83 protein-coding genes and 3 pseudogenes (2 of these 86 cut by a window edge) are annotated in these 115343 nt (G+C 69.3%); 50 read left to right on the forward strand and 36 right to left on the reverse strand.

All coding sequences use genetic code 11. The features are described 5' to 3' along the window. The 7 genes from WMF45_RS46215 to WMF45_RS46245 all read right to left on the reverse strand — a co-directional run. Positions 1-523, reverse strand: partial view of a hypothetical protein gene (locus WMF45_RS46215; RefSeq protein WP_437713189.1) — the 5' portion only. Its footprint begins 65 nt before the window's first position; only the first 523 of its 588 coding nucleotides appear in the window; its start codon is at positions 521-523; its stop codon lies beyond the left edge, outside the window. A gap of 248 nt (positions 524-771) precedes the next feature. Continuing rightward, positions 772-1422, reverse strand: a complete 651-nt coding sequence (locus WMF45_RS46220; RefSeq protein ID WP_437713190.1) for an NAD-dependent epimerase/dehydratase family protein — start codon at positions 1420-1422, stop codon at positions 772-774. A gap of 66 nt (positions 1423-1488) precedes the next feature. Continuing rightward, positions 1489-2571: a hypothetical protein gene (locus WMF45_RS46225; protein ID WP_437713191.1), complete on the reverse strand. Its 1083-nt coding sequence runs from the start codon at positions 2569-2571 to the stop codon at positions 1489-1491. Between the two features lie 289 nt (positions 2572-2860). After that, a complete protein-coding gene (locus WMF45_RS46230; protein ID WP_437713192.1) occupies positions 2861-4387 on the reverse strand; it encodes a hypothetical protein in 1527 nt (508 codons plus the stop codon). Between the two features lie 57 nt (positions 4388-4444). Beyond that, positions 4445-4972, reverse strand: a complete 528-nt coding sequence (locus WMF45_RS46235; RefSeq protein WP_437713193.1) for a hypothetical protein — start codon at positions 4970-4972, stop codon at positions 4445-4447. A gap of 128 nt (positions 4973-5100) precedes the next feature. Then, on the reverse strand, positions 5101-5532 hold the full coding sequence (locus tag WMF45_RS46240) for a helix-turn-helix domain-containing protein (protein WP_437713194.1): 432 nt from the start codon (positions 5530-5532) through the stop codon (positions 5101-5103). A 204-nt stretch (positions 5533-5736) separates the two neighbouring features. Then, entirely contained in the window at positions 5737-6693 is a 957-nt protein-coding gene (locus WMF45_RS46245) for a hypothetical protein (protein ID WP_437713195.1), read from the reverse strand. Positions 6694-6749: 56 nt separating this feature from the next. Between WMF45_RS46245 and WMF45_RS46250 the strand changes: the two genes are divergently transcribed. Further along, positions 6750-8360, forward strand: coding sequence for a vWA domain-containing protein (locus tag WMF45_RS46250; RefSeq protein ID WP_437713196.1), 1611 nt, complete (start codon positions 6750-6752; stop codon positions 8358-8360). Here WMF45_RS46250 and WMF45_RS46255 read toward each other — a convergent pair. Beyond that, entirely contained in the window at positions 8354-8815 is a 462-nt protein-coding gene (locus tag WMF45_RS46255; protein WP_437719653.1) for a VOC family protein, read from the reverse strand. The two genes, WMF45_RS46250 and WMF45_RS46255, sit on opposite strands and share 7 nt — an antisense overlap. Positions 8816-9609: 794 nt before the next feature. On the opposite strand from WMF45_RS46255, the gene WMF45_RS46260 reads away from it, so the two are divergent. Then, on the forward strand, positions 9610-10686 hold the full coding sequence (locus WMF45_RS46260; RefSeq protein ID WP_437713197.1) for a hypothetical protein: 1077 nt from the start codon (positions 9610-9612) through the stop codon (positions 10684-10686). Between the two features lie 155 nt (positions 10687-10841). On the opposite strand, the gene WMF45_RS46265 is transcribed toward WMF45_RS46260, so the two are convergent. Next, a complete protein-coding gene (locus WMF45_RS46265; protein ID WP_437713198.1) occupies positions 10842-12047 on the reverse strand; it encodes a hypothetical protein in 1206 nt (401 codons plus the stop codon). A 2412-nt stretch (positions 12048-14459) separates the two neighbouring features. Between WMF45_RS46265 and WMF45_RS46270 the strand changes: the two genes are divergently transcribed. The 3 genes from WMF45_RS46270 (at position 14460) to WMF45_RS46280 (ending at position 18809) form a co-directional block, all read left to right on the forward strand. After that, complete coding sequence (locus WMF45_RS46270) at positions 14460-15032, forward strand: transposase (protein WP_437713199.1); 573 nt, start codon at positions 14460-14462, stop codon at positions 15030-15032. Further along, positions 14990-18160 (forward strand): hypothetical protein, encoded by a 3171-nt coding sequence (locus WMF45_RS46275; protein WP_437713200.1) that lies wholly within the window; start codon positions 14990-14992, stop codon positions 18158-18160. Before WMF45_RS46270 ends, WMF45_RS46275 begins: the two co-directional genes overlap by 43 nt. 121 nt (positions 18161-18281) lie before the next feature. Next, positions 18282-18809: an RDD family protein gene (locus WMF45_RS46280; RefSeq protein WP_437713201.1), complete on the forward strand. Its 528-nt coding sequence runs from the start codon at positions 18282-18284 to the stop codon at positions 18807-18809. A 71-nt stretch (positions 18810-18880) separates the two neighbouring features. Here WMF45_RS46280 and WMF45_RS46285 read toward each other — a convergent pair whose 3' ends face one another. The 3 genes from WMF45_RS46285 to WMF45_RS46295 form a co-directional block, all read right to left on the reverse strand. Further along, positions 18881-19714 (reverse strand): phosphodiester glycosidase family protein, encoded by an 834-nt coding sequence (locus tag WMF45_RS46285; protein ID WP_437713202.1) that lies wholly within the window; start codon positions 19712-19714, stop codon positions 18881-18883. Between the two features lie 67 nt (positions 19715-19781). Continuing rightward, positions 19782-20345, reverse strand: coding sequence for a deaminase (locus tag WMF45_RS46290; protein ID WP_437713203.1), 564 nt, complete (start codon positions 20343-20345; stop codon positions 19782-19784). Between the two features lie 95 nt (positions 20346-20440). Further along, a complete protein-coding gene (locus WMF45_RS46295) occupies positions 20441-22186 on the reverse strand; it encodes a CotH kinase family protein (RefSeq protein WP_437713204.1) in 1746 nt (581 codons plus the stop codon). Between the two features lie 403 nt (positions 22187-22589). Between WMF45_RS46295 and WMF45_RS46300 the strand changes: the two genes are divergently transcribed. Next, a complete protein-coding gene (locus WMF45_RS46300) occupies positions 22590-23426 on the forward strand; it encodes a dienelactone hydrolase family protein (protein WP_437713205.1) in 837 nt (278 codons plus the stop codon). Between the two features lie 197 nt (positions 23427-23623). On the opposite strand, the gene WMF45_RS46305 is transcribed toward WMF45_RS46300, so the two are convergent. Both WMF45_RS46305 and WMF45_RS46310 read right to left on the reverse strand, forming a co-directional pair. After that, the gene (locus WMF45_RS46305) at positions 23624-24253 is read right to left on the reverse strand and encodes a hypothetical protein (protein WP_437713206.1); all 630 of its coding nucleotides are present in this window, start codon (positions 24251-24253) and stop codon (positions 23624-23626) included. 168 nt (positions 24254-24421) lie between these two features. Further along, complete coding sequence (locus tag WMF45_RS46310; protein WP_437713207.1) at positions 24422-24553, reverse strand: hypothetical protein; 132 nt, start codon at positions 24551-24553, stop codon at positions 24422-24424. A 2-nt stretch (positions 24554-24555) separates the two neighbouring features. Here WMF45_RS46310 and WMF45_RS46315 point away from each other — a divergent pair, with 2 nt between their 5' ends. After that, entirely contained in the window at positions 24556-25122 is a 567-nt protein-coding gene (locus tag WMF45_RS46315; RefSeq protein ID WP_437713208.1) for a YaeQ family protein, read from the forward strand. 387 nt (positions 25123-25509) lie between these two features. Next, positions 25510-29289: an FG-GAP-like repeat-containing protein gene (locus WMF45_RS46320; protein WP_437713209.1), complete on the forward strand. Its 3780-nt coding sequence runs from the start codon at positions 25510-25512 to the stop codon at positions 29287-29289. 27 nt (positions 29290-29316) lie between these two features. Here WMF45_RS46320 and WMF45_RS46325 read toward each other — a convergent pair. Beyond that, a pseudogene (locus WMF45_RS46325) lies at positions 29317-30082 on the reverse strand (enolase C-terminal domain-like protein). Between the two features lie 515 nt (positions 30083-30597). Here WMF45_RS46325 and WMF45_RS46330 point away from each other — a divergent pair. The 12 genes from WMF45_RS46330 to WMF45_RS46385 all read left to right on the forward strand — a co-directional run bounded on the left by WMF45_RS46330 (position 30598) and on the right by WMF45_RS46385 (position 48140). Further along, positions 30598-30810: a MerR family DNA-binding transcriptional regulator gene (locus WMF45_RS46330; protein ID WP_437713210.1), complete on the forward strand. Its 213-nt coding sequence runs from the start codon at positions 30598-30600 to the stop codon at positions 30808-30810. Continuing rightward, positions 30807-31790, forward strand: coding sequence for an AAA family ATPase (locus WMF45_RS46335; protein WP_437713211.1), 984 nt, complete (start codon positions 30807-30809; stop codon positions 31788-31790). Before WMF45_RS46330 ends, WMF45_RS46335 begins: the two co-directional genes overlap by 4 nt. 3 nt (positions 31791-31793) lie before the next feature. Further along, positions 31794-34313 carry a S8 family peptidase gene (locus tag WMF45_RS46340; protein ID WP_437713212.1) on the forward strand — a complete coding sequence of 840 codons (2520 nt, stop codon included), beginning with the start codon at positions 31794-31796 and terminating at the stop codon, positions 34311-34313. A gap of 443 nt (positions 34314-34756) precedes the next feature. Continuing rightward, the gene (locus WMF45_RS46345) at positions 34757-35779 is read left to right on the forward strand and encodes an NAD(P)H-dependent oxidoreductase (protein ID WP_437713213.1); all 1023 of its coding nucleotides are present in this window, start codon (positions 34757-34759) and stop codon (positions 35777-35779) included. Between the two features lie 5 nt (positions 35780-35784). Then, the gene (gene sigJ, locus WMF45_RS46350) at positions 35785-36666 is read left to right on the forward strand and encodes an RNA polymerase sigma factor SigJ (protein ID WP_437713214.1); all 882 of its coding nucleotides are present in this window, start codon (positions 35785-35787) and stop codon (positions 36664-36666) included. Between the two features lie 87 nt (positions 36667-36753). Beyond that, positions 36754-37338 (forward strand): TetR/AcrR family transcriptional regulator, encoded by a 585-nt coding sequence (locus tag WMF45_RS46355; RefSeq protein ID WP_437713215.1) that lies wholly within the window; start codon positions 36754-36756, stop codon positions 37336-37338. A gap of 103 nt (positions 37339-37441) precedes the next feature. Further along, positions 37442-38194, forward strand: a complete 753-nt coding sequence (locus tag WMF45_RS46360) for an SDR family oxidoreductase (protein ID WP_437713216.1) — start codon at positions 37442-37444, stop codon at positions 38192-38194. A gap of 112 nt (positions 38195-38306) precedes the next feature. Further along, the gene (locus WMF45_RS46365) at positions 38307-39596 is read left to right on the forward strand and encodes an outer membrane protein assembly factor BamB family protein (RefSeq protein WP_437713217.1); all 1290 of its coding nucleotides are present in this window, start codon (positions 38307-38309) and stop codon (positions 39594-39596) included. A 381-nt stretch (positions 39597-39977) separates the two neighbouring features. After that, positions 39978-41213, forward strand: a complete 1236-nt coding sequence (locus WMF45_RS46370) for a toll/interleukin-1 receptor domain-containing protein (RefSeq protein ID WP_437713218.1) — start codon at positions 39978-39980, stop codon at positions 41211-41213. A gap of 214 nt (positions 41214-41427) precedes the next feature. Continuing rightward, entirely contained in the window at positions 41428-42009 is a 582-nt protein-coding gene (locus tag WMF45_RS46375; protein ID WP_437713219.1) for a hypothetical protein, read from the forward strand. Between the two features lie 226 nt (positions 42010-42235). Continuing rightward, the gene (locus tag WMF45_RS46380) at positions 42236-42721 is read left to right on the forward strand and encodes an SLATT domain-containing protein (RefSeq protein WP_437713220.1); all 486 of its coding nucleotides are present in this window, start codon (positions 42236-42238) and stop codon (positions 42719-42721) included. Between the two features lie 142 nt (positions 42722-42863). Next, positions 42864-48140, forward strand: a complete 5277-nt coding sequence (locus WMF45_RS46385) for a pentapeptide repeat-containing protein (RefSeq protein WP_437713221.1) — start codon at positions 42864-42866, stop codon at positions 48138-48140. 97 nt (positions 48141-48237) lie between these two features. On the opposite strand, the gene WMF45_RS46390 is transcribed toward WMF45_RS46385, so the two are convergent. Further along, the gene (locus tag WMF45_RS46390; protein WP_437713222.1) at positions 48238-49764 is read right to left on the reverse strand and encodes an L-fucose/L-arabinose isomerase family protein; all 1527 of its coding nucleotides are present in this window, start codon (positions 49762-49764) and stop codon (positions 48238-48240) included. A gap of 233 nt (positions 49765-49997) precedes the next feature. Here WMF45_RS46390 and WMF45_RS46395 point away from each other — a divergent pair, with 233 nt between their 5' ends. The 3 genes and pseudogenes from WMF45_RS46395 to WMF45_RS46405 form a co-directional block, all read left to right on the forward strand. After that, positions 49998-51086: a LacI family DNA-binding transcriptional regulator gene (locus WMF45_RS46395; protein WP_437713223.1), complete on the forward strand. Its 1089-nt coding sequence runs from the start codon at positions 49998-50000 to the stop codon at positions 51084-51086. A gap of 316 nt (positions 51087-51402) precedes the next feature. Next, a complete protein-coding gene (locus tag WMF45_RS46400) occupies positions 51403-52569 on the forward strand; it encodes a protein-glutamine glutaminase family protein (RefSeq protein WP_437713224.1) in 1167 nt (388 codons plus the stop codon). Between the two features lie 34 nt (positions 52570-52603). Continuing rightward, positions 52604-52759 (forward strand): annotated as a pseudogene (locus WMF45_RS46405) (helix-turn-helix domain-containing protein); the annotation flags it as partial. 29 nt (positions 52760-52788) lie between these two features. On the opposite strand, the gene WMF45_RS46410 reads toward WMF45_RS46405, so the two are convergent. From WMF45_RS46410 to WMF45_RS46420, 3 genes and pseudogenes are all read right to left on the reverse strand, one after another. Then, on the reverse strand, positions 52789-53742 hold the full coding sequence (locus WMF45_RS46410) for a hypothetical protein (protein WP_437713225.1): 954 nt from the start codon (positions 53740-53742) through the stop codon (positions 52789-52791). Positions 53743-54197: 455 nt separating this feature from the next. After that, positions 54198-54398, reverse strand: coding sequence for a hypothetical protein (locus WMF45_RS46415; protein WP_437713226.1), 201 nt, complete (start codon positions 54396-54398; stop codon positions 54198-54200). Beyond that, a pseudogene (locus tag WMF45_RS46420) lies at positions 54395-54613 on the reverse strand (VF530 family DNA-binding protein); the annotation flags it as partial. The gene WMF45_RS46415 and the pseudogene WMF45_RS46420, both read right to left, overlap by 4 nt. A 242-nt stretch (positions 54614-54855) precedes the next feature. Between WMF45_RS46420 and WMF45_RS46425 the strand changes: the two are divergent. The 3 genes from WMF45_RS46425 (at position 54856) to WMF45_RS46435 (ending at position 57528) form a co-directional block, all read left to right on the forward strand. Then, positions 54856-56133: an RCC1 domain-containing protein gene (locus WMF45_RS46425; protein WP_437713227.1), complete on the forward strand. Its 1278-nt coding sequence runs from the start codon at positions 54856-54858 to the stop codon at positions 56131-56133. 35 nt (positions 56134-56168) lie between these two features. Further along, positions 56169-56303, forward strand: a complete 135-nt coding sequence (locus WMF45_RS46430; RefSeq protein WP_437713228.1) for a hypothetical protein — start codon at positions 56169-56171, stop codon at positions 56301-56303. 688 nt (positions 56304-56991) lie between these two features. Continuing rightward, complete coding sequence (locus WMF45_RS46435) at positions 56992-57528, forward strand: hypothetical protein (protein WP_437713229.1); 537 nt, start codon at positions 56992-56994, stop codon at positions 57526-57528. Between the two features lie 392 nt (positions 57529-57920). On the opposite strand, the gene WMF45_RS46440 is transcribed toward WMF45_RS46435, so the two are convergent. Continuing rightward, positions 57921-58232, reverse strand: a complete 312-nt coding sequence (locus tag WMF45_RS46440; RefSeq protein ID WP_437713230.1) for a hypothetical protein — start codon at positions 58230-58232, stop codon at positions 57921-57923. A gap of 95 nt (positions 58233-58327) precedes the next feature. On the opposite strand from WMF45_RS46440, the gene WMF45_RS46445 reads away from it, so the two are divergent. The 4 genes from WMF45_RS46445 (at position 58328) to WMF45_RS46460 (ending at position 66398) form a co-directional block, all read left to right on the forward strand. Beyond that, on the forward strand, positions 58328-62119 hold the full coding sequence (locus WMF45_RS46445) for a M36 family metallopeptidase (RefSeq protein WP_437713231.1): 3792 nt from the start codon (positions 58328-58330) through the stop codon (positions 62117-62119). 699 nt (positions 62120-62818) lie between these two features. Then, entirely contained in the window at positions 62819-63289 is a 471-nt protein-coding gene (locus WMF45_RS46450; protein WP_437713232.1) for a hypothetical protein, read from the forward strand. 129 nt (positions 63290-63418) lie between these two features. Further along, positions 63419-63649 carry a hypothetical protein gene (locus WMF45_RS46455; protein ID WP_437713233.1) on the forward strand — a complete coding sequence of 77 codons (231 nt, stop codon included), beginning with the start codon at positions 63419-63421 and terminating at the stop codon, positions 63647-63649. A 202-nt stretch (positions 63650-63851) separates the two neighbouring features. Further along, the gene (locus tag WMF45_RS46460; protein WP_437713234.1) at positions 63852-66398 is read left to right on the forward strand and encodes a protein kinase domain-containing protein; all 2547 of its coding nucleotides are present in this window, start codon (positions 63852-63854) and stop codon (positions 66396-66398) included. 738 nt (positions 66399-67136) lie between these two features. Here WMF45_RS46460 and WMF45_RS46465 read toward each other — a convergent pair. The 8 genes from WMF45_RS46465 to WMF45_RS46500 all read right to left on the reverse strand — a co-directional run bounded on the left by WMF45_RS46465 (position 67137) and on the right by WMF45_RS46500 (position 79021). Next, positions 67137-70433 carry a zinc-ribbon domain-containing protein gene (locus tag WMF45_RS46465; RefSeq protein ID WP_437713235.1) on the reverse strand — a complete coding sequence of 1099 codons (3297 nt, stop codon included), beginning with the start codon at positions 70431-70433 and terminating at the stop codon, positions 67137-67139. A gap of 5 nt (positions 70434-70438) precedes the next feature. After that, the gene (locus WMF45_RS46470; protein ID WP_437713236.1) at positions 70439-73204 is read right to left on the reverse strand and encodes a DNA methyltransferase; all 2766 of its coding nucleotides are present in this window, start codon (positions 73202-73204) and stop codon (positions 70439-70441) included. Between the two features lie 141 nt (positions 73205-73345). Then, positions 73346-74734 carry an IS1380 family transposase gene (locus WMF45_RS46475; RefSeq protein ID WP_437711387.1) on the reverse strand — a complete coding sequence of 463 codons (1389 nt, stop codon included), beginning with the start codon at positions 74732-74734 and terminating at the stop codon, positions 73346-73348. A gap of 50 nt (positions 74735-74784) precedes the next feature. Next, positions 74785-75216, reverse strand: a complete 432-nt coding sequence (locus tag WMF45_RS46480) for an SAP domain-containing protein (protein WP_437713238.1) — start codon at positions 75214-75216, stop codon at positions 74785-74787. A 746-nt stretch (positions 75217-75962) separates the two neighbouring features. After that, the gene (locus WMF45_RS46485) at positions 75963-76121 is read right to left on the reverse strand and encodes a hypothetical protein (RefSeq protein WP_437713240.1); all 159 of its coding nucleotides are present in this window, start codon (positions 76119-76121) and stop codon (positions 75963-75965) included. Then, positions 76118-76681 carry a sigma-70 family RNA polymerase sigma factor gene (locus WMF45_RS46490; protein WP_437713242.1) on the reverse strand — a complete coding sequence of 188 codons (564 nt, stop codon included), beginning with the start codon at positions 76679-76681 and terminating at the stop codon, positions 76118-76120. The genes WMF45_RS46485 and WMF45_RS46490 overlap by 4 nt, the downstream gene beginning before the upstream one ends. 192 nt (positions 76682-76873) lie before the next feature. Further along, the gene (locus WMF45_RS46495) at positions 76874-77770 is read right to left on the reverse strand and encodes a helix-turn-helix transcriptional regulator (RefSeq protein WP_437713243.1); all 897 of its coding nucleotides are present in this window, start codon (positions 77768-77770) and stop codon (positions 76874-76876) included. Positions 77771-77890: 120 nt separating this feature from the next. Next, entirely contained in the window at positions 77891-79021 is a 1131-nt protein-coding gene (locus WMF45_RS46500; RefSeq protein WP_437713245.1) for an RNA polymerase sigma factor, read from the reverse strand. 117 nt (positions 79022-79138) lie between these two features. On the opposite strand from WMF45_RS46500, the gene WMF45_RS46505 reads away from it, so the two are divergent. The 10 genes from WMF45_RS46505 to WMF45_RS46550 all read left to right on the forward strand — a co-directional run bounded on the left by WMF45_RS46505 (position 79139) and on the right by WMF45_RS46550 (position 93148). Then, positions 79139-80368 (forward strand): hypothetical protein, encoded by a 1230-nt coding sequence (locus WMF45_RS46505; RefSeq protein ID WP_437713246.1) that lies wholly within the window; start codon positions 79139-79141, stop codon positions 80366-80368. Positions 80369-80388: 20 nt separating this feature from the next. Further along, the gene (locus WMF45_RS46510) at positions 80389-82017 is read left to right on the forward strand and encodes a hypothetical protein (RefSeq protein WP_437719654.1); all 1629 of its coding nucleotides are present in this window, start codon (positions 80389-80391) and stop codon (positions 82015-82017) included. A gap of 38 nt (positions 82018-82055) precedes the next feature. After that, a complete protein-coding gene (locus tag WMF45_RS46515; protein ID WP_437713248.1) occupies positions 82056-83600 on the forward strand; it encodes a hypothetical protein in 1545 nt (514 codons plus the stop codon). Between the two features lie 406 nt (positions 83601-84006). Continuing rightward, positions 84007-85467, forward strand: a complete 1461-nt coding sequence (locus WMF45_RS46520; RefSeq protein WP_437713250.1) for a hypothetical protein — start codon at positions 84007-84009, stop codon at positions 85465-85467. Next, positions 85464-87671 (forward strand): hypothetical protein, encoded by a 2208-nt coding sequence (locus WMF45_RS46525; RefSeq protein ID WP_437713252.1) that lies wholly within the window; start codon positions 85464-85466, stop codon positions 87669-87671. Before WMF45_RS46520 ends, WMF45_RS46525 begins: the two co-directional genes overlap by 4 nt. Continuing rightward, the gene (locus tag WMF45_RS46530) at positions 87668-88729 is read left to right on the forward strand and encodes a hypothetical protein (protein WP_437713253.1); all 1062 of its coding nucleotides are present in this window, start codon (positions 87668-87670) and stop codon (positions 88727-88729) included. The genes WMF45_RS46525 and WMF45_RS46530 overlap by 4 nt, the downstream gene beginning before the upstream one ends. Before the next feature lie 8 nt (positions 88730-88737). Beyond that, positions 88738-89301 (forward strand): hypothetical protein, encoded by a 564-nt coding sequence (locus WMF45_RS46535; RefSeq protein WP_437713255.1) that lies wholly within the window; start codon positions 88738-88740, stop codon positions 89299-89301. Positions 89302-89613: 312 nt separating this feature from the next. Further along, a complete protein-coding gene (locus WMF45_RS46540) occupies positions 89614-89952 on the forward strand; it encodes a hypothetical protein (RefSeq protein WP_437713257.1) in 339 nt (112 codons plus the stop codon). An 845-nt stretch (positions 89953-90797) separates the two neighbouring features. Continuing rightward, on the forward strand, positions 90798-91325 hold the full coding sequence (locus WMF45_RS46545; protein WP_437713259.1) for a hypothetical protein: 528 nt from the start codon (positions 90798-90800) through the stop codon (positions 91323-91325). Positions 91326-91396: 71 nt separating this feature from the next. After that, the gene (locus WMF45_RS46550; RefSeq protein WP_437713261.1) at positions 91397-93148 is read left to right on the forward strand and encodes a tyrosine-type recombinase/integrase; all 1752 of its coding nucleotides are present in this window, start codon (positions 91397-91399) and stop codon (positions 93146-93148) included. A gap of 9 nt (positions 93149-93157) precedes the next feature. Here the strand turns inward: WMF45_RS46550 and WMF45_RS46555 are convergent, their stop codons facing one another. Together WMF45_RS46555 and WMF45_RS46560 are read right to left on the reverse strand one after the other, a co-directional pair. Then, the gene (locus tag WMF45_RS46555) at positions 93158-93514 is read right to left on the reverse strand and encodes a hypothetical protein (protein WP_437713262.1); all 357 of its coding nucleotides are present in this window, start codon (positions 93512-93514) and stop codon (positions 93158-93160) included. 76 nt (positions 93515-93590) lie between these two features. Next, positions 93591-96161 carry a diguanylate cyclase gene (locus WMF45_RS46560; RefSeq protein WP_437713264.1) on the reverse strand — a complete coding sequence of 857 codons (2571 nt, stop codon included), beginning with the start codon at positions 96159-96161 and terminating at the stop codon, positions 93591-93593. A gap of 810 nt (positions 96162-96971) precedes the next feature. Here WMF45_RS46560 and WMF45_RS46565 point away from each other — a divergent pair. The 9 genes from WMF45_RS46565 (at position 96972) to WMF45_RS46605 (ending at position 106587) form a co-directional block, all read left to right on the forward strand. Next, positions 96972-98336, forward strand: coding sequence for a sigma 54-interacting transcriptional regulator (locus tag WMF45_RS46565; RefSeq protein WP_437713266.1), 1365 nt, complete (start codon positions 96972-96974; stop codon positions 98334-98336). Positions 98337-98998: 662 nt separating this feature from the next. Then, complete coding sequence (locus WMF45_RS46570) at positions 98999-100222, forward strand: argininosuccinate synthase-related protein (protein WP_437719655.1); 1224 nt, start codon at positions 98999-99001, stop codon at positions 100220-100222. 34 nt (positions 100223-100256) lie between these two features. Next, positions 100257-100994 (forward strand): 2OG-Fe dioxygenase family protein, encoded by a 738-nt coding sequence (locus WMF45_RS46575; protein WP_437713268.1) that lies wholly within the window; start codon positions 100257-100259, stop codon positions 100992-100994. Positions 100995-101092: 98 nt separating this feature from the next. Next, positions 101093-101968 (forward strand): DMT family transporter, encoded by an 876-nt coding sequence (locus tag WMF45_RS46580; protein WP_437713270.1) that lies wholly within the window; start codon positions 101093-101095, stop codon positions 101966-101968. 287 nt (positions 101969-102255) lie between these two features. Beyond that, positions 102256-102609 (forward strand): hypothetical protein, encoded by a 354-nt coding sequence (locus tag WMF45_RS46585; protein ID WP_437713272.1) that lies wholly within the window; start codon positions 102256-102258, stop codon positions 102607-102609. Between the two features lie 9 nt (positions 102610-102618). Beyond that, entirely contained in the window at positions 102619-102969 is a 351-nt protein-coding gene (locus WMF45_RS46590; RefSeq protein WP_437713274.1) for a hypothetical protein, read from the forward strand. A 262-nt stretch (positions 102970-103231) separates the two neighbouring features. After that, positions 103232-103585, forward strand: coding sequence for a hypothetical protein (locus WMF45_RS46595; protein WP_437713276.1), 354 nt, complete (start codon positions 103232-103234; stop codon positions 103583-103585). Positions 103586-104117: 532 nt separating this feature from the next. Continuing rightward, on the forward strand, positions 104118-105119 hold the full coding sequence (locus WMF45_RS46600; RefSeq protein ID WP_437713277.1) for a hypothetical protein: 1002 nt from the start codon (positions 104118-104120) through the stop codon (positions 105117-105119). Next, on the forward strand, positions 105106-106587 hold the full coding sequence (locus WMF45_RS46605) for a hypothetical protein (protein WP_437713279.1): 1482 nt from the start codon (positions 105106-105108) through the stop codon (positions 106585-106587). Before WMF45_RS46600 ends, WMF45_RS46605 begins: the two co-directional genes overlap by 14 nt. Before the next feature lie 11 nt (positions 106588-106598). Here the strand turns inward: WMF45_RS46605 and WMF45_RS46610 are convergent, their stop codons facing one another. From WMF45_RS46610 to WMF45_RS46635, 6 genes are all read right to left on the reverse strand, one after another. Continuing rightward, positions 106599-108122, reverse strand: a complete 1524-nt coding sequence (locus WMF45_RS46610) for a hypothetical protein (protein WP_437713281.1) — start codon at positions 108120-108122, stop codon at positions 106599-106601. A gap of 30 nt (positions 108123-108152) precedes the next feature. After that, entirely contained in the window at positions 108153-109238 is a 1086-nt protein-coding gene (locus tag WMF45_RS46615) for a hypothetical protein (protein WP_437713283.1), read from the reverse strand. 165 nt (positions 109239-109403) lie between these two features. Further along, positions 109404-111047, reverse strand: a complete 1644-nt coding sequence (locus WMF45_RS46620; protein ID WP_437713284.1) for a protein kinase domain-containing protein — start codon at positions 111045-111047, stop codon at positions 109404-109406. Positions 111048-111313: 266 nt separating this feature from the next. Beyond that, the gene (locus WMF45_RS46625; RefSeq protein ID WP_437713286.1) at positions 111314-111772 is read right to left on the reverse strand and encodes a hypothetical protein; all 459 of its coding nucleotides are present in this window, start codon (positions 111770-111772) and stop codon (positions 111314-111316) included. Positions 111773-112170: 398 nt separating this feature from the next. Beyond that, complete coding sequence (locus WMF45_RS46630; RefSeq protein WP_437713288.1) at positions 112171-112512, reverse strand: FG-GAP repeat domain-containing protein; 342 nt, start codon at positions 112510-112512, stop codon at positions 112171-112173. A 207-nt stretch (positions 112513-112719) separates the two neighbouring features. After that, on the reverse strand, positions 112720-113577 hold the full coding sequence (locus WMF45_RS46635; RefSeq protein ID WP_437713292.1) for a CPBP family intramembrane glutamic endopeptidase: 858 nt from the start codon (positions 113575-113577) through the stop codon (positions 112720-112722). 125 nt (positions 113578-113702) lie between these two features. Here WMF45_RS46635 and WMF45_RS46640 point away from each other — a divergent pair, with 125 nt between their 5' ends. Further along, on the forward strand, positions 113703-115343 hold the 5' portion of the coding sequence (locus tag WMF45_RS46640) for an ATP-binding protein (protein ID WP_437713294.1). Its footprint extends 9 nt past the window's final position; the window shows 1641 of its 1650 coding nt (coding positions 1-1641); it begins with the start codon at positions 113703-113705; its stop codon lies off the right edge, out of view.

Here is a 115343-nt window from a genome sequence, read left to right on the forward strand (position 1 = left end):
TTTCGAGCACGTCGTGCCGCTGGCTCAGCTGATGACCTGGCTGGCAGCAGGCGAGCGTGTACGCGACGTTCCAGCGCAGCCGGGCGAGGACATCGTCGATGGGGACGTGGGCGTGCACGAACGTGACGAGCACGGGCATGTCGGGCAACGCGTTGAGTCGTTCGATGGCTGCGAAGACGTCCGCGCGTTGCCAGGCGAAGCGGCGGATGCCGAACCGGGCGCGCCAGGCCTCGACCAGCGGCTCGTTGAGCACCGGATCGACGCTGACGTTCTCGGCCTCCGTCTTCAGCGCGAACAACGCCCCGGTGCGGGCGTGGGCGCCGTCGCCGACGTGGATGACCCGGCACGGCGCGCCGGACATGAAGGGCCGCAGGTGCTCGAGCGCCGAATAGCTCTCGGTCATTTCCTTGGCGGGGCGCGTGGCTTTGGCGAAGAGCGGCCACAGGGCTTCGAACGACCCTCGACGCATCAGGCGATCGAGGTAGTCGCTGCTCGCTGGGCCAGCGTCCGTGTGCGGATTCACGGCGGTCGTTCTATCACCGGCCGCCGGCGCGCGTGACCCAAAGCGCCAGCTCGACCGCTCGCTCGATCCTTTGCCTGCCTTTTGGCTTTCGGAGGTTCCATGTCCTCTCGTTCCCGCCCGCTCCCGCCCGCGCTCGCCGCCCTCTCAGCTCCCGCGCGCCGAAAGCGACGCCGCGTGGGACGAGACGTGGGCGGCGGCGCGGCGCGACGGGGAACGGATGCTCGTCGCCGCGTGAGCGAGCGGCCTCGTTACGCCGAAGCGAGCGCCTTGATGTCGGCGACCTCGAGCACCTGCTTCGGTGCCCCGCTCGTCACGGAACGCATCATCGCGCGCTCCACTTCTTCGAGCTTCAGGGCCGGGAGCACGAGCTTCATGAGCGGGACGAGCGGAAGCAGGAAGCGGTAGACTCGCTTCAGGTTCTTCTGTCCCGGCACCGGCGTCATCAAGCCCGGCCGGAAGTTGTAGACGCCGCGAAAGGGCAGGCGCATCAGCGCGTTCTCGGCCTTGCCCTTCACGCGTGCCCACATCACCCGGCCCTGCTCGCTCGAGTCGGTGTGCGCGCCCGAGACGTGCGTGAGCACCATGCCCGGATTGAGGCGCGCGAGCGCCGTCGCGAAGGCGAGCACCGTGTCGTACGTGATCGCCGTGTACTCCGCCTCGCTCATGCCAACCGAGCTCACGCCGGCGCAGTAGAAGCACGCGTCGTAGCCCGAGAGCCGCGCTTCGAAGGCGCCGAGCTCGCGAAAGTCCGGGATCAAGCACTCCTCGAGCTTCGGGTGCGCGTGCCCCGACGGCCGGCGCGCCACCGACAGGACCCGCTCGACCGCGGGATCCTCGAGACAGGCGAGCATCACGCCTTCGCCGACCATGCCGGTCGTTCCGGTAACGATGACCTTCATGGCCGCCATGTTCGACCCGAAGCGCCGACAGCGCAAACCCTGGAGCGAGCGAGCGTCCCCTTTCTTTCACCTGGCTGGCGGCAGCCGGATCTCGATCCGATTCGTGTAGCTGCCGGCGGCGTGACCCACGCTGTCCCAGCCGCGCCCCACGCTCGTCCCGGCCAGCGTGAGCGTGAGGTAGGCCGCGGACGAAGGCGCGTTCGAGGCGAGCCCGAACTCGAACGCATTCTGCGGCAGGCCCCAGCCGGCGGTGGGCGAGAGCTCCGTCGAGAGCTGCCGTGACCAGTCGGCGAAGACGATCGTCGCGAGCTCGCGGGGTGGCGACTCTCCTTTCTCGACGAGCACGACACTCAGGGGTTCGCCGCGGGCGAGCCGGCCTTCTCCGAGCGTCGTGAACGGCCCCTTCTCGGCATCGCTCGCCTGAACGACGAGGAACGTGCCGCCGGCGTCGAGGTACGCGAAGCGCGCGGGCGCGCCGAACGGATAGTCGAAGTGGATCACCTCGACAACGACCTCGGGGCAAGGCGAGAACCGCAAGCCGAGCCGGCGATGGCCGGTGATCGAGACGCGCGTGAAGGAGTTCAGGTGCGAGAACACGGGCGTCTGAAGGGCGGTTCGTGCGTCGATGGCGGCAGATTGATCCGGCGTGGCCCTCACGCGCAGGCTCCCCTCGTCCGCGTAGTCCACCGCGAGCTCGCGATCGGCGCGCTCGAGACCACGAACGGGCGAGTCGCCGCGCCATTGCAGGGGCGCGAACACCGTCCAGAAGCGATCCGGCGAGCGCGAAATGAACTCGAGCCGCGGCTCGACGACGATGCCCACCGCACCCGCCTGCACCGAAACCTCACCCGAGTCCGGTACCACGCGAACCCACGGGGCCACGTCGAACGAAGCGGGCCCACCGAGTGATCGCGTCCAGCGATCGCCGCCGAGCTCGACTTCGGGCGCAGCAAACGTAGCTGTCGAAGGCGCCGGCGCCCGCTGCGCGGCCACGAACCCCGCACCGAAAACGACACCGGGCAGCGCAGCGAGCCAGGTCAGCCGCGGCGGGACACCGAACCGCCACCACGCCATCGCGAGGCCCAGCGACAGGACCACCGCCAGACAACCCGCACCGAACGCGACCGCCCCGCCGCTCTCCGGGAACATGGTCCCCGCAGCGAGAGCCACCCCGAGCCACGCCGCCGGAAAGAGCAACAGCGATACACGCGCACCCGTCGACCGTCGCGCGGCCAGGACACCGACGGCGATCACGGTCCCGACCGCGACCGCCGGCAGGACGCGGTTCGCGAAGAAACGCGCGTGAAGGAGGGGAAAACCGCCGGGAAGCAGCACCCAAGTCGCAATCGCGGCGGCAGCATGCGCGAGCAGCGCCAGCGACCAGAACACCCCGACGAGCGCCGCCGAGGTCGCTCTGGAGCGGCCAGCTGCTCCGCGATCAGGAGAACGTCGTTCTTTCAGAAGCCAGCTGCTCCTTCGTCACGAGCCGCGCCGCGGGATGAATCCGAGCGAGGGCATGCTCGAAAGCAGCTTGCTCGTCTGCGCTCATGAGCGCTCCTTGTCCGAGGTCGAGCTCGACCTGCTCGAGTGAAGGCAGTCGCGAAAGCCGCTCGATCAGACCGTCGAGATCGCGCATTCTGGCCCGGAAGCGTGCGTTTGCGAACTTCCCGCCCTCGCTGGCCTCGAGCTCGAGCCAGCCAGCGGAGTCGCTGTGGATGAGTCTCACGCCCGGGCGAGCTGGCGCCGAGCTCCACAGCTCGAGATGCGCCACGACCCGCACCGTCAGGTCGGTCAGCGTTCGGCCCCACGGAGCGAGGTCCCACAGCTGCTTCCACACCGTGCTCTCGGGCACCATCGAAAACTCGATCTCGAGGTCCAGGGACGTGAGCTCGGGAAGGCACTGCACGCGAAGCAAGCGCTCCAGATCATCCGTCGACGCCAGCTTGGCGCCGAGCCGCCACAGCGGCAGCTCGGTACCGAGCGCCTCGAGACTGCGCAACCCCGAAGAGCGCACGCCGTCCAGCACCTGCAGCGACTTCATCGCGCGCGTGATCGGCTGGATGTCGTCGATGAAAACCCCCTCCCGCAGCGGAAAATCTCGCGGGTCGAGCAGCTCGAGCTGCTCCACCGTGCTCCAGGCCGGATCCTCCGCGCACGCCGCCACAGCGGCATCGCTCGCAAAACACGCGGAAACGACCTCTGGAAAGCCCTCGCTGAAAGCCATCCCGGACGGGCCTACCACGACGCGCAGCGGACCAAGCCACTCCGCCCAATGCGCACCGAGCGCCGACGTTTTTCCCCGATCCAGTCCACCGGTACCCAACTGTTCCACGATGTACGCGCCGCGCGGATCGCCCGCGGCGACGAGCCTTTCGGCCAGCGCACGCTTGGGAGCTCGCTCGGCGGGGGTAGCATAGACGGCATCGAGCCACGGACGAAGCTCCGCGGAAGATCGTACGATCTGGTCGATCGCGCCGTCGGGCTCGAACCACGGCTGGAGCAGCGGCGCGACGATCTCGACGGATACCGGGTCGGTGAGCTTGAGACACCTCGACAGGAAATTGCCGCGCGCACGCCGGACCAGGGCGTAGGTCGTGAAAGTGACGTCGTCTTTGCAGTAGGCGAGAAAGGCTTCGGCGTTGCCGGGCCGCTCATCCCAGCCCTTGAGCCATGATGTCCACGGGAGGTAGTCATCCCAGACCTCGCAGAAGTTGCACCAGCTCGAGGCGTCGCCGCAGCGATGCTCGGCCGGAGGCGTCGCGTCACACGCATAGCGCAGCCCATGCTGGATCCCGCGGAAACCGCGCCTGACCTGGAAAGCGATCGAGCGCAGTCGCGGCCGCAAGCGGAGCACCGTCTCGGCAAAGCGCCGAAACGAAGCGAGGGTCTCGGCACGGATCGCCCGTCTCTGTTCGACGGGAAGCAGCGCAACACCCGCGCTCATCGTCCTCGACTCACCGTCCATGGTGAGCGCTCCTGCGGCGCTGACCTTCGTCGTGCGTGGGCCCGGTGTGGACGCGCCTCAACGCGACGACCCCAGCCACAGCATCAGCGCCAGGATCACCCAGAACAGACCGATCCACTTCCAGCCGTGCTGCTCGAACCAGGCTCGGAGCCCCGCTGCGCGCGAGCTCGAGGGCGCCGTCGATCGCGCGGCGGGCTCCTCGCCCGCAGCCGGCGTCGCCGGGAACAGCCCCGGGCTCCCATCGCGCAAGATGCCGCGCGCGAAGCTGGCGAGGGTGGTCCCGAAGATGGAGCAGCCGCCAGGCGCATAGGAGACGGGTTCGTCCTGTCGCGCGAGGCGCTCCCAGGTCTCGCGCGCGTGGACCGACTGCATGCGCTGAAGAAGCAGCGCCGCGTACAGGCGACCCGCAGGGGTCGCGTGTTGCACCATGTCCAGGAGGAGCGCTTCGTGTTGCGCCGCGATCGGAACCGCCGCCTCGTACGCCTCGAACGCGGGCGAGCGGTAGGCCGCCACGCCGGTCGGGCCGAGCGCCACGCTGTCCGCGCTGGCCAGCGCTGCAAACGGCTCTGGATAGGGCGGCGGCACGGCATCAAGGTTACCACGGCTGCGCGCACGCGCGCACGCCGCTGGATCACCGCCTCGTCGGGACGCCTGCAAGCGCGCATGCGTCGCTGTCGTCACAACGCGCAGTCGAGTCAGATGGAAGCCGCCGTTCACGCGGCGCGCTTCGCGCCTTTGCCATGGGTGCTCCGTCCCGATGTTCGCCGCGGCGGCGGCTTCCCACGCGAATGAGGCGGATGGGCGATCAGCACTTCGGCCGGGATCTGCATCGATGCGTGGAGCTTTCGGATCATCGGGAGCGTGAGCGCCCGTTTGCGGCCCAAGACCTCCGAGACGCGTGCCCTGGAACCGATCAGCGGCTCAAGCTTCTTGCGAGTCCACCCGAGTTGCTCGCAGCGCGCCTCGATCGCCGCGATCGGGTCTGGCGGCGCAATAGGGAACTGCTTGCGCTCGTACGCGTCGACTAGCGTCGCGAGCGCATCGAGTTCTTGCGCCTCGGGCGAACCTGGCTCGGCGTCCCAGAGCTCTTCGATTCTGCGAAGCGCCCGACCGTGACTCTCCTTGTCCACAACAGGCTCGATCATCGCGGTGCCCTCATACGCTCGTCGCGTCAATCTTGTCGTACTCGGCATGGGTGTCGATGAATCGGATATACTCACCTTCCGGCGCGTACCCCACCTTTTTGTGCGTTCTTGCCACCCGACGAGCATAGCCCAACTTTGCGCGCGAGGGGCCCACGTGCTGGGCCTCGGGTCAGATAGCATGGGTAGCAGGCATTATCCGACGCGCTAGCGCGCCCCACGCGCGGCACCCACGCGCGCAATCGTGCCCATCCACCCGATCACCGAAAGCGCCGCGAGCTTCTGAAGCGCTGGCAAAAGGACGTGGCAGCCCGGCACCGCAATCGCATAGGCGTAGTACGCGGCGTCCGCGCTGCCGAGCGCGAGCGAGAACGCACCGAGCCACGCCGAGAAGCGCAACGTTGACGACCGGCTCTCGCCCGCATTGCCCCGCGCAAACGCGCCGGTCACGCCCAGGAGCGTCGCCAGCAGCCCGGGGATCGTCGCGACGAACACCGACACTGCGTGGAGCCGCGGCGAGACCACGGACGGCAGCCACGCGATCAGGTTCGTGCCGGCGGCGGAGAGCAGTCCGAGCACCCGAACCGTGCCGCCGAGCCGGCCGCCGAGCAGGGCGCCGTGAACCCACCAGAACGGGACGAGCGCGAGGGAAAAGCAGACGAACGAGGCCTGCGCGAGCCAGCGAGCGCGCGTGTTGTCCACCCCGCGCTGGGTCACGGGCTGCGTGAGGTCGCAGAAGAAGTTGCCCCAGAAATCGTAGCCGGGCGCGTTCGCGTCGCAGAAGGTGCCGCCCGGATACGCGGCCGCGGCGAGCGCGGTGAGGACGAGAAAGGCGGAGACCCCGACCAGGATCAGAGCGGGTGCGACGCGGGTAGGCTGCCCCACGCGCGCGAGAATACCACGAGGGCCAAGGTGTGCCGGGTCATGCTCGAAGCTCGTGCGCGGGCGGCCTCCGGGCGGCGCATGTGTCGCGTCCGTGTGGGTCGAGCAAGGCCAGGGTGCGCCAACCTGAGACGCGAGCCTGACAGCGCTGTCATGGTATTTGCCGCCGGAGCGCAGATGGTCGCGGTTTGAGCTGCGTGGCCCGCGCGATCCGGCGCGATCGGACCAGCGGCGCTCGGGTGCGGCGCGGCGTCCGGATGGCATTGCGCGCGCGGCACCCATGTTGCTCGGCGGGCCGTCCCGAGCGCGGTGCGGTCGCATCGCGGAGGAGGGTGCCAGTGCGAACCGTTCCCGCGTCCCTATCTCTCTGTCTTTACGCTGTATCGGCGGGCCTCCTTGGCGGCGCCGGGCTCGTCGCCTGCAGCCAGGGTTCCTCCCCGGAGCCGCCCTTCGTGCCCTTCGACAACGGCGCCGGTAGCAGCACCGGCAGCACCGGCACCGGCAGCACCGGCGCCGGCAGCGGCAGCGCCAGCAATGGCACCGGCAGCACCGGCGTCGGCAGCGGCGCCGGCGGCGGTGCGGGTGTCGGCGATGGAGCCCAGCCCGAGCCGCCCCCGGCGCCGTCGTACGAGGACGCCGGCGCCGCCCCGGTGTTCACCTGCGAGGGGCTCGACTCGAGCCAGCCCGTGGTTCTGTACCTGTCGGCCGACGACTCCAATTCGATGAGCTCGCCGGTGCACGTGCGCGAGCTGCTCCGCTCGGGCAGCGCGCCGGAGCCGTGGCAGGTGCGCACGTACGAGTTCCTCAATTACTACCGCATCGACTACGCGCCGCCGGACGAGGGCGAGCTCCGCGTCGAGCCCCAGATCGAGCCCGGTGAGGAGGCGGGGACCTACGCCCTTCAGATCGGCGTTCGCTCCTACGATCCGCCGAGCCCGCGCCGCCCCATTGCGGTCACGTTCGTCCTCGACACCTCCGGATCGATGGACGGTGAGCCGATGGCGCGCGAGAAGGCCACGGTGCGCGCCGTCGCCGCGAGCCTCTCCGAGGGCGACGTTGTCAACATGGTCACCTGGAACACCCAGAATTCTGTGATCTTGAGCGGCCACGTGGTGGACGGTCCGGACGACCCGGCGCTGCTCGCGGCGGTCCACGAGCTCTCCGCCAGCGGCGGCACCGATCTCGAGAGCGGCCTCCGGGTCGGGTATCGGCTCGCCCAGGAGCACTTCGAGGAAGGCAGGATCAACCGGGTGATCCTCGTCAGCGACGGCGGCGCCAACGTGGGAGTCACGTCCGAGGAGCTCATCGCGCTGCACGCCGAGGACGCCGACCAGGAGGCGATCTACCTTGTGGGCGTCGGGACGGGCCCGGCGCTCGGCTACAACGATGTGCTCATGGACGTCGTGACCGACAAGGGGCGCGGCGCCTATGTCTATCTCGATGACGTGGACGAGGCGTTCCACATGTTCCGGGATCGCTTCGCGGAGGTGATGGAGGTGGCCGCCCGCGGCGTCCAGGTGGAGCTCACCATGCCGTGGTACTTCAAGATGGAGAAGTTCTACGGCGAGGAGTACTCGACGAACCCCGAGGAGGTCGAGCCGCAGCACCTCGCGCCGGGCGACGCGATGATCTTCAGCCAGCTCGTGCGCGGGTGCGATCCGGGCGTGATCAACGACGAGGATACCCTCACCGTGCGCGCGCGCTGGCAGACGCCGCTCACCCATGAGGCGAAAGAGGCGAGCCGCGAGGCGACCCTCGCGGAGCTCGCCGCCGGGAGCAAGGAGCAGCTCGTCAAGGGCAAGGCCATCGTGGCCTACGCCGAGGCGCTCAAGGAGGGCACGAGCGAGGCGCTGCACGCCGCGCGCGAGCAGGTGATCGCGGCGAACCCGGGCGGCGATCCGGAGCTCGACGAGATCGCGGAGCTGATCCCGCTCCACCCGCGCTACTGAGAGATCTGCGCGGGCTCCGAAGAGACAGAGGGCTCCAGCAACGCCGCGTCGTGCGCCTCGGCGCCGGGCCCGAGCGGCTGGCCGTAGGAGAACTCGATGTAGTTGCCGTCCGGGTCCTTGAGCGCGCAGAAATAAGCCACCGGATAGGGCAGCTCCTTGGGCGGCCAGACGAGGTGCGCTCCGCCGCGGCGCGCGATCTCGTCGACCGCGGCGCGGCTCTCGAGCGCAAACCCGAAATGACTCATGTCCTCCGGCGCCTGCGGCGCGCGCTGGCCGCCCTCGATCATCACCAGGACGAACGTCCGCTCCTTCCCCTCCTCGGCGAGCCAGGCGACCCGCGTGCCGGCGTCGCTGCGCTCGTGAACCACCTTGAGCCCGCAGAACTCGCGATAAAAGGCGATCGTCGCGTCGAGGTTGCCTACGTGGAGCGCGACGTGGGTCATCATCGGTTTCATCATGAACTCCCCTTCTTTTCGCCCCGGCAGCGTAGCAGAGGAACAGGCGCGGGAGCAGCGGGGCGGCGCCCCGGCGCGCTCGAGCGGAGGTCGCGTTTCAGGCGGGCTCGAACGCCTTGCTCGACGCGTACCCGCGCGCGGCGGACCGGATCTTCGCGATCTGCGCCGAAGGCGACGGGCGCTCCGGTGCGCGCGTAGCTCATCACCTGTCGTCGACGCCGTTGTGCCCGAGGCCGAAGAAGTGCCCGAGCTCGTGCGCGAGCACGGTGGGCCGCGCGTTCGCCGCGAGGATGACGAAGCGCCGCTCCGGCGTCGATCTGAGCGGCCTTCTCCACCTGACATCAGGCCACCTATGCGATCCGGCCCCCTGAGAAAGCGACGCTAGCTCAACAGCGTACCCCCGTGCGCCGGCCGGACGCCCGCCGGCGTGCGGCGAGGCGTGGGGGGACGCCCGCCGGCGTGCGGCGGGGCGTGGGGGGACGCCCGCCGGCGTGCGGCGGGGCGTGGGGGGACGCCCGCCGGCGTGCGGCGGGGCGTGGGGGACGCCCGCCGGCGTGCCCGCTGGCAGGCGGCGGGCCATCCCAGCCATCGCGCGACGACGCCGTTCGCCGGTCACCTCGCAACTTCGCTCCAGCCCCGATCCCAGGTGACATCTGTCTCAGGTTGGGGGGAGATGTCGCCGGTACACCTCGCGCACCCTTTTTCGGCTCCGAAGCACGATTTCGCAACAACCTGGGGGACCTTCCCGGAAACAGTAGGGATGACGACGGCTGACAGATGACCGCGCTCCGTTCATGCCCGGCCCGCTCCTCGCCCACAGCCGGATCCGGAGGATGAACCGCGCCGCGCTGCCGCTCGCTGCATCGCTCTTCCTGACGGCGCCCGTGGCGCTCGCGCAGGTCGCGCCGCACGGCGCGCGCCTGTCCTACACGCGGGGCCCTGGCACGGGGGGGTGCCCCGAGGAGCCGAGCCTCCGGCAGATCGTCGCGAGCCAGCTCGGCGGGGTCGACCCGTTCGTGAGCGACGGCGCGTGGCACATCGAAGTGGTCATCCGGCGCAAGGGGACGGCGTTCCAGGGAGAGATCGCGCTTCATGACCGCGATGGCCGGGTGCTCGGGCGCCAGGAGCACTCGAGCGCGATCTGTGGCGTGCTCGTGGAGGACATCGGCCTCTCTCTCAGCGCCTTCATGCGCCCGTTTCTGCCACCAGGGCTTGCACCGGGGAGCGCTCCCAACTTGCCGCCGCCAGGGCCGCCGCCCCCGTCGGCGCCGGGGGGCGCCGCTTCACCCGTCCCGCCGGGCGCGCCGCCGGAGGCGCCGGCCTCGAAGCCGCCCAACCCGGTCGCGGTGCTAGCGCGACCCGTCCCGCGTCCGAGGCCGCCGCCGGATCACCCGCGCCTCCAGCTGGGCGCCGGGGTGCTGCTCGGCGCCGGCGTGGCGCCCTCCGTGGCGGTCGGGTTCTCGGGGCTCGCCGGCGCCCGCTGGGAGAGGTTCTCGCTCTCGCTGGAGGCTCGCGGGGATCTTCCGATCGACGCCGAGCCCTACCGCGGCTGGACCATCGGCGTGTCGGGGCTGAGCGGCTCAGTGGTTCCCTGCGGTCACGCGGACTGGTTCTTCGGCTGCGCCCTCGCCACGGCAGGCGGGGTGTGGCACGTCAGGGACAGCACCGGCATTGAGGACGCGCTGCCCTACGCAGCGCTCGGGCTTCGTGCGGGGCTGGAGGTGCCGCTCTCGGCCCGCCTCGCCGGGCAGCTCACCGGCGAGCTCTCGCTCAACACACTTCGGCCGCACGTTCGACCGCTCTATGGAAAAGGGTGGTCCGCGGCGCCCGTCTCGGAGGCGGTGGCTCTCCGCCTCGTCGCTTTCTTCTGACCATCCGTGCAGTTTCGCGAAGCACCGGACGCGCCCGCGGGAGCGATTCCCATGAGGCGGCCGCGAGCGCGCGGCGTGCGGGGGTCGCGGGCGCGCCCCTCGCCGCCTGCTACTCCCTGGCGAGACCGCTGTCGCGCTTGGAACGAGCCGCCGACTCAGGCCGGTACAGCGCTGGCGCGGTAACAGCAGAACGTCGCCGCCGCGGTCGGCGCGATGCTGCCCACCGGCACGCCGCCGAATGCTTCGCACTGTCCGGGATCGAGGCTGACGACGCTCACCGACTTGCTTCCGAGCGCCGTGCCGGTCGCGACCGTCCCGCAGTCGGGGGCGTCGGCCGTGATCACCTGGGCCGCAACGAGCTGCGAGCACCCTTCGTCGCTGAACGCGGAGGCCAGGACGCTGCACGTCGCTCCGGTGGGCTCGGTGCAGCCGCAAGGCGCGCAGCCGCGTGTGTCCTCGGCGCCGGCGTAGAAGACGTGCCGGTCCGGGTACGTGGCGGGGCAGTCCTGCTCTCCCTCGTGGTGGATGCACGTGAGAAACCCCTCCGGCGGTGCTGCGTCGCCGATCGGCGGTGCCGGCGTGCAGGTCATGCCCGGATCCGCGCACGGAGGCGACGCGTTTCCGGTACACGCCCGGGCGACGATCGCGAAGCTCCCCGCCGTCGCGGGCTCGTCGGGGCTCTCCGGCGCCTCCGCGACCCTCGGAGCGCAACCTGCGGAGGCGACGCGAGGCGCCTGGATCGCGAGCGACTGCACGCACGGGGCGCCATTGCAGGTCCGTCCGGCCTCGACGGCGTCTGCCGAGGTGCAGGTCCCGTCCCACCCATCAGGGGCAGCGAACGAGGTCGCGGGAGCCTCGGGGCCGCCACACGGGAAGCTGGCGTAGGCCCTCCATTCCGTAGGCACCTCGCACGTCGCCTCTGGCAGATCGCACACGCAGGCGGGGCACTGGTGTGGGGCCGGCGCCGCGAAATCCGCGTAGCCCTCGTAGCCGACGATCGGCGCGGTCGCAGGGCAGCTCGGCACGGCGTCGGGGGAGCCGATCCAGAGCAGCGCCGGCTCGGACCATCCGAGCGGCTCCTTCGGTACGCACTGCCCTGCGCAGACCTCTGCTGGCGGGATCAGGTCGCCGAAATCGGACGCGATGGCGACGTCCGTGTCGTCCTCGGCCGCGCAGTCATCGCCGCCATCGCCGCCACCGCCGCACCCGCCAGCTCCGCCGGCGTCGGGGGGCTCGAGCACCTCACAGGGCGTTCCCTTGGGTCCCTGGTTCTCATCCCACGGGCACAGGTACGTGGTCGGGTTCCCGCACCCGCCGGACGCGAACCCGAGCCCGAGCGTGCTCGCACAGCAAACCGCCACGATCTCACGCTGCCAACGTCGCGCCCGCGCCGCCATCGCCGCTCCATGATCTGCGGCGCCGTTGACGGCGCGCCGCACGTAAGTGCGGCCACGTTACCAGGGGACCCCAGGACGCCGCCAGACCAAACCCGGAATAGACCACCTTCGGTTCGATCGCATTACGAAGAGCGAGGCACTCTTCTCATCTTTCGCCAGGTGATGGGTCGCGTCGCCCTTCATGAGGGCTCGAGCTGTCCCCGTCGTACGCCCATGTCCCGCCTGATAACCCGATGTATCGGAACCCCGGACGCGACGCCGTGCACGCGGCATGTCGCCTCCGGCGGAGCGCACCTGCAGGCGGGGCACTGGTGCGGGGCTGGAGCCGCGAAATCCGCGTAGCCCTCGTAGCCGACGATCGGCGCGGTCGCAGGGCAGCTCGGCACGCGGTCGGGGGAGCCGATCCAGAGCAGTGCCGGCTCGGACCACCCGAGCGGCTCCTTCGGTACGCACTGCCCTGCGCAGAGCTCTGCCGACGGGATCAGGCCGCCGAAATCGGGCGCGATGGCGCCGCCAGACCAACCCCGGGGTAGACTGACAATTCCAGCACTCTCGCCGTCGTGCTGGGGACTTCAACGCCCGCCTCCGCGCTCCGTCGCTTCGCCATCGAAGGCGACTCTATGCACTCGGCTGTCCTCGACAAGGACGCTTCGGAACGCGCTCCGCGGGCCGGCTACGTTGAGAGATCGTCGACGGAACCGCCTGCGATGGCGAGCCGAGTCACATAGGGCGTACCCCGAACATCAAAGCGACATACCCAGGCGTGGTCTGGGTCGTATGCGACGGCACCTCCGATGGAAATCGGCGGTGCGCCTTGCAAGCTCGGCAGTGCATCAAGTATAGCCTCTCCTCCCGCACACCACCGGAAAGACCATCTGCTCAATTCAGACGATTTTTCCGGATGCTCCTGGCACTCGATGATGCGTCCGCGACCATGGCGCGACCAGGCCAACAGTCGCTCGGACACGTAGAGATCCCCGACGTGTGAGAGCCAAGCGTGTAGACCGGACTGCGCCCTCATTCCGCCAGAGAACACCTTGACCGGCTTGATCCAATCGCCGGAGAGTTGACGCAAGAGAAGCTCGTCAAAGCGCGACAGCAAGAGGCCGCGGCCAGTCTGTCGCGGGAAGTGTCCTGCATGATAGCGGCCAAGATTTGCCAGTAGTGGATGGAGTGCGCCACCAGTCGCAAGAAATCGCGATATCGCAACAGGAGAACGGCGGCACCATAGCTTCCACAGTGCGGCGACGAGAGCAATCTCCAGCTCTGAGCTCCGAGTCATGAGCGGCCGTCGCTGCAGCGCGTCCGCTACATCGATATACATTACTTGCGATGGATCGAGCCCCTGTGGCATTGCAACGATCGCGTCGTGCTGAAGGGCCATCGTGTACACTTGTCGTTGTCGCTCGGCCGCGGACGCGCAGATCCTGGAGAAGCTCAGCAGGCCGTGGATCGTGGGTGGCAGTGCTACGCAAATCGGTCTGCCATCGGCATGGGCGATGCATTTGTTTAGCTTTGCAGATGGCTGAACTCCCCAATATCGAGTCCGCATGACGCGATGACGCTTCAGATCTGCGCTCGACGGACCAAGAAGGAGACAATCGTCCTCGACCACTACCGGAGACGCAATCTTTTCTAGCTCTGACTGGGCGATTCTGCCGATTGCGACATAAATCGCGCCCCCAAGCGAGCTACTCATCAGCGGAACCCGCATTGTCTACAGTTGCACTGCGGTGGGTAGGGTCTGTCCTCGAGGCAGGCAGCAAAGCAAGACTTGCACGGGCTGCTGCCGTGGACATCGCACCCAGGAAATCCAACAATGCACCTCCCGCCGATGTCTTCGCAGTCTTCGAACATGTCATAACAGTCCTTCGACGTGCATCCTGCCATCAGCGCTTCCGACGCGGTGTTGACGTCTTCCTCTCCGTTGTTTTTCCCTTCCGTGAGAAAGTCCCCTGCCCCGACTGAGCCTGCCGTTCTTCCGGTAGGAGCGTCGCGTCAAGACGAGAAACCCCTCAGCGGCGCGGCGTCACCGATCAGCGGTTCCGGCATGCAGGTCATGCCCGGATCCGCGCACGGAGGGAACGCGTTGCCGGTACACGCCCGGGCGCCGATCGCGAAGCTCCCCGCCGTCGCGGGCTCGTCGGGGCTCTCCGGCGCCTCCGCGCCCCTCGGCGCGCAACCTGCGGCGAAATACGCGTAGCCCTCGTAGCCGACGATCGGCGCGGTGGCAGGGCAGGGGCATATGTATCCGGTCGACGATCCGCATCCGCCGGACGCGACACCGAGCGTGCTCGCACACCAAACAGCCACGATTTCACGCTGCCAACGTCGCGCCCGCGCCGCCATCGCCTCTCCTCATGCGCTGCGGCGCTGTTGACGTCACGCCGCCGCAATTGCGGTCACGTTACCAGGGGACCCCAGGGCGCCGCCAGACAAACCCGGGGGCAGACCACCCCCGTTCGATCGCATTACGAAGAGCGCATCGCAGCGGATGACGATCAGGGGCGCGAGAGGCTCGTGCGGCACTGCACCCGCCCGGCCTTCGCTCGAATCGAGCTCCTGCCCGATGGACGCATCGTGTACTTGCTGAAGACACCTCGGCGGGGACGCACTCACCGCGTCACGTGTGCAATGGAGTTCATGGCCCGGCACGCGGCTTGTATTCCTCCGCCGGAGATCCCGCTTGTCAGGGACCATGGCGTGTTCGCGCCTCGCTCGTCGTTGCGCTCTCTTGTGACGCCCAAACCGCTGGCTCGCGCCGCGGAGCCTGAACCGTGCCCGGGCCACGTGCCTCGGCCCGCTGCACCCGCGCCCACGTCGCCCGCGCCTGCGTCGCCTGCACGAGCATCAGCGGGAGCCGCGACGCCCCACACGTGGTCGTCGCGTTCGTCTAGACTCGGCGCATGGTGGAACCGCTCTCGGAGGTCCGTCGGCTCGGAAGCCTGAGCTTCGCGAAGCGGGGGCGGGCGCTTGCCCTGCTCGCCCGCGGCTGGGATCAGGCCACGGCCGATCGGGTCATGGCTGCGCTGGATGGGGGCGATGGCGACGAGCGGCGGCTGGCGCTGGACCTGGCGACCTATCGCCGGGACGTGGCGCGCATCGAGGAGGCGCTGCGCGACCCCACGATGCGTCGGGCCGCGCTCTCCTCGGCGCGCCGGGTGCCGGTGTCGGACGAAGCGTTGCTCCAGGTGCTGCGCGAGGGGAATCGCCGCGAGGCCCGCGGGGTGGTCATGATCATGCAAAGGCACCGTCTCGTCGCCCAGGCGACGGCGGTCATTCCCCTGGTCATCGCCAGGCATGGTGCGGGGCTCGCGACACGCCTCTTCGCGACATGCGATCTCGACACGCTGGAACGTCACGCCGCCGAGCACGAGGCCGCGTGGCGCGAGCTCTTGGCGCGCGCGCCGGAGCGGGCCCTTCGGGTGGCGCTGGCGACGAGGCGCAAGATCACGGCGGACGAGGGCACGCTGTTCTGCTCCCGATATCCCAGGGAGGCCCTGGCGCTGCTCGTGCGGCGGGATGCCTTGCATGCGAGCGCGATCCACGCCCTGGTGATGGCTTGCCCGGCCGAGCTGCTCGATGTCTTGCGCCGGAACGACTGGACTGTCTTTCTCTCGAGCGGTCCGCCTCCCTCCGGATCGCCGCCGATCTCGACGCTGCCGGCCGAGGATGTGCTGGAGCTCCGGAACCGGTGCAAGCCCCTCGACGCCTCGGCCGATCCGCTCTTCCGCTTCCTGCCCCTGACCGAGCGCGAACGTCTCCTTGGCGCCGAGCTGGAACAGGCCGCGAAGGCGGCATGGTCGCCCCGTCGTGGCATGGATACGCGGCTGGCCACGATGCCACCGGCGAGCGTCACGCGGCTCACGGCGGCGGCCCTGAGCCCTCCCGTCGATCCGGACACGCGGCGCAAGCGGCTCCAGGCCCTCGAGAAGCACCTCGACCTTGCCCAGCTTCGATCCGAGCACGCGGCGCTGGGCGTGGCCACGGACCGGGGCGAGCGCGCGGCGCGGATGGTTGCGCTGGTGCGTTCGCTCCGCCGCGGCGCCGACCCGGCGACCTGCGCGTCCGTCCTCGCCGAGGTGGAGCCGGCATGGCACGGCTCCAGCCGCCATCTGGTCATGGCGGAGCTGGCCCTGCTGTCCGATCGTCAGGTCTCGGAGATCCCCGTGCAGACCTACAGGGACGCTCTGCTCACCACCGTGCAGTCGCGCGATTCGAACACAACCACGTTGGCCCAGGCCGAGCGGGCCGTGCACAAGGCCATCGGCGAAGCGATCCTCCGGGACAGCATCCCGCGCGCGGCGCAGCTGCTCGGGCTCCTGGTTCAAATTCGCCTGGATCCCCGGGTGCGCTGGCGGGCCGACAAGGCGCCGGCGCCTGGACACAAGCCGCCGTCCATGGAGTACCTGCCGAGCCCGCTGCGCATCGCCGAAGGTCTCGCCGCCCAGCTCCATGCGGCCTACGAGGGCGTGCGCCTCGACGGCACCACACCCATGCTGGGACCGGTGGCGGTCGGTCGCTACGAGCCCGAGGCGGAGCGGCTCATCGTGGACCTGCTCCTCGGGAGAACACCGAAGACGCCGCGGCCTCCGCGCAAGCCCGTCACATGCAACGGGCCGCTGGACGAGGTGATGGGGCACGTCCCGGAGATCAGCTTGAAGGAGACTGCCCTGGTCGACGCGCTGCTCGATCGGGACGACACCACCGATCCCCACAAGACCGATCTGGTGGCGGCGATCTCACGAACGGCCCCCGGGCGGTGGACGCCCTCCCAGCGCAGGCGCTTCACGCAGCATCTCCTGCGCGTGGCGCGGGACGCCGGCCTCGATCTCTCGAGGCGCGTCAAGGCCATCGGCCGCGTCGAGGACGCGCCGCTGCTGCTCGAGCTGCTGCCGGGAGCGGCCGGGCCGGTCGCCGCCGCGATCCTGGCGCGGTGCGCCCGGATCGCTCCGCCGACCGCCGAGCTCCGACGGCTGTTCCTGGAGCGCGCGCGAAGATCCGGCGTTGTGGGTCGCGCGGCGATGAGCGCCCTCAACGTGCTGTCCGAGCGCATGCCCGGTCCGTTCGATCTGGCGCCGTACCGTGAGCTGCTGCTGTCGAAGGACTGCGCGGTGGTCAACCGCAAGAACGCCGCCGGCAGGGTCTCGGCCGCCGCGACCGTGGAGGCTCGTGACCTCCTGATGGAGGCGTGGCGGTCCGAGGACCTGCACCCCAGCATCCGGCCGGACATCCTCGCGGGGTTGCTGCGCTTCGTCGATCAGGCCGACGTCCGACAGGTGCTGATCCACGGCATCACGACGGTGCCGGATACGTGGTCGCTGCTCAACCCCGGGTCGAGGCTCCTGTTCCCGAACGAGTCGCAGGCGCGACCCGCGGTGGCTCGCGGCTTCGTGGCCCTGGCCGAGGCGCTGGTCGAATGCGGCGACGAGCGCATCGCTTCCACGGCAGCGGGCGTCTGCATTGCCCAGCATGACCTGTGCTCCGAGGGGCTCGGTCTGGCGGCCAGGCTCCTCGCCGAGGCGCGCACCTCCGGCCGCGTCCTGGTCCAGGCTGTCGAGTCCTTGAGCCGCCTTCCCGACGACGCCGGATTACCCCACTGGCAGGCGGCGCTGGCCCGGCTCGTCGCAGCGGCGAGCGGCGGTCGGACCTGGGCCGCGGCCCGGCTGGCGCGGCTCGCGCCCAGGCCACGGGCGTTCCGGATCGCGCTCGGCCTGGCTCAGAAGGCTGCAGGCCTGCGCCTCATCGCCGCCGCCTCGCTGAAGGAGATCCTCGACGTCGATCTCGTCGAGGTCAGGTTCGACAAGGAGCTATGGTCGGAGTATCTGGCCCTTGTAGACGAACAGCCCGCGCGCCGGAGCCCCTCCACCGGCAAGCTGAAGGACCCCGGGCTCGCCGCCTCCCTGATCGATTGGCTCATCCAGCATGGCGGCCTGGCGGCCGCGCTGTCGGCCGCCGAGTTCTCGCTGCAGGTCGAGAAGCAGCTCCGCGACAGCCCCGCATGGCGCGCTCGGCTCGACGCCGTCCGCGCGATGCACGCTGACGCCGCCGAGCGCTTGCTGCTGGCGGACACCTAGCTTCGATTCGCGCGGCCGGCGTCGGCGTGGTCTGCGGGACGGGGGTTGCGTTTCGTTGCCAGTGACGGACGCAACCCCGGTTGCCAATTGACGCGCGGCGGCGATCGGCGTTGCATGAGCCATGGCCCAATCCGCTCCCAACCCCTATCAACCGCCGACCGCGCTCGAGCCGACGACTGACTCGGAGCGGGCCGACGATGGCAGCGCGTCGCGCATGTCGCGCTTCTGGGCGGCGATGATCGACGCGGTTCTGGCCCTCATCATCTTCGTCCCGCTGCAGTATTTGGGCGGTGTCTATCGCGACTTTCCGAAGATCTCCGCGCCGCCGTTTCCGCAGTCGTTGTTGTGGGCGCTGGGGGGGTTCGCGATCACCCTGGTAGTGCACGGCACGTTCCTCGCCCGCAGCGCGCAGACCATCGGCAAGAAGGCGATGAACATACAGATCGTCAACGCCAGCGACGGCAAGCCCGCGGCCTTCGGCACGATCGTCTTGCGACGGCTCCTGCCGGCGTCGGTAGTGGCTCAGATACCGTACGTGGGCGGCGTCCTCGGCCTCGTCAACGTGCTGTTCATCTTTCGCAAGGATCGGCGCTGCGTGCATGATCACATCGCGGGCACCCGCGTCGTGAAGCTGGACCAAAGCAAGTAGGCCCGAGCGGCATACGCGCGAGCGGCGGGCGCGCAGCCGCTGCGAGCCGCGCTCCTCCTGCGATTCCCCTGTCAGGGATCCAGCCGCACCGCGATCGCGTGCCGGATCGGCCCCCGCGGCGCCATCTCGCGCGCGCCGCCGCCCTCGCGCCACGCCACGCCGGTCGAGGGGCCGCCGTCCAGGTTGAGGGCCTGCTCGCAGCCGCGCGCCACCAGCATGTCGGCGAGCAGCCCCAGCGTGGGCCCGCTCTGCGCACGGTCCCCGCGCGCGACGATGGCCTCCATGCGCCGCCCCCTGTCGAGCACGCACAGCGCCGTGCGCTCCGCCCGCGGGCCGCCGTCGCTGCGCACGTTCCGGCTGCCGGAGAGCACCAGCCGCGGCAGCCCCTGCACCGCGAGGTGAGCGCCGGGCGAAAGGACGAACCCGGCGGCGTCGTGCAGGGCGGCGCGGCCGCCGGAGACCACCAGCACGCCGCCCCCGAGCGAGGGCGCGAGCGGCGCGAGCTCCCGGCCATCGACAACGACGAGCCCCTCGGGTCTCCTCTGTCGATCGAAGAAGCCACCGTTGATGACGAACGACGCGCGGGTGCGTTCGAGCACCCCCGCGACGTCGCGCGACATCGCGACGTCGACGACCTCGAAATGGGCGTTCGCGAGGCGGAACGCGAAGACATGGACGCGGTAGTCCTCTCCCTCGACGGTCATCACCTCGGGCTGGACGGGGGCGCCGGCCGCCGGGCCCTCCGCGGGGGGAAGCGTCGCGGGAGCGGGCGGCGGGGGCTCCGGAGGAGCGGGCGCGCTTGGCGCAGCTGGAGCGAGCACGCTCGCCCCCGGGAGAGCGGGCGCGCTCGGCGCGGGGCGCCGCGACGCGAGCGCAGCGGCGCCGAGGAGCGCGAGCCCCGCCATCGACAGAAGCGCCTTTGAGGAAGCGCGGAGCGTCACGACCCTGCTCTGCTCGATCTCTGTGCGATCCCTAAGGCTTCGCGAGCAGCTCCTCGATTCGCGACGGATCGACGCCGTAGATCTCCGCGAGCCGCGGGACGCGATCGGATGCCGGCAAGGTCAGCGCGCGCCGCAGCGGCTCGTGAGGATGGTGATCGAGCACCCAGCCCCCGAGCTGCCGGCGGACCTCCGCTTCGCATACGCCCTCCACGACCTCGACGCCCCCTTCGCGCAGGATGCGAACGCCTTCACCGTCGACGCGCGGGTTCGGGTCGTTCATCCCGATCACGACGCGGGCCACGCCGCGCTCGACGATCGAGCGCGAGCACGCCGGCGTGCGGCCGTGGAACGAGCAGGGCTCGAGGGTCGAATAGAGCGTCGCTCCGACAACGCTGAGCCCGCGCGCGTGCGCCGCGCGCGCCGCGGCGATCTCCGCGTGATCTTCACCCGGCCCCAGGGTATGCCCGCTGCCGAGGAGCTCCCCGGCGGCGCTCACGATCGCGCAGCCGACCCAGGGGTTGTCGCCCGTTCCTCCGCGCGCCCGTTCGGCCTCCTCGATCGCCAGGCGCATCCATTTCTCAAAATCGTTGCTCATCCTGATCTCAATCTTGCACACCGGGCGGCTGCTCGACGGAGCGTTGTTCGCAGCGTCGCGCTACGTCGCCTGGGCCGCGCTCATGAGACGCACGTTCACCACGTCATGAGCTCGTCGTGGATCCAGCTGGCCCGCCTGCGGAGAAAGTCCTTGAGCAGGCTGATCTCTTCGTCGTGCGACCCATTGAGAGGCGGGGAATCCTGCCAGCGCGCGAAGTTCCTCTCCACGGCCGGAGCTCCCACCTTGCGCACCAGGCCGTCCACCATGGCGTCGAGCTCGTCGGGCGCGAGCTCGCCCTGGAGCAGCGCCAAAAAACGTGCCTTGTACCGCGCCTGGAACGCCGGATCGCGGAACAGCGACCCCCACCAGCCCTCCGTGAAGTAGTCGGTCCCGTCGGAGCCCTCGAGCTTCCACTCCTCCGGCTCGAACGCGCGTTCATCGTAGGGCGTCCCGAGGCTCCGGTCGAAGTCCCACACGGGACCGGCCGAGAGGAGGCCCTGTCGATCCTTGAAGAAGTACGTGCTGATCCGCAGCGCATCGACGTTCTTCGTCAGGGCGCTGATGATGTTGTGGTCGATGAAGGCGTCTTGATCGATGAAGCTCGAATAGTGCTTGCCGCTGCCGGGCTGCTTGAAGTCATCCGCGTCGACGGCCTGGCCGAAGTCGTCGATGTAACCGCGAATGAAGTCGAACTGCGGCTCTCGCGCGGGCTTCAGCATGTCCTCCGGATCGGGGTACACGAACTGGAGCTCCTCGCCGGCGGCCTTGAAGTCATTGTCGCCCTTGTCGATGCGCAGGAGGAAGCCGCCGGTCACGTCCGGCTCCGTGAGATCGTCGGCCGAGAGCTTGGCCACCGGGACACGATCCTGACCGCGCTTGATCTTCTCGATCGCCGTGTAGAACCCGAGGAAGCTCTTCTCGGCCACGTCGGCCCCCGAGTCGACGAGGAACACCTCGACGAAGCGCGTGCGCGGCGCGTACCGGCCGATGCGGTTGCTCATCTCGAAGGCGAGCGCGTTGCGGATGAGCGTGCGATCGAAGCTCACCGGATCGCTGAGCACCCAGTCGGAGTCCGCCGGCATCCCCAGGAACTCCCGGTCGAGATCCGTGTCCAGAGCGTCGTCACGAAATTCGACGGCGTATTGCTTCTTCGGAAAATCGCGGGACGTCGCGCCGCGCACGTGGATGCCGATACGGCCATCGAAGCTCGCGCGGCCCAGGAGCTTGGTTTGCCCATCTCTGGGCTCGAGCAGCATGAACGTGGCCGGGACGAACTCGGTTTCGAGCGGGTCGAGCCGCCTCGACTCGAAGGTGTGGATCACGACGATCGGCAGCTCCGAGATGAACTCCGCGGTATCGGCGGCGACCTTGAAATACGCCTCGCTCGCGATCGGCCCGAGGAGGTCGGCCCCGTCGCTGCCCGCCCCCCCGCTGCCTCCCGCCCCGGAAGGCGCGGCGTGAGGGACGACGGCGAGGGCGCGCACCCGCGTGGAGGTGGTGAGCACGAGCGGCTCGACATAGACCGGCGAGCTCGCGGTGGGCAGCGAGCCATCGGTCGTGAAGTGCACCGCGGCGCGCTCGTCCTCGACCGTGAGCTCCACGGGCTCGGAGGCCTGGAAGGTGCCTCCCTTCGGCGTGAACACGACGGCCAACGACTTCGGGCCAGGTGGTTGCGCGCCACCGCTCGCTCCGCTCGCCCCGCTCCCCTCGCTCGCTCCGCTTGCCCCGCTCCCCTCGCTCGCCCCGCTCGCCTTGCTTGCCTCGCTCGAGCAGCCCCCGAGCGAGGCCAGCACGAACACCCCCGCGATCCGCAGCGCTGCGAGCTTCGATACGTAGAACATTCCCGCACAGCTTACTCGGGTCGCTCGTGAATTCGAACGAGCGCGTGATGAATCTCGCATCCTCTTCGAATCGAGCCGAAATCCAGGCCTTCCTGTATGTGTCGGATGGTTCGCGATGAGTAGGTATGTTTGCAACATCGGCGCCAACCGACGCCCGACCCCGCGCCACGCCTCGGCCTCCCGCGTCCCGACACGAAACGTTCGACGACGCCGCCGCCGCCGCCGCCGCGATCGACGCGCTCGACGAGGTGCGCGCCTCGTCGCCCCGAGCCGCCTGCACCACCTCTTCCGTATCGCGACGTCGTATCCATGGCTCCTTCATGCGCGTTCGGACGCGGACGGACCTGAGCGCGGCTGGAGAGGGGCTTTACCGCGCGCACGTGGTGTGATGCAGTTCGCCGTGATGGCACCGAGCAAACCCAGGGCGCCGGAGGGCGATCTCGCCACCTTCCAGCGCGAGCGCTTCGCGCACGACGGCGTCGCGCACGACGTGGTTCGGAAAGGGAAGGGCCCCGCCGTCCTCGTGTTGACCGAGATGCCCGGGATCTCTCCCCATGTGCTCGGGTTCGCCGACCGGGTCGTGGCGCTTGGCTGCACGGCCGTGCTGCCCAGCCTCTTCGGCACCGCTGGACGCGACCCGCTGAGACCGGCCGTCACGGGCGCGCTTTACGCCCTCTCGTCGATGGCCAGGGCCTGTATCAGCAGGGAGTTCACCGTGTTCGCGACGGGGCGTTCGTCGCCGGTCGTCGACTGGCTCCGGGCCCTCGCCGAGGTGGAGCACCGGCGCTGCGGCGGGCCGGGCGTGGGCGTCGTGGGGATGTGCTTCACCGGCGGATTCGCGCTCGCGATGGCGGCGGACGCCCGGGTGCTGGCGCCGGTGATGTCGCAGCCGTCGCTCCCGTTCGCGCTCACGAGGGACCGGCGGCGGACCATCGACTGTGACGACGCGACCCTCGACGCGGTGGCGCAGCGCTGCGACCGGGAGGGCCTCCGGGTGATCGGGCTGCGCTTCAAGGGCGATCCCCTGGTGCCGGCGGAGCGGTTTCAGCTCCTCCGCGAGCGCCTCGGGGAAGGGTTCGTCGCCGTGGAGCTGGAGCAAGCCGACGGGCATCCCGAGGGGCCCCTCAAGAAGCATCATTCGGTGCTGACCGGCGCGCTCATCGACGCTCCTGGCGAGCCGACGCGCGCCGCGCTCGACCGGGTCCTTCAGCTCTTTCGCGACAAGCTGCTGGCCGGGTAGCGCGTCGTCCGGCGCGTCCGCTCCTAGCACTACTGCGGGAAGTCGGGCTGGGGAACGAACCGCCAAGACGCCAAGGACGCCAAGAAACCGGTGAAATAGGAGGGAAAGATGTCGCGGCGGACGTTGCCCTCTCCTCTTGGCGGCCTCCGCGTCTTGGCGGTTTTTCTGCCGATCCGGGGCAACCTCCCGCAGTAGTGCTAGGCGGGCTCGAACGCCTTGCTCGACGCGTACCCGCGCGCGGCGGACCGGATCTTCGCGATCTGCGCCGCGTCGAAGGAGACGGGCGCTCCGGTGCGCGCGTAGCTCATCACGTTGTCGTCGACGCCGCTGTGCCCGAGCCCGAAGAAGTGCCCGAGCTCGTGTGCGAGCACGGTGGGCCGCGCGTTCGCCGCGAGGAGGACGAAGCGCCGCTCCGGCGTCGCCCGGCGCCGCCAGTGCACGCCCATCCGGAAGCGCCGGGGATCGTCGATGTCCCGCAGCGACGCGACCACCATCACGTTGATCCGGCGCGCCTCGATCGCCGAGGCGAGGGCGTCCCGGTCCTCACGCGTCTCGATCCGCGAAAACCGCGGGGCGAGCGCGCGCGAGCAGACCTTGCGCAGGGCCACACCGGCGGGCTCGAACAGCCGGACCGCCTCGGCGATCTGCGCGTCGATCCAGGCGTCGTCGCGCACCGGCTTCCCCGCCTCCTCCTCGGTCACCGCGATCGAGAGGGGAAACGCCGGGAGGGGCGCGGGCACGCGCCCCGCCGCGCGGGCCAGGCCCGGGGCGAGCGCGCCGGCGGAAAACAGCCCGGCTGCGGCGATCACGGCGCGGCGGGAGATCATGGACAAGGCCCTATACCATCGCCGGCCGACGATCGCGAAGCCGTGCGAGGGAGACCCACGCGAAGCACGTGACCGTGAGGCACGTTCCAGATAGGCTCTCCCTCGTTCGCGTGGTACCCGGCCTGGAGCACGGTCCTGCGCGATGTGAACAGCGGCGCGCTCCGGAGGTCATCGATGTTGAATACAGGGGTTGTCGTGCTCGATGCGCGCCTGCGGCGAGAGCAACACGAAGAGGCAGCGGCGCTGCCCGAAGCCGCGTTCGGCGACGACGGCGCGGCGCATCGAGGCTAGCGGGAGCATCGATGGCACTCCCCTCGACGAGAATGGACTTCCGCATCGACCTCTCGCACGTCGATCGCGGCCGTGAGGCGAGCGAGCGGGTGATCGTCGCCCGCCACCCCTCGGAGAGCGCCGAGCACGTCATGCTGCGGGTGCTCGCGTATTGCCTCTTTCACGAGGAGGGCCTCGCCTTCGGCCCAGGGCTCGCCGACGCCGAGGGGGCGGACCTCTGGACGCGCGATCCCACGGGCCGCCTCCTCACCTGGATCGAGTGCGGCGCGGCGCCGTTCGAGAAGCTCAAGAGAGTCGTGCAGCACAACCCGGGCGTGGCCGTCCACGCGCTCTTTTCGGACGTGCGCCGGCGCGACGAGCTCGTGTCCGGCGCGCGCGAGGCCGCCTCGCGCGCGAGCAAGGTCACCGGCGCGATCTCGCTCTCCACCGTCGACCACCGCCTCGTCGCCGCGCTCGCGGAGAACACGGGTTTGCGGCGCCAATGGGCGGTCACGATCGTGGGCGATCACCTCTATATCGAGGCCGACGGCAGCACGCTCGACGGCGAGGTCGTCCGCTCGCGGCTCGAAGAGCCGTGATCGCGTCGAGACGAGAGGCCAGGCTCTGACCTCCGGAGCGCTCGGCTCGTCGAGGCCAGCCGGGGGCGGAGAGCGGCGGGCCGGCTCGTGTCCCGTGACTGTCATGTGACACTGTCCCGTGACATCGGGCCGTCGCACCGTGACATCGCGCCACCTCACGCCCGCCCTCGCGAGAGAAGCCGGCCGAAAGACATGGCCGCGCGTGCAGGACCGGCGGGCACGAGCATTGCCATGCCTTCCTGGCGCCCGGTGCACGCCCGACACGCGGGCCGGCGTCCAACAGGACGGCGACAGGCATTTCATGCAGCACGCCCCCTGAATGCCCTCCATCGTGGACCTGCCGACGTCCATCCTGGCTCAATCTTCGGGCATCAGCGAGAGAATGATATGAAACGTGGACGATGGGTCGTCGCCGCAGCATTGATATGCAGCTGCGATGGCACGAGCGTCGCTCCTGGCGGCGCCGCGAGCGACGGCGCGGTGCGACCGTCGAACGAGAGCATCCTCGGGTTCGAGGACGCGGGCGCGTGGACGCTCGATGGCGGCGCCGCGCAGGCGAGCGACCAGCGCGCGCACGGCGAGAAGAGCCTCGAGGTGCCCGGCGGCGGGTACCACGAGCTGGTGAGCGCGCCGCTCAGCACCCTCGCGGCGGTCCACTCCACCCTCTCCATGAGCCTGTCGCTCCCGGAGGCGCCGCCCGGCGCGGAGCCGCTGGGGCACGTCCACCTGTTCGTGGAGCTGCCCTCCCGGGGGATCGAGCGCCGGTTCATCCAGGAGGTCGCGCTCCCCCGGGGAGCGGCAGGTCAGTTCACACGCGTCGATTTCGAGCTGCCTGCCGAGCTGGTGGCGGCGCTCAAGACAGAGTACGACGACCTGCGGCTCAAGATCGCGCTGGATCTGCCGCGGGGCGCCACGGGCCCTTGCCGGCTCGACGCCATCCGCCTCGGCGCGACGGACGAGGCCCCGAGGCTCCGCGTCGCCGAGGACTACGCGAGGTCCTCGGCGAAGGGGGACATCGTGGCTCAGGGGACATTCACCCTGCGAGGCCGCGTCGAGGACAACACGCTGGCGCGATCGGTCAGCGTCAGCATCGGCGATGCGCCGGCGCAGGCGTCGGCGCTCACGCCGGCAGGAGAGTTCTCCATCGACCTGCCGCTCCGGAACGACCCGGGTGAGTTCCTGACGCCCAACCGGGTCCACGTCGTCGCGACCGACATCGACGGCAACGAGAGCGCTTCTGACATCGTGGTCGTGTCCCTCGCGTCCATGGTGCCGGGCGAGCTCATCGTGAAGTTCAGCTCCGGCACGTCGGCGGAGGAGCGCGGGAGGGTCCTCTCCGGCGTACGGGGCGCGCTCGCGCGGCAGATCACTCCGGACATGGGCGTTGTCACCGTGCCGAAGGGGACGGAGAGGGAGGCGCTCTCGGCGCTCCTCGCGGGCGGCGAGCCGGTGCGGCTCGCCCTGCCCAACCTGATCGCCGTGCCGACCTACGCGCCGAACGATACATACTATCACACGCAGAACTGGTACATCGAGGCGATGAACGTGGACGCCGCCTGGGATATCCAGCGCGGATCCCACGATGTCGTCGTCGCGGTGGTCGACAGCGGCGTGATTTACTATCAGGGCGCGTACCACGACACGGACAATTGTGGCGGCCCGGGCCCTCATCCGCTGGTCGACAACATCTACCTCAACGCGGACGAGTGCTGCGCCGCGCCCCCGTGCAGCAGCGACTGCATGCCGCTCACGACGGGCGGGACCTGCCCGCGGTCGGACCTGAACAGCGACGGCTGCCCCGGCGGCTGCGGGGTGGACGATGACGGCGACGGCGCGACGGATCTGCTCGATCCCGACGTCGCGCGCATCTACACGAACCACCTGGACGACGACGGCGACGGCTCGATTGCCGACGAGATCGGCCCCGGCGGCGTCGCCTGCAACGCCCTGCCCCCGGGCGCGCTGCTGGGCGCGCCCGAAGGACAGGACTGCGACGGGGCCGCGCGAGACGATGACGAGAACGGCTATCCGGACGACTGCCGCGGCTTCCAGTTCGCGCGCCCGGGACAAGACCTCGGCGGCAGCCCGCTCAGGCCGAACGACCCGTCGCCCGTGGACACCGGAAACACGCACGGAGACATCGTGGCGGGGGCTCTCGGCGAGATCGGAGACGACTGCGCCGGTTACACCGGCGTGATGCACCGGGTCAAGATCATGCCCCTGGGCAACGGGCGCCTGGAGACGCGCATCGTGAACGGCACACCAACGACCGTCGCCGCCCCGACGTACGATGCCATCCTCGAGGCGTACCAGTACGCCGCGCGCAACGGCGCACACATCGTCAACAGCTCGTTCGGCGGCAGCTTCAACAGCTGGACGGGCATCTCGTACACTCCCGAGGACGCCCTTCGTGACATGACGGAGGCCGTCTGGGACCTCGGCGTCTCCCACCTCCTGTTCGTGACCGGCGCGGGCAACTGGGGGACCAACCTCGACACGGTCGATTCGTTTGGGAATCCGCTCCTCGCCGACTTCCCCGCTCATCTCGGGCTGCCCAACAAGATCGTGGTCGCGGCGAGCGACCAGTCCGGCAACCGCTCCGTCTGGTCGGGCGGCCAATCGTCCGCCTATGGCGCGAAGACGGTCTCGATCGCGGCGCCTGGCACGAACACCTTCCTCGGCGCCGACGGCACGTCCCTCGCCGCCCCGATGGTCAGCGGCGTTGCCGGGCTGCTCCTGTCCCAGCACAGCGAGCTGCGTTTCGACCCCGTGCGCGTGGTGAAGATGATCGAGCAGACCGCCGCGCCGCTGCCCGCGTTCGCCGGCCTCACCCGCACCGGCGGCATCGTCGACGCGCACGCCGCGCTCACCGCGCCGCTGCCTCCGCAGCCGCTGTTCACCGACGGCACGGTGGGGCGCGTCCCGCTCGGCACGACGACCGCGACCAGCGACATCGACCTGATCGACATGGACAACGACGGTGATCTCGACGTGTTCATCGCGCCCTACTCGACCGCTCTCATGCAGCCTCGCCTGCTCAGGAACGACGGCGGCCACCTCGTGGACGTCACGGCGCTGCAATTTCCCAGCCTGCTGGTCAAGCACACCGATGTGGACTCCGGCGATGTGGACGGTGACGGCGACATGGACATCATCGCGGCAGCTCACTCCGCCACGGGCACGATAGCGATGAAGCGGGCCGCCCTGTACCTCAACTCCGGCGGCACCTTCACGGTGGCCACGTCCGGGCGCCTGCCATCGACCACGATGTCGGATCGCGCGGTCGAGCTCTGCGACGTGGACGCCGACGGTGATCTCGACGCGTTCTTCGGGAACATCGCGCCGGGCAACTCGACGCTGCTCATCAACGGGGGCAACGGCGTGTTCACCGACCAGAGCAGCCTCTGGCTCGGCACCACGACGCAGGACATCACGGTGGAGAAGGCGCTGTGCGTGGAGATCGCGGACGTCAACGCTTCCGCGTGCGCGGGCCGCCCTGCTGCCCTGTGTGGGATCTGCTCCGATCCCAAGCGATCGGTCGCCGGGCTCGTGGCGAGCGGCGCGGTGACGCCGGCCCAGCAGGCGGATTGCCTCGCGATCCGTCATGCCATCTACCCCGAGCTCATCCTGGCCGGCACCACGACCCTGTTCTTGCGCAACACCCAGGGAGGCCCGTTCGTCAACGCCAGCGGTCGTCTGGGCGCCAGTTTGCCGCTGACGACCTTCGGGTCGGTCGACGTCGAGGCTGGGGACCTCGACAACGATGGGGACCTGGATCTGGTGTTCGCCCCCGCAGGCGGAAGTCAGATTGTCCTGCTCTCGAACAACGGGACCGGGTACTTCGCCAACGTGACGGCGAGCCGGATCAGCGCGCACGCCTACGACGCCCACGCTCGCGAGGTCGAGCTCGGCGACTTCGACATGGACGGCGACGTGGACATCGTCATGCTGCGGGGCGACATCCCCACGATGGTATCGCGCAAGCACTCGCTGTACAGGAACGCTGGCGGCTACTTCGACCAGATCGACGCCCCCTGGCTCACCCAGACCGTCCTCTTGACGGCCGACGGGGACGTCGGCGACATGGATGGCGACGGGGACCTGGATCTCATGCTGGGGAATTACAGCCAGGCGAATCAGCTCCTGCTCAACACGACGGTGCCCTGAGCGAGAGGCTGTCAGGGATCTGCACGCTCACCTCGCCCACGCCGCGCCGGCCGGAAACTCGAACTGATCGAGCGACTCGGGCCGCAGGGTGGTGCTGTACCCCGGCGCGGTGGGCGGCATGTAACGGCCAGCCTGGACGACGACCGGATCGACGAAGTGCTCGTGGAGGTGATCCACGTGCTCCAGGATGCGGTCCTCGAGCGACGCGCTCACGGAGATGTAGTCGAAGAGCGAGATGTGCTGCATGATCTCCGAGAGGCCGACCCCGCCGGTGTGAGGGCAGACCGGGACGCCGAACTTGGCCGCCATGAGCAGCACGGCGAGCACCTCGTTGACGCCGCCCAGCCGGGCGCCGTCCGCCTGGCAGAACTGGATCGCGCCCGCCTGGAACATCTGCTTGAACATGACGCGATTGTGGGTGTGCTCCCCCGTCGCCACGCCGATCGGCGCGATCGCCCTGGCGATCGCGGCGTGGCCGAGGATGTCGTCGGGGCTCGTGGGCTCCTCGATCCACCAGGGATCGAACAGCGCCCATGTCGGCCGTCATGGCGTCCACGCGCCTGCCCACGAGCAGGGGGCGGAGCGCGTCGATCGCCGCCACGCAGAGCTCGTTTCCACGGCCAATCGTGAAGGTCAGGCCATGCCCCTCGATCCGCTCCGGGCCATCGGTCTCGAGCACGACGTAGGCCGCCGAGTAGTCCGGCCTCGGGTTCATGGCGTCCGAGCCGGCGAGAGAGCGCGAGGTCGGAAAGCGGATGTCGCGGGCGATGACATCGGTGATGCACACGGACATGGGGTCCCCCTTCGTACGGACTACGCCGGACAGCGCGCATAGCCTCGTGCGTCAGATGCCGGCGGAGCCCGGCCGAGCATGACCGCACGCGCCTGAACGACCGGCTCGTGCGGCAGGGGCACGCGCGGCGCAAGGCGGATCCGGGCGATCGTCGGAGGCTTCCTATCCGCTCGCGCGGAGGTAGCTCATCCAGCGAGCACGTTCCGTTCGCTTCGCCATCCCGCACCTCCTTCCCGGCGGTCCTGGACGGCTTCGGCGCGTCGAGGAGGCGACCGAGCACGGGCTCGATGAAGCACGCTCCGCCTCTGCGAGCGTGGGCGGAAGTGGCGGGAGGCCAACGGCGTCGAGCCGGCTCGGGGGTTTCTTGCTGCGGGGCTTGGGCGTGACGGTGTCCTTTCGGGGGGGAAATGCGGTGTTCTCCGCCGAAACGGGACACGAGATCGACCGTGACGAACCAAACGAGACAGGCAGCCTGGTGCTTGTCCCCGCGATCAAGGTTGTATAAGCTTCGCGCCATGGGGAGACCCGAAAACCACGAGGACGAGGTGCTGACGATCAAGGCCGCCGCCGAGGTGCTCGACGTGAGCGAGCAGACCCTTCGGCGCTGGGACAAAGCGGGGAAACTGCGGGCGAAACGTCACCCGATGAACGGCTACCGGCTGTACCTTCGCCGCCAAATTGTGGAGCTACGGAGGCAGATCCTCTCGGGATCCGAGGAAGCGTCGTGAAGGCCGACATCCTCAAGCTGCTGCTACAGTCCCACGCGGACGGCGACGAGTCGTCATTCCGCAAGGCGGCGCTGCAGCTTGCTGCGGCCGAGAGCACCGCGGGCCACGTGCGCGTCGCGGAGGAGATCCGGTCGATCATCGCCAAGATGCCCGCGACAAGCACCCGCAAGCACGGGCCCGTCGTGGACATCGCCGCACCACGTGGCGAGCTCGCGGACATCCTCGAGGGCGGCCACCGTGAGGAGCGCCTCCGTGACATCGTGTTGCGTCCAGAGGCCGAAGAGACGCTCAAGCGGGTCATCTCCGAGAACCGGTCACGCGCGCGGCTCGAGCGGTTCGGCGTGTCGCCGCGTCGCCGCCTGCTGTTCCACGGCGCGCCCGGCTGCGGAAAGACCCTCGCCGCCGCCGTGCTCGCTGGCGAGATGGGGCTGCCGCTGATGACCGTGCGCTTCGATGCGCTGTTCTCGCGCTTCCTCGGAGCCACGGCCGTGCAGCTCCGCGCGATCTTCGCGGAAATGCCGCACCGCCCGGGCGTGTACCTCTTCGACGAGTTCGACTCTGTCGCGAAGGCGCGTGGTGACTCCCAGGACGTCGGCGAGATGAACCGCGTCGTCACCGCATTCCTGCAGCTCGTTGACGCCGACATGAGCGGAAGCATCCTCGTCGCCGCGACGAACCACGTCGAGCTCCTGGACCGTGCCGTGTTTAGGCGCTTCGACGTGATCGTCCCCTTCGACAAGCCGCCGCGCGAGCAGATCGCCGAGCTGATGAAGCTGCGGCTCTCGACGGTGGGCCTCTCCGACGAAGCCGTCAACCGCCTCGCGGCCAACGCAGAGGGATGGAGCTTTGCGGACGTTGCACGCGCCTGTGATGATGCGGTCCGCACGATGGCCCTCGATGATCGTGAAGAGATCTCCGAGCGTGATGTTGTCCTGGCGCTGGAGGAGCTGAAGAGACGCGACGTACCGGTCAGGAGATAACCAATGGCCGACACTCGGCTCCCTCTCCTCCGAGGGCGAATCACCTCGGTGGACACCTACGAAGCGCCGCAGGGCGGCGGCGGCGTGCGGCCCGCGATGCCGTCGCTCGACCCGAAGGCGCACCGGACGACGCTGCTGCAGCAGCTCGACGCCATCACACAGCAGGTGAAGGCGCGCGCCGAGATAGCGCGCGACGAGCTGGCGAAGCGCGAGATCGTCGCCGTGCGGCCAGCACCCAACGCGCAGCTCGCACCAGACCAGCTTGATGACTCCCGCGCCGACGCCCGGCTCGTGGGTGCCATGCCGGACTCCGGCACCGTCCTTCTCGACGTCGCCAACGCGGACCTTGAGTACCTGCGGAAGAAGCTCGATGCGTTCGCTGACGACGCGAAGGTGAAGACCAAGACCGCGAAGGACGGCACGGTCACCACCCAGCGTTGCAACGAGCGAGCGATCGCGCCCGTGGGAAGCATCGGGCTCGCGGAGCTCGAGGACCTCAGCGGCGCGCGGCTCTGGGCTGAAGCGCCGCCCGCCGATCGCCCGTGCTGGTTTGAGATCGGCTGTCGTGGCGGGTACCGGAATCGCGCCGAGGACACCAACAACAGCCGCGCGCAGATCGCTCGGCAGCTCTATCGGCTTGGTGCGTCCCAGAAGCTCGACGAATTCCTCGGCCCCGAGCAGCTCTACTTCTTCGTTCGGCTGACGCGCGCGCAGCTCGATGAACTGCGCAAGGCGACCGACTGCATCTACGAAGTCGAGCTCGCCCCGCAGCCCCTCCGCGATCTGAAGCTGCTTGACGACCTCTCCACCAAGGACGTCGCTGACTTCGCGCTCGGGCAGCCTCATGAAAACGCGCCGTCCGTCGTCGTCCTCGACACGGGCATCGCCACGGGGCACCCACTCCTGAAGTCGGCGATCCTGACAGCGACGACGGCCGGTCCCGAGATCCCGTCGCCCGAGGACACCTACGGGCACGGAACGAAGATGGCGGGGCTGGCGCTGTACCGAGACATCGGCGCGGCCCTCGAGCGCGGAAGCGCTGACGCCACGCACTGGCTGCAGAGCAGCCGGCTCTTGATCGCGCCGAGATACGGTACGGCCGCCGACGAGAACTACGAAAAGTGGCCCGTCCTGACGGAGCGCGCGGTGCGATCTGCGGAGGACGCCGACCCTCGTCCTCGTAACCGTGCTTTCGTGCTCGCCGTGACGCGGTCAATGCAGGATCCCCCGCTCGATGGAATCGCGCCAACGCTGTGGAGCCAGGCGGTGGACCAGCTCGCGTTCCGCGGGGGATACGGACGATTGATGATCGTGTCGGCGGGCAACGCGCGCGACGCGCAGTGGCTCGCGCTCGCCGAGCAGCACCCGCAGCTCCAGCTCTCGGAGAAGATTCACCAGCCCGCGCAGGCATCCAACGCGCTGACGGTAGGTGCGTTCACGGCGCGTGTCGAGCTGCCGAACGACAACGATTACGCCGAGGCTCGCGTCGTTGCGACGAAGCCGGGCGGCATCTCGCCGTACACGAGCACGGGGCTCGTCGGCAACGAGTGGCCCATCAAACCAGACGTCGTGATCGAGGGCGGCAACCTGGCGATCTCCGGGACGCTCGCCGACTCGACCGTGCCCACCCTCTCGGCGCTCACCACCAGCCATCGGCACACGCATGGCAGCCCGATAGGATTGATCTCGATGACCAGCGAGGCGAGCGCGCGTGCGGCACACCTCGCCGCGCACATCTGGTCACTCGATCCGAAGCTTCGTCCCGAGACGGTGCGTGGGCTCATCGTTCACTCCGCGAGCTGGACGAAGGCGATGGTCGGGGACTTCCCCGGCCTGAACGATCGGCTCCAAGCGTGCGGCTACGGTGTGCCGAGCGAGCGGCTTGCCTCGGAGTGCGCCCAGGGTGTGGCGACGATCGTGGTCGAAGACTCGATGCCGAATGCCGTCATCGAGGAAGAGCCGAAGAAGACGCCGCCGAAGCGGGCCACGACGAAGACGACGGAGCGGAAGGTTCGCCGGAAGGTGAAGCTGTATCGATTGCCGCTCCCCGAAAGCCTGCTCAGCGATGCAGACCCCGACGTCGAGCTGCGCGTCACTCTCTCGTACTTCACCGAGCCCAACAAGTTCGGACGGCGCACGTACAACGGACTCGATCTGAAGTGGGACATGCAGGGCCCGCAAGAGAGCGCCGACGCGTTCATTCAGCGGATCAATGCGCTGAAGCGTCCGACGGGTGCAGACGGCAAGCGACTCAAGATCGAGAAGACCAAGTCGTTCGACTGGGACGTGGGCATCGAGCGTCGTAGCCGCGGAACCGTGCAGAGCGATCGGTGGCGTGGGAAGATGTCGGCGCTGGTTGGCGACAAGCTGATCGCGATCGTGCCGGTGCTCGGCTGGTGGGACCAGCGCAAGGCGCTAAAGTGGCAGGACATCAAGTTTTCACTCGTCGTGTCCGTATTCGGCCCTGGCGTCTACGCGGCCATCAAATCGATGGTCGAGGGAACGATCGCCGTCGAAGTGTGATGTGGAGATTCATGCGCCGGTAGCCAACACCATCAGTTCCATAAACTGGCATGACGTTGTGTCGGCCAAGACGAACCACCCATCGCCGAAGCAGAGATCCGCCGCATGGCCCGGAGCGCGGAACTCCTCATCGAGGAAGACGGGCGGCTGTTTCCACCTGTTGAACGCTACGGCGCCTGGTCGCTCGCTCTCATCCCCCCGGGCGCTTCCTGCCGTCGCCTGTGCGCCGCGCGCTGTCGGCCGGCCGCCCGCCTCGCCCAGCCCCCAAGCGCCCCCGACGAGCCATCCGCGCCGCCGGCGCGCGGCCTCGCCGTCGCGATCGGACGGCCGGATTGGGCATCCACCCGGCTCCCCGGCCGCGCCAGACTCAGGCCCGTGCTGCGCCGGCGGTCACATTCCGGGGGGCTGTCTTGTCCTGGGAGCGGACCCCACCCGGAGAGGACATGAAGAGACTGCTCAGAATCGATGCAAGCGCCCGTACGCAAGGGTCGAGCTCGCGGAGCGTGGCGGACTATTTCCAGGTACGCTGGACAGAATCGAATCCGGGAGGCCGCGTCATCGTTCGCGACCTCGCCCGGTATCCGGTGCCGCACCTCGACGCCGTGACCATCGCTGCGTTTCTCGCGCCCCCGCCGCCTTCCGCAGGGCCGCCGCCCGAGGGCCTCGTGCTGTCCGACGCCTTGATCGAGGAGCTGAGCTCGGCCGATCACCTGCTGATCAGCAGCCCGCTGTACAACCTCACGCTGCCATCGACCCTCAAGGCCTACTTCGATCACGTCATCCGCAATGACCGTACGTTCGCACAGGCAGAAGGGCGCTATGTAGGCCTCCTCACCAGCAAGTCGGCGTCCGTCGTGACGGCGCGCGGCGGGGTCGCCTCGCCCGCCGCCGAGGACGAGCTTCAGACGCGCACGCTGCGGGCGATACTGGCCTTCATCGGCGTCACGAAGGTCGACGTGATCTCGCTGGAGGGGATGAGCGGAGACGAGGCCTCTCGGTCGCGTCGCGTCGCGCGCGCGCGGGCCGAGATCGACCATCTCTTCGCCTCTCCTGGAGAGCCGGTGTGCCTCGGGCCGTTCACCGAGGAAGATCGCCGGGAGATCGGCGGGCTGCGGGCCGCGCAGGCCGCTGCCATCCAGCGGGGGGACGCGGAGGCCTACGCGGCGCTTTGCACCGACGACATCCAGCTCCTGATCCCGGGGCACGAGGTCGTCTCCGGCCGCGAGCGGTTCCTCGCGTGCGAGGCGGAGCTCTTCCGGAGCGCGAGCTTCGCGTCGTTCAGGAAGACGCCGGAGCGGATCGAGCGGAGCGGCGACCTGGCCGTCGAGGTGGGCCGGCAAGAGGTGGCCATGCGGCGCGGCGGGGCCGCGGGCGTCTTCGCCGCGCGGCAGAAGTACACGCATGTTTTCCGGCGGACGGCTCAGGGCTGGCGCTTCGCCGTGCTGATGTCCAACGCCATCGAGTAACCGTCATGGATCACCGAACGCGTCTTTTCGAGAGCCATCGCCCCCTCCTCGAGGGGCTCGCTTACCGGATGCTCGGCACGCGCGCCGACGCCCTCGACATCGTGCAGGAGACGTTCTTGAAGTGGAGCCAGACAGACATCGACCCGATCCGCGACCCGCGCGCGTGGCTCGTCACGGTGTGCAGCCGCATCGCGCTGAACACGCTGCAATCGGCGCGTTCCCGGAGAGAGACGTACGTGGGCACATGGCTGCCGGAGCCGTTGATGGAGGGGTCGCGGAGCCCCGACGAGGAGCCGCAGATCGACGAGACCGTCTCGGTGGCGTTGATGCACGCCCTCGAGCGGCTGACGCCGAAGGAGCGCGCCGCGTTCCTGCTGCACGACGTGTTCGGCTACAGCTTCGATGAGATCTCCACCCTGCTCGGCAAAGAGAGCGCGGCGTGCCGGAAGCTCGCCTCCCGTGCCCGCGCGCGGGTCCGCGACGCGCGGCCGAAGTTCGCGGCGTCGTCCACCGAGCACCAGCGCCTCCTGACCGCGTTCCTGGACGCCGCCCGCGCCGGCCGGACCGACGAGCTCCGCAGCCTGCTCGCGGAGGGCGTGGAGCTCCACTCGGACGGGGGCGGCAAGGCCGAGACGGTGACCCACGTGCTCCGCGGCGCGGACGCGGTGAGCACCTTCTTCGCCCGCGTCTGGAGCGCCGCGGCGCACCCCGATGGCCGCTACCGCTTCGTTGTGCGGTGGTTCAACGGTTCGCCGGGGCTCCTGGTCCACGACGAAGATCGGCTGATCGCCGCCGTGAGCGTGAGCGTCGACGAGGGCGTGATTCGAGCGGTGTATGCCCACCGCAACCCGGAGAAGCTCGCAGCCTTCCTCGCGGAGGCTGGCTGAGCGGCGCGGGCCCGGCGAGGGAAAGCAGGCGCGGCGCCCTGCTCTTTTTTTCTGGACCTGGCAGTCCAGAACGGTCATGCTCTCTCCGTGGCCCGGCCCAAGGAGTTCGATCGCGACGAGGTGCTCCGGCGCGCCATCCCGGTCTTCTGGGAGAAGGGCTTCGCGGGCACCTCGACCGAGGATCTCGTCCGTGCCATGGGGATCGGCCGACAGAGCCTCTACGACACGTTCGGCGACAAGCGACGGCTGTTTCTCGAGGCGCTCCGCGCCTACAACGCCGACAGCATCGCCTCGGTGATCAAGGAGCTCCGGGCCGGACCGAGCGCGCTCGCGGCGCTCGAGCGTGTCCTCGTCGACCTCGCCGAGGAGCACGGCGCGGCGCGCTCCCTCGGCTGCATGGGCGTGAACGCCGTCTGCGAGCTCGCCCGCGAGGACGACGAGGTGCGCGCGCTCACCGCGACCAGCGCCGCGCTGCTCGAGACCGTGCTCAAGGACGTCATCGACGACGGCAAGGCGAAGGGGGACATCGGCCGCGCGGTCGACAGCCGCGCGGCCGCTCGCTTCCTCGCGACCACGCTCAGCGGGATGAAGGTGCAGGCCAAGGCCGGCGCATCGACCGACGCCCTCCGCGACGTCGCGGCCTTCGCGGTCCAGAGCCTGCGCCCGCGCTGATCGCGCGGCGGCCGCTCCGGGCTTTGCCCTCGCCGCGCGCTATTTTTGACTGATCGTTCAAGTAAACCGAAGCACAACAGCCAACGACGCAAAGGAGATCGACATGAACAACGACATCAAGCCGCTCGCAGGGAAGAAGGCGATCGTCATCGGCGGATCGCGCGGCATCGGCGCGGCCATCGTGAAGCGCCTCGCGCGGGAGGGCGCGGCGGTCGCCTTCACCTACGTGAGCCGGCCGGACCGGGCGCGGGAGCTCGTCGCGGCCGTCGAATCCGGGGGAGGGCGCGCCATCGCCCTCCAGGCCGACAGCGCCGACGCGAGCGCGCTCGAGCGCGCGATCGCCGAGGGCGCCAGGGCGCTCGGCGGGCTCGACGTCCTCGTGAACAACGCCGGCATCCTGATCTTCGGCAATGTGGAGGAATACAGCCTCGAGGACTTCGACAGGATGATGGCCGTCAACGTGCGCGGCGTGTTCGTCGCCGCCAAGGCCGCGGCGAACCACCTCTCGCGCGGCGGGAAGATCGTCGTCATCGGCAGCAACATCGCCGAGCGCGCGATGCTCGCTGGCTCGGCCGTCTACGGGATGACGAAGGCCGCTGTCGCCCGGCTGGTGCGCGGGCTGGCGCTGGATCTGGCCCCGCGCGGCATCTCGGTCATCAACGTCCAGCCTGGCCCGACGACGACCGACATGATGCCGGCCGACGGCCCGCACGTCGACTGGGTGCGCAACCTGAGCCCCGAGAAGCGCATCGCCGACCCCGACGAGATCGCGCGGTTCGTCACGTACCTGGCCCGGCCCGAGTCGACCTACATCAACGGCGTGAGCCTGACGATCGACGGCGCCTTCTCGGCGTGAGCTGCCAGCGCTGCTCGCGGGAGCCCGCCTCGCTTGCTCGGTGAGCCGAAGCCACGCTACGACCGGCGCAGGAACACACCGCATGCGGGGGGTCGCCGGAACGTGGACGCAGGTGCCTGAGATCATCGATTCGAACAGGGCTGTTCCCGCCACGGCCCGCGGGCGAGCCCCGCGCGCGCGCTGCGCCGCCGCCCGCGCCCGCGCGCTGCTCGTCGCTGCGTGCGCTGCGCTCGCGGCCCTGTCCGTGGCCTGCGGCGGCGGCCAGACCCAGGGTGAGGCGTTCGATCCGCGCTGGAAGGACGACGGCGGCGCGGGCATCGCGGCCTTCCAGCAGCGGTTCGCGGGCAGGCGCATCCCCCTCGGCGCCGACGTGGCGGTCGGCGTCGTCGCCGGGGCGGGGGCGTCCGAGCTCGTCGGGGTGCCGCTCGACGGCGGCCCGGCGTGGACCTTCGCGCACCCGCTCGACGCGCGCCCGGCCGTCGCGGGGAGCGTCGTCGTCGGGCTCGGCCAGGGCGAGCTGTTCGCCCTCGACGCGCGCACCGGGGAGCTGCTCTGGACACGCCGCGCCGGCGGCAGGCTCCGCGGCGCCGGCGACGACGGCGAGACCACCGTGGTCTCGCTCGTGTCGACCACCGGCACCACGAGCGTCGTGCTCGCGGTGAGCCGCGAGGGCCTCGTGCTGCGCCAGATAGAGGACTCGGCCTCCATCGGCGTGCCCGCGGTCGTGGGGCGCTACGCGTTCCTGCCCTGGCAGGGGCGCTACGTCACGGTGTTCGACCTGCAGACCGGCGGCGAGGTGGCGCGGGCGCTGCTCCGCACCGAGGTGAGCCGCGCCTTCCTGCTCGGCGGGGCGGTCTTCTTCGGCGGCGAGGCGGCGACGCGGTTCGACGCCTCGATCGGGCTCGGCGCGGCCGGGCGGGCGTCGATCGCGCGGCTGCCGGCGCGCGATCTGCCCGGGGCGCCGGTCTGGATGACCGCCGGGACCGAGGTGCTCGCGCCGGCCGCCTCGGCCGAGGACAGGGCGCGGCTCTACGCCCGCCCCAGGCCGGCCGGCCCGCCGGGCATCGAGGCGGAGCGCTACGTGGCGACGTACTACCGGGCCGCGGTCGGCCTCGACGCGCGCTCCGGCGCGCTCGCCTGGGCCCACGCCGGCGAGGCCGACTTCCTCGGCGGCGCCGCCTACGCGGGCGGCTTCGCGCTGTGCGACGCGCGCGGCGGGATCACGTTCCTCGAAGCGCAGCGCGGGGCCGTGGCGGGGCGCGCGTCGCTCGGCCGGCCGATCCAGGCGTGTGTGGTGCAGGCCGACGGGCTCACCGCCGCGCCGATCGGCGCGAAGCCAGCGGAGGCCGCAGCGGCCGGCACGAGGCCGGTGGACGCCGCGATGACCGGCGCGAGGCAGTGAAGGTTGTGCCGGCCGTCGCCGCGCGCCGCACCGCCGCGACCGACGCTCCGTGAAGCCGTTGTCGGGGATGAGGCGGCGGCCCGGGTCGATCACGAGGCGAAAGGGAGGCTGTTCGGGCTGCCGGTGGCACCGGGGGTGAGCAACCTTGGACCGAACGTCGAGCCCGCCGCTCGCGTCGACTCGCTGCTGGAGCCTTGCCGCTCGCCAGCGCCGCGGGCTCTCCTGAGATCCCCCGCGCGCAGTCATTGCGTGCTGAAGCGCCCCGGATGTCTCCGGAGCGCGGAGGGCGTCCCTCTCCGCGCGATGGGCTCGGTCGCGACCTTCAAGGCTTCCTCTCGCCGAGGTTGACGCCCAACCCACATCAAACGACACTTTGCGCGCATGCTCGCTCCCAAGGACCGTCCCCTCAGGCTACTGATCAGTTGCAGCCCTGAGGACCGCGAGTTGAAGGAGCAGCTCGTCCGTCATCTGCAGGTCCTCGTACGCTTTGCTGGGATCGAACTCTGGACAGCCGATCGAGTGCAGGCCGGCGACAACTGGCGAGAGGACGTCGATGCCGCTCTCGATCGAGCGGACATCGCGCTCTTGCTGATAAGCGCTGACTTCTTGGCGTCTGACTTCCTCCAGGATGTCGAGCTGCCGAAGGTGTTCCAGAGGCGCGAACAGGGCGGACTTAAGGTCATTCCCGTGCTGCTGCGGAGTTGCTTCTGGGGTGCGCATCCGTGGCTCGGTGCCCTCAAGCCCCTACCCGCGAGCGGGAGAGCCATTGCGTCTTTCCAAAGAGACGGTCGCGATCGGGCGCTCGCCGAGATCGTGGCAGAGATCGCGCAACGGGCAGGAATTCTGCCGTTCCGCAGTATGGCCGAGCGTTCTCCTGAGCGTGTGCCGATCCAAGACTTCGAGCGGTTCACTAAAACGGACCAAGAGATCGACCCGAATCGGAGAATCCTGTTCAGAAATTGGAGCCGTGTGGTCGCAAGTGACTGCGTGGTTGAGTTGCTACGCAAATTCGGAGGGCCTTGCGAATACGGGCTCGGAGGTCCGTCGCCAGATGTCGCCGATGTCTCGCATGAGGTGGTTGAATTCTTCTACGTGAAGTACATCGACTGCGCAGCGTATATCGCCGTGGCCGTCACGCATCCCGTCCCTCGCGACGTTTGCCACGCGGCCGCGCCGAGCTTGAGTTTCGTAGAGCTTCTAGAGACGTCACATGGCTGGACTCTGGGGGCAGTTCACGTAAACGCACTGCATGCTGGCGCGTGGGGCGAACCTCCTTCGAGTATTTATGTGATGAACATTGGATACAATATTTCTGCAATTGTGATCGATGGGGGTTTTACCAATCAAGGTTTTACGGCTGGCTATACCGTCATGTATACAGCTGTCGCCGGCGAGTTTAAGGCGGTCTTTCAGTCCGACACGTGCGGCCACGACTCGGGAACTGGGCGTCGCCGCATGGATGACTGGAGCGCCGACATTCAGGTCGTGCGGGAAGGGACCAGCTTCTACGATCTCGTGGTTCATCGAGGCGGGTTGCGGGACGGAAAGGCTATCAACGAAAGGCAGGTCTACAGGTTTGACGGCCGCGCATATGCGCCTGCTGGTTTGTATCGATGAGCGAAGTGTATACCTGAATGCGGCAAACGCGGCGGAGGGGCCCCGCTTTTCCCACGTGAACGGACGAACGTGTCCTAGAGGAGCTCGGGGATGATCTGGCCCATGTCGCGGTCCGGACCGGCCTACGCCGGGTGCCAGCGCGTCGGGCGGACACACGCCGTGGTCGCCGGGCGTGACGAGCGCAGCTACGGGCACCGAGGCGCCGCCGCGCGGCGTGCGCGAGCGCAGTCTTTTCACCGGTCACGCGGCGGTGTACTATTGGCTGAACGAGGTGGACATGGGCTTCTGGGACTCTGTGCGAACGACGGTGGATCGGGTGACCGGCTCGGCAGCGAACGTCTCGTTGGGGATGGAGCCGCAGTTCGTCGTCCCCGGTCAAACTATCTCGGTCCACATCACCCTCAAGAACGGCCTTGCGGCGCTCGACGTGCGTGCAGTGCTGCTCGAGGTCAAATCGGTCGAGGAGATCGAGCTGCCGCGAAACGCGAGCTGGGTCAACGTGCTCGCAGACGCCGCGGCGAAGTCCCGGCCCCAGCCGCGAGGTCAAGCGACCTCGGAGGTGGCTCGACATGGGGAGACGACCTTCGAAGCGAAGGTCACCGTGGCGCCAGGGATGATCTTGGCACCCGGGGAGGAGCGCAAGTTCAAGGGCACATTCAGACTGCCGCTCGGCGTTCAACCGAGTTACCAGGGTAAGTACGCGAAGCACGATTGGCGACTGCGCGCCCGCCTCGACGTGCTCGGCGTCGATCCGGGCACCGGGTGGCTCTCGTTTCGCGTCGGAGCGCCGAGCTGACGACTGGCCGAGCCAGGAACGACGGTCCGGCTACCCCGAGGCAGATCCCGCCGCGATCGGCCCCCACCGCGTGGGCACCACCCCTCGAGCTGCGTGGTCTTCGTGAGCGGCATGGACGGAGGATCGCCTGCGCGTGGCGTTCGCCTGTAACTGATGATGGACCGAGGGTGCGATACGCAGCGGCAGCTGGAAGCGCTCTCTACTGGACAGCAAAGTTCGAATCACCATGTCTGACGAGATTGACGCGGTACGCTATGCAGGGAAATGGCGTCTACACTTCGAAAGAAAGGCGAATCACAACAAGGCCGAGGCGTTGATCTGCTTCACCGCCGTCGTTGCATGCACGCTGGTGGCGCCGATCTTTGTCATGCTCGGCGAGGGGTTCTGGCTGAGCAAACTGACGCCGTCGCTGCTCTCGCTGCTGGCAGCAGGGATGACGACATGGCTCCAGCTGAGAAAGCCTCAGCAGCTCTGGGCGCTGTACCGCACGTGTCAGCGGCGTATCGAAGATCTGCAGGCGGCGCATTCGTTCGGATTCGCAGGCTTCGAAAGGGCGGCGGACCGCGATCGCCTGCTCGCCAAGCGGGTCGCCGAGATCGTGATGTTCTCCCATGAGCAATGGGTCCCCTTGGTGCCGAGCCCGGAGAACATCGGTGCGCTCACGGAGTCGAGGCTTCGAAGAGCTCCGAACTCAGACGATGGTAACGCGTAGATAGATCGTCGCGGTTGCGCGACCTCGTCGAGCCCGACGAGATCCGGCTTCGAGCCGAGCCGGGGCCTGCGCGGAGGAGCTCCTGCGCTGGTTCTCCTCCGCGCGCCGTGTCTATTGCGGTGCCTCTCGCTCCGGCTGCACCATGCCTTGCGTGGCGAAGGCGCAGCACGACACGGCGGAGGGGCGGGACGAGGGCCGGGGAGGCGCGGACGCAGGCGCGGAGGTCGACGTCGGGCCGATCGACGTGCTCGTGGTCGTGGCGCTCCAGGACGAGCTCGAGGGGGTGCTCGCGCAGGGCGACGGCGGCGCCGCGGGGTGGCGCGAGCTGCGCGACCTCGGCGGCTTCCGCTACTACCGGCGCGCCTTCCCGAGCGCCCACGGCGGGTCGCTCGCGGTGGCCGCGGCGTGGATCGGCGAGGCGGGCCAGCGCACGGCGGCGATCCGGGGGCAGCAGCTCGTCTCCGAGCTCGATCCTGCGTGCCTCGCGATGTGCGGCATCTGCGCGGGCGACCCCCGCAAGGTGGCGCTCGGCGACGTGATCGTGGCCGACCGGCTCTACAGCTTCGACGAGGGCAAACGCGTCGCGCCGCCGGGCAAGGAGGCGGAGCTCCTCCACGACCTGCGCACCTTCGATCTCGCGGCCACGTGGAAGATGGACGCGGCCTTCCTCGCGCGTGAGCTCGACCTCGCGGCGCTCTCCCGCGAGCGCCCGCCCTCACGGGAGGCCCAGCAGCGGTGGCTCCTCGACGCGCTCCACGCGCACGAGGCCGAGGGCGGGCCGCCGCCGGTCTCGCACCCCGACCGGAGGCGCGCCTGTCCGGGGTGGACGGCGCGGCTCAAGGAGGCCGTGAAGGACGGGCACGCCGCGACGAAGGGCGGCGCGCTGCGCCTCACCGAGGCAGGGCGGGAGAAGGCGCTGGAGGAGCGGTTGCTCCACCCGGACGGTCCGCCGGCCGATCCGCCGCTCTGCGTGCATGTCGGGGCCGTCGCCACGCTCACGGCGGTGGTGCAGGACCCGGGCGTCTGGGGCGACCTCCAGCGCGTGGTGCGGGGCACGCTGGGCCTGGAGATGGAGGGCGCGGCGATCGGCGACCTCGCGGGCCGCTGCCAGAAGCGGTCGATCTTCGTGAAGGCGGTGAGCGATCACGCCGACCTTGCCAAGGACGACAGCTTCCGCGCGTTCGCGTGCCGCGCCTCGGCGGCGGTGCTTGTTGCGTTCCTGCAGAAGCACCTCGAGCCGGCGCCGCGGCCGGAGCGCGAGCTGCCGGGGCGGCACGGGCCGGCTGGAGAGGTGGATTGCACCTCGGGGGACGGTGAGCGCGGCGAGGGCGCGTTCGAGGAGCGGCACGACGGCTTCCTTCAGCGGATCGAGCGCGTGGCGCTCCTGCGCGCGCCCGGCGCGACCGTCACGAGGCACCGGACGCCGCCGCCGTTCGCGGGCGTGCTCGAGGTGGCGGCGCGGGACGGAGCGCTCGTCGACCTGCGGGTGATCGGCGCGCTCGACCAGTCGATCACGGACGAGCTGGTCGCGCGCTACGTGACCGAGGTGGAGCGCCCGTTCCGGGAGCAGGATCCGCTGCTCAGATCGACGCTGATCCACACGGGCCCGCAGGCGCCGCCGGAGCTCGTCCAGCGCGCGTGGCGCCGCGGCGTCGTGCTGAAGAGCTTCTCCGAATACCAGGGGCTCATCGATTTCGGCCGGTACCTCGAACGACAGACGGACCGGCTCGAAGCGGACCCGATCTACCCGCCGTGGCTCTACGTGGAGCAGCCGGCGGTGGTGAGCCTCGGCGACCGCGAGAAGAGCGCCACAGAGAGTGCGCTTGCGTCGCTGTGGGAGCTGCTCGACGCGCCCCGTCGACGCTTCGTGCTTGTGCTAGGCGACTTCGGCGCGGGCAAGACGTTCCTCTTGCATGAGCTCGCGCGGCGGATGGCGAGAGAGAAGCACCCGCTCGTGCCGGTGCTCATCGAGATGAGCCAGCTCGAGAAGCAGCGCTCGCTGAGCGTGCTTGTGGCGCAGCACTTCGCGCTCGCGGACGAGCCGATCGACCCGCGCGCCTTCAGCTACATGCTGGCCGAGGGGCGGATCGCGCTGCTCTTTGACGGCTTCGACGAGCTCGCCCTGCGGCTGACATACGACCGGGTGCTCGAGCACTTCGAGACGGTGGTGCAGGCGGCCGAGGGGATCGCGAAGGTCGTGGTGACCAGCCGGACGCAGCACTTCGTCGACGACCGGCAGATCAAGCAGGAGCTCGCCCGGCGGGCGGAGCAGGTGCAGGGCTACCGGCTGGTGCAGCTCCAGGGGTTCGGGGAGAAGCAGATCCGGCGATTTCTGGGCAACATGATCCCCGAGCCCGCGGAGGCCGAGGCGCGCTACCGGCTGCTCCACGAGGTCAAGGACCTGCTCGGGCTCTCGGAGAACCCGCGGATGCTGGGGTTCATCGCGAGGATCGAGGAGAGAAAGCTGCTCGAGGCCAAGAAGGGGACCGGGGAGATCACCGCGGCGAGGCTGTACGAGGTGCTCGTGGACCAGTGGCTCGACCACGAGCACCGGCGCGCGAACCCGCGCGGAGCGCCGCGCGGGCTCTCGCGCGAGGCGCTCCGCGCGGCGATGACCGATCTCGCGCGGCTGCTCTGGGATCGGCGGGTGCGCGCGGTCATGATCGGCGCGCTGCCGGATACGCTCGTGAGGGGCGTGCAGCCGCTCACTGGGCCGCCGCTCGAACGGGCGATGATCGAGTTCTTGATTGGCTCGGGATCGCTGCTCGTGCGGGACGCGGAGGGGGCGTTCTCGTTCGTCCACTGGTCGGTGCTGGAGTGGCTCGTGGCCGAGGCGGCGGCGAGGGAGGTTGCGCGGACAGGCGACAGCGCGGCGCTCGCGGCCGACGAGATGAGCGAGCTCATGGTGGACTTCTTCGTGTCGCTCGTGGGGCGCAAGGAGGCGGCGGCGTGGGCAGCGCGGGTGCTGCACGGGGTGGCCGAAGGCCACGCAAAGGACAACGGGCTGCGGGTCGTGCGCTGGCTGGGGAGGCGCGAGGAGGAAGCGGGCCTCGGGGAGGAGAAGACCGAGCAGGTCGAGATCGACCTGACCGGGCAAGACCTGAGCGGGCAGAACCTCAACCACGCGGACCTTCGCACGGCCAACCTCACGAAGGCCAACCTCACGAATGCCATGCTGGTCGAGGCCAGGCTGGCCGGCGCCACGCTCGTCTCCGCGCGGCTCGTCCGCGCGGACCTGCGCGATGCCACGCTGATGGGCGCCGATCTGCGGGGCGCGGACCTGTCGTTCGCTCGCCTCGTGGGCGTGGATTTGACCGGCGCGGATCTCGAGGGCGCGGTGCTGCGCGGCGCCAAGCTGGTCGGCGCCCGAGGGGTGGACGTCGCCTCGCTCGCGGCGGAGGGAGCGGCGCCTCCCCAGCCTTCCGGCGCCAGCCTGATGTGGATGCCGGGTTCAGGGTGCAATGCTGTGGCCTGGAGTCCGTCGGGAGATCTCCTCGCCACCGGTCATGACGACGGCTCGGTCCGGCTCTGGGACGCGGTCTCGGGCCAGGCTATCCGAGAGATGGCCGGACACCTCGGCGCGGTGAACAGCGTGACTTTCAGCGCCGAGGGGCGAGCGCTGGCTTCGGGGTCGAACGACAGGACCGTGAGGGTGTGGGAGGTCGAGAGCGGCCGGACGATCCGCACCTTCGAGGAACATCGCAACTGGGTGATGAGCGTGGCCTTCAGCCCCGATGGTCGGATGCTGGCCTCCGGGTCGGATGACAAGATCGTGAGGGTGTGGGAGGTCGAGAGCGGCCGGACCATCCTCGCTTTCAAGGGCCATGACAACTGCGTGAGGAGCGTCGTGTTCAGCCCCGATGGCCGGATCCTCGCGTCCGGGTCGGACGACAGGACCGTGAAGCTATGGGAGGTCGAGAGCGGCCGAACGCTCGGCGCCTTCAAGGGGCATCGCAACTGGGTGATGAGCGTAGCGTTCAGCCCTGATGGCCGAACGCTGGCCTCCGGATCGGGCGACAAGACCGTGAGGCTGTGGGAGGTCGAGAGCGGCCGAGCCCTTCGCACCTTCGAGGGCCATGGCGGCCTGGTGATGAGCGTGGCGTTCAGCCCTGACGGCCGGACGCTGGCCTCCGGATCGGGCGACAAGGCCGTGCGGTTGTGGGAGGTCGAGAGCGGCCGAGCCCTCCGCGCCTGCGAGGGCCATGGTTACTGGGTGATGAGCGTGGCGTTCAGCCCTGACGGCCGGACGTTGGCCTCCGGATCGGGCGACAAGACCGCGCGGTTGTGGGAGGTCGAGAGCGGCCGAGCTCTCCGCGCCTGTGAGGGTCATGATGGCCGCGTGAAGAGCGTTGTTTTCAGCCCCAACGGTCGAACGTTGGCCTCGGGGTCGGATGACAAGGCCGTGAGGCTGTGGGACGTCGACAGTGGGCGAGCCCTCCGCACCTTCGAGGGCCACGGCGGCCTGGTGATGAGCGTGGCGTTCACCCCTGATGGCCGGACGCTGGCGTCGGGGTCGGATGACAAGGCCGTGAGGCTGTGGGACGTCGAGAGCGGGCGAGCTCTCCGCGTGGTCGACGGCCATGGAGCCAAGGTGCTGAGCGTTGCTTTCAGCCCTGATGGCCGGACGCTGGCGTCGGGGTCGGATGACAAGGTCGTGAGGTTGTGGGAGGTCGAGAGCGGGCGAGCTCTCCGCGTATTCGACGGCCATGGAGCCAAGGTGCTGAGCGTTGCTTTCAGCCCCGATGGCCGGACGCTGGCCTCCGGGGCGGGTGACAAGACGGTGAGGTTGTGGGAGGTCGAGAGCGGGCGAGCCGTCCGTGTCTCGGCGAGCCATGGCGCCAGGGTGATGAGCGTGGCGTTCAGCCCTGATGGCCGGATGCTGGCGTCGGGGTCGGATGACAAGACGGTGAGGTTGTGGGAGGTCGAGAGCGGGCGAGCCCTCCGCGCCTTCGTGGGCCATCGCGACCTGGTCTCGAGCGTGGCATTCAGCCCTGACGGTCAGACGTTGGCTTCGGGTTCGGGTGATGCGACTGTGAGGTTGTGGGCGGTCGGAAGCGAGCGAGTCCTCCGCGCTCTTCACGGCCACAAGGCCGCTGTGCAGAGCGTCGGCTTCAGCCCAGACGGCGCGCTCCTCGCTTCTGCCTCCACCGACGGTACGATCCGTCTGTGGAAGGTGGCGACCGGCCGTTGTCTCGCTCTTCTCCTGCCCTGTCCCGAGGGGTGGGTCGCCTTCACGCCCGACGGCCGGTACAGGTTCGGCGGTGACATCGCCGGATCTCTGTGGCACGTGATCGGCCTCTGCCGCTTCGAGCTCGGCGAGGTCGATCCCTACCTGCCGAACCCCCTGCGCCTCCCCGACGACGAGCCCCTCATCGCGCTCCGGCCCGCCGGAACGCCGCCCGGGAACGGCACGGTATAGGCTGACCGCGCCCGAGCCCACGTCAAGCCTTCGTGTAGCGAGCCGGCCTGCGCCTCGGAGCACGCGGCAGCTGTCGTGCGGATGCTCGCAGTGTGCCTCAGAGCTCGCCCACCTGGCTGTGCTCGTAGAAATCGACCAGCGCTTGTCCGCCGCGGCCGAGGCCCGCCTGGGCATTGATGTAGGGCACCGCGTCTCGGATCGCCTTCATCGTCAGCTCGATGTTCTTCTGCGTCCCGACCACGAGGGCGGTGTGGTGCTCAACCGCCCGCTCGGGCTGCGTCAGATAGCGAAAGAGCTCCTGGATGCGCGGGATCTGGATGCGGCCGCGCGTGCCGAAGGTGTCGATGCCTTCTTCGCTGACCCGGCCCACCCCGCCGTAGAGGAACACGCTGCCTTCGCGCGCGTTGGTGCAAGGTCTCAGAAAGGCGCAGGTGCCCGCCTTGAGCTCGCCGTCGACCGCGCCCCAGGTGTTCTCCGCGCCGATGTCGGCCTGGGTGGCCAGGATCTCCTGGCGGGTGATGCGGGCGCCGGGGCGCATCACGCTCTTGGCCCAGACGCCGCAGTGGAAGAGATCCACCTCCTCGCGCTCGTCATCGTACATGTTGTTCCAGTCGCCGAGCAGCGGCACGAGCCCGGAAGCACACTGCAGCATGTACATCCCCATCCAGCCCGCGATGTCGGTCTCGCAGGCGGCGGGGATGAGCTTGTCCGAGAGCATGCTCATGCAGGTGCAGGGCATCACGCCCACCTCTCCGCCGATCTGGTACTTCTGCATCTCCGTCCAGCAGCGCACCGCGATGCCGTCGAGGTCATTCTCTTTCACGAAGCGATCGAAGACGACGCCCATCCGGGCGATCGCCTCCAGCGAGGCGCGCGGGACGTCACCCGCCGCCATGTAGCCGGAGACGGCTTCCAGCTGGGTGGATAGCTCGCGCGGCGAGACCTGACGCATCTGGCGATCGAGCGCGATGAGCTCCAGACCGACCGTGCTCAGGCCCATGTGCCCCAGGAGCTCGGTGGAGACGTTGGTGACCGTCTGGAACGCGTCGGGCCCCGAGCCCACCAGCCCGAGGCGCACGCCGCGGCCCCGGCGACGGAACTTCGATGCCAGGACGCAGCTCGCGTAGAAGGCGTGGAGATCGTCCGCGAAGGCCGCCGAGCTCACCGCTTCACAATGCCTGGACGTGAGGGTGTACGGGTAGCCGATGTGGCGGAGCGCGTTGGCGGCCGAAAAGCGCCCGCACGCCCCGTCCCGCCGGCCCTTCTGCCCCATGCGTCCCAGGCCGCGCACGTCAGGCTCGGTGTGCAGCAGCACCGGCACATCGAGATCGGCCAGCCGCAGAAAGTCTCGAATGCCGTTCTCGTCGGAGAAATTGTACATCGAGCAGATGACGCCGATGGCCCCGCCGCCGTCGGGAGAGCGCCGGTACTGCTGGGCGACGCCCGCGGCCGCGCGCGCGTCGGCGTAGGTCTCGACGTTGCCGAGATCGACGTAGCGCACGCGCTGGCCGAGCACATGGCCCACGGCCGACTGGGTGGCTTTCGCTCCCTCCTCCGCGAACGCCGTCGGAAAGAAGCCGCGGTTGCCCATGAAGCCCAAGATCACCGGTTCACTCTGTGCCATTGCCGTCTCCTCGAGCAGGCGGGCTTGAGCAAGCAGGGCCCTGCCGCTCCCGCCCGCCGGAACGTCAAGGTCGTCGTCGCATCGGCGCCATCTGGCGGATCTGTAGAAGATCGCTGCCATGGCCACCTCGCGCGCGAGGGACCGCAGCCACCGACCGCGTATTCCGCTTCAATACTATGCCTGTGCATGCTACCGTCAACAGCTAATCCGAATTAGCTGAACGGAGCGCGCGCTTGAACGATCCCCCCGACCACGACCCGCCGCACGTGCCCGGCCTGCGTCCGGTCCGTATGAAGGACATCGCCGAGCAGCTGGGGTTGTCCCAGACCACGGTGTCTCACGTCCTGACGGGCAAGCATGCGAAGTTTCGCATCAGCGCCGCCACGGTGGAGCGGGTCTGGGCGCTGGCCCAGAAGCTGGGGTACCGGACCAACGCCATGGCCCAGGCGTTCCGGGAGCAAAAATCGTACGCGATCTCGCTCGCCGTCGAGGACCTGGCGAACCCGTTCTGGGCCGGGATAGCCGTCGGCGCCGAGCGCGAGGCCGAGCTCCACGGCTACGCGCTCGTGGTGAGCCACCTGGCCGGCAACGCGGGGCGCCAGCGTCGCGCGCTGCAGCTCGTGCACGAGTCGCGGGTGGATGGGCTCATCGTGTCCCCGGTTTCCGGAGGGGATAGCGATCTCATCGCGGCGCACAAGCAGGGACTTCCCTTCGTGCAGATCGACCGGGCGGTCACGGACCTCGACGTGGCGTGCGTGCGCACCGATCACGCCGCCGGTTCGGTGCTGGCGCTCCGCCACCTTCTCAGGCACAAGGATCGGTCGCTCGTCTACATCGGCGGTCCGCTCGACATCACCACCTACCGACATCGTCTCGACGGGTTCCAGGCGGAGCTCACGCGGAGCGGCGCCAAGGCGGCGGCCATCGAGGAGTTGAAGGAGGCCACCCCGGAAGCGGCCGAGACGCGCATGGTCGAGCTTCTCCAGCGGCTGCGTGGACCTCTGGCCGTCTACGCGGCAAATTTCTGGAGCACTGTGGGGAGCCTGCGGGCCATCCGCGCCGCCGGCCTCTCCGTGCCCGACGAGATCGACGTCGTCGGATTCGACGACATTCTGATGGCCGACCTCCTGCGTTATCCCGTCGCGACCGTCGATCAGGACGTCGGCGGGATAGGACGCGAAGCGGTCCGGCTGCTCCTTGAAATGCTGGCGGGGGCCAAGGTCGCGCGAGAGGTCCTGCTCCCCCCTCGCCTCACCGCGCGAACATCGGACGTGCCGCGCAGCGAGAGGCGAGCCCGCGCGCGGAGGGGCCACCGCTCCTGACCGCCCACCCCATCGATCGGTTTTCTGGCGGGAAGGTTCCGTGGGGGCAAACCGTAACATCCGCGGAGATTCGCGGAGGTCGTGACCACGGATTGCAATCCCTCGGACGGCATGGGCCCAGCCTGGGGCGAACGAACAGCTGATTGCGGGACTGCGCCTGCCCTGCGTCTCGCGCCGCCCTCGAGAATCGCCGGTGTCCGCCGTGCGGGGACCGCGAGCGGTGCTATGGTGCGCCGCACCCCGCGGACCCCGACATGCTCCGAGCGTGACGGCTCCTCCCGGGGTGCCTCATATCTTACGCAGGGAGATCAGATTCATGCGCCAGTCCTATTTTTCTCTTGCAAGAGTGTTGTGTGTCGCGTCGGCGGCCCTGGCCGCCTCGGCCTGTGGAGGCGACGAGGGCGCTCATTCCGATCAGGCTCCTGACATCGAGCGCTCCGACACGGGAGCGCTGCTGGAGGACGGCGTCGACTCCACGTCGTCCGGCGCGGGCGCGTCGGGTGACGAAGGATCCCCCGGCGGCAGCGCGAGCGCGGCCTGCCAGCTGCCCGACGGTCCGCGATCGTTCGATGAGCTCAAGGGCCCGCCCGGGAGCCTGGCAGCCGATTGCGTTCCCACGTGGACCGAGGAGCAGCTGAGCTCCGGGTTCGCCGCGATCCGCGACAGCCGGCTGCTCGCCATGCCGGAGCAACCCGAGTTTCTGCGGCGGCTCCCCTGGCTCGCGGCCGACAACGGCTGCGAGGAGCGGGCCGAGGCGGCGATCTACTTCTTCCAGCAATGGGGCTATCCGACGCCCTACTTCGCCAGGGTCAAGGCAAAGCCGCGCAAGCAGCTGGTCTTCCAGACAGCCAACGAGCCGTCCGGAAGCGTGACGTGGTCCGGCCACGTCGCGCCCGTGGTCCGGGTCGGTGGGCAGCTCATGATCCTGGACGCCGCCATCGATCCGTCGCGGCCCCTCCCGATCGCGGAGTGGCTCTCTCAATTCAGCGTCGTCGACGACATCGACGTCGCGTTGTGCCGCGACCACGCCCTGGGGGAGGGGTGCTTCGACGCTGTGCCCCTGGAGCCGCCGCCGCCCAACCTGAACCCCTATGGCAGCATGTACAACCGGCTCCTGACCGAATGGCGAGTCCAGGAGATCCTCGGGCGCGATCCGTACCGGGTCCTCGGCGAATGTCCGCCGTGGGGCCCCTGCGCCGAGCCGGAGCCCACGCCCGATCCGGGCCTCCCGCCGATCATCCGGCGCTTTGCGTCGGACCAGTTCGACAGCTTCGTCTGGTATCCCCTCTACGTCATCGGCGACAACTTCGTCGAAGGCTGGACGACCGTGCGCATCACCGGAAACGGCATCGACGAGCTCGCGCCCATCGACGCCTGCAACATCCGCAGGATCCTGATCACCCAGGAGTATCCGCCCGGCGACTATCAGGTGACGGTGGCAAACGGAGAGCTCGAGAGTCAGGCGAGCCTTCGTATTCAGTGACCCGGACGGCCAGGCGCGTGCTGCTCGGGCCCAAATGGACGAACCCCTCGAGGCCTCCGAGCTCCTCGCCTTCTCGAAGACCGTGGAGGCTGGATCCCTGCCCCGCGCCGCTGCCGAGCTCGGCGTCCCTCGCGCCACCATCAGCCGCCGCCTCGCGCGGCTGGAGGAGCGGCTCGGCGTGCGCTTGCTCAGGTTCGGCAAAGAGCGCCTGGCGCCGGATCATTCATCGATGAAGATGCCGGCGTAGCGGTGGATGCCGGCGTTCTGCGACTGTGCCGTGAATCGCACGTCGATGTCCTCGAGCCCGCCGGTATACGAGATGTTCCACGTGTACACGCCCCCAGGGCCAAGGGGGACAAATATGCTGCTCGTCCAGGGATCGCCGGCGTCCCACCGCCAGAAGGCCTGGAAGAGGGTGTAGTCGATGCACGACGCGACGGTCTCCTCTCCTATGTTTCCCTCATCCCCGAGGCCGTTCCCGCTGCCAGACATGATGTTGGAGTGGGATTTCTCTTCGGTGAATTTGCACCAGGATTTAACAAGGGCGCTACCATCCTCGGCCCTGACATCGTCTGCCCAGCGAGAGTAGTAGCGGCATCGATCGGTGAACTCCAACCTCGGGTTTTCACCTTCGCAATAGACGGGCCCGGCAGTCAGGGCAAAGCTCGCCGGATCGGGGGCACGGAGCCGCTCGGGAGCGGAAGGGAGCCGAGCCTGGCGCCGGGCCGGATCGCATGAAGCCTCGAGGCGCGCGGGCACGCGCTGCTCGGGCGCGAGCGCCCGCAAGAGATCAGCCGGGCACATGGTCTCAGCGTCGTAGCCAGCCCTCTTGAGCAGCGAGGGCGTGCCGTCCTGGCGATGCTCTCCCACGGCGACGACGCCTCTGTCGTCGAGGACGCAGAAGACCACCTTGACGCCGCTCTGGTGGCTCACCACCGCCACCGTGTTGTCGCCGCAGGGGTGATCTTCATCCGCATTGGCCACGGTGGGAACGCCCTCGACCGATGTGTCGTCCGCGCTGGAAGAAGGCGGAGGCGCCGCGGGCTCGGTCAGAGCCCCGGTGTCGTCGGGGGGCGGAGATTCGAGCTCGGTCCCGCCGGAGCATGCGAGCAGCGGGAGCGAGAGCAAGCAAAAGCCAAGCATCGTCCGGTTCTTCATCCTTCTCTCCTTCATTGTCCGCACTCCGTGCCGCGTCGAGCGATGGGTCCTCCGCTCGCGGCAGGACCTCATCCGACCTGCCAGCGGCCTGGTACGACGGCGTGTGCCGGGCAGCCTCTGTGATGTTGTCCCTGGCACAGCTTGTCTCTGCAGCCTTTGCAACGCGTGTGCCGGCTCGGGCCGCGCTGGGCTCTTGTTGCGCCGGCGCACCGAGCTTGGATTCGTACAGCTCAAGAACCGCAATCCAGCGGAGAGAGCGCCTCGGCGCGCGACGTGCGGCCAGATCTCTGCCGGTACGTCGGCCGAGCCAGCGGAGCTCGTCCCCGTGAGGCCGTGGCATGTCCCGTGACATGTCACGACGGGGCCGTGACATGTCACGGGGACATGCCACGATGACGCCGTGAGTTGCCCGGGGGGCTCGCCCGCGGAGGCGCCTCGCGCGGCGCAGCGGGCGCTGCGCCGCGGGGGCGTCAGGCGCTCTCGCCGAGGTCCCGCAGGGCGCGCGCGAGGCCGTCGGCGAGCGTGTTGAAATGCCGTGTCCGGCCGAGATCGCTGCCGGCGAGCAACCGCGCGACCGCGGGCTGGATGCCGGTGATGAAGCAGCTCGCGCCCACGACATCGATCGCGCGCCGGCTCCCGGTGCTCGGCGTGCGATCGAGCGGGCCGGTCACGGGGTGGGCTTGGCTTTGTCCCGCAGGTAGAGAGCCTCCACCTGCGGCCGGGCCCACGGGGTCCGTCGCAGGAACTGCAGGCTCGAATTGATGCTGGGATCGTACCTGAAGCAGCGAATGGTGATCATGGGTCCGAGCTGCTCCCAGCCATGCTGCGCGACCAGGTGATCGAGGATCAATCGGAGCGTGACACCGTGAAGAGGATTGTCGGGCTGGGCTGAGTCCTAGAGCGGGAGCGGGCCTACGACCAGGCGACCACGCACGGAGCGCGCTGGCCCGCGGCGTGAGCGTTGGAGGAGCTCATTTCCGCTCCGCCCTCTCCTCGCTTTGCCGCACGACTCCCGTGCAGGCCCTTCTGCGGCGAGCGCCCATCCGTCCCCGGAACCGGCGAGGTCGCCGTTGGAACTATTTCGCGGTGCCACCAAAACGGCGAGCGGCTCTAAGCGTATCGGGGAGCATGAACCTTCGCACCCTCGGACTCCTGACCACCTCAATCGGCATCATCACCCTCGGCTGCAACGGCACGGACGTCACCGGCACGGACGTCACCGGCACGAACGTCGGCGGCTCCGCCCCCACCCCCACCACCTCCTCGACGAACAGCACCGCCTCCGGCAGCACCAGCGTCCCGACGGTTTGCACCGGGGCCGCCTGCCCGGCCATCATCCAGCTCATCGGTGGCCATGGCTACGAGTGCGCGGTGCTCGGCGACGCCACCGTCGACTGCTGGGGAGCGAACGACAGCGGGCGCCTCGGCGACGGCACCCCGACATCCCGAGACACGCCAGTCGCGGTCAAGGGCCTGCCCCCGGCGGTGGCGGCGGCCGTCGGGCTCGGGCACGCCTGCGCGCTGCTCGACGACACCACCGTGCGCTGCTGGGGGCTCAACAGCAACGGACAGCTCGGCAACGGCACGATGACTGCCAGTCTCGCGCCGGTGGCGGTGACCGGGCTATCTGGGGTGAATCAGATCGGCGCGGGCGTGTACCACTCGTGCGCACGGCTCGGTGACACCGGCAGGGTGCTGTGCTGGGGCCGGGGCGGCTACCTCGGTGACGGAACGATCAGCGGCAGCTCGACGCCCCGGGAGGTGCCCGGGATCTCGGCGGCGACGTGGCTCGCCGTGGGCGGGGGCGAGTCTTTCGGCACGAACCTGGCCGCCTCCTGCGCCATCCTTCAGGACGGGAGCGCGCGGTGCTGGGGGGACAACGGCCAGGGTCAGCTCGGAGATGGCACCAATGCGGTCAGGCTGTCGCCGGTGACGGTCATGGGCCTCTCGGGGGCCGTCGAGATCACCGTGGGTGGGGCGCACGCCTGCGCGCTGCTGAACGATGGTACCGCCCGCTGCTGGGGCGCGAACGGCAACGGGCAGCTCGGCGACGGCACCCGCATCGAGCGGCTGACGCCGGTGCCGGTGATGGGCCTGTCCACCGTCGCCCACCTGAGCGCCGGAGAGCGTCACACCTGCGCGGAGCTCCTCGACGGCACGGTGATGTGCTGGGGAGAGAACTCCTCCGGAGAGCTGGGGCGCGGCGCGACCTCGCTCATGCCGAGCCCCACGCCGGCCCTCGTCTCCGGGCTCGTCGGGGTGAGCGCGCTCGGGGCGAGCAGCCAGAGCACCTGCGCCTACAGCGCTGACCGGGTGACGCGCTGCTGGGGCAACAACCAGTACGGCCAGCTCGGGATCGGCGCCGACACCACGAGCCGTCCCGTGCCCACGGCGGTGGCCTGGTAGCCTGTCGGGGGAGCGCCCCGGAGAGGGAGAGCGTCATGGCCTCCCTCCTCCGCGCCGACGGCCGGATCGTCGAGCGGTGCACCGTGCTGCCGTCGATCGACGTCGCGGGATGGCAGCTCCTCCGCGCCGGCGACGGCTGGACGGCGCGAACGCGCGCCGCGCGGGCATGACCGTGGCGCACGTTGCGGGCGATGGCGTAGACCCAGGGCACCACCTCGGCTCCCTCGGCGAAGGTGGCGCGCGCGCGGCGCGTAGGCAAATCAAGCCGGCAAGTGCGCGGGCGTGCTCGCCTCGGCAAGTCGCCCACGTTGGCGCGCAAGCGCATCGGACCGCGCCCTGCGAAGCCAGAAGAGCCTACGAGGGCGGACGAAGACGCCGCTTCGAAACGCAAGCGTGGCGGCTATCGGGCGGTCGATAAACCGCGCCGAGCTCTTGCGCCGCACATTTGCGATCGACGTCCTCGAGTGCCCAGCTTGCAAGCGGCGGATGAAGCTCGTCGCCATGGTGACCGAGCCAAGGAACATCGCCCGCTTCCTCTCCGCGCTCGGCGAGCCGACCGACGTCCCAGCTCGCTCTCCCAGCGCCGACGCGGCGGCCGCCGTACTGGGGGTTCGGGGCGCAGGGCGCCGCAGGCGACCCGGAGCCCCGAGCGTTGCAGCGCACCGTTCTGCGCCGCAAGGCGCCCGGTGACGCCGCATAGCGTCTCGCGACGCGCCTCCCGGGCCAGACCAACGCCCGGACGGACACATGGGCCCACGGCACGTCGATGCGCCCCGTAGCGCGCTCGGCGCCGCCCGGACCACGCTCTTTCGGCCCAGGACCGGGCCATCACGACGCTCGCGGTCCCACCCTTTCGGTTTGCTGCGCTACACTGCTTCGCGCTGCGATCCGGCTTCTTTTACCTACGCGCTCAGCGATCCGACGCACCGGTTCGTCTCGCGCGGGGTGAACCACGTCCTCTCGCTGAGCACCAGCATCCGGGCGGATTCGGGGGATGGCACCACCAACTCGCCCGCGGAGCGCACGGGCTGGGGCGGGGATGGCTCGAGCGACGGCACGTTGCGCGGCTTCCTGAGGGACGCGATCACCCAGCACTTTCCCAAGCGCCTCGATCGCGAGCCGGGCGTCGACTTCCGCCTGCCGACGTCGCAAGAAGATGACGTGGCCCTGGCCTTCCAGCTCAGCCTGGGCCGGCTGAACGAGCTCGATCTGGCGAGCGTCCGCCTGTCCGACCCGGAGGCCGAGGACGGCCGGCTCGCGTTCATGGATCGACGGCGCCCGAGGGCTGCCCCGCACAGGGCTTCGTGTCTGGCTCGCTGGAGCCGCAGGCGCTGGCCACGAGCAGCAGCGACGCGGCGAGATGCGCGCTCCGGCGCCGCGGCGCGGCCCTGGTGAGATCGACCGTGTTGTCATGAGGAGGATCGGATTCGAGGAGGAGTCTCATCGGTTTCTCCCTTCGCGGCAGCGCCGCTCGTCCTCCACGTTCTTCGCAAACTCGATGCCAGCGCCCGAGGGAATTCCCATGCAGGCGTGATGGGCGCCTGCGCCGGAGAAGGGGCCGGCGCGCGAGCGCCATGCCGCGTTGCCGGCAAGAGCGACCGTGCCGCGCAGAATGATCTCGGAGGCAGAGCAGCGCTGGCTGCGGCGCGTGGGGTGAGGGATCTGAAGCATCCCCTCGAACCTTCCGGGAAATTCACAGGCAGGCGGGGAGAAGGGGAGTAAAGTCCCCTGGATCTCCCTGTCTCCCGCCTCCCTGTTCAACTCTTCGCCAAAAGTGCCGACAAAAGTCACGTCATCGTGGCGAACCAGCGGTCGAGGAGGGTTTGCGCCCGCTCGAGCTCCGAGCGCTCCGTCACCTCGTTCTGAGCGTGCATCGTCCGCTCCGAGCCCGGTCCGAAATTCGCAGCCGGGATCCCGAGCGCCGTGAAGCCTTCCACTTCCGTCCAGGTTTGCCGAGCCTCGACGCGCAGAACGCCGCTCTGTTCGAGGGCGGCGATGAGCGCGTGATTCCGGTTCGGCGGCGCCGGACGGGAGAGCTCCTCGAACCGGACGGCCCCCACGCGGTCCACGAGCGCCATCAGCCGCATGACATCGGTCAACGAGCTCCGACGCCGCGGAGGATGTTCGATCCACCTGGGACCGGTCCCGCTGCTGCGGCTTGACATCTCCGACGCGGTTGGATTCTGATTCCTCGATGAAGCGATCGGTCCGCTGTCTCACCTTGCTCGCCGCGCTCCTCGGTGGCTCTTTCGCGCGCGCGCGGGAGCGGCCGAACTTTAATGCGTATTTCGAGGCGCACGCTGCGCCTTCCGTCACGAAAAGCCGAGCCCCTGCGCAGGCGGCTCCGTCGAGCCGGGCATACGTCGCGTCGATCGATCCGCGGCGCGGCACGCCGTCCTTCTTCTGGGCGCCGCGCGGTGCGGCGCCCTCGGCGGTGGTCGCGTCAGGATCGCCCGACGTCGCGGCCAAGCGGGCCCTCGCCGGTTATGCGGAGCTGCTCGGCGTCGCGCGCGATGTCATCGAGTCGGCCAGGGTGCGCGAGGTCCATGATCTCGGCCGAGGCGGCATCATCGTGCGTCTGGCGCAGGAGATCGGCGGGGTCGAGGTGTTCCATGGCCAGGCGAACGTGCTCCTCGATCGGGCGCACCGGCTCGTCGCCGCCTCGAGCGCCCTGCACCCGAGCGCGGTCCGCTCCCAGAAGCGGATCTCCGAGGTATTCGCGCTCTCGCCGGCCGACGCGGTGGCCCGCGCGTTTCAGGATCTCTACGAAGCATCGCTGCCTGCGGCGCTCCTCGTCGAGGCGGGCGCGAAGGATCGCTACGCGCTCATCGACGCGATCGCGCCAGCCGGGGATCTCCAGTTCTCGAGGCCCGCGCGCGCGAAGAAGGTCTACTTCCCGATCCCCGGTCAGGCGCCCGTGCCCGCGTATTACCTCGAGATGTCCGTGCAGCGCACCCACGAGCGGAGCTCGGACGCCTACGCCTATGTGATCGCGGCCGACGACGCGCGCGTGCTCTACCGCGAAAACCTCACCCACCGCGCCGCGTTCAGCTATCGCGTCTGGGCCGAACCAGCGGGCGACAAACGACCCTTGGACGGCCCGCAGGCCGGCTACTCTCCCCACCCGACGGGCGCGCCAGACGGCTCCTCGCCGCCCTATATCCCGGCGAACCTGGTCTCGATGGAAGGTTTCAACAAGAGCCCGGACGGCGACGCCGATCCCTGGCTCGCCGCCGACGCGACCGAGACGAGCGGCAACAACGTCGACGCGTACGCCGACCACCAGAGCCCCGACGGATACAGCGACGGCGACGTGCGCGCGAGCACGACCTCGCCCGGCGTGTTCGATCGCCAATTCGACACCTGCGCCGCGCCCGCCGCGAACCAGGCGCAGACCATGGCGGCGACGACGCAGCTCTTTTATGTCACCAACTGGCTGCACGACTATTGGTACGACTCGGGCTTCGACGAGGCGGCGGGCAACGCGCAGAGGTCGAACTTCGGCCGGGGCGGCATCGAGGGCGATGTCCTGCTCGCCGAGGCGCAGGACGGCGGGCCCGAGGTCGACCCGCTTCACGTCAACAACGCGAACATGCAGGCAGGCGCGGACGGCGACTCGCCGCGCATGCAGGTGTTTCTCTTTGAGGGCGCGATCACGTCCTCGTTGGTCGTGGAGCCAGGGAAGGGTTATGCCACCCGCCGCGCCGCGTTCGGCCCCTCCGAGTTCAACGTGAGCGGCGTCCTCTCGGACGTCGACGACGGATCCGACGTCGATCAGGGCGGCGGCCGGACAGGGACATTCGCCGACGGCTGCCAAGCGTTTGGAAGCAACGTGTCCGGGAAGGTCGTTGTTATCGATCGCGGCGCGTGCACCTTCAAGCAGAAGGCTGTCAACGCGGAGGCCGCCGGCGCGAAGGGGGTGATCATCGCAGATAACGAGGTCAACCCTGTGCCGCCGACGATGGACGACGGCGGCCCGCCCGGAGCGGTGAACATCCCCGTCGTGTCCGTCACGCTCGCCGACGGCAAGGCGATCAGAGATGCGATCAAGGCCGGCGTGACCAAAGCCACCATGACGGGCGGCTGCGGAGTCAAGCGCGACGGCGCTCTCGATAACGGCATCGTGGCGCACGAGTGGGGCCATTACATCCACCTGCGCCAGGTCGCCTGCGCGACGACGATGTGTGGTAGCGAGAGCGAAGGCTGGGGCGATTTCATCGCGCTCCACATGATGCTGCGCGAGACCGACGACCTCGACGGCACCTTTGCGACCGGCGTCTATGCCGCCGCGGCCTTCGGCGACGCCGGGTATTTCGGCACTCGCCGCGTCCCGTACTCGGTCGACACGAAAAAGAACGCGCTCACGTTCAAGCACATCTCCGATGACGTGGATCTGCCCGATACGCACCCTATCGCTCCCATCGGCGCGGCCCAGAACGCCGAGGTGCATAACGCCGGCGAGGTCTGGGCCACCATGCTCTTCGAGGCGCAGGTCGCGCTCCTGAGGCGCTCGAGAGAGGCCAGCGCGCCCTACACGTTCGAGGAGGGCAGGCGGCGCATGGCCGATTACGTGGTGGGTGGCCTGAAGCTCGCCCCGCCGAACCCGACGTTCCTCGAGCAGCGCGACGCGATCCTCGCCGTGGCCGCCTTGGCCGACCTCGAGGACATGAGGCTCATCGCCGAGGCCTTCGCCAGACGCGGCGCGGGTAGCTGCGCGATCTCGCCCCCCACGGATTCCGAGGACAACGTCGGCGTGGTCGAGAGCTTCGAGACCAAGGGAGTCATTTCAGGCCTCAGCGCCGCGCTCGACGACAAACTCTTCTCTTGCGACTCCGACGGCAAGCTCGACGCGCTCGAGAAAGGGTACGTCACCGTCTCGTTCACGAACACGGGGGTCGCCGACCTCACCGACGCGGAGGCGACGATCTCGGCGGAGATGCCTGGTCTCACGTTTCCTGGCGGCAACAAGGTCGAGTTCGGCGTGATCCCGCCGTTCGCCACCGGGCTCGCCGCCGTCGAGGTGGCCCTCGACGGCTCCGTCGACAAACTCCGCAGCCTCACGCTGAACGTCACGGTCGCGAGCGCCGAGACCTGCGAGGCGCAAGCGACGACGGTTCAGGTTCCCTACATCAACTACGACAACGTGCCGGATTCGTCCGCGGCCGACAGCGTCGAGAGCGATGTCATCGCATGGTCCAGGGCGACGATCGCGCCGGGAGGGGCGTCGGCCGACGAGGTCTGGAGCCGGGAGCAGATCGCCGCGTCAAACCATGTTTGGCGCGGCGTCGATTTCGAGAGCACCAGCGACACCGCGCTCGAGTCGCCGCCCATCCAGGCCGGCGCCGGGCCGATCCGCCTCACGTTCACGCACAAGCACGAATTCGAGGTCGGCCCTTCGCCCGACGGGGGCCGCGAAGCCAACTATGACGGCGGCGTGATCGAGATCTCGCAAGACGGCGGCGAGACTTGGCAGGACGTCAGCCTGTTCGGAGACGCCAGCTATAACGGTACCATCACCCGAATCTCGGGCAACCCCCTCGGAGATCGCCAAGGCGTTGTCGGGAAAAACCCCGGGTGGCCAAGCTTCGACACCGCGACGATCGACCTCGGCGACGCGCTGGCCAACAAGACGTTCAAGCTGCGCTTCCGCATCGGCACCGACGAGGCGGCGGGCGCGCCGGGCTGGGAGATCGACGATATCCGCGTGGACGGGGCCATCAACACCCCGTTTCCTATGGTCGTCGACGACAGAGCCGACTGCGCCGGGGTGCCGGGCGCCGGCGGCAGCGTTGGCGCTGGCGGCGCCGGCGGCGCCGGCGGGGAGGGGGGCATGAAAGACCTCGGGCCTGATAACGACAACGACGACGGGGGCGGCTGCGGTTGCGCCGTGGTCGGCGAGGACCATCCGAGCATGTTCGCGTCCGTCGCTGCGCTCGGGCTCGCGGCGCTCGGCGGGCTCGGGCTGCGGCGTCGCCGCCGGAGCTGATCTCCTGCCCGCGAGCGTCTCGCGACGGGACTGTCGCCTTGGAGACCTCAGGTGGGGCGGCGGTGTGTGACGGGCTCGCGACAGGCGCGCCTGGAGCGCCGCTCGATGGGCCTCGTGAATCTGGCCGTGACGAGCGACCCGGCGTTTGATGTCCTCGGCGTGTCGCGCTCGCGCCGGCGCGTCGCACCTGTCATCGCACGGCCCCTGAAGGTGAATCTCGGCGCTGGCACGGCGATTGGGGGCTCCCTCGCGGACCACGCGAGGAGAGAACCCATGTCGATTCAACGGAACATGACGGCAGCGCTCAGCATCTGGGCATCGCTTTCAGCGGCTGCGACAGCGATCAGGAGGAGACCCTTGAGGGGCTCGATGACGCGACGGTGGGCGAGGAGGTCGCCGAGGCCGAGCAGGCGCTCTGCGTCCACTCTCAATGTGATGCCGGCGGTGCGCTCGCGCCCTCCTGCGACCCGTGTGCGGCGAGCGTCTGCGCCGTGGACTCGTGCTGTTGCTCCGTCGCCTGGGATTCGGTCTGTGTCCAGGAGGTCGGCAGCGTCTGCGGCCAGTCCTGCGCCAACGTGGGAGATCTGACGTTCAACGGCTGTTACGGCCAGCGCAGCGGCTGCACCCGCCCTCTCCGGCGTCGATCGCCTCGGGAAGCGCGTCGACGGCGCCGATTACGACCAGAACCAGCTCGTGGGGATGAACGAGGCGTTCGCGTACGCCCTGCTCCACCAGGCGACGGGCGACGTGCCGGTCGCGACCTCCGATGTATTTCTGCGTCGTTTCGTCAACAAGCCCGATCGCGAGACCATGGCGACCCCCTATTCCAGGGTTCTCTCGTGGTCGACGCCCGCGGAGCGGGCCGCCCTCGAGGGGCTCTCGGACGCGCTGGGCCTCCACGGCGAGCACCGGCTCCGCGCCGCGTACGATCGCGAGTTCGGGCCCGGGGCCGGGAGGAGCGATGTCGAGGACGTGGCATCGGCGCACCGGTTGCGGTTCATCCGGCTCGCCGAGAGCGTGGTGCTCGCGCGGGCGCTGCGGCAGAGCGGCCACCGCGCGCGGATCGAGCGCTTCGCGCGGCTGCGCGCCGCGGAGGCGCGCAATCCGCTCGTCGAGGCCAAGATGGCGAGCCAGGCGCGGCAGGACGGCCGGCGGCGTGCCGCCCGGTGACTCGGCGGCGGCGTCGCCCGCATGCCCCAGGTGCCATCGGCGAGTGCCGCGCGTCAGCAATCCTGGCGGGACGATTCCGCGGGGGCGAACCGTCGCGAACCGTCGCTTTCCTCGAAATTCCAGGGGGGCATGACCCCGGATCGCACCCCTTCGGACGGCATGGACCCAACCCGGGCCCAAGCGGCGAGCCCCGGGCTCGCGGAGCTCGCGCCGGCTGAGCCGTCCTCCCGGGCCGCCGTGGTCGCCTCGCTTGCCGGCACCCTGAGCCGCGCCGTCGCCCTCGGGGACGAGGTGGCGGCCCGGGTCGTTCACGAGGCGCTCGGTCGGCTGCTCGGGCTGCCGGTGGCACCGCAGGGGTGAGCAAGCGTGGCGGGTGCTCCAGCGGCCACTCGCGGGCGCAGAGAGCGGGGCGGTGCTCGCGCGACTCGTCGCTCCGGCGCCAGTCATCGCGCTACCCGCGTGGCGCATCGCCTTCGATGACGGGTGAGGCCGCACGACGGCCCTCTCGTCCGGAGAGGTACCCCCTTGCGGGTCGACGCACGGTACGCTCTCATCGAAAGCCATGCCCGCACAGATGACGTTCCGTCCGGCAGAGACGCCCCTCCGCGATCTGCTCGAAGAGATACATCGCGGCGATTTACAGCTCCCTGACTTCCAGCGGAGCTGGGTATGGGATGACGAGCGCATCCGCGATCTCATCGCCAGCGTCTCGCAAGCGTGGCCGGTAGGAGCCGTGCTGCTCCTCGAGTGTGGCGGTGAGGTGCAGTTCAAGGCGCGGCCCGTCGAGGGGGCCCCTGAGAACCGCGGCCGCGAGCGGCGCCTCATCCTCGACGGTCAGCAGCGGCTCACGTCGCTCTACGTCGCCCTCCGTACCGGGCTTCCTGTCGCCACGGTGGACACCAAGGGCAACCGCATCAATCGAATCTACTTCTTTGACATCCGTAAGGCGATCGAAGAGAGCGTCGAGCGTAAGGACGCGATCCTGGCGGTCGACCCGACCCGGCAGATCCGGGAAAACTTCAATCGAAATGTCGTGTTGGATCTCAGCACGCCAGAGAAGGAATTCGAGCAGCTGTGCATTCCCGTGGCCACGGCGTTCGACCCGGCGGCCTGTCAGAACTGGCGCCGTGGGATGAGCAAGCTGCACCGGCACAATCCCGAGGTCGCCGACTTGTACGACCAGTTCGAGCTCGAGGTGGTGCAGTCCATTCAGCAATACCGCCTCCCGTCGATCGAGCTCGGTCGCGGCACCTCGCGCCAGGCGGTCTGCATGGTGTTCGAGAAGGTGAACACCGGTGGCAAGCCGCTGGACGTGTTCGAGCTCGTGACCGCCACCTATGCAGCGCGCTCCGTCGATCTCCGCGCGGACTGGGAGGCACAATTGCAGCGCATGCGGACCCACCGTGTCCTCGCGGAGCTTACCCCGACAGATTTCCTCCAGGCCGTCACGCTGCTCTCCACGTGGCGACGGAACACCGACGGTCGCGTCCACGTCGGCTGCCGCCGGATCGACATCCTGAACCTCCCTCTGGAGGAGTACCGCGCCCATGCAGCGGCAGTCGAGCAGGGCTTCGTCACCGCAGTGAAGATCCTCGAGCGGGAGAAGATCTTCGAGCCCGAGTACCTGCCCTACCAGAGCCAGCTCATCCCGTTCGCGGCCATCGCTGCGGCGCTGGGCCCGCGTCTCCTGGAGCCCTCGGTCCGCGAGAAGATCCTGCGCTGGTACTGGTGCGGTGTCTTCGGCGAGCTATACGGCGGCACGACGGAGACCCGCTTCGGACGAGACATCAACGAGGTGCCTGCATGGATCGACGGCGGACAGGAGCCGTCGACCGTCATGGACTGCAACTTCGTGCCGTCACGCCTTGCAACGCTCACGACCCGCAACAGCGCCGCTTACAAGGGCTTCATGGCGCTGCTGCTTCAAGAGGGCGGAAGGGATCTGTATACCGGAGATCAGATCGAGCGATCGATGTATTTCGACGAGCACGTCGATCTTCACCATGTCTTTCCCCTGTCATTCTTTAAGGGGAAAATGGGGCCGCCATTCACCACGATCATCAACAAAACTCCGCAGACATCCCGCACGAACAAGCGCCTCGGCGGCGTGAATCCAAGCCTGTACATAACCCGTATCGAACGCGGTGGCGTGGAACCACGAAAACTCGATGAGTTCATCGAAACTCACTGCATCGACCCGGCGTCTTTGCGTCAAGATGACTTCGGTGCGTTCTATCGCGAGCGCGCTCGCCGACTGCTGGACGCCGTCGAGCGCCTGACGGGCAAGCCGATCAATGGCCGTGAATCGGAGGAAACGGTGCGCACCTTTGCCGGCCCCATCCCCAGGCTCGTCGTGGCCGGAGGGCCCCGGCCTACTCAGAAGCTCTTCGACCATTACGACGTCATCGAGGAGCTCCCGTCGGGCGGTATGTCCAGCGGCTATAAGGTGCGGGGTCCGGGCGGAGAGCTCCTGTTCATGAAGAAAGTGCCCATCGAGGGCGTCGCCTCCGACGCGTTGCGGCGCGAGATCGACATCTACGCCCGCCTGGAGCGCGCGCAGGTGGAGGGAGTGCTGCGCATTCATGGAATCGAGCGGAACGAGACCCACGTCGCGCTGCTTACAGAGCTCGCGGATGGCGGCTCGCTGGCATCGTACCTACGCGCCGCCGGCGGTGCGCTGTCGCCCGCGGAGGCGAAGCCGATCGCGCTGACGGTGCTCGCCGCGTTGCGAGAACTCCATGCCTTGGACGTCGTCCACCGCGATCTGAAGCCTGAGAACGTCCTCCGTTGTGGCGGGCTCTGGAAGCTCTGCGACTTTGGCATCGCGAAGAACCTCCGGCGTCTCGTCACGCAGCACCGCACCTTCGCGGGCCACGGCACGCCGGGGTTCGCGCCGCCTGAGCAGGTGGACGGCGCCGAAGCCCATCCCAGCGCGGATATCTACGCATTCGGAAAGCTGCTCGCCTACCTCCTCACGGGACAGACCGATGTGGACAAGGTCACGCAGCCTTCCTGGGGCAAGCTCGCCCGGACATGCACCATCCGTGAGCCATCGGGACGACTGAGCCTTGATCAGGTAGAAACGGATCTGGTCGCGATCGTGACCTGAACGCGTGGTCAGGGGCATCATCGTCACGGCGACCTCCCGCAGCGACATGACGCTCGTGCGCTTCACGGCGACGATGTCCGATGGCCGGCGCTGCCGCCGCTCGAGAGCATCGCTCCGCAGGCTGCGGAGTCAACGCGGCCCTTCGATGCCCGGGTGGCGATCCTGGCCGGCCGCGAGGCCTAGGCGGTGCGCGCCAGCGTAGGATGTGACTTGCGGCGTTGATCGGTTCAGTCGACGACATCATCGCGCACCGAGATGAGCTCGGCTTCGAGCCGCGTTCATCAAGGTCCAGTTGAAGAGCTCGAAAGAGACGATCGGCGACCCCCTGGATCTCGGCCCTTTGCGGCAAGGTCGGCGCAAATGAGCACGGGCTGCTTGTGACGCACAGAACCTTCACGCCGCAGGCGCGAATCTTCGGGAAGAGCAAGTCCGAACCTTCGGCTCACCGACGGGGAGGAACTCGTCGAGCTCGTCCTTGCGCATTACGAGCAGTTGGACACGAAGTACAAGGGGCTTCTGCCCCTCCGGCGCGTCTACATCCCCGCGACCGCCGAAGGGGAAGACGAGTAGGCACGCGCGTCCTCACGCAGCAGGGTCGACGGGGCGACGCCTGCCGGCGATCTGCAGTGGCTTGTTGCGTGGGGTGCGGTCGCGAGCGCGCTGGTGCCCACGTCGTCCTCGTGTAGCCAGCGGCGATAGACGCCGCATACACGAGACGCGCAGCGACCACGTATCCCCCTACTCGGCTGGAACGGCAGCTGACCTTCCCCTGAAGTGGAGGACGACGTTCGGCGGCGTCACTGTCGTCGCCTTCACGGCGCGGATGCGCGTGAACGCTCCCTGCTGGCGCGGATCCATCACCTCGAAGCCGAGCCGCGCGAGCCCCGTGCAGAACGCGTCGATGTCGTCGAAGTGGCTCGCGGGCTCCCAGATGTGCAGCCGGCCATCTAGGCGGAGGCATCGGTGAGCCTCGCGCAGGTAGTCGGTGAAGTTCGCCCCCATCAGCGACAGGCAGAAGATGGCGACGTCCAGCTCCCCGTCGCCGAGCGGGACGGCCGCGATGTCGCACGCCACGACGCTGGGGTTCACCGCGACGTGATCGAAGCTGCGAACGTCGTGCTTCGCGCCGACGCGCTCGGCAATGATCGCCTCGCCGCAGCCGAAGTCTCCGATGACGAGCGGGTCGCGCTGCTCGAGCCAACGGATCTCCTCTTCGAACGGCACAACCGGCCAGCTCTGCCGCGCCTCGCGATAGAGCGTGTGGTAGTGCGCCCACTCCTCCGCGTTGGCCTCGAGACGCGCGTGCGTCTTCTGGCTGGAAGCCGCGTACCAGCGGTTGTTGATCCGGGTGAAGTCGCCGTACGCGGCGACGCGGCGCTTGACCTCGGTCGGTTCGCCCGACAGCGGGATGACGATCTTCCTGCGCGCGATGGTCTCGACCGCGCCCTCCTCGAGCCGCGCGAGCCAGCGCATGATGTCCTGCTGCGCCTGCGAGGGCGTCCTCAGGTTGCCCTCGGGGACGACGCCGTCGACGGCGGCATCCGCGATCGACTTCTTGTACTCGAGGCGGTTCAGCTTCGACTCGCAATACGACCAGCGCTCCCCGTTCACCATGGCGAAGGTCACCGGGATGACGACATCGACGTGCGCGAATTTGCTCCCCTGCCGGTAGAGCCTGCCGATGAGCTGCTCGTACTCGGCGTTCGTCCACGGGAGGACGTTGATGATGAGCTTGTTGCAGACGTGCTGGAGGCCGTCGACGCCCGTGCCGATTCGACTCGACGCGATGAGGACGTCGACGGCGCCGTTCGGCTTCAAGAACTCGCGCAAGTCGGAGTCGTCGGTCTCGCCCGTCAGGAGCCCCGCCGAATGGCCCGCGGCCTTGATCGCGTCGAGCAGATCCTTCGCGATGCCGTCGACGAGGTGCGTGTAGACGAGCACCTTCTCGCCGCGCGCGATGTTCGCAAGGATCGTGGGCAAGCGGAGGCGCGTGAGCACCTGCTCGAGCTCCAACGTCGACCCCTGTCCCACGAGCCGGATCTCGTGGAGGTCTGAGGAGCAGTCGATCTCTTCGCGCCTGACCGTGAGCTGGATGGCGTAGTTGGGCCTCCAGCGCGTCCCGAGCGTCACGAGCCGCTGGTAGAGGCGCATGCAGTTCTGAACCGTGGCTTTCGTCTCGAGGTCGTCGTGGCGATGCCCGGTGATCAGCTCGACAAGGCTCTTCCCCTCCTGGAGCACGTTAATGACCGGGGTGCCCGACATGCCGAGCACGCAGAGCTCCGCGTTCTTCTTCCCCGCCTCGAGCACGAGGCCCTGGACGAGCCGCTTGCGCTTGCTCATCGCGGCGCCCTCGTCGCGCTGCTTCGCGTAGTGGATCTCGTCCACGACCACGAAGTCGACGACGTTCTTCTCTAGGAATGCGACGAGCCGAGCCTCCGAGTCGGGCTGCTGGAACTGTTCGTAGTTCAGGACGAGGTAGCGCGGAGCGCTGGCGAGCGGGTCCCTCCACTCCGGCGTCCACGTCTTCTTCGCCACCTCGCAGCCGGAGAACGCGTTGTCGATCTCGCGGGCCCAGTTGTCCACGACCGCGTTAGGGCAGCAGATGACCGTCAGGCTCGCGCCGGCGACGCGGGTCGCGAGGATCGCGCTCAGGGTCTTGCCGGCGCCCATGCCTGACCAGTTGCCGAAGCGCCGCGCCTGGCGGACGCACACGGCGACGCGTCGCTGCATGAGGTTCGGCGGAACGATGGGCCCGCCCGGCACTGGCTGGAACGCGTAGCCCTTCGGCATCACGAGGGCTTCGGCCTCGTCGAACTCGGCGAGGAATCGATCCCTCACCAGCGAGGAGTACACGTCCCCTTGGAACGAGGCCGCGTGCTCGCGCGCCTCCTTCGGGTTCAAATACGCGTGCCGCCAGAGCTTGGCCTTCGCGCTGTCGAGGAGGAACTTCACGGTCTCGGCGTCGGCGCTCGCGATGAGCGCGCTGTCGAGCGCCTGGAGGGCCTCGCGCGTCGTCACGACGGGCAGCTCCCCGTCGCCCTTGGCATCCGGCGGGCCGTGGACGTCGACCTCTGCACCCACGTCGATGTCGGCAGCGTCCTCAGGCTCGGGTGCGCTCGGGAGCGCGAAGCGGTCGTCCGGCACGTCCGTCCTTCGGCGCTCCGGCTCGGGCTCCACGACCTGGAGGATGGGGCCGTCGTCGTGCGGATCGGCGCCGCCTCCACGGGCCATGAAGCCGTCGACGAGCGACGGCTCGCCGCGCAGGAACTTCTCGAGCTCGGCGACGGGGAACTTGCCGCTGGTGAAGGCCTTCACGAACGGCCGCGACGCCTTGTCCTTCAAGAGCCCGGCCTGCATCGCGAGCGCGAACTTCTCACTCGGGTCGAACGCGCCGACGTGGGCGAGGAGCGCCTGGACGAACTCGCGGATGTGCTCGAGCGACCAGCCCGCATAGCACGTCGGGCAGCGGGAGCCGCCCTTCGCCCGCGAGCGCACGGTGGCCTGGTAGTCGTGGCCCTTTGGACAGGTCCACCACGCCGTCATGATGTGGTCGGCGTCGACCGATTGTGGCGTGACCGCACCGTTCCGCGCGGTGTTCCACTCCGCGGCGATCGTGGGGTGCGTGACGACGAGCGAGGTCTTCGCGAGCGCGCACGTCGGACACTCCGCGTCGCGGATCATGAGCAGCGGCGCGCGCTGGAAGTCGTGACCGGCGGGGCAGCGCCACCAGCACGGAGCAGTCGAGGTCGCGTCGACCGTGCTCGGCGTGAGGTCCCCGTTCTTCTCCGGGTGCCATAGCGCCGCGAGCGCCGGGCGCTTGTCCGCGAGCGAGGCGCTTGAACCCGCGACCTTGCACTGCGGGCAGGCGGGGTCGCGGAGCAAGGCGCGCGGCGCGCGCTGGAACGCGTGACCACGCGGGCACGACCACCAGGCGGCCTTGTAGCTCATCGCGGACACCGTCGACGCGGCGTCCGGATTCTTTGTGGCGTCCCACAGCGGCCCGAGAGCCAGGTGCTCGGCGACGGTCTGAGACATGGCGGCTACTCCGAGAGCGGGGGAGGTTTGATGCAGTCGGCGCTGAGCCAGCGCGGATCCTTGGGATCGAGCCCAGGCGGGAGCCCGGGGCCGGTCACGGTCCTCCCCTGCTCCTCGTCCTCTACGAGGCAGCGATTCAGGTCGAGGAGGAACTCGGTCACGTCCTGATCGGAAGGCATGCCGTACGCTTCGGAGACAGCCTCGTCGAGCGCGCGCTGCACGTCTTTGAGCGGGTGAGGGCCGGCGACCTCGGCGGCCTGATACAGGGCGCGTAGCGACCAGCCGTTGGCCTCCATGAGCCGATCGCGCGTGGCACGGAGCTCGCGGGCCGCGGCGGCAACGCGCGCGACGCTGCTCTCCGAGGCCTCCTGCGGCCAGGGAAACGTATTCCAGACGTCCATCGTGTATCGGATCCTGTCCACAAGCTTGCTGCCCTTCGCGATCGCCCAGCGCCAGTGCGCCGAAGATTGGAGAAGGCCGAACGCATAATCGTCATCGAAGGCGAACATCTGCAACGAGTCAGTCGGGAAGAATGACGTCGAAAGAAACGCAAAGATCGGACGCGCCGCATGCTTCGAGCAGACGATGATCCGGCGCATCCCGTTGGACGCTTGAAAGAAGGCCTCACGAGGGCGCCACGACTGCCACCAGCGCTCGCTCCATCCCTCGAAGCTAGCCGACTTGTTCTGCACCTCCGGAAATTTCTTTCGCTTCAGGAAGGCGAACGCGGCACCTCCGCGTTGTGCATGGGCCAGGTCACGGCAATCACTCATGTCAACGATGTAATCGGGGCTCGTCGACAGCTTGCCCCCGAGGAGGTGGTTGCCATCTGCCACGGGATGAATGAATGGGCGCGAAGAGTGATCCGACCACATCTCCGCGGCGGCGGCCTTGTTGACCTGGTTGCACTTCGAGCCAACATGAATGCCTTGTGACGACCTCGGACCATCGTTGGCGCGGATTTCGCGAGCGTCGCTCACGTCGGCGTGCAGTTGCAGATGCGGAGCGATCACCCTCACTTCATGAACCACACCCTCAATCTCGAGAACATGCGGCCCTGCCGGATCGCCCTTGGTCCAGTTGACCATCGCGACGTTAACGGCCGCAGCTCCCGGCCACGGCCGTGACGAAACCGCGTTCGTGATGGTCGCCCCGTTGGCTACGATGTACTCGAGCGCTGCGACGCGGCTGTTGCCCTCACGCACCGAGCTCGTGCCGATCAATCCTGCGCGTCCACCCCGGGGAAGCCTGTCATGGGCGCGACGAAACCAATAGCAGCAGTAGTCGGCTCGGCCAGGAACGTCGGGAAACACATCGCGGAGTTCGGCAAGATACCCCGGGCTCAGCTCGCTGCTTATGCTCGTGCCCGCGAGAAACGGCGGATTGCCGACGATGGCGTCGACCTCTGGCCACTCGGTGAAGAGAGCGTCGGCGCAGACGATGTTCTTGTCGAGATTGTCGAGGGGGAGGGACGGGTCGACCTCGAGCTCTCCCTGGAACGATGCGTCGGCCGCCTTCTGCCGCCGGTCCTCGAACGCGATCTTCTTCGCGATGTTGAGCGTCACCCTGGCGAGCTGGACCGCGAACTCGTTCGTGTCGAAGCCGTGGAAGTTCAGCGTCGAGATCACGCTGCCCCAGCCGATGCCCTGGCCCGAGGGGAACTCCCGGATGCGCGCGAGAACCTGCGTCTCGAGGTTGTAGAGCTCGCGGAACGCGACGTAGAGAAAGTTGCCGCTCCCGCACGCCGGATCGAGCACGCGGAACTTCGAGAGCGCCCTCCGCACCTCGAGCAGCTCGGCGAGCGTCTTCGCCTCGGCGATCCGCTTCCGCCAGGGCTCGACGATCGTCGGCCCGACGACGCGCATGATGTCCTCGTGCGCGGTGTAGTGCGCGCCGCTGGCGTGTCGCTCGGCGTCGTCCATGATGCCCTGGAAGACGCTGCCGAAAATGTGCGGATCGACGTACTTCCAGTTGGCCTCCGCGGCCCGCGTGAGGACGGTGAGCTCGGCGTCCCCGAGCGGCAGTGTGACGGGCGCGGCGAAGAGACCGCCGTTGAAGTACGCGACCGGGCGCGGCGGCTTGACGTCGCGGGTCGCCATCAACGTGAAGAGCTCGCGTAGGCGTCGCTCGACATCGCGATGCCGCGCTCCCTCGTACAGGAGCGTCGTGAAGTAGTCCGGCGGCAGCAGGCCGATGTCCTCGGCGAACATCGTGATGATGCACTGGAGCGTGAACTGGATGATGTCCGCCTCGCGCTTCGGGAACTTCGCTTTGAGGCTCCGGTAGAGCTTCGCGACGACGTCCGCGACCTCGCGCGAGACCTTGCCGACATTGACGATCTTCGGCGTCGTCCCGGGGACCCAGCCTTCTCCGAGGAAGACGAATGCGTCGCTGTACTTCGGGAGGTCGTCGATCGGGGTCGCGAGGCGTGGCACTGAGCGGTCGCGCCCGAGGTCGTAGAGGCGCAGCTCGCGCTGGTTGGTCAGGATGACGAATTGCGGGCCGGGGCTCTGCTCCAGGCAGGCGCGGAGCAGGTCGTTCCATGCAGTGTCGAGCGCGACCTCCGGCGCCACGACGTCGACGAGGATGCGGCGCTCGCTCCAGAGGGCCGCGACGGGGCGCGTCGTACGCTGCCCGAGCTCCACGACCGAGAGCGACGCCGGAATGTCAGCGCCAGGGGGCTCGCCGTCTCGCCAGCCAAAGCACGCGAAGAACGCCTTGACGAACCTGGTCTGGGCGTCGCGTCCACTGAACGTGGATTTCGCGCCCACGGGGCACCAGTGGTGCCGACGGCGACGCGCGAGCGGCGTTCCGCCGACGAATGCGACGCCAATTACAACTGCGCGTTCCCAACGCGTCGCGAAGGCACACGCCCCCCTTACCCCCCGCAATGACTTTGGCTGGTTCCAAGCTCAATTGAGCTGGCGAGCGAGCTGCGAGCGCTCTGGCACGTGCAGGGTCGTGCCCCGACCCGACCGGGCCAACCTTCCCGGGACGAGGATCAGCGCGCGGCGCAGCCACGGCGTTCGCCAGCTCGCGAGGTGCGGAACATGGTCGAGCACATACCGGCGCATCAGGTTGGCGGTCAGGAGCTTCAGCAGCAGCGCGGCATGATTGGCGTTGAAGCTGTGGCTCGGCACGCGGCCGCAGCCCCACCCATGCTTGAGATCGCCGATGAGCGGCTCGATGCCCGCGCGCAGGTCATACCGCGCCGCGACGTCTTCCGGCGCTTCGACCGGCTCGTTGGTCAGGAAGACCTGCACCGTGTAGTCGAGGTCCTCCCAGAGGTAGATCTGCTTGCCATTGTACCGATCGCGTGTTCGTACGGCGATCACGCGGACGCCATCCGGCCAACCGCTGCGCCGGAAGGGGACCTCGGCGACCTGTCGTCGAGGACGACCATCGGCATCCCAGTCGATGGTACGCCATCCGGTGGCGTAGGCGACCATGCCCACCAGATCGGGGCTCATCCGCGCCTTGGTCAGGAAAAAGCATCCCTTCGCGGCGACGGCGTGCATCAAGGCGCTGCAATCCCCCGCTCCGTCGATCCGCACGTAGATGGCCGCGCTCGGCGCTGCGGCGCGCGCCCGGTCGATGCACTGCTCGACGAAAGGCACATCGGCTTCGCCGAAGCTCGTGTCACCCGGTCGCAGCTTGGCTCCGACGACGGCGTCGGCCTCGGCGATGCGCGCCAGGATCGGATGATAGCTCGGCCGGCCGTGGTATCGCGGGTTCGGGCCTGGAAGCGCCCCCTCCTGCATCCCGAAGAGCGGCTCCACGGTCGTGTCGACGTCGAGGTGCACGAATCGGTGCTTTCGCCGCGCAATGAGGGCGAGCCCGTGGTCGACGACCATGCCGTGCAGCGCTTCAACCGCCTCCTCATCGAAGCGGCACAGGTCCCGGTAGACGGTGTCGATGCTCGGGACGACCCCGCCGGCGAGGCGTACGAAGAGCGGATCGACGGCGAGCGCCTCGATGCCGAAGACGCGCTCCTCGCCGGCGAGCGCGCTGTCCATGAGCAGGCGCATCTGCGCGGCCATCGGGTAGATCACCGAGCGGCCCGTCTTCAGCCGGGAGAACCTGCGCCTCAAGGCCGCGTCGACGCCGAGCTGCCGGATGAAAGCGCCGAACGGGGCAAGCCCTGCGACGCCGGTCAGGTTCTTCTCCGTCGGTTCGACGTGGATTCTGCATGGGTCTGGCCGCCGGATTCGCTCCTGGTGCCGCCCGTCGCCTTTCCTCTTGAACCCGAGTTCGCGCCGGCGCACCTTGCAGGTGCTCGGCGTGTGCCTTCGTTTGGTCATAGCAACCCGGACGGGTCGCCACGCCGAGCCTTTCTTTCAAGGCGTTCCGTTTACGGCGTCGAATTTCTCACGCCTCGGACCGGCATCGTAGGCGCGAAATCCACGCTGAAGCCTGCGGCCACCTCGAGCGTGAAGCGCCGAAGCGCCGCCTTGAGCGCACCGGCCCCTGCCGCGCCATCCGGGCGATCGCTGTGCGAGCGCACGACCCGCGTGCCAGGCGCGGCCAGGATCCGCTTCACGAGCAGGTCTTTCGTGCCCTTGTCGTGCACCCCGAGGGTCGTGCAGAACGCGCGAAGCTCGGGGACGCGGAGGGCGCGGACGACGTCGGGGAGCGGCGCTCGCGAGATCGCAGCGATCAGCGCCGAGCGCGAGCGGCGGTCCGTGGCCTCGAGGTCGAGCGTGTCGAGCAGCGCACGCAGCCGGTCGGCGCCGAGCGTGTCGAGGCACGCCGCTGTCTGCTCAGGGGTGAGCGATCCTTCCACGCGGCGGATGGAAACTCAGAACACTACGGTGGGCAAGCGTCTCGCAGGTCGCCGAGTGGTCGCGTCGTCGTGCCCGGCCGGCCGGCGAGCCCGAGCTGAGCTCGAGTCCACGCAAGCGGCGGGCTCGACGTTCGGCCCAAACTTGCTCACCCCTCTGGTGCCCCCCAGGCCGAATAGCCGACCGATGGCCTCGTGAACGACCCGGACCCCGACCTCATCGCTGAGGGTGACGGCGCGGCTCAGGGTGCTGGCGAGCGAGGCGACCACCGCAGCCCGACCCGACGGATCGGTGGCGGTGAACTCCCCAGGCCCGGGGCTTGACAGTTGGGCCCGGGTTGGAGCCATGCCGTCCGGGGGTGCGATCCGCCGTTACGCTCTCCCTAAATCCCCGCGGATGCGACGGATCGCGACCGTTCGCCCCCGCGAAACAGTCCCGCGGTAGATCTGAGCGGAAACGCACACACGCGGGCGCATGTCAAGCGATCGCACGTGCTCGCCCCGGTCAGCCGTCCAGGCGATCCAGTGAGACAACATGCTCCGTCTCATCAAGTCGGCCACCTGGTCACGCATGGGCGCGTTGCGCTGGCGGACGTGGCGCTCGAGCGCGAGCTCGGCGCCTCCCCGTTGGAAGCGGAAGCCGAGACACGGGTCGGCGGGCTCGGTGACGCCCTCGGACGCGGGTTCGCCAGCGCCGAGCTCGACGTCTATTCGTCGTCCAGAAGCGCGAGCAGCTTGTCGCGCAGCTCTCACTTGACCCGCTGCCGGTTCAGGTCGTCCTCGTAACCGGCTGCGATAGGTGACACCTTGCTCACCCCTTTGATCATCATGAGAGCGTCGATTGTTCGCTCGGCCTCATGATCGTCCAAGTCGCGCCGGAAGTGAACAACCAGGCCTTTGATGGTCATTGCGGCCCCACTCTCCGGGCGAAGTCCTCCACGTTTTCCCGAAATCCGATGATGTCGCGCAGCGCGCCGAGCGCTTTGGCGCGTCGCTTGTAAATCACAGAGAGAGATAGCCCTTCGTCTTCGGCGATCTGGGCCATCGAGACTCCGTTCAGATCGTGTGCCACGAGAACAACGCGCAGCTTCGGATCGAGCTCGTTTAGCGCGTCGATGGTACCCGTCCTGATGCTGTCGGATTCCATCGTAGCAGCGGCATCCGGGGCTGGATCGGTCACGTCGATCGAATCGACGAGCTCCTCCCTGCGGTGCTGCATACGCTGGTGATAGTGTGAAGCAACGTGTACGGTGATCGCGTTCAACCAGCGTTCCGGCCTGCCGCGCTTCGGATCGAATCTGGGCCAGCTCTCCCAGGCATTGAGCCAGACTTGGCCTGCGACGTCGGTACGATGGCACCATGGGACCCCCAGCCTCCCCAGCCAGCGCAGCACAGCACGAACCTGCGCCGGGCAAAACAAGCGCGCGTGCGCGGCGGCGCGCTCGTCTTCATTCGACAGACAAGCCATGGCGTTACCCTTCCCCGCGGGCAATCGCCCGTAATCTGATGGTGCCGCGCGTCCGTCTCATGCGGCACCGGTTCGCGGTCTTCCCCGTCCGCTACCAAAGGAAGACGTCAGCCGTAGCTGCTCAGTTCCCGTAGCGGCGGCATGCTCGCCAGCAGGCTCATGATGGCGTGTAGCTGCGAAGCGCGGCGGCGCTCATCCATGGCTCCCTACGCCCGGAAGTGTCGTGTTCAGCGGCGAGCGCTCTGCGTCCTCCCAGTCGGACGCGTTGGCGGAGCTCGTCCCCTCTTCGACACGCTGTAGCGGGAAGCTCGTCAGCGTGGCGGCGCGCTGGGCGAGCTCCGCCCCCGCGGCGGTGCGGACAGCGAGCGGCGACCGAAGCCGCGGCAGCGGAGGCGGCGGGAGCTTCGCCCGCGGGCTACTGGCCGCAAGCTCGGGAGACGGCACCACGGGCGGAGGAACGTCGAGCGCGCGGGGCGGTATCGTCGGCGGAGTCGGTGGCGCCGAGCTCGGCACCGAGGACGCCGCGGGCAGCGCCGAGCTCTCACGCTTGGCGCTGGGCGCACCGATCTGCATCACCACCGTCGTCTCCGCGTCCGTTCGGTGGTCCTCGTGCAGCCGCCACAGGCGCTCCCAGTACCGCGCTGGCGTGCCGGTGAAGGCTTCCAGCTGCCGGGCAAGGCCGGGCGTCATCGGCAGGTCGCTCCTCAGCAACCGCTCCACCTCCCTCGGTTCCAACCCCGTACTCTCGGCCAGCTTTCTCCTCCACGAAGGCGTCGTCGCGCAGAACGACTCCAGGACCCTCCCCGGCCGGGGAGCGGGGCGCGCTCGGGCGTCTGTCAGCTCTGCAAGCGCCGCGTCGACGTGACAGTCCAGAAGGCGCCGGTATCGATCGCGCTCCCCCGCGGCCTGCTCCTTCGCATCGGTGAGGGCCGCCTCCTCGTCATCTTGCGCGTGCTCGCGCGCCTCGCGAAGCCCGCGCTCTCGTCCCAGCGCTTCGCGCGCGGTGACCGCGAAGCCGATCGCGACGCACGCGATCATCGCGAGCCCGAGCGGCGACACGAGCCACATCGCACCCAGCATGTCTTCCATGAACTTTCGCCTCCTGGACCTGAGCGTTGTTGTCCGACGCAAGCGGGATCTCCGCGTTGCGCTGCGCGAAAGCAGCACCGCTATCCCCGCCTGCCTAGCTGTTGATGGGTAGCCGACGATTCAGCGAAGCTGCCTGAGCAGCTCTTCGCGCTCCGCGGCGAGCCGCCCTTGCGGGAACTGCCGCGCGTGGGCCTCAAGCAGCCGCTGAGCCTCGACGTCAGCCATGACGTCGTTGGCCTCGATGGCCCTCCGCGCCTGGTTGACCAGGCTCCTCTCGACCTCGCCGGCGGTCGGTCGAACGGCGCTCGCCGGAGGCGCGGCCCGGCGACTTCTCGTCTTCGCGTTCGAGGAAGCGGGCGTGCCGGTCGCCATCGCTTCGCCGCGCGCGCTTCCGTGTTCCGTGCGCGACGAGATCTCGTGCGCAGTCGCCGCGGCGGGCGCCGCTGCGTCGGGCATCCCGTCTCCACCGGCAGGCCCCGCGGCGCTCTGGGCGCCATCTCGCGCCGGGGGCGTCACGGTGTCCTGCTCGGCGGGCGCGGTGGCAGGGGCGCGGACCGCCGCCACCCTGATCCACGATTCCAGGTCGGGCAAGGGCGGCACGGCGGAGACGAGCGCGCCGGTCAGCAGGACGAGCGCGGCCTGAACGACGATCCTCAGGCCCAGCCGGCGCAGCGAGGCCACCCACGACGCGCGGCGGCCGAAGCCCAGTGCAAGCGGCACGCAGATGCTCCCGTCCCTTCCCTGAGAGCGCTCCTGCGCCTGCCACCGTCCCCCCTGCACCTCGAGCTCCTTGTGCGCCCGCCGGTGTCGCGTCTTCACCGTGTCCAGCGGGAGCCCCTGCTCGGCGGCGATCTCGGCGAGCGGGACCTCCTCGAGGTCGTGCTTGATCACGAGATCCCGGTACTTGGGCTCGAGTTGGTCGATCAGCTGCCGGGTGAGCTTTTCCCGCTGCCGTCTGCGGAGCAGCTCTTCCGGCGTGGGGAGCTCATCTCGGATCTCGCGCTCATCGAACGACGTGAGCACCTCGCCGCGGCAGCGCGCGTCCCGGACGTGATTGCGCGCCTGGTTGACGGCGATCGTGACGCGGTACGGCCCCGGGTCGCCGCCCGGCTCGATCCGTTGGTCGGCGTCGAGCCCCCGCAGCAGCGCTTCCTGGGCGATATCCTCGGCGTTTCGCGCCGGTACACCGTGGCGCCTGGCCAGGCGCCGGAAGAGCTCGAAGCCGGGGGAGTCGGTTTCTGGCTTGGCCACGGTAAGCAGCACACGTGAGGCGGCCCAAAAGGTTCAGAGAAATGAGTCGAGGAGCAACTTCGGTCGGATAATGTGCGCCATGTAGTTTCTTGGGCTACGCTTGGCCATGTCTGACGGATGGTTGAACGCATTCCCTCATCCGACCGCCAATTCCCACCGAAGCCGCCGAGACGTGGCGGTTTCTGCCGGTTGACGCCTAGCAGCCGGCGTCGGTACCGTCGCGGCATGCGTTGCATTGCGCATTCGCTCTCGATTTTTCTTGCGCTCGGGGCCGCAACAGGCGTCCCGAACTCGGCCAGCGCGGACAATATCCATCCGAAGGCGGGACCGAGCGACCGATCGACGGTGAAGGAGCATGTTCGCCGTGGTCAGAAAGCGCGCAAGGCCGGGCTGTGGACCGAGGCAACCGCTGAATACAAGGCAGCTTTGGAGGCCGCGGACGCGGCGACCAGCACCGAGGTGGAGCGCGCGGAGCTCGCCGGTGAGCTCGGCCTTTGCGAGCTCGCGCTGCACAAGTACCGCGACGCGGCCGAGCACCTGGCCAGGAGCCTAGAACAGCGCGAAGCGTTGCCGGAAGCGCTCCAGCAGCGATTCGAGGCAGGGCAGCGCAAGGCAGCGCCGCACGTCGCGCGGCTCGTGCTCGGCGTCGATCCGCCCGACGCCGAGGTGCTCGTCGACGGCAAGCGCATCGGCCGGACCGCGCGGACCTACACGCTGTTCTTCGAGCCGGGCCAACACATGGTGCGGGGCCGTGCACCGGGCTGCAAGGACGCGCTTCATTCCTTGCGCGCCGTGGCGGGCGCGGAGCACGAGTTCACGATGCCGTTGCTGTGTGCAGCGGCGAGCGGCACCAAGGAGGCGAGAAGTTCCAAGGGGACCGCGACCGCGACGCCGACTCCGGTGCGCGCTTTGCCCGCTCCGCGCGCGCAGGCCCCTAGCCCGTGGGCCTCGTGGCCGGGCACGCTGCGTGTCGTGGGAATCTCGCTCGCGACGGGCACCGTATCGGCAGGCGCGATCCTCATGATCAGCGCCAGCAAGCTCGATCAGGACATGAGCGCGCGGCGTGACCAGCTCCAGAGCAACCCCAGATCGAGCTCGTCCATGTGCTGGCAAGCGCCAGATCGCTCGCCATGCGGCGAGCTGCGGCGCCTGCGCGACGCGCGCAACCTGTCCGACCGGGTGGGCATGGCCCTGGTCATCACGGGCGGTGTGATCGGCGCGGCCACCGCCGCGTCCTTCTTCACCGACTTCTCCTTCCTGGGACGCACGCCAGCTCAGGATGGGGTCAATGTATCGCCCGTCGTGACCGGGCACGAGACGGGCGTGAGCATCGAGGGGGTGTGGTAACCATGCCGGGTACCGAGGGGATGCGGCCACGGGAAGACCGAAGAGCGTTGGCCGCCGCCGTTGCTATCGTGGTCTGTGCGTGGGGAGCGAGCAGCACGCTGCTAGCTTGCACTTCGTACCGCGACGATTGCTGGGAAGTGATGGAGTGCGCCCCTGCGCCTGAGCCGACTCTCTGTGACGGCAACCCAGCGACGGCAATGGCGCTCGACGAGTGCGGGGTGTTCGTCAGCGAGCAGGGCGACGACAACAGCCCCGGAACGAAGGACGCGCCGGTGAAGACTCTGCAACACGCGATTGGGCTCGCCGCGCATGGGCGAAGCCACGACGAGAAGCCGACCCGGCGCGTGTACGCGTGCGGAGGGGAGTTCGCGGAGACGATCACGCTGCCCTCGGGGGTCGACCTCTGGGGCGGGCGCCTGTGTGACGGCGGGGATTGGTCGTACGAGGGGTCATTCGGCGGGCCGGAGCACCCGACGATCATCGCTCCGCCGGGGGGGATCCCGCTGAGGGTGATCGCAGGCGAAAAGGAGGGCAAGACGTCAACGGTCTTCGGCGCGAGCGTCAAGGCGGCCGGCGCCTCGGCACCCGACGGCAAGTCGTCGATCGCGGTGATCTTGAGCGCGGGGGCCAGGGCGATCGTGCGGGAAAGCGTGATCGTCGCGGGCGACGGCAAGGACGGGGAGCCGGGGAAGGACGCGCCGAGCTTCCGCGCGAATGCCGGCATGTTGGGGAACGACGGCGCGAACGCCTGCACCACGGACTCCCCGACGGGCGCGCTGGCAGTCGTGACTGTGTGCGACGATGGCGTCGAGTCCACCGGAGGCTACGGGGGCGACGGTGGGCTCGAGTCGGGAGGCGATGGCGCTCCGGGGCAGCCGCGGCCCGCGGAGAATCCAGAAGGCAACGGCCTTGGAGGCACTGGCGCGGGCAGCGCGCGTTGCGGTGATGGCGAAAACGGGATGGACGGCCCTGACGCCGGTCGCGCGGACGGTGCTGTTGGCGCAGGCTACCTCACCGAAAACGGCTGGATGGGAATCCGCGGTGATGATGGAAAGAGGGGCGGCGTCGGTCAAGGAGGGGGCGGCGGTGGCGGCAGCAAATCGCGGGGAGCGATGGGGGCGTGCCCAGCTGGCCGCCCGCAGGCCGGCGCAGGTGGCGGCTCCGGTGGCAGCGGCGGCTGCGGTGGCCTTGGGGGCAAAGGCGGTGGCTATGGCGGGTCGAGCATCGGCGTCGTTGCCCTGCAGGGAAGCGCGGTGACGCTCGAGGCGACTCGGGTGACTACGGGCAACGGTGGCAACGGCGGGGTCGGCGGCACAGGCCAACCGGGCGGAGGGGGCGCCGTCGGCCGCTATGGAGGAACGCCTCCTCCCGGTGTTAGTGAGATGTGGCCCGCGTGCAAGGGGGGCACCGGAGGCGACGGCGGTCGCGGGGGCGACGCCGGCGGCGGCCTCGGAGGATCCTCCTACGGCGTCGCTGCTCACAGCGCCTACGTGGGCATCGGGCCGGACTCTCCTGTACAGCTTGGAAAACCTGGCCAGGGCGGCAGCGCAGGCAATGCAGGACCAGATGACGAGGTGGGGATGGGCGAGGATGGCGACTCCATGCCTTACCGTCAATTCGACGTGCCCAATCCCGCCCCGCCCCGCTGATTGTCCCCCTCGCTACGACACGACATCGAGGAAGAACGATGCGAACCACAAGAGCGATCCATCTGTCCCCCGCGCTGCTGCTCGCCCTGGCCGGCTGCGGCACCGCGCCGGGCCCCAACGAGCCTGGCGGACCGGCGTGCGACGGCACCTCGTCGTGTCAAGGCGAGGCGCCGCCGGAGTCGGTCTGCCTCGAGCGTCTCGCCGCCGATGTGTGGGAGGATGGATGCGGCGTGTTCGTGGGGGGCGTCTGGGGCAGCGGCGACGACGCGAACCCCGGCACGACCAAAGACAAGCCGGTGCGCACGCTGCAGCGCGGCGTGGAGCTCGCGCGTACCGGCCGAGGGCGCGTCTTCGCGTGCGCCGACGGGTTCTTCGGGCCCCTGACGCTGCCTTCCGGCGTGGATCTCATCGGGGGGTTCGGCTGCGTGAGCTGGAAGCGCCAGGCCGACACGCGCTCTGTGCTTCAGATTTCGGACAGGCCGGACATCGTCCTGACCGTTGTGCCAGCAAGCGACGGCGACAGCGGCGCCGCGGACGGGGTATCGACAATCGTCGACATGATCTTGGATGGGTGGGGCCCGATCACGATGCTTGTTCGCTCCAACACGGCCGTGGAGCTCATCCGGAGCGAGCTCCGCACCTCCTACGGATGGGCAGGCCACGATGGCGAGAAATGGGGCGGGCTAAACCAGGCACCGCGCGGACCGGATGGCGTGTATGGCGGCGATGCGTGCTCGGCAGACACGGTCCCCGGCGGCCCGGCGGTGATGAATCCGTGCGATGGCGGAATCCCGAGCGCCGGTGGCAAGGGAGGCGACGGGCGCGCCGACGGCGCTGGAGATGGGGAGGCCGGCGAGCCCGTACCCGAGCCGGACCCCGGCCACGATGGGCAGGGAGGACTTGGCAACCGGGCAGACGGTGGTTGCAGCGGCGGCTTCACCGGGAAAAACGGCATGTGGGGTACCGTCGGCGCCGCGGGTCAGGGCATCGGGCGTATCACCGAGACAGGATGGGAGGCCGACTGGGCAGGCGACGGCGATAGGGGCATGCCGGGTCAAGGCGGCGGCGGGGGCGGTGGCCGTCGAGGCGGCCTCGCGGTGTGCGGCGTGGCGTCGAAGGGAGGCGCTGGCGGCGGCTCCGGAGGCGCAGGTGGCTGCGGTGGGCGAGGCGGTCGAGGGGGTGAGAACGGCCACCCGACGATCGGGATCGTCGCGCTCCACGCCAACCTGACGGTACGCGACACCGTGATCGAGACGCTCGCCGGGGGACCGGGTGGCGACGGCGGGCCACCCGAGCAAGGGGGCAAAGGCGGTCGAGGCGAACTGGGTGGCGCCGTGGGAGACGGCACCTGGTCCTGCAAAGGTGGCGACGGCGGCCTAGGGGGCGATGGCGGCTACGGCGGCCCCGGGCGCGGCGGCGACTCGATCGGCATCGCCTACCTCGACGAAGCTCGGCTCACGCTCGAGGGGGTCACCTATACTCTCGGACCGCCGGGGAAGGGCGGCGTGAGCTGGGATTGGTCTGGCGAAGAGATCCGGGGGGAGGACGGCACCCGGGTCGAAACGCTGCGTTTCCCTGAATAGGATCACGACACTTCAGGCGAACCCTGTAGTGACAGGGCGCCGACGGTGGCACGCTCGGAGCTCCACGAGGGCGCCCGCGGGCCTGCTGGTGGCGATGTGGACAGCCACGCTGCGCCCCAGGAGCACGACGCTGAGACATCGCTCGCGGAGCTCGCCGGCGAGGGTCACGAGCTCAGCGGCCTCCGCCTCGACCCCGCGGCCGGTCCGCGGGCCGTGGCGCCACGCACCCCCAAGCACACCTCTCCGGTTCCGCGACTGTCCGCGCATTGAGGACGGACAACCTGGCGCTCGGGGCGCGATCCACGGCCGAGCAATGTCCTAGCGCTTTGGTGGGGACGCTTGCTTCTGGAAAACGTGCGGGCGAGGGTGCGCGAGCGAGAAAAATCGCGGGGTGGAGGCAATGAGCATGGGCGAAAGATCCAGACCGAGCCGACGGAGGACGATCCTTGCGGTCGCTGTGGCCGCCCTGGCGTTCGGCGCCGCGGGGGCAGGTTGTTTGTGGAAGTTCGGGGACGACACGTTCGGGAGCTTCTGCGCGGCCTCGGTGGGCGGCGAGGAGCACTGCGTGGGCGAGAACGTGGGACCGGGCGCCGCATGGGCCCAGGCCGAGAAGGACGGCGCCCTGCCCATCGAGGTGTGGGCCACCTGGCCGAACAACAAGACGCCGGAGGAGATCGTCGCGAGCGAAACCTCGCTCGGCGTCTGGTTCGGCCACATCGACGAGGCGATCGCGTACGTGCGCGACGACGCGAGGAACGCCGAGTCCCTGCGGGCGACGCTCGCTGGCAAGCTCGCGCGGCTGCTCGACGAGGCGAGGGACCGCCAGAGGGTGCTGCTCGCGGAGGCACCGGTCGACGCGGCCGGCAACTTCAGGGCGGCGATGCTCGACAAGGCCAGCGCCGAGAGGGAGCCACTCGCCGCCACGCTCGCGGCCGACAGGCAGGCGATGGCGGCCGTGCAGGTGATCTTCGACCAGGCCCGGGACGAGGCCGCCCCGCTGCGATCGAAATACGCGGGCGTCGCGGCGCGCTTCGCCGCGTACCGCGCGACCGAGGCGGCGGAGACGGCTGCGTACGCGGCGCTCTCGGCGCAGGCGTCGCAGTCGGACATCGACGGTCTCGACGGCGTGGAGCAGGCCGTGCTCGCGGCGGCGCGCGAGGCGAGCCGCGCGCCCGGCGAGCTCACCGCGGATATCCTGGGGTGGTCGGCGACGCTCCAGGTCTTCGCGGCCTCCTTCGATGAGGCGATGGCGCCGCACAGGGAGCTGCTCGCCACGCACGGCGCCGTGCTGCCGGACATGACGTCGGGCGCGCTGCGCTCGCTGAACGCGATGCTGGGTTACGTGAAGGGTCGCGTCGCCCGGAGCGACGCGACTGCGGCGGCGCTGCTCGGCGGCATCGCGCTGCGCCGGCAGGCGCTCCGCGTGCTGCAGATGGACGAGGGGGCGCGCGAGGCCGTCGCAGGGGCGCGGACGCGCAAGGGGTCGAACGCCTTCGAGCAGCGTGCGCGCGCGCAGGTCGCGGCGCTCTCGGCGGCGCCGCCGGTGAGCGAGAAGCTCGGGCTGCCGCTCTTGGCCGAGCGCTGCGGGGAGCTCCTGGCGCTGGCGCAGCTGCGACCGCTCTGCGAGGCGGCGGGGTCGTCCTGGCGCGAGGCCGGGTGCGCCGAGCTCCGGGGGCGGTTCGACGCCGCCGAGGCCGAGCTCGAGACGGGGCTGCCGCGGAAGATCGCGGCGGGGCTCGCGACGCTGCGGGAGAAGAGGATGGCTGCGGCGGCGCTCGACGCGGCGCAGGCGAGGCTCGACGCGGGCGACGTGAAGGGCGCCGCGATCGCGTATGACGCCGCGGTGCGCGGGGCGGAGGGGATATGAGGCGGTCGAAGAAGGACGTTGCGCTCCGTGGCTTTCACGCTGCGGTGCTGCGGAAGCTCGTCGCGCTGGTCACGATGATGGCTGTGCTGGCGCCGTCGGTGGGGTGGGCGGGAACGCCGTACACTTTGCTCTGGAACGGGCGCGAGGACGCGACCTCATGCGGGAAGGCCGAGCTGGAGACGGAGGGCGAGGCCTTCTTCGAGGTGAACCAGACGCCGCTGCCCACATACTCGCTTCCGGACGCGCTGCGGATCGAAGCCGATGGCTCCCAGAGCAACATCTTCGAGGCGGAGTTCGACTCGGTGCTGCTCCGTATGGGCAGCAACGACTTCCACTTCCGGGTCCACACCGTCAACGGCGGCGACTGGTGTACCCACTCGCACGAGGTGGTGCACCTCGTCTCGGAGCCGCTCGGGCTGAACAAGCCGCTCTTCGATATCCGCCGCGATGGGGCCGGCTTTGAGGGCAAGAGGAGCGTCGACCTGAGCCTCGCGGAGATCAACCCGGCGCTGGCGCGCGACATCGAGATCCTGCTGGCCGAGATCGCCAAGGAGCGCGCGGCGCTCGTGGCGAACGCACGGAAGGTGGGTCGGCTGGCGGAGAAGCTGGACCTGCTCCAGCAGCTCGACACCGAGCTCAAGGACCTTGTGAGCCGACCGCTGGACGAGATCTCGCGGACCGACCTCGAGGCGATCCTGGACCGGTATGAGGACGCGGTCGCGCCGGAGACGCGCGCGGCGATGGAGCAGCTCGTCGACGACCTGAAGAAGAGCGTCAGCGATCTCGAGGACGAGCTCGCGCGGCTGATGGACGAGTTCGGCGCGCAGGCCGACGAGGTGGCGGACCTGGCGACGGAAGACGCGCGCGCCGAAGGATGGGATCCGGACGATCCGCAGGCGTACGCGCTCGGGGAGAGCGAGGTGCCGTGGGTCGAGGTGCCCGACATCGCGGAGGTGGAGGGGGCGTTCGACGAGGGTAGGGATCCCTACGAAGCGTACGCGGACGCGGTGCTCGCGGCGCTGGAGGCGGACGTGAGCGGCCGGGTGGTGGTCTTTCGGGCAGACTTCGTGGCGAACGTGAGGGCGTGGCGAGCCAACAGCGCGGCGCTGGAGATTGCGTTGCGCGACCGGATGGGCGTGTCGCTCGCGGAGACCAACGCGTTCCTGAACGCGCAGAACCGGATCACGGGGTTCGTGCGGCAGTTCATGGATGCGTCGGACTGGTTCATCGAGACGCCGATCCCGCCGGATCTGCGGGCGCAGGTGGACACGGTGCTGAAGCCGCGGTTCGACGCGCTCGCGGACCAGATGAAGGACAACCTCAACCTGTGGACAGGGGACGGGTTCGACTTGGAGCAGACGCAGCTCTACCAGACGATCAGCGCGTTCGCGGGGGCGATGTCGACGGTCGGCGAGGGCTTCGAGGCGTACGCGGAGGTGATGCAGACGCTGGTGCACGCGACGACGCGCATCGGGGTGGGCTTCGTGCCGGTGGTGGGGCCGGCGCTCGACCTGTGCGAGGCGGTGACCGGGAAGGCGTGGTGCCTGCCGTCGGGCGAGGAGCTGAGCGACGAGGAGCGGATCTTCTCGGGGATGGGGTTCGGACTCGGCGCGGTCGGGCCGATGTGGCGCGCGGTCAAGATCAGCAGCGGGCTGCGGCCGGCGGCGATCCGGGTGGCCGGGGAGATCGCCGAGATCGAGGAGGTGTTCGCCAAGATCGTGAAAACGAACCGCGTCCGGGGGTACAAGAACCTCCGCGGGGCGATCACGACCGAGGCGGTGAATATCTTCGAGAAGAAGGCGGCCAAGTTCCTGGTGGACGACGGAAGAGCGCTCATCGGGGTCGGCGACGACGGCGTGCGCAGGGTGCTCGACATTCCGAAGGAGTCACGCCCTCATACCATCGAGGGGAAGGCGCCGGACTTCGTCACGTTACGTGGAGGGAACGAGCTGATTCTCAGCGAGGCAAAAGGCGGGGATCCTGTCATCGTGAAGGATCTGATCGAGCAGTTGACGAACGCGATGGAAACGCTGAAGACGAAGTGGGGACTCGATGGCGACGTGGCCCGCTTGGAGGTCATCATGAAGCAAGGCGCGAAGTTCAATAACCGGAACATCGGCGTGCGGGACGGCTACATGGTCAACCTGCGCACGGGCAAGCCCGTCACCGTGGACAACAAGGTCATCATGGTGATCCGGCTATGAGCGATGCCGGCCCCATGTTCTACGCGTGGTGTGACGAGGCAGACCGGGTCGACGCGCTCGCGGCAGCGCTGCCGGCGCTGGTGATCCCGGGAGACCTGATCCGCGTGGCGATGGACAACGACATCTGGCGCAAAACGCACTCCCTGGAGGAAGTGATCGCGACGGTCCGCGCCAACTTCTCCGGATGGATCAACGCGGACGTCTCGTCTGGTGTCACGCTGCGCCACCCCGAGCGCGACGTCTGCTTCGGCATCGCGTGCTACACCGAAGAATGCGAACGTGACTGTCCGTTCGGCCCCCTCGTCTTGCGTGTGTGCGACAGCTCGGATTTCTTCCGCTCTGACCTCGACCTCGCCTGGGGCAGGGGCCCGCGCTCGATCGAGGCCGAGGCTGCGGTGTCGTGGCACATGATTCAGGACGACCTCGAGGACCTCCTGCTCCGCTTTTGTGCACCGGACGCGAGCGGACGGATCCAGACGGGTGCGTGTACGCAGGCGGGGTACTGGGTCGCGCCGGTCGAGATGTGCGCGACCTACAACGCGAACACTGCGGAACTCGCGCGCGACCTCGCCCTGTCGTGGGTGAGCCTCCACGGCAACGAGAGCGTCTCCCGCATCGCTGGCACGTCCCTGGAGGCCCTGCACGCGCGCGTCGACGCGGCGCCGCGCGGCGCGCGCGTGCCCATGAAAGGCAAGAGCGATCTCGCGCGCTCGCTCTCGCGCGAGACGGTCCTCAAGGCGCTCGCCACGCCGTCGGCGGTGCTCCTCGAAGCGCTCGAGGCGGCGGCGGTGCCCGACGACGCGTGGCGCGCGGCGGAGCCCCACGCGCGCGAAATCATGGAGCTGCTCCGCCAGATCGGAAAGGCCCCCGAGGGCGAGGGCCCGCCCGCCTGGCGAGCGGACATCACGACGCGCAGGCACACCCGGTTCCTCGAGGAGCACGCCCCCTTCCACGTGCGCCGCCTCCCGAGTGGCGGCGTGGTGCTCGTCACGCACCCCTACCGCACGCTGTGGCCGCTCTGGTCTGATGCTCTCTTCGTGCTGGGCCTGATGTCCTGACGCAGGTCGTGCACGCTCTCCCATCTCCGGACTTCGCACCCACGTCGTACGAGCCAGACGGCAGACCCCTCCCTGAGCGCGCGGAGCGCGCGATTAGGGAGGGGCGGATCGCGCGCAGGCGCGGAGCGCCGAGCACGGGCCGGGGGTGGGCATCCGCTCTCTCAGAGCCGTTCTCCGGTGACGGCGGCCCCGCCACGCTGGCCACATCGACGAGTCCGTTCAGCATCGCGGTGGGGCTCGACGGCAGCGTCTACATCGCCGACAGGGGCAATCACAGCGTCCGTCGTGTTGCGCCCGACGGCATCATTGACACGGTGGCCGGCACGGGAGCGTGGGGCTTCGGAGGCAAAGGCGGACCGGTCGAACCCGCTCGCCCGGTGCCCGTGGGTCGCGTTCTGCGCGGTGTGCCTACCTTGGCGCCCCCCTCGGTGTCACCTCCGCGCGCGTCGCTGAGGGGGCGCGCAGAACTACCAAATCGAGCCCTTCATTTTCCCCGTTTTTCGGCCCCTCAGCGACGCTTCCAAAAACACCTAACCCCGCGACATCGCTTGATGTTCTTTCCGGGCGCGTAGCCCGGTAGTTCGCGGCGAACTACCGGGAGCGCAGAACTACCGTTTCGTGCCCCTTCCGGCGGCGTCGGTCACGGTTGCGAACGAACCCAATACGGATGGAGGTACATCATGACACGAGCGGCTCTCGCCCGTGTATCGGCACCCCTTGCGCTTCGTCAGGTGGAACACAGCACACGCGTGGTCGAGAGGACATTCCCGGACGTGCCTGCCCGAGGATCGTGCCCCCCGAGGGGGCTTGCCCATCCCATCACAGCGACGGCGACGCTCGCGATCCCGCTGGACGGGCTCACTCTCACAGCGCCGCACCCGGAGATGCTCTCGCAGAAGCACGTCGAGTCGGTCACCGGGATCCCGGCACGCGTCTTCCTCGACACGATCCGCGGGCCGGGCTTCCCGCTGCCGGTCACGAGGCTCGGCAAGCTGCGCCTCGTCCAGCGCGAAGCATTCGTCGCCTACCTCCAGGCGCTGGCTGGTGACCCAGCGTCGCGCCGTGACGCAGACGAGGATGAGCAAACGCGCGTTGCCGCCGTGCTGGCGGCTGCTGGCCTGGAGCCCATCCCGTGCGCACGCACCGGCCGAGCGGTCGCGCCTCCCCACGGCGCAGGCGGTGGCAGGCCGCGGCGGACGCGTGGTGGGCTCGTCCGGAGTTGAAAATGCCGCGCGAGCCCGTCATCGGACCCCCAGGCAACCGGAGACGACCCATGATTCATCTCGCCCAGGGAAGGCGGGCGCGTGCCAAGCGCTCGCCTTCGCTCCCTGCCGCGTCCCTCCCCGCGCCGTCGTCCGCCGAACCGGTGGGTGCGCTCGAGCCGCTGCGGCGGGGGCCCGTCGTCGTGCTGGGAGACTGCTGCACCCGACGCGGCCTCGCCGAGCCGGCGAGCTTGGCGGAATGCTGGAAGCCGGACGCTCGCGGTGCCCGCAAACCAACGACAGCGATGCGCACCAACGGCGTGGGCTCCGTCCGGCTGCGCGGGAACACCTGGACCGCCAGTCTGCCGGCGTACTGGACCGAGGACGAAACCAACCCGCGGCTGGAGGTGCTCGCCGAACGCGCCGGGCGCTTGGAGGCCGCCCGAGCTCGTCGCCGACGAGGAGCGCCCCACGACGGACACCGCACGGAATTGACGCAGTTCCGTTGGCAGCGTGTGCCGATCGGCGATGGCGACGACGCGATGCCGCCGATGGCCCTTACCGCCACGGCACGGCCGCGCCCACGATCGCAGCCGGTCTCAGCGCGCGGCGCGGCGCGACCTCCCTGGGCGGTGCCGGCGGGTCGCTCCGAGATACCAAATGATGCCCTTCGCTCCCCCCATCTTTCGACCCCTCTTCAGCGCCTTCCAGAACACCTAACCTCGCGACACGACGCGGTGTTTTCTCAGGCGCGTACAGCGGGTATCTCGCAGTGAGATACCGTCGGCTCCGAGATACCTTTTCGGGCACCTTCCGGCGGCGTCGGTCACGGTTGCGCACGAACACAACACAGATGGAGGTACAGCATGACACGAGCGGCTCTCGCCCGTGTATCGGCACCGCTTGCTCTTCGTCAGGCCGGCAGCGGCGTGCGCGCCAGCTACAGAGAGAGCCTGGAGCTTCCCCCCGGCGGATGGTCCAGCCCGAAGGTGATCGACCAGACAGCGACGGCGACGGCAACCGCAACGCTCGCGATCCCCCTGGATGGGCTGACGATCACGGCGCCGCCGCCGGAGATGCTCTCACAGAAGAATGTCGAGTCGGTAACCGGCATCCCCGCGCGCGTCTTCCTCGACACGATCCGCGCGCCGGGCTTTCCCCTGCTGATCACGAAACTCGGCAAGTTGCGCTTGGTCCAGCGCGAGGCGTTCGTGGCCTACCTGCGGGCGCTGGCCAGTGAGCCGGCCTCGCGTCGCACGACAGAGGCGGATGAGCGCACGCGGGTTGCCGCCGTGCTGGCCTCCGCCGGTCTCGAATCTGTCCCATGCCCGCGCACCGGACGGGCGAGCGCTCCTCCCGCAGCAACAAGCCGTGCTAGGCTGCCGCCGAAGTAGAGCGGGCCCGCTCGGCGCTGGAACGCCGGACGGGCCCTTGATCGACCCCCGCGTTCACCGGAGACCGACCCATGACCGACGTACCCCAGCGACGGGTGCGCGCCAAGCGCTCGGCGTCGTCCCCCGCCTCATCCCTCCCTGCACCGGCATCGACTGATCGGCGTCTGCGTTCGAGCCGCTCCGCCGGACGTGCCACTCCGGTGGCGGAAGCAGCGGCGGCCGCCGCAGACTCGCCGGGCTCGGCGAGCACGACGGAGCACCCGAAGCTGGCGACTCGCGCCCCCGGCAGGCCCGCAGGAGACAAGCGCGCCAACGGCTCCGGGTCCGTCCGGCTGCGCGGCAAGACGTGGACCGCGCGCCTCAGCCTCGGCGAGGCCGGTCGATCCACGTTCAGCTTGCCGACGTGCCGGACCGAGCAGGAAGCCAACGCGCGCCTGGAGGTGCTGGCCGACCTCGCCGGGCGCCTGCTCGCGGCCGGCCAGATCGTTCTCGGCTTGCCGCTGCTGGAGCGGGCTGCGGCGCGCGAGGGCAGCGCGCTCCGCGACGTCCGGCTTGCCATCGAGCAGCTCTGCAGGGGCGAAGCGCGTGCTCGCGCGTCCGGGGAAACAACCTTCGCTGAGTTCGCCGAGTTGGTTGTTTCTGGAAGGCTCGCCGAGCAATACCCACTGCATGTGAAAGCGCTTCGCCATCCGGAGCAATACCGGCATAAGCTCAATCATGTTCTGGGGGTACTCGGCCCCGTTCCTCTCTCTCGTTTGACGCTCGATCATGCGGATCGAGCGATCTCCATGCTGCCAGGACATCTTGAGGACTCCTCGCGTCAAGGAGTTGCAAAGGTCATTCATCGGATACTCGCGCTCGCGACCTATCCGGCGCGCATCATCGCCAGCAATCCGCTGCCGCGTGGATGGATCCCCAAGGCGGAGGACAACAAGGCCAAAGGCTCCCTCTATCCCGACGAGGATAGGCGCCTCATGGCGGCGGTGAATATTCCGCTGTCCTATCGGATCTATTATGGCTTCCTGATTCGCGAGGGAATGCGAGCAGACGAGGCCGGAAGGCTGGAGCCGTCCGACCTCGATCTCGAGCGCGGCGCCGTCGTGCTCGACGAGAACAAGACGGATGATCCTCGCGCCTGGGCACTCTCACCCGACGTCGTGCGCGCGCTTCGGGCCTATTTCGCGATATGTCCCCCGAAGGAGCGTGTCTTCATTGGGCCGAGTGGGCCCCTGCCGGGGCGCAGTGGGGCGCACAACTTTCGAAATCACCTGCGCCGTGCTGGCATCGATCGGCCCGAGTTGTTCGAGACCACGCAGTCAAGGCTGAATATACGCTTGCACGACACCCGTGCAACCTTCATCACAATCAAACTCGCGAACGGCCGCACGGAGACGTGGATCTCCGACCGGACCGGACATAAGTCGAGCCGTCAGATCCACCACTACAAGCGCGCGGCGCGCAAGGTCGCTGAGCTCGGCTTGGGGGACTTCGCGCCTCTGGACGAGGCGATCCCCGAGCTGAACGGCAGGGGCGGTCGTTTAGGTGGAAGTGATCCCATGTCCGCGGGACGGGAGGCGGGCTCGCCGTCCCCGAGCAACGGCGCGTCCCTTGTCCGCGCGCTGCACCACCGAGCGCCGGGCGCGGTCGTTGACCACGCCGGCCAGCCCGCTGCGGGCGCCCCGGTGGCTGCAGGCGGCCCGTTGGGCCCGCGTTGGGCCACGCCGGCGAGCGACCCGACCGAGAATCAGACAAAACATATTGAAATTATTGATATTTCGCCCGCATCCGCCTCGTCTTCGCAGAAATCCTGGCGGGATTCCTGACCGACGCAGCTAGCGGGGCTTCGTGTCCTTGTCCTCCGGGTCGACCGCGATGCGGAACCCCGGGTCTTCCGGCGTGGGCCCGGCGGGCCGCGTCTCGGGCCCCTCGGCCTCCCCGCGGCCCTCGGGGCGCTCGTCCCGCGGGGGCGCCTGCGCCGGGCCCTTGCTCAGCTCGGCGCCGATCCGGCCGACCACGTTCGTCGCGGCCCGGACGAGCTCGCGCCCGGCGTCGTCGATCGCCTTGCCGACGTCCGTGCGGTCGAGGTCCTTGCGCAGGTCCACGGCGGTCTTGCGCGCCGCGCGCCAGAGCAGGCTCAGCCCCTGCTTGAGATCCTCCCTGGGGTCGTCTCGATCGGGGTCCGAGCTCATCGCGCCTCCTTGGCTCCGGTTTCGCCGAGGAGGCTTATGTTCCCGCCGCGCCTGCGCCGCAAGCGGCGCGCAGACCTCAGGCGGCCGTCTTCGGCTTGCTCGTGGGATCGACGTCCGGCGGGCGCCTCGGCTTGCTCCGAGGCTCGGCCTCGCCGGGCGCCTTCCCCGGCGCCTGCGCGGCGGCCGTGGCGCGCTTCCCGGCGGACGGCGCGCCGTCGTGTCCCTGGGCCGCCGGGGCGCCGCCTGCGCCGCCCGTCACGGCCGGCCTGCGCTGCGGCGCGGGCGCCCCTGCCGCCGGCTTCGCCGCCGCAGCCCTGGCCGCCGCGGCCGTCGCCGGGGACCGCGCCGTCGCGGGCCCCGCGTGCCTCGCCGCGGCGGCCGCCTCTGCCGCGTGCCGCGCCGTGGCGGCCGCCTCCGCCGCCTGCTTCGCCGCGCCCGCCGCCTCCGCCGCGTGTTTCGCCGGAGCGCCCGCCTCCGCCGCGGGTGGATGCGCGCTGTTCGAGCGCACCGCCGGCGACCACGCCGTGGAGCGGTTCCGGCCCGACCGCTTCGACACGTAGAGCGACTCGTCCGCGGCCTTGAAGAGCTCTTCCCACGTGCTGCCCGCCTCGGGGTAGGTGGCGATCCCGATCGAGCAGGTCACCTGGCACTGCACAGGCCCGTTGCTCCCGGCCGCGTGGAACGTCGTCCGGCCGAGCTCCTCGCGCACGCGCTCCGCGAGCAGCATCGCGCCGCGCGCGTCCGTCTCCTCGCAGATCACGACGAACTCCTCCCCGCCGAAGCGCGCGACAGCGTCGGTCGTCCGCTTCGCGCGCCGGAGGACGTCGCCGAGCCCCTTGATGATCACGTCGCCCACGTCGTGGCCGTACGTGTCGTTCACCTTCTTGAAGTGGTCGATGTCCGTGACGAGCACCGAGAGCCGCCGCGAGAACCGCCGCGCCGCGGTGATCTTCTGGTCCGCCACCTCGAGCATCGCGCGCTTGTTGAGCAGCCCGGTGAGCCCGTCCATCGTCGCGAGCTCCTCGAGGCGCCGCACCATGCGCGCGTTCGAGAGCGACACGGCCATGTGGCTGGCGAGGACCTCGAGCGTGCTGCGCACCGAGTCGGTGAAGGCCGCGCGCCGCCGCGAGCCGAGCACCAGCGTGCCGAGCGGCCGGTCGTGCACGACGAGCGGGAGCACGATGATCGACGGCATCGACGGCGGCGTGACGCGGCGGGTGAAGACGACCTGCCGCTTCTCGTCGTACTCGCCGCGGTACGGCAGCGGGTGCCGGTTCTGCAGCACCATCGAGACGAGCCCCGCGTTGTGGCGGAAGCGCTGCCCGGTGAGCTCGGCGACGCCGTCGCCGCTGACGGCGCGGATCTCGTGGACCTTCTGCGCCTCGTCGTACAGCGTGACGGCCGCGAAATCGACGGACGTGATCTCGCGGGCGCTCGTGACGCCGGCCTCGATGACGCCGGGCTCGGTCGTGGCGGCGCCGAGCCCCTCGGCGGCGCGGTAGAGCTTGCCCTGCTCGATCTTCGCGCGCTCGAGCTGGACGAAGACGCGCTCGTTCTGGATGGCCCGCACGGCGTAGCGGCACGCCTCGTCGATGAGCTCGAGCTCGCGCGGCGAGAACGGCCGGTCCTCGACGCGATCGACGACGAGCACGCCGCGGAGCTGGCCGTGCTCGAACACAGGCAGCGCGCACACGGCGCGCACCGGGGAGGGGCCGACGTAGTAGGGGAGCTTGTAGCCGGGCTTGAGGCCCCCGAGGACGACCGGCGCGCGCTGGGTGATCGCCGCGCCGAAGACGCCGTCGCCGGAGAGGAACGGGCCCTCGGAGAGGTTCGGGGCGTCGCTCGCGAGCTCGCTGATGCGCAGGTGCGTGCCGGCGTCGTTCTGCCAGAGGAGCACGGCGGTGTAGAGGTCGAGCGACTCGCGCAGGAGGCGCAGGGCGAAGAGCACCGACTGGTGGATCTCCTCGACGCCGGAGCGGGCGAGCCGCTCGTCGTCGCCTTTCTGGCCCGCGCCCGCGCCGCGCGCCTGGGCCGGGGCCGAGAGCAGGCGGTAGCTGCGCGCGTCGTCGCGGAGCCGCTCGATCTCGGCCTGGAGGCGGGTGTGGGAGGCCTTCCTGACGCGGCCGAGCTCCGCGCGGAGGATGGTGGCGTTCAGGAGCGAGAAGACGGCCATGAAGCCGATGTGCGGCGCGGCCGCGCGCGTGACGTCGACGAGGCTCGGCGCGCCGCGCTTGGCCGCGGCCGAGCGGACGGCGACCTCGAGGGCGGCGGCGGCGAGCGCGACGAGGAGCGACGCCCCCGGGCGGGCGAACGCGCTCACGAGGGCGATGACGACGTAGAGGGCGGCGTGGGCGTCGCCGTCGAGCGAGCCGTCGAGGCGGAGGACCGCGGCGAACGTGGCGACGAGGAGCAGGGCGCCGACCTCGAGGTCGAGCAGGGCGCTCGCCTCGATGGCGGCGGCGCGCCGCCGCGCCCGCTGGACGAGCGCCACGAGCAGCACGAGCAGCCCGGTCGCGGCCGCGAGCGGCGGGAGCGGCGCGGCCGCGTCGAGGACCACGAGCGCCCCGAGGGCCAGCGCGCAGGCGAGCGGCGCCGCGTTGCGCGCGATACGGCGGGCGGTGAGCACGGCGAGCACGAGGTTGGCCATCGGCTCGGATGCCGGTACCAGAGGTCGATCGCCGGGGCCCAGTTCTCTGCCGGCGGAGGCGGCTGCGCGATGGGGGAAAGGGGCGAGAGAGGGGGTGAGGGTATGACCTGGAGTCGTCGATGGATGGAGAGGCGGAGGGGCCCTGAGGGGCCCTGGCTGGGGTACGCGGAGGCGGGGCAACGCTCCTTGTCGACGCGTGCGCGGCTCGACGATCGCCGGCGGGCACCGTGAACGACCTTGAAGGGGCGACTGAGCTGCCCACGGGACCGTGGACGGTTGGAACGAGCGGAGCGCGAGATCGACTGGGGCTGGTCGGCCTTGGGGAGGCACGGCGCAGGAGCGTGCTAAGTGTGTAATTGTGTGGCAGCTAACTAATTCCTGGACGGACACCAGGAGATCAGCGATAGAGTGACGGATCGTGTCTCAGCGTCAGCGCACCACCGAGATCTGGGGAGGTGACAGCTTCGAGGCTGTCGCTCCGGCGTCCGCTCTTGCGACAGGGATGACCCAGGGAGCGCGAGGCGAGCCGCCCACCTCGGCGGAACGTTCCTCGGGGGACTCGTGGCATCAGGTGGAGACGCTGAATGGCGTCGACACGGGGCCGGAGCGTCGCGCCTCCGGGGTGGCCCATGGCCTGCGCTTCACGTTGCTCTGCCACCCGGATCTGCGCCGGATCGGCGCGCGGGCAACCACGGTGGCCGTCCCTGGTACGCGGTGCCCCTTTCCCGCCTCGAGCCCGAGTTCGCGCAGCCGCGCAGCCACGAGTGCGCGCCGCTCTGCGACCCTCATATCAGCCGGAAACCTCACTTTGTGACGTGGGGCGCAGACGAGTCGCTGACCATCACGCCCGCGGGGCGGGGACAGCTGTCTGTCGATGGACAGCCCATCGACGAGATCCACCGGTTTCCTCCGGAGGCCCTGCGCGCGGGGCTGCTGTTGCAGCTCTCCAGGAGGATCGTGATCCTCGTCCACAGGGTGACCACCGCGCCCCCAGCGCCGAGATACGGGCTCGTCGGCGACAGCGACGCCCGCGAGGTGGTCCTCAGGTCGATCGCGCGCGTCGCCGATCTGCAAGTGCCCGTCCTTCTCCGGGGGGAGACCGGCGCTGGCAAGGAGCGCGTCGCGCAGGCCATCCACCAGGCGAGCCCGCGGGCAGGTCGTCCATGGCTCGCGGTGAACATGGCCGCGCTGGCCCCGACCACCGCGGCCGCGGAGCTGTTCGGGCACGCGAAAGGGGCCTTCACGGGCGCTCACCAGCGCCATGCCGGCCTCTTCGAGCGCGCGCACGCTGGGACGCTCTTCCTCGATGAGATCGGCGACATGTCGATGGATGTCCAGGTGATGCTTCTCCGCGCGCTCGAGACCGGCACGATCCTGCCGCTCGGCGACACCGAGCAGCGCGCGGTGGATGTCAGGGTCATTGCGGCGACCGACGTCGACCTGGAGCACGCCGTCGCGCAAGGCAGGTTTCGCGCGCCGCTGCTCCATCGGCTACAGGGCTATACCATCACCATTCCTCCGCTCCGCCAGAGCCGCGAGGACATTCCCCGCCTGCTGCTCCATTTTCTGCGCGAGGAGCTCGCGCGCGTCGGAGATCTGGACCGGCTGGAGGCGCCCGCGGACGGCGCCCTGCCGTGGTTTCCTCGATCCCTCATGATGCGGCTGCTCCAGCACAGCTGGCCCGGCAATGTGCGCGAGCTCCGGAACGTCGCGCGGCAGCTCGTGATCTCCAGCCGCGGCGCGGACGCCATCGTCATCGATGAGAGCCTGGAGCGGATGCTGGAGCAGGTGCGTCAGACACCGCGGCCCCCGTCGGATGGGCCGCGCCTTGCCGAGAGGCGAGATGCGGATGCCTCCACGGCCAATCCAGCGGACCACCCCATGGACCGGGAGGTCGACGAGGACGCCTTGCTCAGGGCGCTTCGGCAGAGCCACTGGTCGATCGGACCCGCGGCGGCGACGCTCGGCGTCTCGCGCACCGCCCTCTACCGTCTCATCGAGCGAAGCCCTCACGTCCGCAAGGCGGCGGACATCCCGGAGGACGAGCTGACGGGCTGCCACGACGCGTGCGGCGGAGATCTCGACGCCATGTCGGTGCGTCTCGAGGTGTCGAAGCGGGGGCTGACGCTGCGCCTGCGGGAACTCGTCGTCACAGGACAGCGGCGCGAGAGGTGACTCCGCGAGCCTGAACGCGGGGCCGGACGGTTCGCGGACGGTTCGCGGACTGTCCGGAGCCACCGAAGGCGAAGCGCGGGCGGCGCTCCGCCGCGCTGGATCGCTGGAATCCCGGGCCACATCGACATGGCACGTCGGCTGCTTTGAGATGAGCGTGGGGCGCGCTCGCGTCCGCTGGCCCTCGTGCACGGGGTGAGCGGGCCACCGCCGCGAGCTCCGCGTCGAGCGAGATCGGCGGTCCGCGGCACGTCGATGCTGTTCCTGCGCATCAGCCTAGATGAGGAGAATTTTTGTGATGAATGAAAAACTTCTCTTCCAGTTCTATTGCGTTTCGTAACTTCTGGAGTGGGGAGGCGTTCGGTTCCCTAGTCCCGACCCACTTCGATAACCGACGCAGAGACCCAGAAGTCGATCGCAGGATTCTAACATTCTATTCCCTTGACAGTTTGGGTCGCGGATTACAAATGGCGGCTCCACGCACGCGGCACCGCAGCTCGAGCTGAGCGCAGTTCGGCCAGCGTGTCGTTTTCATGTCTCGTCGCCGCGCGGCGGGTGGGGGTTTCGGGGAGCCTGCTCCCCGTACATGCCGCAGCACGGTCTCGCAGTGGAGGTTCCGGCTCGGTCTGTGCCGGTGCAGACCAGGGCAGGATGGGGTGCGCCTCATGTTTGAAACCAAAGGTGTCGTCATGAAGACAGAGAATAAAATTCGGTGCATTGAGGACGTGTCGGCCATCATTCGCGAGGGATCCCGCGTTGTTACCTTGTTTAGCGGCGGACTAGACAGCGCCTACCTGCTGTACCTGCTCGCCGAGCGCGGTTGCCGCAACATCCTGGCGTTGACCGTCGATCTCGGCGACGGTCTCGATCACGAGCGCACCAGGGCGGTCGCAGCGCATTTCGGCGCGCGCTCTCACATCGTCGACCGCAAGGATGTGTTCGCGCACGAGGCGGTGCTGCCGGCCATCGCGGCGCAAGCGAGATACCTCGGTATCTACCCGATCAGCGCCTCGCTCAGCCGGCCGATCATTGCTCGCGAGGCGGTCAGGTTCGCGGAGTCGACCGACAGTTCGGTCATCCTGCACACCGCCAACCAGTCGCAGAACAGCCTGCGACGGCTCAACGGCGCCATCAATCAGCTCGGCTTCCGTGGCCACTACGGCTCGCCTTACGAGTTCAGCGCGCTGACACGCCAGGAGAAGGCGGAGGCGCTGCGCCGTGTGGGCCTCGCGCACTTCGAGGCGCGCACGCACAGCGGCGACTCGAACCTGTGGTGTCGGGAGTTCGAGTCTGGCTCTCTCGACGACCCCGAGTCGTTCCACGCGCCGATCTCGCTCTACCGCTGGAGTGTGCCGGACGAGGGCGCGCAGCCGGTGAAGCTGGAAGTGCGCTTCACCAGCGGCGTACCGACGCACATCGACGACCACGCGATGCCGCTGGTCCCCATGATCGATTACCTGAACAGGCAGATCGGCCAGTATGGCCTCGGCCGCTATGCGGGGCTCGAGCACCTCGATCAGGGCGAGAAGGTGCTGGAGGTACGGGAGATGCCGGCCGCCTTCGTGCTGCTCGACGCGTACCGCCACCTCGAGACCGCCACGCTGGGCGCCGAGACGCTGCGGATGAAGCTGGCCGTCGAGCAGAGCTGGGTCATCGAGGCGGTCGAAGGCCGCTGGTTCGGCGACCTGAAGCAGGCGTCGGAGTCGTTCATCACGAACACGGCACAGCGGGTCAGCGGCGCGGTCGTTTACCGGCTCGCCCTCGGCAGCGCCGAGCCGTGTTCGATCCGGGCGCAGAAGCCGCTCTATCTCCGTGATCGGGACGCCTGGGAAAAGGAGGTGGCCGCGTCGCGCGGCCGGCGCCTGCCGGCGCCCGCCGTCTCCGTGTAGCTTGGGTGGGGAACAACTGGAAGGAAACAGGACGATGGATTGCGAGATCACGAAGTCGACGACGCTGCCGCAGGGGCTGGAGCTGGCGCTGCGCGAGCCGGGCTACTGGTTCTGCCCTGGAGCCATGTTCGAACAGATGCCGTTTTTCCGGCCGGAGACCTGGCAGCGCTTCGCAGACTGCTGGGATCGGCTCACCCTGGACCGGTACATGGGTGATGGCGGCGTCTACCGCTACCGTCGTTTCAGTGAGCTGGTCTGCCACCCTGCGACAGGGGCTCTGCTCCTTCAGCCGCACCGGCCCTACACGCAGCCGAGCTACATCAACACTCTGAATGGCGGTATCGAGCGTCACTTCGACCCGCTGGAGCCGGTCTTCGTCGACGATCCGTTCTTTCGCGGCCTGCTGCTCTGGTGCGCGCGCAGCTTCGCCAACGTGAGCGGGCACATGGGCGAATGGGACATCAAGGTGCACCCCTACCGGATCGTCGCCGCGGAGGACACCTCCGGCCACCCGACGCCCGAGGGACTGCATCGCGATGGGGTCGATTACATCTTGACGATGATGGTGAAGCGGCATAATGCGCTTGGCGGCGAGACTACCGTCACGACCGCCGAGGGCGCGCCGCTCTGGCGGCGAGTCCTGCTCGCCCCGCTCGACATCGTCATCGCCGACGACGCCCGCACCAAGCACGCGGTGACCGCCGTCGAGCGTCGTGACCGGGCTTGCTCCGCCCACCGCGATGTGTTGGTAGTAGCCTTCACACGGTTGTAAGGACAACGCGTCGGTCCGATAGAGGGATGTCTCCCATGGAATCCGTTCAACCGCTCGGCACTCGCCAGCTGAGCCCGCAGCGCATGTGGCTCGCGGACATGAGCCTGCTGCTCGTCGCGGTGGTGTGGGGGTCGAGCTACAGCGTGGCGAAGACCGCGCTGAGCTTCGTGCCAGTGCTGCTGTTCTTGTTCGTTCGTTTCGCCTTGACGAGCGCGCTGCTCCTTCCAGTGGTGTGGCGCAAACTCGCCGCGGACCTGCCGGGCACCCTCCGGGTCGGCGTCCCGCTCGGCGGCGTGCTGTTCATGATCTTCGTCTCCGAGACGGCCGGCGTCGCCCACACGACGGCGGCCAACGCCGCCTTTCTCATCAGCCTCTGCGTGGTGCTGACGCCTGTGGTGGAAGGGATCATGTTCCGGCGCTTTCCTGGCTGGGGCACGCTCGGGGCGGCAGGGCTCTCGTGCGTCGGCGCGGGGCTTCTCGCCCTGGAGAACAGCTATCGCTTCAACCTCGGCGATCTGCTGATGCTGGCGGCGGCGCTGCTGCGTGCGCTGATGGTGACGACCACGAAGAAGCTGACGCAGGGCCGGACGCTCGACTCGGGCGCCCTCACCGCGGTGCAGCTGATCACGGTGGCCGTGCTCACCGGCGCGGCGCTGCTGGTGACTGGTGGGCAGGGGCTGTCGCTGCCCACGGCGCCGCAGTTCTGGGGCTCGACGATCTACCTCTGCCTGTTCTGCACGCTGATGGCGTTCTACATCCAGACCCACATGGTCCGGCTGACCACGCCGACCCGGGTCAGCCTGCTGATGGGCACCGAGCCGGTCTTCGGCGCGCTGTTCGCGATGATGCTGTTGGGAGAGCGGGTATCGGCGCAGGGCATGCTCGGCGGCGGACTGATCGTGGCGGCGACCTACTACGGCATTCGCCGCGAGAACGCCCGGCGAGGCGATCGATCCGCAGAGCAGCCTGCCTGACGCGTCGGGGGCGCCTCAACCTGGGTCGAGGCGCCTCAAGTCGAGGAGGAGCAGCGCCAGGCGCGGGCGTGGTTCGGGCTCGGCGGCGGGGCGCCGAGCGCCGGCGCGGCGACCGCGATCCTTTCACCCGCCCGGCTCTTCAGCGTGCCACAGGGCATCTAGGGTTGGTCCCAACTTCCCTACTCCGCGGAGCCGAGCCTCTATCCGCGCGACGGCTCGCCGCTGCACCGCGTTCGGCATGCTGACCCTCGCTGCGGCCTTTCGCGCGTGTTAGCATCGCCCGCACGGTGAGGGTGGTCCTCCTGGGTGCACTCCTCTTCGCGAGCGCGTGCGACAGCACCGTCATCGTTCCCGAAGACGGCAATGACGCGAGCGACGGCGGCGGAACGTCAGCAGCAGGCGCCGGAGGCGGCCGCACCAGCAGCTCGTCCTCATCACCCGGTTGGACGGTGCCGCCGGATCGGACCTACAGCCACATCGATTGCGACGACGACCCCGCCGACCCGACGCTCTTCGTGGAGATCTGGCCGGCGGGCTCCGGCTGTCTGGCCCCGGCGACCATCGTGGACGATGTGCTCGTCTTCGCGAACCTGAGGTGGGACGGGCAACCGGGAACATTTCCGGTGAAATCTCAGGTATAAAGTATAGCAATGACGGAGACGGAAGCAGCGGCACGGATGCGATCGTTGTTCGAGTGGTGGATGGCTCCGGAAAATCCGTTGCCGGTGGCACTCGCCGACGAATTCGAGTTCGACTCTGGACTCGGAACGATGAGCGCGGACGACTGGTTGTGGTGGGTGCGTCAGAACCCGGGCTGGGGGGCGGTGCGGGTTGTAGGGTTGGTGGCGTCCTCGACCGGTGGATCCATCGTGTTCGGGGCGACGGACCCAGTGACCAACCTTCGCCACCGGATCTCGTGGTTGGTCATGTGGAACGAGGAGGCTTTGACTCGGATCCTGCAGACCGGGGCGACCGTGCCAGAGGAGACGGAGCTTGACTGAACGCGCTTGTCGGGGTTGCGTGATCGTGCACGACTGCTGATGAGTCCACCCTCGCGTGCTATGCGTCGCCGGTCTGGAGCGCTATGTAAGGAGTCTATCGTGCTTACGGCAAATGGGAGCTGCTCGAGTCCGGGCAGCAAGAGGTGGAGGGGTTGTGGTTTATTATCCAGATTTGAGTCCATGTAATTACTTTGGCCGATGGCAGGATGTCCTGCGGGCGGTCGGGTGGCATGAGTCAGGGCATTCGTTTACAACAGGTCCTGTGTCAAAGGAGTTCTTTGGGGCGCTGGTGCGTCTCCTCTCCAATCCATGGCAGCCTGTTGCTCTTGCAGGACCTCAGCCATGCCCCTACTGCCGCTTCACCGGAGGGGCAGCCCAGCTTCGGTTTGAAGATGTGGAGATCTCCGTCGGGGCGAATAATCTGTTTGTTCCTGCGCGTGACGAAGCCGTGGTGTACATCGCTCCGAGTTTGATCGCGCACTACATTGATGCTCACGACTATTGTCCGCCCGCGGTCTTCAAGGAGGCCGTTCTCGATTGTCCCGAGATGAGGTCTTTTGCGTATTTGAAGAAGATAAAGGAGAAGGGGTTGGGGGTCATGCGGTCACCGGGTTGATACGTCTGAGCGCAACCGCGAGGATGGATCCACACCGTGGGCACCACTCGGCATCCTGGCGGCGAGGCACCGGTCCAGCTACGCCCCTATGCCCTCATAAAAGCGTATGTTGAATGCGCCCCAGGCCACGAAAGAGCTCTTCACGTCGGACGCCACCGCGCTGATCGGCTCGGTGACAGCGGAGCACCAGCGGGCCAACGTCGAGGTTCAGGGTCTGGTCAGCAGCTTCGCGCGTTCGCCTCGCGCTTGCCGTCTTCCTGAGCATCTCCTCTCTCTGCGGGCGCCGCCGTGATGGCCAGCCGCGCTCGCCGCTTGCTGAATGCCGATCCAGGCCAGGTGACATTGCCCGGCGCGGGACGGCGCGACGCCCGGGACACGGCGCCTCGGGCTGGCGGCGACGCCAGGACTCGGCTGGTCGCCCACGCGCGTTGTGATAGCACTCAAGCCAACGGGCACCGCGGCGCCTCGCGATTGTCCGGCGGGGGCGGAGCGACTCATGCCACCCTGTCGACGGGGGGTGAGGTGTGTGGAAATGAGCGTAGACTTTTCGATCCTCTTCGCGCTCGGCTGCGGTGCCGGCATGGCCTGGTTCGCGGCGCGGACGGCCTCGTTGCAGAGGCGGCTGCGCGACGCCGCCCGGCACACAGCGGCTTTCGCTCAGGCCAGCGTGCAGTTGGAACAGCTACGCTCCGAGCAAGCCCAGGACCGAGAGGCGCGCGAGCGCGCCCGGAGCGATGAGCGACAGAAGGTCGAATGGCTGGACGCGCAGCAGAGAGAGATCGATTGGTTGCGTAGGGAGCTGGACGCCCGGCCCAAGATTGCGCAGAAGCGGTACAGAATCCTGACGCTCGGGGTCAAGGGGACCGGGAAGACCTCGCTCACGTTGAAGTGGGCCAATCCCCTCGTCGACCTCGGAAAGCTGCAGGGGACGAAGATCGAGCGCTATGAACGGACCGTGAGCCACGTGTCCACCAAGGACGAGATCACCGAGCACATCTTCGAGATTGGCGACTGGGGTGGAGAGCACCTCGTCGAGGCCCAGCACGAGCTCGTCGTGGACGAGGTCCACGGCCTCCTCCTGGTGGTCGATCTCGCGACCAGGGACGGACGACAGGTGGATCCCGCCCGGATCGAGGAGCAGATCCGCGAATTCCAGCCGCAGTCGCTGCGCTACTTCTTCGGCTCCAAGACGCTGAGCGCGTGCAAGGCAGTTGTGCTGTTCATCAACAAGTCGGACGTCCTCTCCGGGACGCCGGCCGAGATCGAGCTGGAGGCGCACAGGCACTACCGACCGCTGATCGAGGGGATCGAGCGGTTCAAGAACCACGTCGACACGCGGGTGCTCGTGGGCTCGGCGAGCTACGGCCACAGCACGCACCACCTGTTCTCGCACTTCGTCGAGCGTATCCTGCCGAAGCACGCCTACGACGGTCAGCTCCTCCAGCGGATCAAGCAGGACGTGCTCGCACCGTCGCCCCTCTCCCAGACAGCGCGGCTCTCGGCTCCGCAGATCGGACTCCATGGGCAGAAGTGACACCAGCGCCTCGGGCTACGAGCCTCCGCGCTACCGCGCGGAGGACGACGCACCTTGGTACCACGTGCTCCACGGGAACGTGCCGGAGCACCAGATCGATCTCATGTATGGCCCGGAGGCTTCCGGGGGGCTGCTCACGCCGACCCATTTCAGCCACCTGGTGCGGCTGATGAAGTACATCGAGCCGCAGACCAACGGAACACACGCGTTCGCCGTCGGGAATCTCTCCCGCGACGACACGCAGCACGAGGCAGGTCACGGCGCGATCGCCCTGATCTTCGCTTTCCGCATCGACGGCGCGACGGATCACGCGGGCCGTGGGCACCCGCCGTTCGCCCACGGGATCGCCGCGGTCGATCGCGCGGTGCGCCCTGCGGCGCTGCTCGAAGCGACGGCCACGTTTCACCGCCGCACGATGCACGGCGGCGAGCCCGACTCTCCCGCGGGCGCCTTCTACCGGGCGTACGTGCGCGCCGTCCTGGAGCGCCCAGAGAGCGTGGCCCGCGTGCTGGCGCGTTATGTGGCGGCGTTCGACGATCTCCCGCGGTTGCCGCGGAGCGACCTGACCTGGGCGTGGGTCGCCGAGGCCGGTGCGCAGCCGAGGCGGGTGGTGATCGTGCACAGCGACGACGAGCCGTTCGAGGCCATCGCGAACGTCGCTTCGAGGCTGGCGGCGGTGCTGTTCCGCTCGAACATCAAGTGGACGGCGATCACCACCGGGAGAGAGGCCGATATTCCGGGCGGGCTCTCGGTGCGCGTCGTGGCCGAGCGCCATGTCGCGGCGGAGGACCGCCAGGGCCGGCTCCTGCGGATCGAGCAGGTCCCGGAGGACGAGGCGGAGATCGCCAGGACGGTGTTCAGCGCGAGGCCGTATGGCGCCGAGCCGGAGAGGTCGAAGGCCGTGGGCTGGCGGGAGCGCTACGCGGCGCAGGGCGCGCCGGCAGCAGGCGAGCGCCGGCACGCGGAGCAGGCGGGGCCGGAGGCCCGGGCGGCGTGGCGCGAGGAAGGCGCGGCCGAGGCGGCGCGCGCCGCGGAAAGCGGGGGCGGGCAGCGAGAGATACCGCCCGTCGAGGAAAGGCCGCTTTCGCGGAGCTGGGTCAGGACGGCGGTCCTCGGCGCGAGCGCGGCGCTGGTCGCGGCGGCGTCGTGGTTCGGCGTCATGTCGGATCCGGCGCGCGTGGAGGGGAGGAGCGCGGATGTTGCGTTGCCGCCGGCAGCGGTGGTGGAGAACGAGCCGAACAGCTCGGCGCCGGTGGCTCGACCGGCGCCGGTGGCCGTGAGCTCCGCGGGGGCGCGGCCTGCAGCGACGGCAGGTGCACGGACCCCGCGGCGCCCGGGGAGGCAGCGCGGTCCGGCCGACGTGAATCAACGCGGGACGCCGCCGGAGGCCCAGGAGACCGGACGTCCGTCGGTGTTCGAGAGCGCCCCCATGTTCGGTAGGCGTTCCTCGATCAGCTCGACCAGGTGACGGGCCGCGACTCACCGCGTGCATCCCGCATTCGTCCGGAAGTTCCAGCACACTGCGCCAGCGCCAGGGTCGCCTGCTGTAGCCGAAGAGCCCGGTCCACCCTGGCCGCCGAGGCCCGGCTGTCCGGTGGCAATGAACGCTGATGGCGGCGTGGACTCAGGGAAAGAGTCAGGCGCAGCATCATAGGCAACGCCAATCGCATACCCGCCGCGCCCACCGCCCCCAGGGCCGCCTGGGCCGCCGCTACCTCCATCTCCGCCGGCTATCAGGGTGGGCGCCTCACCATGGTCGTTGCCACCGCTGGCGCCTTGCCCCCCTTGTCCGCCCACTTGCCCAGCCGCTCCGTTTCCCCCTCTGCCCCCCTTTCCCACCGTGACGCGCACATCCACCAGGACCAGGCTTGTCCCGAGGCTCACGATTCCGATGCTGGAGCCCCCGGCTTTCCCGCCGGCGCCCCCTGCGCCGCCGCATCCGCCCGCGCCTCCGCCCCCGCCGCTCGCGCCAGAACCAGGTGCGAACGAGACGTTGTCTGAAGCTCTGCAATAATTGTATGTGTCTCCACCTGCTCCCCCTCCACCTCCCTGGCCCGGCTTCCCCGTCCCGCCGGGCGTGCCGTCGCCGCCCGTGATCCCGTCGAGGGTCAGTGTCGCGTCGCGGCCGCCGCCACCAGCGTCCCCGCGAGCGCCGGGAGCACCGTTCTGGCCGTGGCGGAGAGTCACGTCTCTGTCGACCGTACCCTTGTTGCTGTGCGGCGGCATGTCTGGAGCCTGCTTGCCGTCATGACCTGGTTCCCCGTAGACAGATTGCAACGTTCCCCCACGCCCGCCCGCGCCACCGCTGGTGTCCACGTCGCCGCACTTCAGCTCTCCGGGCTCGCCGCCCACCGGGTCAGCCACGCAGACGTCCATCTGCGCGCCTGCCGGCGGCGCGGAGACCCCGGGCTGCCCCGTGCCCGCCACCGTCTTGCCGTCCTCGCCGGGCATGCCGTCTCCGGCCAGCACATCGATTCTGCTCAGCTCCGCCGGGATGTCCGCCACCGCAACGGCGATGGATGACCCGCCAGGCTCCTCCGCCTTCGTCGCGGAGATCACGAATCCCTGCACCTTCGCCCCGCCCGCCTCGTCCGTCAGCGTCAGCGCGACCCGCCCCGCCGGCCCCTCGATCGTGCTCCTCGTGTCCGGGCTCTTCTTCCACTGCCACTGCTCATCGCACGTGTAGTCCCCGTGGACCTCGACCCCCGCGCGCAGCGTCACCGCCTCGATGAACGCCTGACCGGCGCACGCACACACCTTCTTGTTCTTCGCGGCCTTCGCAGCATCTACCGCGGCTTGCAGGTGCTTGTAAGGATCGTCGCTCGCCCCGGAGCCCTCCGACGTCGCGCGCGCGCTCGCAAACACCTCGCACCCATCCACCGGAACCGGATCAGCACAGTGCAGGCAATCCGATGGCTGATGGCACGCGGTCGCGTGCAGCGCCCCGGCGAGCACAGCGGCGCACCGGAATCGACGAACGTCCACGAACAGGGCATGTCGCATGAGATCACTCCTCGATGTCATTCCTCGACCTCACCATCGCGCGCTCAACGAAACTCCTGCCCCGGGCGCAAACGCGACGGGGGCGATCGTCACGCCTCGATCGGCCCGCGACCCCCCGTACAGCGCATAACCCACCGTCGCCGCGCCGAGCACACCGGCCGCGGCGAAGACCCCGGTGCTGACGTTGTACAGGCGCGCGGCGTCGACCCGGTGCCGGTCCACCACACGGCATGGCGCGCCCTGAAGCGGCGTGTGTCCACTCGCATAACAGGAGTCCGCGCCGGGCACCGCGGCGTTGCTCCCTGCTCGCTCGCTCCGGTCCGCGATGACCCTCACGACGATCGCCGTCCCCAGCGCGAGCCCCGTCGCCGCGCCGCCCGTGGCGACGAGCGCCATGCTCGGCCCGGCAGCGCCGCGATCCGGAGCCGCGGACGGGCGGCGCGGCGGCGTCCGGGGCTGAACCGCCGCTGCAGGAGCAGCCGTGCGCTCCACAGCAGCATCGCGCTCGACAGGGGCGCCCGCCGCGAACCGGAGCGCCACCTGCTGCGACGCTCCTGGCGCCAGCGCCACCGAGGACTGCACCGGGCTCTCGCCCTGGAGCCGCGCCTCGATCCTCCTCTCCCCCGGCTCGACGTACAGCTCTCCCTCGAGCGGCGATGTCCCCACGGGTACGCCGTCGATGAGCACCGTGGCCCCCGGTCGGCTCACGACGAGCGTGAGCGTGGCGATCTTTGCCCTCGCCTCGTCGAGCATCTGCCGCGCCAGCGTCCGATCGAGCTCGCTCACGCCCTCCGCTTCGCGCAGGAAGAACGAGATGTGCTCGGCGGCGTCGCGGTGCTTTCCGAGCTTGAGCTCCGCCCGCGCGAGGTTCGCGGCGATCTGGAAGTGCTGCTCGAGCCTCCACGCTTCGAGGTACGCCGCGTGGGCATCCAGCCAGCGGCGCGCCTTGGCCGCCTCGACCCCTTTCCTGTAGCTGTCCGCTGCGCGCGCGCCATCGTCGCGCGGCGCCCCCGGCGTATCCTGGGTCTGCGCCAGGGCGACCGTCTCCACGGTCGCCGCGCAGAAGAACACGCCCAGCGCCGCTCCCGCCGCTCGCCAGCCAGACGTCGCCAACACACCCGCCATCATGTACCTCCCGCGTCGATCACGTGGGTTCAGGAGGACGATCGGGCGGCGCAAGGGCACCACCGTCCCGTCCATCTCGCCTCGGCGCCGCTCCTGCGGTGCGGCAGGCCCAGGATGTCGGCCAGAGCGCCCGCCCCTGGCACTCACCGCTCCCCATCAGAACGAATCGTGGAGGTTGCGCACTTCTTTTTCCCTGTCGCGGCAGAGAGCACGTAAAAATCCCGTCTTCCCCGCGCAGGGATCGGCCTTTGCCTGCTTGCTCGCAGGGGGGCGTGACGAAATCGACCTCTGGGCGCCCTTCCCATCAGACGGTGCGTCCACACGCTGCTTGGATGTCGGCGCCGGCGATGGTGGTTCAGGCGCGACGCTCGCGCCGTCCGCGGGTGTCCGCTCCTCGCTCCCGTCGGCCGGCGCTGGCCCCGGTGGAGCCGGCGCTGGCAGGTGCGATGTCGTCTCGCCAGGTCCAGGCGCCGTCACGCGGGTCTCGGGAGAGCGCTGCTGAAGTGGAGGCACCGGCGAGCCGGACACCGCCTGCGGCGCTGCCACCGCAGGCGGCGCCGCGGCGGAGACCGCGTGTCTCCCGGTCATGACCATCACCGCCGCGACGAGAGCGCTGAACGCAACCACCGCGACCGCGGTCGCGATCCTGACATTCCGCCTCGAGCTCCCGTCGTGCCGCGACGGCCCAGGCGCCCCGGGCGGGATGGTGCCGGCGGCGAGGTTCACTTGGGACGAGCTCGTGACCAGCGGCGTTGTCGAGCTTCCAGGATCCTTTCGATGGCCCGGCGCCGCCCTCGCGGCATCCGTGGCGTTCCCCGCGCTTTCGCCGCTCGAGATCTGCGGGACGGGCGGCACGGAGAGCTGGCGCGCGGCGGGTTGCGGCGGCTCCGCCTCCGGCACGTCACGTGTGCTCCCTGGCGCTGAAGGCAGCGCTCCTCCCGCGGTCGCTATCTCGTCGAGCAGCTCCGCCACCTCCGCCGCGGTCCCGAACCGCTCCTCGGGGTTGGGCCGCGTGCAGCGGGCGACGATGTCCACGAGCCGCCGGTCCACACGCCACAAGATCCGCGACAGGGGCGGGATCTCGCCGGCAAGTATGCCCGCGAAGACCTCCGTGGTGTTCCCGCGGAACGGTCGTTCCCCCGCGAGCATCTCGAACAGCACGACGCCCAGCGTCCAGATGTCGGTGCGATGATCGATGGTCCTGTCCGCCCTGACCTGCTCCGGGCTCATGTACAGCGGAGACCCGATCGCCCCGCCTGGAATGGTGTGAAGTCCGTCGTTGATCGACAGGTTCTTGGCCACACCGAAGTCCAGCACCTTGACGACCCACCCCTCCACGCCGGCCTCTCGGTGCAAGAAGATGTTCGCGGGCTTCAGGTCTCGATGAACGATGTGGAGCTCGTGCGCCGCCGCGAGGCCCCTCGCGATGTCCCGGCCGATGCCGGCGCCGACGTCCGGCTCGACGCGGCGCCGGCGTACCAGCAGGTCGGCCAGCGTCTCGCCCGAGAGCAGCTGCATCACTAGGAACAGCTCGCCAGCGTCCGTCTCGACCATGTCGTAGACGTCGACAATGTTCCGGTGCTGGAGCGCCCCGCAGCTCCGCGCCTCCCGCTCGAAGCGGATCCGGAGCTCCGGCTCGGCGCGGATCATCCGCTTGAGCGCCACCTCGCGCCCTGTGGCGAGGTTGATCGCCGACCACACGGAGCCCATGGCGCCCTCGCCGATCTTCTCGACGAGCCTGTACTTGTCGTTGATCGTTACACCCCTGCCGGCGGGCGTGTGCGCCTTCAGCCTTGACATAAGCCCCTCTCGCGCCGTGGCAGCGCGTCGTGAGCGGACTGCTTCGTGTCAGCTGTGCTGAGCGCAGGTCGGTTCTCTGCGGCGTTGCTCCGCTTCCAAGCGCCCCACGGTCGATCGCGGTCCGGTCACATGCTCGCCCCGGAGTAGACACGACGCATGCCACAGGCAGGCGTGTAGCGTCATCGCACCTCGGCGGACGTTCAGGGCATCCATTCCGGAAGCCCCCCGAGCACCTGCTCTACCGCGTCCGCGATACTGCGCGCGGGTCAGCCGACCCTGTGCTCGACGCTCAACGCCTGGGCCTGCCGGCGGAGCTCGACGTTGAAATGCTGGAGCACCCAGCGCTCCGCGTCGGTCATCGACGAGAAGACCCTGACGGGATGCGGCGGCGGCTTCAGCCAGTTGAGCGCGGTCAGGATGCCGTTCACCAGGCTGGAGTCGCCCACGATGCCGGACGCGAGCAGGTGTGCGCGTGCTTGCCGCTCGTAGTCGGCGTACATCTGCGCGACGGCTCGCCGCTGCACCGCGTTCGGCATGCTGCTGCCGCGCGTGTCGTTGATCAGGCCGAACGGCCCCGAGACGATGAGCTGGATCATGCCCCTCATCAGCTCGTCCCAGTCGTCCTGGGTGTAGTGCTCGCCGGCCCGCATCACGACCAGCGGATAGCGCGAACGATCCAGCTCAATCCCGCGCGCCAAGTCCGCCTCCGTCCCGACGAACGCCACGCTGGACCGAAACGCGGATGGATTCGTACGAGAGGGCGGTCGCGGAGCATGCGGCGGTCATGTACGTCCCGGTCGGCTCAGAAGGGCAGCATTAAAAGGAAGAGCAAAGCGATTCGCGGCTGTCAATGACAAATCACGGCGCTGACCCGGGGTGACAAGAATCGCCTGCGCGCCCCGCGCCTCCTGGACAGCCACGCTGTATTCATCATTGCTGCGCGCTCCGGAGGGATCGACGCGGGGTCGGCCGGGACGCGGGCGCAAGTGTCCGAAATTGTTGCATAATATCGGCTGTGTTCAGCGCTCCTCCGTCTCCTCGCTGCCTCCGCGTCGTCCGCGCCGCCGGCGCCGCCGGCGCCACCGACGCGGAGGCAGCGCAGCGGACGTGGGACGGCGCGCTGTCACCCGCCGTCGTAGGGCCCCAGAAACACCGGCCCCGGCGCGAGCAGCTGAGTGCCGTTCATCAGCCAGACGGCTATCAGGCTCTGCTCCGTGTTCTCCCAGAGCACGTCTGCCATGCCGTCGCGGTTGAAGTCCCTCGCGCCGCGCGCCACCCAGCCCTGGCCGAGCGGCCCCGGGATGACCGGCCCCGGCGCGACCGGCTGGGTCCCCTCCATCAGCCAGATCGCCGCCAGGCTCTTCTCGGGGTGCTCCCAGAGCACATCCACCATCTCGTCGCGATTGAAGTCATTCCTCGCTTGCGGCTCGGGCGCGGGCGCAGACGCCGGCACGGGAGATCCCATCCGGTCCGCGATCCTGAGCACGCCGAGCACGTGCGCGGGCGGAGAGCAAGCGCAAGGCCATAGAGACCATGTTGTGCGCCCGATCTCGGCGCGGTCACCACATGGTACCTCACCAGGCCACTCCCCGCTTCTCGCATCGAGGATGGCTCTACCGGGGACGTACACCTGGGAGGATCGTGCCCGCGTGCTTGCCTGTCGCGGAGAGCGTCAGTTGAGGCCGGCGGCGACGCTGGCGAGGCCGACCGTGAGATGGACGGCGGTGACGCCGACGAGGGTGCGGTGGCGCGCGTAGAAGAGGCCGAAGAGGACGCTCGCGGCGAAGGTGATGACCGCGAACGCCAGCGAGACATACAGGTGGAACACGCCGAAGAGCACCGAGGTGACGACGATGGGCGCGAGGCGCCCGGCGTCGGGCAGGAGCCGCTCGAGCGAGGTCTGGATCACGCCGCGCGCAATGAACTCCTGGAGCAGGCAGTGCGGCCCATAACTCGCGAGGAAGATCGCGAACTCGAGGCCCGAATACCCCGCGACCGAGCCCCAGTCGAGCCACGGCTCGCCCCGCAGGGCCGGCCCCGCGCGGAGCGCGAGGCACGCGGCGAAGGCCATGGCGGCGATGACGAGCGCTTCGCGGAGGCTATGCCGCGCGCCCGAGAGCGTCACGCCGAGCCGCGCCAGCGGCAGCGGCTGCCGCCGGACGAACCACCCGATCGGCACGAGCAGCAGCAGCAGGAAGCCCCACGAATAGCCCATCTGGAGCAGCGGCGGCAGATCGGCGCGGATGAGGTCCCGGACGAGCTGCGCGACGCCGAAGAGGGCGATGACGACGAAGAAGAACGCCGCGAGCTCCCGGCGCAGCTCCAGGGCGTCCCGGCCGCCGCGGCGGAGGAGCTCGATCTCGAGGCGGAGCAGGTCGTGATCGGCGTCGCTCGCCGCAGCCAGCCCGGCGCGCTCGGTCGAGCGGTCGCGCCGGCCTGTCGACGGGCGCGCGTCGCGGGCGGCGGAGCCGGCGAGGAAAGGAACATGGTGTGGGTCGATCACGTCGGAGGAGGATTCGAGCAAGCTCATAAGAGTATCCCCATTGAACCAGCCATGATGTCACGTCTCTCGGCGAGCGATCAAGCGCGGAAGAGGCGCGCCGTTGTAGCAGCCAGCGCGCTTTGCGCGCGTTGCGAGCTTTGCCATGGGCGCGCATGCCGCTATCAGAGAGGTCGTTCCTCCGAGCCCGGCGCGATGCCAACGACGAGCGGGCGCCGAGCTGGGCGAGGGCGGTACGACAGGGGGCAGACAACACCGTGCGGCTCGGGATCCGGCTTCAGCTCTTGTTCGCGCTCGGCGCGCTGCTCCTCCTGGCGTTCCTGCCGCTCTTCTTCGCCGTGGCCAGCCTCACGCGGGCCACGATGAGCGGCGCGCGCGCGTCGAGCGCCCGCGCGATCGGCCGCGCCATCGCCGGGCACGTGGCCGCCGCGCGGACGACCCGCTCCGCCCCGGAGCTCTCGCTCCTGCTCGAGGCGCAGCTCGGCCCGGACGGGGCGTCGGCGATCGGCGTCTACGACGCGGCCGGGGCGCTCTCGGTCCGCGCCGGGGAGCCGGAGATCGTGGCGGCGCTGCCGGCCTCGGTGGAGGGCGGCACGGAGGTGCTGAAGACGGTGCGGACGGCGCGCGGCGATGCGCTCCTGGTGGTCGTCCCGGAGCCCGCGCGCGAGGCGGCGTCTCTCGAGGAGCCGGCTCCCCCGACGTCGACGGGCTCCGTGGCCGTGCTGGTGCCGACCGACCCGTCGACGGTGGCCGCCGCGCCGCTCGTGCGGATCGTGGCGCTCTACACGGGCATCGTGGCGCTGGCGCTGCTCGTGTTCGCGTACATCTCCATGACCCACCTCGTGGTGCGGCCGATCGACGCGGTGTCGGAGGCCGCGCGCCGCGTGGCCGGCGGGGCGCGCGACCTGGACGTGCCGCGGGCCGGCGCGCGGGAGCTCGCGGAGCTCGGCGCGAGCCTCGCGCTCATGACGGGCCGCCTCCGCGCCGACGAGGAGTCGCTGCGGGCGAAGATCGCCGAGATCGAGCGCTACGCGGCGGACCTGAAGAGCGCGCAGGAGCGGCTGGTCCGCTCGGAGCGGCTCGCGTCCGTGGGGCGCCTGGCGGCGGGGCTCGCGCACGAGATCGGCAACCCGCTCGCGGCGATCCTCGGCCTGCAGGATCTGCTGCTCGCCGGGGGCCTCACGCCGGCCGAGGAGCGCGACTTCGTCGAGCGGATGAAGCGGGAGACGGAGCGGATCCACAAGATCCTGCGCGATCTGCTCGACTTCGCCCGGCCCGCGGCGCGGGGCGCGGCCGAGGCCGGCGACGATGGAGAGGCAGGGCACCTCCCCTCGGGGTCGGTCGCGGAGGCGATCGGCGACGTCGTCTCGCTCGTCACGCCGCAGAAGGCGTTCCGCGCGATCGAGCTCGAGCGGGACGTCGCGCCCGACGTGCCGGCCGTGCCGCTCGCGCACGGGCAGCTCGTGCAGGTGCTCCTGAACCTGCTCCTGAACGCGGCCGACGCGGTGCCGCGCGTCGGGGGGCGCGTGACGGTGCGCGCGTCGCGGGGCGCGGGCGGGGGCGCGCGGATCGAGGTCGAGGACAACGGGCCGGGGATCGCGGAGGCGGTCCGCGAGACGCTGTTCGAGCCGTTCATCACGACCAAGGAGGTCGGCGAGGGGACGGGGCTCGGGCTCGCGGTGTGCCGGGGGCTCGTGGAGGCGGCCGGCGGGACGATCGGCGTCGAGCGAGGCGCGGACGGCGGGGCGCGGTTCGTTGTACTGCTGCCGGGCGCCGCTCAGCGCGAGGGGAGCGAG

The sequence above is a fragment of the Sorangium sp. So ce448 genome (assembly GCF_051520915.1).
GTDB lineage: Bacteria > Myxococcota_A > Polyangia > Polyangiales > Polyangiaceae > Sorangium > Sorangium cellulosum_B.

What these genes read in the sequence shown, in the direction of transcription:
- WMF45_RS46610 (WP_437713281.1), bottom strand. Translation starts at nt 108,122, where the DNA reads ATGCGACATGCCCTGTTCGTGGACGTTCGTCGATTCCGGTGCGCCGCT.
- WMF45_RS46245 (WP_437713195.1), bottom strand. Translation starts at nt 6,693, where the DNA reads ATGGGTGCCGCGCGCGCAATGCCATCCGGACGCCGCGCCGCACCCGAG.
- WMF45_RS46460 (WP_437713234.1), top strand. Translation starts at nt 63,852, where the DNA reads ATGCCCGCACAGATGACGTTCCGTCCGGCAGAGACGCCCCTCCGCGAT.
- WMF45_RS46275 (WP_437713200.1), top strand. Translation starts at nt 14,990, where the DNA reads ATGGTGGAACCGCTCTCGGAGGTCCGTCGGCTCGGAAGCCTGAGCTTC.
- WMF45_RS46635 (WP_437713292.1), bottom strand. Translation starts at nt 113,577, where the DNA reads ATGAGCTTGCTCGAATCCTCCTCCGACGTGATCGACCCACACCATGTT.
- WMF45_RS46345 (WP_437713213.1), top strand. Translation starts at nt 34,757, where the DNA reads ATGAAGAGACTGCTCAGAATCGATGCAAGCGCCCGTACGCAAGGGTCG.
- WMF45_RS46570 (WP_437719655.1), top strand. Translation starts at nt 98,999, where the DNA reads ATGTTTGAAACCAAAGGTGTCGTCATGAAGACAGAGAATAAAATTCGG.
- WMF45_RS46575 (WP_437713268.1), top strand. Translation starts at nt 100,257, where the DNA reads ATGGATTGCGAGATCACGAAGTCGACGACGCTGCCGCAGGGGCTGGAG.
- sigJ (WP_437713214.1), top strand. Translation starts at nt 35,785, where the DNA reads ATGGATCACCGAACGCGTCTTTTCGAGAGCCATCGCCCCCTCCTCGAG.
- WMF45_RS46450 (WP_437713232.1), top strand. Translation starts at nt 62,819, where the DNA reads ATGAACGAGGCGTTCGCGTACGCCCTGCTCCACCAGGCGACGGGCGAC.
- WMF45_RS46385 (WP_437713221.1), top strand. Translation starts at nt 42,864, where the DNA reads ATGCCTTGCGTGGCGAAGGCGCAGCACGACACGGCGGAGGGGCGGGAC.
- WMF45_RS46390 (WP_437713222.1), bottom strand. Translation starts at nt 49,764, where the DNA reads ATGGCACAGAGTGAACCGGTGATCTTGGGCTTCATGGGCAACCGCGGC.
- WMF45_RS46400 (WP_437713224.1), top strand. Translation starts at nt 51,403, where the DNA reads ATGCGCCAGTCCTATTTTTCTCTTGCAAGAGTGTTGTGTGTCGCGTCG.
- WMF45_RS46315 (WP_437713208.1), top strand. Translation starts at nt 24,556, where the DNA reads ATGGCACTCCCCTCGACGAGAATGGACTTCCGCATCGACCTCTCGCAC.
- WMF45_RS46225 (WP_437713191.1), bottom strand. Translation starts at nt 2,571, where the DNA reads ATGTTCCCGGAGAGCGGCGGGGCGGTCGCGTTCGGTGCGGGTTGTCTG.
- WMF45_RS46370 (WP_437713218.1), top strand. Translation starts at nt 39,978, where the DNA reads ATGCTCGCTCCCAAGGACCGTCCCCTCAGGCTACTGATCAGTTGCAGC.
- WMF45_RS46600 (WP_437713277.1), top strand. Translation starts at nt 104,118, where the DNA reads ATGAGCGTAGACTTTTCGATCCTCTTCGCGCTCGGCTGCGGTGCCGGC.
- WMF45_RS46590 (WP_437713274.1), top strand. Translation starts at nt 102,619, where the DNA reads ATGACGGAGACGGAAGCAGCGGCACGGATGCGATCGTTGTTCGAGTGG.
- WMF45_RS46530 (WP_437713253.1), top strand. Translation starts at nt 87,668, where the DNA reads ATGAGCGATGCCGGCCCCATGTTCTACGCGTGGTGTGACGAGGCAGAC.
- WMF45_RS46240 (WP_437713194.1), bottom strand. Translation starts at nt 5,532, where the DNA reads ATGATCGAGCCTGTTGTGGACAAGGAGAGTCACGGTCGGGCGCTTCGC.
- WMF45_RS46560 (WP_437713264.1), bottom strand. Translation starts at nt 96,161, where the DNA reads ATGGCCAACCTCGTGCTCGCCGTGCTCACCGCCCGCCGTATCGCGCGC.
- WMF45_RS46620 (WP_437713284.1), bottom strand. Translation starts at nt 111,047, where the DNA reads ATGTCAAGGCTGAAGGCGCACACGCCCGCCGGCAGGGGTGTAACGATC.
- WMF45_RS46310 (WP_437713207.1), bottom strand. Translation starts at nt 24,553, where the DNA reads ATGCTCCCGCTAGCCTCGATGCGCCGCGCCGTCGTCGCCGAACGCGGC.
- WMF45_RS46430 (WP_437713228.1), top strand. Translation starts at nt 56,169, where the DNA reads ATGGCCTCCCTCCTCCGCGCCGACGGCCGGATCGTCGAGCGGTGCACC.
- WMF45_RS46305 (WP_437713206.1), bottom strand. Translation starts at nt 24,253, where the DNA reads ATGATCTCCCGCCGCGCCGTGATCGCCGCAGCCGGGCTGTTTTCCGCC.
- WMF45_RS46515 (WP_437713248.1), top strand. Translation starts at nt 82,056, where the DNA reads ATGCGAACCACAAGAGCGATCCATCTGTCCCCCGCGCTGCTGCTCGCC.
- WMF45_RS46360 (WP_437713216.1), top strand. Translation starts at nt 37,442, where the DNA reads ATGAACAACGACATCAAGCCGCTCGCAGGGAAGAAGGCGATCGTCATC.
- WMF45_RS46255 (WP_437719653.1), bottom strand. Translation starts at nt 8,815, where the DNA reads ATGAAACCGATGATGACCCACGTCGCGCTCCACGTAGGCAACCTCGAC.
- WMF45_RS46380 (WP_437713220.1), top strand. Translation starts at nt 42,236, where the DNA reads ATGTCTGACGAGATTGACGCGGTACGCTATGCAGGGAAATGGCGTCTA.
- WMF45_RS46580 (WP_437713270.1), top strand. Translation starts at nt 101,093, where the DNA reads ATGAGCCTGCTGCTCGTCGCGGTGGTGTGGGGGTCGAGCTACAGCGTG.
- WMF45_RS46260 (WP_437713197.1), top strand. Translation starts at nt 9,610, where the DNA reads ATGCCCGGCCCGCTCCTCGCCCACAGCCGGATCCGGAGGATGAACCGC.
- WMF45_RS46220 (WP_437713190.1), bottom strand. Translation starts at nt 1,422, where the DNA reads ATGAAGGTCATCGTTACCGGAACGACCGGCATGGTCGGCGAAGGCGTG.
- WMF45_RS46330 (WP_437713210.1), top strand. Translation starts at nt 30,598, where the DNA reads ATGGGGAGACCCGAAAACCACGAGGACGAGGTGCTGACGATCAAGGCC.
- WMF45_RS46445 (WP_437713231.1), top strand. Translation starts at nt 58,328, where the DNA reads ATGAAGCGATCGGTCCGCTGTCTCACCTTGCTCGCCGCGCTCCTCGGT.
- WMF45_RS46545 (WP_437713259.1), top strand. Translation starts at nt 90,798, where the DNA reads ATGACACGAGCGGCTCTCGCCCGTGTATCGGCACCGCTTGCTCTTCGT.
- WMF45_RS46455 (WP_437713233.1), top strand. Translation starts at nt 63,419, where the DNA reads ATGACCCCGGATCGCACCCCTTCGGACGGCATGGACCCAACCCGGGCC.
- WMF45_RS46630 (WP_437713288.1), bottom strand. Translation starts at nt 112,512, where the DNA reads ATGGGATCTCCCGTGCCGGCGTCTGCGCCCGCGCCCGAGCCGCAAGCG.
- WMF45_RS46495 (WP_437713243.1), bottom strand. Translation starts at nt 77,770, where the DNA reads ATGGAAGACATGCTGGGTGCGATGTGGCTCGTGTCGCCGCTCGGGCTC.
- WMF45_RS46290 (WP_437713203.1), bottom strand. Translation starts at nt 20,345, where the DNA reads ATGAGCAACGATTTTGAGAAATGGATGCGCCTGGCGATCGAGGAGGCC.
- WMF45_RS46320 (WP_437713209.1), top strand. Translation starts at nt 25,510, where the DNA reads ATGAAACGTGGACGATGGGTCGTCGCCGCAGCATTGATATGCAGCTGC.
- WMF45_RS46300 (WP_437713205.1), top strand. Translation starts at nt 22,590, where the DNA reads ATGGCACCGAGCAAACCCAGGGCGCCGGAGGGCGATCTCGCCACCTTC.
- WMF45_RS46525 (WP_437713252.1), top strand. Translation starts at nt 85,464, where the DNA reads ATGAGGCGGTCGAAGAAGGACGTTGCGCTCCGTGGCTTTCACGCTGCG.
- WMF45_RS46295 (WP_437713204.1), bottom strand. Translation starts at nt 22,186, where the DNA reads ATGTTCTACGTATCGAAGCTCGCAGCGCTGCGGATCGCGGGGGTGTTC.
- WMF45_RS46505 (WP_437713246.1), top strand. Translation starts at nt 79,139, where the DNA reads ATGGTTGAACGCATTCCCTCATCCGACCGCCAATTCCCACCGAAGCCG.
- WMF45_RS46340 (WP_437713212.1), top strand. Translation starts at nt 31,794, where the DNA reads ATGGCCGACACTCGGCTCCCTCTCCTCCGAGGGCGAATCACCTCGGTG.
- WMF45_RS46490 (WP_437713242.1), bottom strand. Translation starts at nt 76,681, where the DNA reads ATGGCTTGTCTGTCGAATGAAGACGAGCGCGCCGCCGCGCACGCGCGC.
- WMF45_RS46230 (WP_437713192.1), bottom strand. Translation starts at nt 4,387, where the DNA reads ATGGACGGTGAGTCGAGGACGATGAGCGCGGGTGTTGCGCTGCTTCCC.
- WMF45_RS46280 (WP_437713201.1), top strand. Translation starts at nt 18,282, where the DNA reads ATGGCCCAATCCGCTCCCAACCCCTATCAACCGCCGACCGCGCTCGAG.
- WMF45_RS46555 (WP_437713262.1), bottom strand. Translation starts at nt 93,514, where the DNA reads ATGAGCTCGGACCCCGATCGAGACGACCCCAGGGAGGATCTCAAGCAG.
- WMF45_RS46510 (WP_437719654.1), top strand. Translation starts at nt 80,389, where the DNA reads ATGCGGCCACGGGAAGACCGAAGAGCGTTGGCCGCCGCCGTTGCTATC.
- WMF45_RS46520 (WP_437713250.1), top strand. Translation starts at nt 84,007, where the DNA reads ATGGGCGAAAGATCCAGACCGAGCCGACGGAGGACGATCCTTGCGGTC.
- WMF45_RS46285 (WP_437713202.1), bottom strand. Translation starts at nt 19,714, where the DNA reads ATGGCGGGGCTCGCGCTCCTCGGCGCCGCTGCGCTCGCGTCGCGGCGC.
- WMF45_RS46605 (WP_437713279.1), top strand. Translation starts at nt 105,106, where the DNA reads ATGGGCAGAAGTGACACCAGCGCCTCGGGCTACGAGCCTCCGCGCTAC.
- WMF45_RS46550 (WP_437713261.1), top strand. Translation starts at nt 91,397, where the DNA reads ATGACCGACGTACCCCAGCGACGGGTGCGCGCCAAGCGCTCGGCGTCG.
- WMF45_RS46425 (WP_437713227.1), top strand. Translation starts at nt 54,856, where the DNA reads ATGAACCTTCGCACCCTCGGACTCCTGACCACCTCAATCGGCATCATC.
- WMF45_RS46475 (WP_437711387.1), bottom strand. Translation starts at nt 74,734, where the DNA reads ATGACCAAACGAAGGCACACGCCGAGCACCTGCAAGGTGCGCCGGCGC.
- WMF45_RS46465 (WP_437713235.1), bottom strand. Translation starts at nt 70,433, where the DNA reads ATGTCTCAGACCGTCGCCGAGCACCTGGCTCTCGGGCCGCTGTGGGAC.
- WMF45_RS46540 (WP_437713257.1), top strand. Translation starts at nt 89,614, where the DNA reads ATGCTCTCGCAGAAGCACGTCGAGTCGGTCACCGGGATCCCGGCACGC.
- WMF45_RS46485 (WP_437713240.1), bottom strand. Translation starts at nt 76,121, where the DNA reads ATGACCATCAAAGGCCTGGTTGTTCACTTCCGGCGCGACTTGGACGAT.
- WMF45_RS46410 (WP_437713225.1), bottom strand. Translation starts at nt 53,742, where the DNA reads ATGAAGGAGAGAAGGATGAAGAACCGGACGATGCTTGGCTTTTGCTTG.